The organism is Shewanella maritima, assembly GCF_004295345.1.
GTDB classification, from domain to species: Bacteria; Pseudomonadota; Gammaproteobacteria; order Enterobacterales; family Shewanellaceae; genus Shewanella; species Shewanella maritima.
Genome location: NZ_CP036200.1, coordinates 634,385 through 749,727, shown reverse-complemented (window position 1 = coordinate 749,727; position 115,343 = coordinate 634,385). Strand labels below are relative to the sequence as shown.

At 44.6% G+C, this 115,343-nt stretch carries 103 protein-coding genes and 1 tRNA gene (2 of these 104 running past the window's edge); 80 read left to right on the top strand and 24 right to left on the bottom strand.

Annotation, left to right across the window (positions count from 1 at the left end; translation table 11 throughout):
* The 3 genes from pomA to thiI form a co-directional block, all read left to right on the top strand.
* A protein-coding gene (gene pomA, locus EXU30_RS03245) for a flagellar motor protein PomA (RefSeq protein WP_130597792.1) crosses the window boundary here: on the top strand, positions 1–748 show its 3' portion. It extends 20 nt beyond the left edge of the window; the window shows 748 of its 768 coding nt (coding positions 21–768); its start codon lies off the left edge, out of view; it ends in the stop codon at positions 746–748.
* A 3-nt stretch (positions 749–751) separates the two neighbouring features.
* Entirely contained in the window at positions 752–1,678 is a 927-nt protein-coding gene (locus EXU30_RS03240; protein WP_130597791.1) for a flagellar motor protein MotB, read from the top strand.
* A 407-nt stretch (positions 1,679–2,085) separates the two neighbouring features.
* Positions 2,086–3,540 carry a tRNA uracil 4-sulfurtransferase ThiI gene (gene thiI / locus EXU30_RS03235; RefSeq protein ID WP_130597790.1) on the top strand — a complete coding sequence of 485 codons (1,455 nt, stop codon included), beginning with the start codon at positions 2,086–2,088 and terminating at the stop codon, positions 3,538–3,540.
* A 212-nt stretch (positions 3,541–3,752) separates the two neighbouring features.
* Here the strand turns inward: thiI and EXU30_RS03230 are convergent, their stop codons facing one another.
* Complete coding sequence (locus EXU30_RS03230) at positions 3,753–3,983, bottom strand: hypothetical protein (RefSeq protein ID WP_130597789.1); 231 nt, start codon at positions 3,981–3,983, stop codon at positions 3,753–3,755.
* 177 nt (positions 3,984–4,160) lie between these two features.
* On the opposite strand from EXU30_RS03230, the gene EXU30_RS03225 reads away from it, so the two are divergent.
* The 4 genes from EXU30_RS03225 (at position 4,161) to rlmM (ending at position 7,458) form a co-directional block, all read left to right on the top strand.
* Positions 4,161–5,072, top strand: coding sequence for a transcriptional regulator GcvA (locus EXU30_RS03225; RefSeq protein WP_130597788.1), 912 nt, complete (start codon positions 4,161–4,163; stop codon positions 5,070–5,072).
* Positions 5,073–5,135: 63 nt separating this feature from the next.
* Positions 5,136–5,822, top strand: coding sequence for an alpha/beta fold hydrolase (locus tag EXU30_RS03220; RefSeq protein WP_130597787.1), 687 nt, complete (start codon positions 5,136–5,138; stop codon positions 5,820–5,822).
* 9 nt (positions 5,823–5,831) lie between these two features.
* Positions 5,832–6,218: a DUF423 domain-containing protein gene (locus tag EXU30_RS03215; RefSeq protein WP_130597786.1), complete on the top strand. Its 387-nt coding sequence runs from the start codon at positions 5,832–5,834 to the stop codon at positions 6,216–6,218.
* Positions 6,219–6,360: 142 nt separating this feature from the next.
* Entirely contained in the window at positions 6,361–7,458 is a 1,098-nt protein-coding gene (gene rlmM, locus EXU30_RS03210; RefSeq protein ID WP_130597785.1) for a 23S rRNA (cytidine(2498)-2'-O)-methyltransferase RlmM, read from the top strand.
* Positions 7,459–7,541: 83 nt separating this feature from the next.
* Here rlmM and EXU30_RS03205 read toward each other — a convergent pair whose 3' ends face one another.
* Positions 7,542–8,552, bottom strand: a complete 1,011-nt coding sequence (locus EXU30_RS03205) for an isocitrate dehydrogenase (RefSeq protein ID WP_130597784.1) — start codon at positions 8,550–8,552, stop codon at positions 7,542–7,544.
* Between the two features lie 370 nt (positions 8,553–8,922).
* Here EXU30_RS03205 and EXU30_RS03200 point away from each other — a divergent pair, with 370 nt between their 5' ends.
* The 23 genes from EXU30_RS03200 to EXU30_RS03090 all read left to right on the top strand — a co-directional run bounded on the left by EXU30_RS03200 (position 8,923) and on the right by EXU30_RS03090 (position 33,217).
* Positions 8,923–11,697, top strand: a complete 2,775-nt coding sequence (locus EXU30_RS03200; RefSeq protein WP_130603221.1) for a S9 family peptidase — start codon at positions 8,923–8,925, stop codon at positions 11,695–11,697.
* Positions 11,698–12,017: 320 nt separating this feature from the next.
* On the top strand, positions 12,018–14,078 hold the full coding sequence (locus tag EXU30_RS03195; protein ID WP_242620305.1) for a flagellar hook-length control protein FliK: 2,061 nt from the start codon (positions 12,018–12,020) through the stop codon (positions 14,076–14,078).
* A 116-nt stretch (positions 14,079–14,194) separates the two neighbouring features.
* Positions 14,195–14,716 carry a flagellar basal body-associated protein FliL gene (gene fliL, locus EXU30_RS03190; protein ID WP_130597783.1) on the top strand — a complete coding sequence of 174 codons (522 nt, stop codon included), beginning with the start codon at positions 14,195–14,197 and terminating at the stop codon, positions 14,714–14,716.
* 77 nt (positions 14,717–14,793) lie between these two features.
* Positions 14,794–15,825 carry a flagellar motor switch protein FliM gene (fliM, locus tag EXU30_RS03185; protein WP_130597782.1) on the top strand — a complete coding sequence of 344 codons (1,032 nt, stop codon included), beginning with the start codon at positions 14,794–14,796 and terminating at the stop codon, positions 15,823–15,825.
* Positions 15,826–15,834: 9 nt separating this feature from the next.
* The gene (gene fliN, locus EXU30_RS03180; RefSeq protein WP_130597781.1) at positions 15,835–16,227 is read left to right on the top strand and encodes a flagellar motor switch protein FliN; all 393 of its coding nucleotides are present in this window, start codon (positions 15,835–15,837) and stop codon (positions 16,225–16,227) included.
* 78 nt (positions 16,228–16,305) lie between these two features.
* Positions 16,306–16,758 (top strand): flagellar biosynthetic protein FliO, encoded by a 453-nt coding sequence (gene fliO, locus EXU30_RS03175; RefSeq protein ID WP_242620304.1) that lies wholly within the window; start codon positions 16,306–16,308, stop codon positions 16,756–16,758.
* A gap of 32 nt (positions 16,759–16,790) precedes the next feature.
* On the top strand, positions 16,791–17,519 hold the full coding sequence (fliP, locus tag EXU30_RS03170) for a flagellar type III secretion system pore protein FliP (protein WP_242620382.1): 729 nt from the start codon (positions 16,791–16,793) through the stop codon (positions 17,517–17,519).
* Between the two features lie 8 nt (positions 17,520–17,527).
* Entirely contained in the window at positions 17,528–17,797 is a 270-nt protein-coding gene (gene fliQ, locus EXU30_RS03165; protein ID WP_130597779.1) for a flagellar biosynthesis protein FliQ, read from the top strand.
* 48 nt (positions 17,798–17,845) lie between these two features.
* Entirely contained in the window at positions 17,846–18,604 is a 759-nt protein-coding gene (fliR, locus tag EXU30_RS03160; protein ID WP_210147152.1) for a flagellar biosynthetic protein FliR, read from the top strand.
* Between the two features lie 7 nt (positions 18,605–18,611).
* Entirely contained in the window at positions 18,612–19,745 is a 1,134-nt protein-coding gene (flhB, locus tag EXU30_RS03155; RefSeq protein WP_130597777.1) for a flagellar biosynthesis protein FlhB, read from the top strand.
* Between the two features lie 190 nt (positions 19,746–19,935).
* Complete coding sequence (gene flhA / locus EXU30_RS03150; protein WP_130597776.1) at positions 19,936–22,050, top strand: flagellar biosynthesis protein FlhA; 2,115 nt, start codon at positions 19,936–19,938, stop codon at positions 22,048–22,050.
* A 28-nt stretch (positions 22,051–22,078) separates the two neighbouring features.
* The gene (gene flhF / locus EXU30_RS03145) at positions 22,079–23,467 is read left to right on the top strand and encodes a flagellar biosynthesis GTPase FlhF (protein ID WP_130597775.1); all 1,389 of its coding nucleotides are present in this window, start codon (positions 22,079–22,081) and stop codon (positions 23,465–23,467) included.
* 4 nt (positions 23,468–23,471) lie between these two features.
* The gene (locus EXU30_RS03140; protein ID WP_130603215.1) at positions 23,472–24,353 is read left to right on the top strand and encodes a MinD/ParA family protein; all 882 of its coding nucleotides are present in this window, start codon (positions 23,472–23,474) and stop codon (positions 24,351–24,353) included.
* A complete protein-coding gene (locus tag EXU30_RS03135) occupies positions 24,346–25,065 on the top strand; it encodes an RNA polymerase sigma factor FliA (RefSeq protein WP_130597774.1) in 720 nt (239 codons plus the stop codon). The genes EXU30_RS03140 and EXU30_RS03135 overlap by 8 nt, the downstream gene beginning before the upstream one ends.
* 43 nt (positions 25,066–25,108) lie before the next feature.
* Positions 25,109–25,492: a chemotaxis response regulator CheY gene (gene cheY / locus EXU30_RS03130; RefSeq protein WP_130597773.1), complete on the top strand. Its 384-nt coding sequence runs from the start codon at positions 25,109–25,111 to the stop codon at positions 25,490–25,492.
* Between the two features lie 14 nt (positions 25,493–25,506).
* Positions 25,507–26,241: a protein phosphatase CheZ gene (locus EXU30_RS03125; protein WP_130597772.1), complete on the top strand. Its 735-nt coding sequence runs from the start codon at positions 25,507–25,509 to the stop codon at positions 26,239–26,241.
* A 15-nt stretch (positions 26,242–26,256) separates the two neighbouring features.
* Complete coding sequence (locus tag EXU30_RS03120; RefSeq protein ID WP_130597771.1) at positions 26,257–28,479, top strand: chemotaxis protein CheA; 2,223 nt, start codon at positions 26,257–26,259, stop codon at positions 28,477–28,479.
* A gap of 79 nt (positions 28,480–28,558) precedes the next feature.
* Positions 28,559–29,692, top strand: a complete 1,134-nt coding sequence (locus EXU30_RS03115; RefSeq protein ID WP_130597770.1) for a protein-glutamate methylesterase/protein-glutamine glutaminase — start codon at positions 28,559–28,561, stop codon at positions 29,690–29,692.
* A complete protein-coding gene (locus tag EXU30_RS03110) occupies positions 29,685–30,170 on the top strand; it encodes a membrane anchored protein in chemotaxis locus (protein ID WP_242620303.1) in 486 nt (161 codons plus the stop codon). Before EXU30_RS03115 ends, EXU30_RS03110 begins: the two co-directional genes overlap by 8 nt.
* 44 nt (positions 30,171–30,214) lie before the next feature.
* A complete protein-coding gene (locus EXU30_RS03105) occupies positions 30,215–31,006 on the top strand; it encodes a ParA family protein (protein ID WP_130597769.1) in 792 nt (263 codons plus the stop codon).
* A complete protein-coding gene (locus EXU30_RS03100) occupies positions 30,990–32,246 on the top strand; it encodes a chemotaxis protein CheW (protein ID WP_165398955.1) in 1,257 nt (418 codons plus the stop codon). Before EXU30_RS03105 ends, EXU30_RS03100 begins: the two co-directional genes overlap by 17 nt.
* 8 nt (positions 32,247–32,254) lie before the next feature.
* A complete protein-coding gene (locus EXU30_RS03095) occupies positions 32,255–32,749 on the top strand; it encodes a chemotaxis protein CheW (protein ID WP_130597768.1) in 495 nt (164 codons plus the stop codon).
* Between the two features lie 69 nt (positions 32,750–32,818).
* Entirely contained in the window at positions 32,819–33,217 is a 399-nt protein-coding gene (locus EXU30_RS03090; protein ID WP_130597767.1) for a DUF2802 domain-containing protein, read from the top strand.
* 465 nt (positions 33,218–33,682) lie between these two features.
* Here EXU30_RS03090 and EXU30_RS03085 read toward each other — a convergent pair whose 3' ends face one another.
* A complete protein-coding gene (locus tag EXU30_RS03085; protein ID WP_130597766.1) occupies positions 33,683–34,591 on the bottom strand; it encodes a sulfite exporter TauE/SafE family protein in 909 nt (302 codons plus the stop codon).
* An 864-nt stretch (positions 34,592–35,455) separates the two neighbouring features.
* Between EXU30_RS03085 and EXU30_RS03080 the strand changes: the two genes are divergently transcribed.
* The 10 genes from EXU30_RS03080 to EXU30_RS03035 all read left to right on the top strand — a co-directional run bounded on the left by EXU30_RS03080 (position 35,456) and on the right by EXU30_RS03035 (position 49,308).
* Positions 35,456–38,188: a family 20 glycosylhydrolase gene (locus tag EXU30_RS03080; protein WP_130597765.1), complete on the top strand. Its 2,733-nt coding sequence runs from the start codon at positions 35,456–35,458 to the stop codon at positions 38,186–38,188.
* Positions 38,189–38,479: 291 nt separating this feature from the next.
* Positions 38,480–39,376 carry an N-acetylglucosamine kinase gene (nagK, locus tag EXU30_RS03075; RefSeq protein ID WP_130597764.1) on the top strand — a complete coding sequence of 299 codons (897 nt, stop codon included), beginning with the start codon at positions 38,480–38,482 and terminating at the stop codon, positions 39,374–39,376.
* An 88-nt stretch (positions 39,377–39,464) separates the two neighbouring features.
* Positions 39,465–40,466 carry a glucosamine-6-phosphate deaminase NagB-II gene (gene nagB-II, locus EXU30_RS03070; RefSeq protein ID WP_130597763.1) on the top strand — a complete coding sequence of 334 codons (1,002 nt, stop codon included), beginning with the start codon at positions 39,465–39,467 and terminating at the stop codon, positions 40,464–40,466.
* Positions 40,467–40,704: 238 nt separating this feature from the next.
* Complete coding sequence (gene nagA / locus EXU30_RS03065; protein WP_130597762.1) at positions 40,705–41,907, top strand: N-acetylglucosamine-6-phosphate deacetylase; 1,203 nt, start codon at positions 40,705–40,707, stop codon at positions 41,905–41,907.
* Positions 41,904–43,043: a transmembrane glucosamine N-acetyltransferase NagX gene (gene nagX, locus EXU30_RS03060; protein WP_130597761.1), complete on the top strand. Its 1,140-nt coding sequence runs from the start codon at positions 41,904–41,906 to the stop codon at positions 43,041–43,043. The genes nagA and nagX overlap by 4 nt, the downstream gene beginning before the upstream one ends.
* A 63-nt stretch (positions 43,044–43,106) precedes the next feature.
* The gene (nagP, locus tag EXU30_RS03055; RefSeq protein ID WP_130597760.1) at positions 43,107–44,420 is read left to right on the top strand and encodes an N-acetylglucosamine MFS transporter NagP; all 1,314 of its coding nucleotides are present in this window, start codon (positions 43,107–43,109) and stop codon (positions 44,418–44,420) included.
* Positions 44,421–45,426: 1,006 nt separating this feature from the next.
* Positions 45,427–46,983, top strand: coding sequence for a cytochrome ubiquinol oxidase subunit I (locus tag EXU30_RS03050; RefSeq protein ID WP_130597759.1), 1,557 nt, complete (start codon positions 45,427–45,429; stop codon positions 46,981–46,983).
* A gap of 15 nt (positions 46,984–46,998) precedes the next feature.
* Complete coding sequence (gene cydB / locus EXU30_RS03045) at positions 46,999–48,138, top strand: cytochrome d ubiquinol oxidase subunit II (RefSeq protein ID WP_130597758.1); 1,140 nt, start codon at positions 46,999–47,001, stop codon at positions 48,136–48,138.
* Positions 48,139–48,153: 15 nt separating this feature from the next.
* On the top strand, positions 48,154–48,267 hold the full coding sequence (gene cydX, locus EXU30_RS03040) for a cytochrome bd-I oxidase subunit CydX (protein ID WP_130597757.1): 114 nt from the start codon (positions 48,154–48,156) through the stop codon (positions 48,265–48,267).
* A 141-nt stretch (positions 48,268–48,408) separates the two neighbouring features.
* On the top strand, positions 48,409–49,308 hold the full coding sequence (locus EXU30_RS03035; protein ID WP_130603209.1) for a LysR family transcriptional regulator: 900 nt from the start codon (positions 48,409–48,411) through the stop codon (positions 49,306–49,308).
* Between the two features lie 168 nt (positions 49,309–49,476).
* Here EXU30_RS03035 and EXU30_RS03030 read toward each other — a convergent pair whose 3' ends face one another.
* From EXU30_RS03030 to EXU30_RS03005, 6 genes are all read right to left on the bottom strand, one after another.
* Complete coding sequence (locus tag EXU30_RS03030; protein ID WP_130597756.1) at positions 49,477–50,070, bottom strand: LutC/YkgG family protein; 594 nt, start codon at positions 50,068–50,070, stop codon at positions 49,477–49,479.
* 10 nt (positions 50,071–50,080) lie between these two features.
* Positions 50,081–51,460, bottom strand: coding sequence for a lactate utilization protein B (locus tag EXU30_RS03025; protein ID WP_130597755.1), 1,380 nt, complete (start codon positions 51,458–51,460; stop codon positions 50,081–50,083).
* An 11-nt stretch (positions 51,461–51,471) separates the two neighbouring features.
* Entirely contained in the window at positions 51,472–52,215 is a 744-nt protein-coding gene (locus tag EXU30_RS03020; protein WP_130597754.1) for a (Fe-S)-binding protein, read from the bottom strand.
* Positions 52,216–52,907: 692 nt separating this feature from the next.
* Positions 52,908–54,926 (bottom strand): methyl-accepting chemotaxis protein, encoded by a 2,019-nt coding sequence (locus EXU30_RS03015; protein ID WP_242620302.1) that lies wholly within the window; start codon positions 54,924–54,926, stop codon positions 52,908–52,910.
* A 235-nt stretch (positions 54,927–55,161) separates the two neighbouring features.
* Entirely contained in the window at positions 55,162–58,242 is a 3,081-nt protein-coding gene (locus EXU30_RS03010; RefSeq protein ID WP_130597753.1) for an efflux RND transporter permease subunit, read from the bottom strand.
* On the bottom strand, positions 58,239–59,387 hold the full coding sequence (locus tag EXU30_RS03005; protein ID WP_242620301.1) for an efflux RND transporter periplasmic adaptor subunit: 1,149 nt from the start codon (positions 59,385–59,387) through the stop codon (positions 58,239–58,241). The genes EXU30_RS03010 and EXU30_RS03005 overlap by 4 nt, the downstream gene beginning before the upstream one ends.
* Before the next feature lie 222 nt (positions 59,388–59,609).
* Between EXU30_RS03005 and EXU30_RS03000 the strand changes: the two genes are divergently transcribed.
* Together EXU30_RS03000 and EXU30_RS02995 are read left to right on the top strand one after the other, a co-directional pair.
* Positions 59,610–60,248, top strand: coding sequence for a TetR/AcrR family transcriptional regulator (locus EXU30_RS03000; protein WP_130597752.1), 639 nt, complete (start codon positions 59,610–59,612; stop codon positions 60,246–60,248).
* Between the two features lie 456 nt (positions 60,249–60,704).
* Positions 60,705–61,607, top strand: a complete 903-nt coding sequence (locus EXU30_RS02995; protein WP_130597751.1) for a DUF6268 family outer membrane beta-barrel protein — start codon at positions 60,705–60,707, stop codon at positions 61,605–61,607.
* A 110-nt stretch (positions 61,608–61,717) separates the two neighbouring features.
* Here the strand turns inward: EXU30_RS02995 and EXU30_RS02990 are convergent, their stop codons facing one another.
* Both EXU30_RS02990 and EXU30_RS02985 read right to left on the bottom strand, forming a co-directional pair.
* Positions 61,718–62,167, bottom strand: coding sequence for an LPP20 family lipoprotein (locus EXU30_RS02990; RefSeq protein WP_130597750.1), 450 nt, complete (start codon positions 62,165–62,167; stop codon positions 61,718–61,720).
* On the bottom strand, positions 62,164–62,871 hold the full coding sequence (locus EXU30_RS02985; RefSeq protein ID WP_130597749.1) for a FlgO family outer membrane protein: 708 nt from the start codon (positions 62,869–62,871) through the stop codon (positions 62,164–62,166). Before EXU30_RS02985 ends, EXU30_RS02990 begins: the two co-directional genes overlap by 4 nt.
* A gap of 305 nt (positions 62,872–63,176) precedes the next feature.
* Here EXU30_RS02985 and EXU30_RS02980 point away from each other — a divergent pair, with 305 nt between their 5' ends.
* The gene (locus tag EXU30_RS02980; protein WP_130597748.1) at positions 63,177–64,442 is read left to right on the top strand and encodes a flagella assembly protein FlgT; all 1,266 of its coding nucleotides are present in this window, start codon (positions 63,177–63,179) and stop codon (positions 64,440–64,442) included.
* A gap of 88 nt (positions 64,443–64,530) precedes the next feature.
* Positions 64,531–64,606 (top strand) — tRNA-Arg (locus EXU30_RS02975).
* 610 nt (positions 64,607–65,216) lie between these two features.
* On the opposite strand, the gene EXU30_RS20765 is transcribed toward EXU30_RS02975, so the two are convergent.
* The 5 genes from EXU30_RS20765 to flgA all read right to left on the bottom strand — a co-directional run bounded on the left by EXU30_RS20765 (position 65,217) and on the right by flgA (position 69,276).
* Positions 65,217–65,561, bottom strand: coding sequence for an amidohydrolase family protein (locus EXU30_RS20765; protein ID WP_165398954.1), 345 nt, complete (start codon positions 65,559–65,561; stop codon positions 65,217–65,219).
* Between the two features lie 35 nt (positions 65,562–65,596).
* Positions 65,597–66,961, bottom strand: a complete 1,365-nt coding sequence (locus tag EXU30_RS02965; RefSeq protein ID WP_165398953.1) for an amidohydrolase — start codon at positions 66,959–66,961, stop codon at positions 65,597–65,599.
* A 652-nt stretch (positions 66,962–67,613) separates the two neighbouring features.
* Positions 67,614–68,039, bottom strand: a complete 426-nt coding sequence (locus EXU30_RS02960; protein ID WP_130597745.1) for a flagella synthesis protein FlgN — start codon at positions 68,037–68,039, stop codon at positions 67,614–67,616.
* A gap of 80 nt (positions 68,040–68,119) precedes the next feature.
* Complete coding sequence (gene flgM / locus EXU30_RS02955; protein ID WP_130597744.1) at positions 68,120–68,455, bottom strand: flagellar biosynthesis anti-sigma factor FlgM; 336 nt, start codon at positions 68,453–68,455, stop codon at positions 68,120–68,122.
* A gap of 74 nt (positions 68,456–68,529) precedes the next feature.
* Positions 68,530–69,276 (bottom strand): flagellar basal body P-ring formation chaperone FlgA, encoded by a 747-nt coding sequence (gene flgA, locus EXU30_RS02950; RefSeq protein ID WP_130597743.1) that lies wholly within the window; start codon positions 69,274–69,276, stop codon positions 68,530–68,532.
* A gap of 450 nt (positions 69,277–69,726) precedes the next feature.
* Between flgA and EXU30_RS02945 the strand changes: the two genes are divergently transcribed.
* The 28 genes from EXU30_RS02945 (at position 69,727) to fliJ (ending at position 98,578) form a co-directional block, all read left to right on the top strand.
* Positions 69,727–70,647 (top strand): chemotaxis protein CheV, encoded by a 921-nt coding sequence (locus EXU30_RS02945; RefSeq protein ID WP_130597742.1) that lies wholly within the window; start codon positions 69,727–69,729, stop codon positions 70,645–70,647.
* A 50-nt stretch (positions 70,648–70,697) separates the two neighbouring features.
* Positions 70,698–71,531 (top strand): CheR family methyltransferase, encoded by an 834-nt coding sequence (locus tag EXU30_RS02940; RefSeq protein WP_130597741.1) that lies wholly within the window; start codon positions 70,698–70,700, stop codon positions 71,529–71,531.
* A gap of 174 nt (positions 71,532–71,705) precedes the next feature.
* The gene (gene flgB, locus EXU30_RS02935; RefSeq protein WP_130597740.1) at positions 71,706–72,104 is read left to right on the top strand and encodes a flagellar basal body rod protein FlgB; all 399 of its coding nucleotides are present in this window, start codon (positions 71,706–71,708) and stop codon (positions 72,102–72,104) included.
* A 2-nt stretch (positions 72,105–72,106) separates the two neighbouring features.
* Positions 72,107–72,523, top strand: coding sequence for a flagellar basal body rod protein FlgC (gene flgC, locus EXU30_RS02930; protein ID WP_130597739.1), 417 nt, complete (start codon positions 72,107–72,109; stop codon positions 72,521–72,523).
* Between the two features lie 27 nt (positions 72,524–72,550).
* The gene (gene flgD, locus EXU30_RS02925; RefSeq protein ID WP_130597738.1) at positions 72,551–73,330 is read left to right on the top strand and encodes a flagellar hook assembly protein FlgD; all 780 of its coding nucleotides are present in this window, start codon (positions 72,551–72,553) and stop codon (positions 73,328–73,330) included.
* Positions 73,331–73,400: 70 nt separating this feature from the next.
* On the top strand, positions 73,401–74,765 hold the full coding sequence (gene flgE / locus EXU30_RS02920; protein WP_130597737.1) for a flagellar hook protein FlgE: 1,365 nt from the start codon (positions 73,401–73,403) through the stop codon (positions 74,763–74,765).
* Positions 74,766–75,011: 246 nt separating this feature from the next.
* Positions 75,012–75,755, top strand: a complete 744-nt coding sequence (flgF, locus tag EXU30_RS02915; protein WP_130597736.1) for a flagellar basal-body rod protein FlgF — start codon at positions 75,012–75,014, stop codon at positions 75,753–75,755.
* 12 nt (positions 75,756–75,767) lie between these two features.
* Complete coding sequence (gene flgG, locus EXU30_RS02910) at positions 75,768–76,556, top strand: flagellar basal-body rod protein FlgG (RefSeq protein WP_130597735.1); 789 nt, start codon at positions 75,768–75,770, stop codon at positions 76,554–76,556.
* A gap of 9 nt (positions 76,557–76,565) precedes the next feature.
* Entirely contained in the window at positions 76,566–77,240 is a 675-nt protein-coding gene (flgH, locus tag EXU30_RS02905; RefSeq protein ID WP_130597734.1) for a flagellar basal body L-ring protein FlgH, read from the top strand.
* Positions 77,241–77,249: 9 nt separating this feature from the next.
* A complete protein-coding gene (locus tag EXU30_RS02900) occupies positions 77,250–78,347 on the top strand; it encodes a flagellar basal body P-ring protein FlgI (protein ID WP_130597733.1) in 1,098 nt (365 codons plus the stop codon).
* Between the two features lie 29 nt (positions 78,348–78,376).
* Positions 78,377–79,552, top strand: a complete 1,176-nt coding sequence (gene flgJ, locus EXU30_RS02895) for a flagellar assembly peptidoglycan hydrolase FlgJ (protein ID WP_130597732.1) — start codon at positions 78,377–78,379, stop codon at positions 79,550–79,552.
* Positions 79,552–81,468, top strand: coding sequence for a flagellar hook-associated protein FlgK (flgK, locus tag EXU30_RS02890; protein WP_130597731.1), 1,917 nt, complete (start codon positions 79,552–79,554; stop codon positions 81,466–81,468). The genes flgJ and flgK overlap by 1 nt, the downstream gene beginning before the upstream one ends.
* Before the next feature lie 12 nt (positions 81,469–81,480).
* Positions 81,481–82,680 carry a flagellar hook-associated protein FlgL gene (gene flgL / locus EXU30_RS02885; RefSeq protein WP_130597730.1) on the top strand — a complete coding sequence of 400 codons (1,200 nt, stop codon included), beginning with the start codon at positions 81,481–81,483 and terminating at the stop codon, positions 82,678–82,680.
* 78 nt (positions 82,681–82,758) lie between these two features.
* On the top strand, positions 82,759–83,580 hold the full coding sequence (locus EXU30_RS02880) for a flagellin N-terminal helical domain-containing protein (protein ID WP_130597729.1): 822 nt from the start codon (positions 82,759–82,761) through the stop codon (positions 83,578–83,580).
* 379 nt (positions 83,581–83,959) lie between these two features.
* On the top strand, positions 83,960–84,778 hold the full coding sequence (locus tag EXU30_RS02875; RefSeq protein WP_130597728.1) for a flagellin N-terminal helical domain-containing protein: 819 nt from the start codon (positions 83,960–83,962) through the stop codon (positions 84,776–84,778).
* Positions 84,779–84,901: 123 nt separating this feature from the next.
* A complete protein-coding gene (locus tag EXU30_RS02870; protein WP_130597727.1) occupies positions 84,902–85,309 on the top strand; it encodes a flagellar protein FlaG in 408 nt (135 codons plus the stop codon).
* Positions 85,310–85,384: 75 nt separating this feature from the next.
* Positions 85,385–86,752 carry a flagellar filament capping protein FliD gene (fliD, locus tag EXU30_RS02865; protein ID WP_130597726.1) on the top strand — a complete coding sequence of 456 codons (1,368 nt, stop codon included), beginning with the start codon at positions 85,385–85,387 and terminating at the stop codon, positions 86,750–86,752.
* A gap of 85 nt (positions 86,753–86,837) precedes the next feature.
* A complete protein-coding gene (locus tag EXU30_RS02860; protein ID WP_130597725.1) occupies positions 86,838–87,164 on the top strand; it encodes a hypothetical protein in 327 nt (108 codons plus the stop codon).
* 7 nt (positions 87,165–87,171) lie between these two features.
* Positions 87,172–87,582 (top strand): flagellar export chaperone FliS, encoded by a 411-nt coding sequence (gene fliS / locus EXU30_RS02855; RefSeq protein ID WP_130597724.1) that lies wholly within the window; start codon positions 87,172–87,174, stop codon positions 87,580–87,582.
* A gap of 408 nt (positions 87,583–87,990) precedes the next feature.
* Positions 87,991–89,421 carry a sigma-54 dependent transcriptional regulator gene (locus EXU30_RS02850; RefSeq protein WP_130597723.1) on the top strand — a complete coding sequence of 477 codons (1,431 nt, stop codon included), beginning with the start codon at positions 87,991–87,993 and terminating at the stop codon, positions 89,419–89,421.
* 490 nt (positions 89,422–89,911) lie between these two features.
* Positions 89,912–90,934: a sensor histidine kinase gene (locus EXU30_RS02845; protein ID WP_130603203.1), complete on the top strand. Its 1,023-nt coding sequence runs from the start codon at positions 89,912–89,914 to the stop codon at positions 90,932–90,934.
* The gene (locus EXU30_RS02840; protein WP_130597722.1) at positions 90,927–92,276 is read left to right on the top strand and encodes a sigma-54-dependent transcriptional regulator; all 1,350 of its coding nucleotides are present in this window, start codon (positions 90,927–90,929) and stop codon (positions 92,274–92,276) included. Before EXU30_RS02845 ends, EXU30_RS02840 begins: the two co-directional genes overlap by 8 nt.
* 209 nt (positions 92,277–92,485) lie before the next feature.
* Entirely contained in the window at positions 92,486–92,827 is a 342-nt protein-coding gene (fliE, locus tag EXU30_RS02835) for a flagellar hook-basal body complex protein FliE (protein ID WP_130597721.1), read from the top strand.
* 90 nt (positions 92,828–92,917) lie between these two features.
* Positions 92,918–94,600: a flagellar basal-body MS-ring/collar protein FliF gene (gene fliF, locus EXU30_RS02830; RefSeq protein ID WP_423213373.1), complete on the top strand. Its 1,683-nt coding sequence runs from the start codon at positions 92,918–92,920 to the stop codon at positions 94,598–94,600.
* Positions 94,590–95,639: a flagellar motor switch protein FliG gene (fliG, locus tag EXU30_RS02825; protein ID WP_130597719.1), complete on the top strand. Its 1,050-nt coding sequence runs from the start codon at positions 94,590–94,592 to the stop codon at positions 95,637–95,639. Before fliF ends, fliG begins: the two co-directional genes overlap by 11 nt.
* Before the next feature lie 113 nt (positions 95,640–95,752).
* Positions 95,753–96,790: a flagellar assembly protein FliH gene (gene fliH, locus EXU30_RS02820; protein ID WP_130597718.1), complete on the top strand. Its 1,038-nt coding sequence runs from the start codon at positions 95,753–95,755 to the stop codon at positions 96,788–96,790.
* Positions 96,790–98,127, top strand: a complete 1,338-nt coding sequence (gene fliI, locus EXU30_RS02815; RefSeq protein WP_130597717.1) for a flagellar protein export ATPase FliI — start codon at positions 96,790–96,792, stop codon at positions 98,125–98,127. Before fliH ends, fliI begins: the two co-directional genes overlap by 1 nt.
* 10 nt (positions 98,128–98,137) lie before the next feature.
* Complete coding sequence (gene fliJ, locus EXU30_RS02810; protein ID WP_130597716.1) at positions 98,138–98,578, top strand: flagellar export protein FliJ; 441 nt, start codon at positions 98,138–98,140, stop codon at positions 98,576–98,578.
* A 57-nt stretch (positions 98,579–98,635) separates the two neighbouring features.
* On the opposite strand, the gene EXU30_RS02805 is transcribed toward fliJ, so the two are convergent.
* The 5 genes from EXU30_RS02805 to EXU30_RS02785 all read right to left on the bottom strand — a co-directional run bounded on the left by EXU30_RS02805 (position 98,636) and on the right by EXU30_RS02785 (position 105,315).
* Positions 98,636–99,034 (bottom strand): DUF3192 domain-containing protein, encoded by a 399-nt coding sequence (locus tag EXU30_RS02805; protein ID WP_130597715.1) that lies wholly within the window; start codon positions 99,032–99,034, stop codon positions 98,636–98,638.
* Positions 99,035–99,134: 100 nt separating this feature from the next.
* Positions 99,135–99,899, bottom strand: a complete 765-nt coding sequence (gene xni, locus EXU30_RS02800) for a flap endonuclease Xni (protein ID WP_130597714.1) — start codon at positions 99,897–99,899, stop codon at positions 99,135–99,137.
* On the bottom strand, positions 99,899–101,254 hold the full coding sequence (ppnN, locus tag EXU30_RS02795; protein WP_130597713.1) for a nucleotide 5'-monophosphate nucleosidase PpnN: 1,356 nt from the start codon (positions 101,252–101,254) through the stop codon (positions 99,899–99,901). Before ppnN ends, xni begins: the two co-directional genes overlap by 1 nt.
* Positions 101,255–101,460: 206 nt before the next feature.
* Entirely contained in the window at positions 101,461–103,017 is a 1,557-nt protein-coding gene (locus EXU30_RS02790; protein ID WP_130597712.1) for a GGDEF domain-containing protein, read from the bottom strand.
* A gap of 150 nt (positions 103,018–103,167) precedes the next feature.
* The gene (locus EXU30_RS02785; RefSeq protein WP_242620381.1) at positions 103,168–105,315 is read right to left on the bottom strand and encodes a tetratricopeptide repeat protein; all 2,148 of its coding nucleotides are present in this window, start codon (positions 105,313–105,315) and stop codon (positions 103,168–103,170) included.
* A gap of 292 nt (positions 105,316–105,607) precedes the next feature.
* On the opposite strand from EXU30_RS02785, the gene EXU30_RS02780 reads away from it, so the two are divergent.
* On the top strand, positions 105,608–107,440 hold the full coding sequence (locus EXU30_RS02780) for a M61 family metallopeptidase (protein WP_130597710.1): 1,833 nt from the start codon (positions 105,608–105,610) through the stop codon (positions 107,438–107,440).
* A gap of 124 nt (positions 107,441–107,564) precedes the next feature.
* Here the strand turns inward: EXU30_RS02780 and EXU30_RS02775 are convergent, their stop codons facing one another.
* Both EXU30_RS02775 and EXU30_RS02770 read right to left on the bottom strand, forming a co-directional pair.
* Positions 107,565–107,951 (bottom strand): DUF3301 domain-containing protein, encoded by a 387-nt coding sequence (locus EXU30_RS02775; RefSeq protein WP_130597709.1) that lies wholly within the window; start codon positions 107,949–107,951, stop codon positions 107,565–107,567.
* On the bottom strand, positions 107,948–108,961 hold the full coding sequence (locus EXU30_RS02770) for a DUF3549 family protein (protein ID WP_130597708.1): 1,014 nt from the start codon (positions 108,959–108,961) through the stop codon (positions 107,948–107,950). The genes EXU30_RS02775 and EXU30_RS02770 overlap by 4 nt, the downstream gene beginning before the upstream one ends.
* A 154-nt stretch (positions 108,962–109,115) precedes the next feature.
* Here EXU30_RS02770 and EXU30_RS02765 point away from each other — a divergent pair, with 154 nt between their 5' ends.
* The 6 genes from EXU30_RS02765 (at position 109,116) to EXU30_RS02740 (ending at position 113,927) form a co-directional block, all read left to right on the top strand.
* Positions 109,116–109,436 carry a YqcC family protein gene (locus EXU30_RS02765; RefSeq protein ID WP_130597707.1) on the top strand — a complete coding sequence of 107 codons (321 nt, stop codon included), beginning with the start codon at positions 109,116–109,118 and terminating at the stop codon, positions 109,434–109,436.
* A 17-nt stretch (positions 109,437–109,453) separates the two neighbouring features.
* Positions 109,454–110,332 carry a tRNA pseudouridine(65) synthase TruC gene (truC, locus tag EXU30_RS02760; protein ID WP_130597706.1) on the top strand — a complete coding sequence of 293 codons (879 nt, stop codon included), beginning with the start codon at positions 109,454–109,456 and terminating at the stop codon, positions 110,330–110,332.
* A 120-nt stretch (positions 110,333–110,452) separates the two neighbouring features.
* Entirely contained in the window at positions 110,453–110,917 is a 465-nt protein-coding gene (locus EXU30_RS02755) for a flavodoxin (RefSeq protein WP_130597705.1), read from the top strand.
* The gene (locus EXU30_RS02750) at positions 110,869–112,344 is read left to right on the top strand and encodes a PTS transporter subunit EIIC (protein WP_130597704.1); all 1,476 of its coding nucleotides are present in this window, start codon (positions 110,869–110,871) and stop codon (positions 112,342–112,344) included. The genes EXU30_RS02755 and EXU30_RS02750 overlap by 49 nt, the downstream gene beginning before the upstream one ends.
* A gap of 197 nt (positions 112,345–112,541) precedes the next feature.
* Positions 112,542–113,501, top strand: coding sequence for a formyltetrahydrofolate deformylase (gene purU / locus EXU30_RS02745; RefSeq protein WP_130597703.1), 960 nt, complete (start codon positions 112,542–112,544; stop codon positions 113,499–113,501).
* Positions 113,502–113,633: 132 nt separating this feature from the next.
* On the top strand, positions 113,634–113,927 hold the full coding sequence (locus EXU30_RS02740) for an antibiotic biosynthesis monooxygenase family protein (protein WP_130597702.1): 294 nt from the start codon (positions 113,634–113,636) through the stop codon (positions 113,925–113,927).
* 109 nt (positions 113,928–114,036) lie between these two features.
* On the opposite strand, the gene EXU30_RS02735 is transcribed toward EXU30_RS02740, so the two are convergent.
* The gene (locus EXU30_RS02735; protein WP_130597701.1) at positions 114,037–114,540 is read right to left on the bottom strand and encodes a lactoylglutathione lyase family protein; all 504 of its coding nucleotides are present in this window, start codon (positions 114,538–114,540) and stop codon (positions 114,037–114,039) included.
* A 148-nt stretch (positions 114,541–114,688) separates the two neighbouring features.
* Between EXU30_RS02735 and EXU30_RS02730 the strand changes: the two genes are divergently transcribed.
* Positions 114,689–115,343: the 5' portion of a LysR family transcriptional regulator gene (locus tag EXU30_RS02730; protein ID WP_130597700.1), read on the top strand. It continues 236 nt past the right edge of the window; only the first 655 of its 891 coding nucleotides appear in the window; the start codon lies at positions 114,689–114,691; its stop codon lies beyond the right edge, outside the window.

Sequence of the window (115,343 nt, the reverse complement as noted above, 5' to 3'; positions counted from 1 at the left end):
AGGAATAATTGGTGCGTTCGCATTCGTACTCGGTGCGATGGCGACCAGTGGTGGTATCGGTATTTTCGTCGATGTCGCGTCAATCTTGATTGTATTCATGGGCTCGCTGTTTGTGGTTTTGATGAAGTTCAATCTCAAGCAATTTTTCGGCGCCATTAAAATTGGTATGAAAGCCTTCATGTTTAAAATTGATAAACCTGAAGACTTGATTGAGCAGTCAGTCAACATGGCTGACGCAGCTCGTAAAGGTGGCTTCCTTGCGCTTGAGGAAGCACAAATTACCAACAGTTTTATGCAAAAAGCGGTAGATATGCTGGTGGATGGCCATGATGGTGAGGTGGTACGCAATGCACTAGAAAAAGACATAATGTTGACTGAAGACCGTCACAAACTCGGTGTCAGTATTTTTAAGGCCATGGGTGATGTTGCCCCTGCTATGGGTATGATTGGTACACTTGTCGGTCTGGTTGCCATGCTTTCAAGCATGGATGACCCAAAAACCATTGGTCCATCAATGGCGGTAGCACTTTTAACTACACTTTATGGTGCGATGATCGCCAATATGATTGCGATTCCTATGGCTGATAAGCTAGAGCTGCGTATGAAAGAAGAGCTGCTCAACCGTAATTTGATTATGGATGCGGTTCTAGCTATTCAAGATGGTCAAAACCCGCGTGTGATTGAAGGCTTCTTGAAGAACTACCTTGCTGAAAAATCTCGTCAAATCGATACTACGGACGGGGAATAGCCCATGGCTAAACCTAAGTGCGATTGTCCACCACCAGGCGCGCCGTTATGGCTAGCGACTTTTGCTGACTTAATGTCGCTGCTGATGTGCTTTTTCGTGCTGCTACTGGCGTTCTCTGAAATGGACGTGATGAAGTTCAAGCAGATTGCAGGTTCAATGAAGTATGCATTTGGTGTGCAGAATAAGGTAGAAGTAAAAGACATTCCTAAAGGTACCTCGGTAATTGCGCTGGAGTTTAGGCCGGGTAAACCAGACCCAACCCCGATTGAAATTATCAATCAGCAAACTAATGAAATGACTCAGCAAACTATTGAGTATCAAGCCGGTGATGAATCAAGTGCTGGTGGTGTGCAGAAACAATCGGGCGAGCAACGTGGTGGTAATGCCGCTGCCACGGCGCAGCAAACTGCAGAAGCTGTAAAGAAAGATGCTGCCTCTTCACAAGAGAATATTAATGAGCAGGTCAAAAAGATGGCCGAGCAACTTAACGAAGAGATTGTTGATGGCGCGATTGAGATCGAGTCATTAGGTCAGCAAATTATTATTCGTATCCGTGAGAAGGGCTCATTCGCTTCAGGCTCGGGTTTCTTACAACCTAAATTTAAACCGATTGTCCGCTCAATTGGTGAGCTACTCAAAGATGTGCCGGGGATCATCACGGTATCTGGGCATACAGATGGCGCACATATTAATAATGAGCTTTATAGTTCAAACTGGGATTTATCATCTAAACGTGCAGTGGCGGTCGCCCATGAGTTAATGCAGGTTGAAGGTTTTGATGAGAGGCGTATGAAAGTCGTGGGTGAGGCGTCAAACAAACCGCTCGTCGATAACAATTCTAATCAAAGCCGCGCTCGTAATCGCCGCGTAGAAATTGCCATTGAGCAAGGCAAGCCAATGGAGTCTGACGAAATCACTGTTGGCCAGTAACGCTCTTCAGTTAGCGCGCTTTGATACGAAACCGAGACCATCATTTGATGGTCTTTTTATTAGCACTGGTTTTCGTTTATAAGTGCTTTTTGCTATAATCTCGCCGCTTTGGCGGAATCGGAGCTTTTTAAAGCGCTTTTATCTATCGAATTTGGGCGGGTTGTGGCTGCAGCTACTACCGGATAAAACGTACTTTTGATTATCATTTACGCACTTTAAATTGTAAAAGCAGCTCGATGAAAGTGCATTTAAAAAGCTGATTTTGCTGTGCTTATTAGTTATTCAACCAGCTTTGGTTGCTAACTAATAGCCGACTACTTATTAACTATTTTTAGCATAATGGAAAGCTTTCTTGTCAATGGATGTTTGACTGGAAAGCTTTTGTATTTATGCCTGCGGAAAAACCAATGAAGTTTATTGTTAAGCTATATCCTGAAATCATGATGAAGAGTAAATCGGTGAGAATGCGATTTACTAAAATGCTCGAAACTAACATTCGCAATGTGCTTAAAAAGATTGACGAAGATGCCAAGGTTCAGCGTCAGTACGATAGGATTTTAGTATTAGCACCAGCAGACAAGCCACATTTGCATGAAGCGTTTGCTGAGCGCATGTCATGTATTCCGGGTATTGCTCATGTAATTCAGGTGAGCGAGTCTCCGTTCGAGTCGATTGATGATATCTATCAGCAAGTTTTGCCAAAGTATCGTGATGAGCTAGCGGGTAAAACTTTCTGCGTGCGCGTAAAACGTACAGGTAAGCATGACTTTAATTCGATTGAAGTTGAGCGTTATGTTGGTGGTGGCTTAAATCAGTTTACTGAAGCGGCTGGCGTTAAGCTTAAAAATCCTGATATGACGGTTAACCTTGAAATCGATCAAGACAAGCTTTACATGGTTGAGCGCCGCATTGAAGGTTTAGGTGGTTTCCCAATGGCGACACAAGAAGATGTGCTGTCACTGATTTCTGGGGGCTTTGACTCTGGTGTTTCTAGCTTCCAGTTCATTAAAAAGGGTGCTCGCACCCATTACTGTTTCTTTAATTTAGGTGGCACTCAACACGAGATTGGTGTTAAGCAGGTAGCTTTCCACTTATGGAAGAAATACGGCGAGTCGCACAAGGTGCGTTTCATCTCTGTGCCATTTGAGCCAGTAGTTGAAGAAATTCTTGAGCGCATTGATAACGGGCAAATGGGTGTTATCTTAAAACGTGTGATGATGCGCGTTGCGGCAAAAATTGCTGAAAAATACGGTATTCAAGCTTTGGTGACGGGTGAAAGCTTAGGTCAAGTTTCTAGTCAAACCTTGACTAACCTTAACGTGATTGACCGCTGCACTGATACCGTCATCATGCGTCCACTGATCGCGATGGATAAGCAAGACATTATTAACATTAGCCGTGATATCGGTACTGAAGATTTTGCCAAGTCTATTCCTGAATATTGCGGCGTGATCTCACAAAAGCCGACCGTAAAAGCGGTATTATCTAAGATTGAAGCTGAAGAGCAAAAGTTCTCAGAAGATCTCATCGACAAAGTGGTTGAGTCTGCTGTAGTAATGGATATTCGAAATATTGAAACTGAAATGGATCAACAAGTAACCGAAACTGAAACAGTACAAGACATCCAATCTGGCGAAGTCGTAATTGATGTGCGCGCACCAGAAGAGGAAGAGCAATCGCCTTTAGAGATAGATGGCTGTGAGGTGGAAACCATTCCATTCTTTAAGCTTGCTACCAAGTTTGGCGATTTAGACCAGTCAAAAACTTACCTGTTGTACTGTGACCGTGGTGTGATGAGTAAACTGCAAGCACTTTACTTAATCGAGCAAGGCTATACCAACGTTAAGGTTTATCGCCCTTAACTTGGATTTTTGCTCTGGACTTAGATGTCTGGACTGAGATGTTTTTACTAGCAAAGCGCCTCGATGGCGCTTTGTTTTTATCCATGTATTAATTGTAATAAATATAAAAAAACCGCCAATTGGCGGTTTTGTGTTTATGAACGCTGATAATTTAGATAGTCTTATCAGACTTTGTGCAAACTAGTTCGATAGCGCTAACTTAAGTCATCTAGTTATTCAGAGACACTATCATTGTCGCTGACTTCAGTTTTAGTGTCAGTCAGTAGGTGCTCGTTGGTGTCAACTAGTGCTTGCTGGTGAATGTTTTCCATGTCTTGCAATAGTTCAGCGTGGATTGACGCTTGTAAATCTTCAAGCTCTAAGCTGGCAACTTCTACAGCGCTAGCTTGTGCAGTAAAGCCTGCGAGTAACATGGCAACAATAAGTGATTTTGGGTTGAACATAAGTGTGATTCTCCAAACAAAAAGGTAGTGTCGGACACTCCCATTCACGTCTTAGAGGTTGTCCAACTCGCCAAAATTTGATGATTAAATTTTGCACGAACACAGTGTTCTTTACAAACGACAAAAAATAACAATAATCATAAGAAAAACTAATTAAAAAATACGAGATAGATCACTATGTCTAGACGCTTACCACCGTTAAATGCAGTCAAAGCATTTGAAGCAGCAGCCCGCCACTTAAGCTTTACGCGTGCTGCAGAAGAGTTATTTGTAACCCAGGCTGCGGTAAGTCACCAGATAAAAGCATTAGAAGATTTTCTAGGGTTAAAGCTGTTCAGACGTAAAAATAGATCATTATTGTTAACAGAAGAGGGGCAAAGCTACTTTCTCGATATTAAAGATATCTTTGTTCAGCTTGGTGAGGCGACTGACAGGCTGCTCGCGCGCAGTGCAGTCGGCTCACTAACCGTAAGCATGTCGCCTAGTTTTGCTATTCAGTGGCTGGTACCACGGCTATCGCAGTTTAGTGAAAAGAATCCAGATATTGATGTGCGCATTAAAGCTGTTGATAGCGATACAGGTGCACTGACTGATGATGTAGACGTGGCAATTTATTATGGCCAAGGCAACTGGCCTGGACTGCGCGCTGATAAGCTCAGAAACGAAGTGCTTATTCCTGTGTGCTCACCTTTGTTACTCAACGGCCCTAAGCCGTTAAATGAGCCAAAAGATTTAAAGCATCACACCTTATTACATGACTCTAGTCGTCATGACTGGCAGGCCTGGTTTAGGCAATGTGATATTACCGACATTAATGTCAATCAAGGCCCAATTTTTTCTCACTCTTCATTAGTGCTGCAAGCTGCCACCCATGGTCAGGGTATCGCACTAGGGTATAGCGTACTGGCAAGGCCTGACATTAAAGCCGGGCGTTTGGTATGTCCTTTTTCTGAAGTGTTGGTCAGTAAAGATGCCTATTACCTCGTGTGTCAGCAGAGCCATTCTGAGCTTGGTAAAGTATCGGCATTTAGAGAGTGGATGGTTGATATGTTTGCTGAAGAATCGCGCAGTGATTTACTTGCGGGTTAAGCAGTTTCATTGCATTAGCGTTACAGTGCAGCAGTAAATAAAAGTAGTAGAGAACAAACAATAATGACCGAGCTTGCCAAAGATTATGTACTTCAGGGAGAGATTAGCGACACGCTGATAATATTCGCCCATGGCGCGGGTGCCAATATGCACCATGAGTTTATGCAATCAATGGCTGAGCGCTTGGTTGCACGGCGCTTTCAAGTGCTGCGTTTCAACTTCATGTATATGCAAAACAATATGGCAGATGGTAAGCGTCGCCCACCTGAGCGCGCGCCTAAACTGCTTGCTCATTATGAGTCGGTACTCGCCCATGTTGAGCAGTTAATCAAGCTTGGTAAACTTGCCCCTAAACGTATCGTGTTGCTTGGTAAGTCAATGGGCGGGCGTATGTCGTCTATCTTGATGTCAAACGAGCATGGTTTAACTCCTGAACTCACAGATATTACTAGCAAAATTAGTCATGTAATTTGTTTGGGTTACCCATTTTTACCGCCAAAAGGCAAAGAGCCACGGCTTTCGAGCATTAACGACAGTGCGATGCCAACTTTGGTTATTCAAGGTGAGCGCGATAGCTTTGGTAATAAGCAGCAGTTAACTGAGTGGACACTAAGGGAAGGGGTTGAGGTTCGCTGGCTTGGCGATGGCGATCATAGTTTTAAACCAAGAAAGTCGTCAGGTTATACCTATGACGCTAACCTAGATAGCGCAGTTAAGTTTATTGAAGAGTATCTAGGCCCTAGCGAGTAGAAGAGCAAAATGAATAAAACAATCTTATTAACAGCGACAGTGAGTGGTTTTTTAGCGGTAGCATTGGGGGCATTTGGTGCTCATGGGTTGAAAAACATTGCGCCAGCTGAGTTGATTTCCATCTTTAAACTTGGGGTGGAGTATCAGTTTTACCATACCTTTGCCTTGCTCGCGCTAGGGATATGCTCGCAGTGGATTAATACCAAGCAGATCGTATGGTCTGCATGGTGTTTTGTCATAGGTATGGTGTTTTTCTCGGGCTCTTTATACTTATACGCCCTGACTGGCGTGAAGTGGGTTGGTCCAATCACGCCTATTGGCGGCACTTTCCTACTCATCGGCTGGTTACTGTTTGCTTATAGTGTGTCTAGGTTACAGACGTCGCAGACCAAGTAGTTGCTAAGTTTATTGATTTTGAAGCGCCCTTTATTGATGACCATAAAGGGTGCTTTTTTATATCTGCCGCGCTTTGCGCTGAGTCTTGCGCCAAAATTTGCGCTATAATCCCGCCGATTGTCTCTTGTGTGAAAGGTTATTGATGAAAAACCTCGTTCTATATTGCCGCGCTGGTTATGAAAAAGATTGCGCCGCTGAAATTCAATATCGTGCTGGTGAGCTTAATATTGGCGGTTTTGTAAAAGCCAATGTCAACGATGCTTATGTGGTGTATCAGTGTTTTGAAGATAACGGCGCTGACCGTTTGATTCGTGCGCTTAAGCTGTCATCTTTGGTATTTGCTAGGCAGATGTTTGCCGCGGCAGAGTTACTTAATGCGCTGCCTGAGCAGGATAGGGTATCGCCAATTGTTGAAGCGCTTAGCTCATTGAAACAATGTGGTGATTTACGAGTAGAAATGCCAGACACCAATGAGGCGAAAGAGCTTTCAGGTTTTTGCCGTAAGTTTACAGTGCCGCTGCGTCAAGGGCTGAAAAAGTCGGGTGCTTTACTTGCAAAAGATGACCCAAAGCAGCCGATAATTCATGTGTGCTTTATCGCGCCGGGTAAAGCCTATGTGGGTTATTCCAATAGCGATAATTCTTCGCCACACTTTATGGGTATTCCGAGACTTAAGATGGCTGCCGATGCGCCAAGTCGCTCTAGCTTAAAGTTAGATGAAGCTTTTGGCGTGTTTTTAACCAAAGAAGAGCATGAGAAGCGTGCTCGCAGTGGCTTAAATGCGGTCGATTTGGGCGCTTGCCCTGGTGGTTGGACATATCAACTGGTACGCCGCGGCATGATGGTAGCAGCCATTGATAATGGCCCTATGAATGAAAAGCTAATGGAAACCGGCCAGGTAAAGCATTACCGCGCCGATGGTTTCCGCTGGGAGCCGCCACGTAAGAATATCTATTGGTTAGTGTGTGACATGGTTGATAAACCATCTCGAGTGGCAGAGCTAATTGAAGCCTGGGCAATTAATGGTTGGTTTAAAGAGGCGATATTTAACCTCAAACTGCCAATGAAGAGCCGCTTTAAAGAGGTAAAAGTGGTACTGGAAACCATGAGCGCCATTTTAGAAGAGAACGAAATTGAGTTCCAAATGCAATGCAAGCATCTTTATCATGACCGTGATGAAGTGACTGTGCATTTGTGGCTATTCCCTGAAAAAGGCGTGAATTACGCTGAAGGTATTTAACCACCATTAATTTCGGTTGTTAAAACAAAAAGCCCGTTGAACATGATATTCAACGGGCTTTTTAGTTGTTTTGCTAATGCTATTTAGCTAATACGGTCGAGTACTGCTTGAGTAAAGTCAGTTGTACCGTGAGTACCGCCTAAGTCGCGAGTAGTACGATCACCTTCTTCAATCACTGCAGATACAGCGCTACGGATCATCGAAGCTTTATCAGCCATGCCTAGGTATTCCAGCATTTGGATTGATGCCAGGATAACTGAAGTAGGGTTAGCTAGGTTTTTGCCTGCGATATCTGGTGCACTGCCATGTACGGCTTCAAAAATTGCTGCATCTTTACCAATGTTGGCACCTGGCGCCATACCAAGACCGCCAACAAGACCTGCACATAGATCTGACAGAATGTCACCAAATAGGTTAGTTGTGACAATCACGTCGAAGTTCTCTGGGTTCATAACCAGCTTCATACAGGTTGCATCAACAATCATTTCTTCAGTTGTGATGTCAGGGTAACGCTCGCTCACTTCACGCGCCACTTTAAGGAACAAACCAGAAGTAGACTTCATGATGTTTGCTTTATGCACGATAGTTACTTTTTTGCGGTTTTCTTTTCGGGCTAGCTCGTAGGCAAAAGTGGTGATTTGTTCTGCACCTTGACGAGTAATGATACTGGTCGCTTCTGCTGTCGCACCATCGTCTGAGATAGTTTGACCAAGACCTGAGTACATACCTTCAGTGTTTTCACGCACGGTAATGATGTCGATATTCTCGTAACGGGCTTGTGTGCCCTTGAAAGAGTTTACCGGGCGCACATTAGCGTAAAGGCTGAATTTTTTACGTAGGCTTACGTTAATAGAAGTAAAACCTTCACCCACTGGCGTCGTTAATGGGCCTTTAAGTGTGATGCGGTTTTTCTCGATTAGATCAAGTGTGCGTTGCGGTAACAATTCGCCGTGCTTTTCTAACGCTGTTAAGCCTGCATCAGCAAATTCGTAGTCGAAATCACATCCTGCTTTGTCGAGGATTTTTAATGCTGAATCAATGATGCTTGGGCCAATCCCATCACCTGGGATCACGGTTATAGTACGTTTTGACATGGATGTTCCTTCCACATTTGTGGTTACTGCAATGGGCATTCCGTGTTAGGCACGGTTACATGATGACAAAATGTCATCGATTTTCTGCGGCGTAGTTTAACGGCTTTTAATCTTTATTTACAGAAAATAGTGAGTTAAATCACATTATTTTTGCCGTATTTGAATTAATTGACGTTTGTTTGCTTTATGATGGCAAACCTATGCCTTAAGTAAGTTAGCCCTAATGTAGATAACTTATTAAAATTCAGTCACAAAGCATAAATGTAGCCAGTATGTTATCAAGGCGACTTTGGTCGCATAGCATCGAGAAAACTGGTAGCAATAAAAGCAACAATAGCAAACGAGGGTAGTTGTGAAATTATTTAAGCTTATGCCTATAGCCATGATGGTGGCTGCTGTAACAGCGGGAGGCGCGCAAGCTGCGCAAACCAAGCCGCTGACACTCGAAGACATTATGACCTTTGAAACACTGCAAAAGCCGGTGATTTCTGATAACGGTAAAGTGGTTGCCGTAGAAGCGAAGCCAGATCGCGGTGATAGCCGTGCGCTGGTCACCGTTTTAGGTGCTGAGCAAAAGCGTTATGAACTTGCCAATGCATCAGCAGTGCAAACCTCCAGTGATGGCAACTTTGTATTTGCGATGCAAAAGCCAACATTGCTTGAGAGCAAAACACTAGATAAGAAACAACAGTCTACTGGTTTGGTGCTGCTCAATACTCAAACTGGCGACACCAATGAGTTCAAAAACGTAAAAAGTGCCAAGTTTAGTGACGACGGTAAGGTTATAGCGATTGTTTTTGAGCTTCAAAAAGATGATGCAAAAACTAAAGACAAGTCTGACAACGCGGATGACAAACCTCAGCGCGAGATTGAAGAAGCTGATAAAGGCAGTGGCTTTTCGGTTATTGAGTTAGCAAGCAACAAGCGCTTTGATTTCGACCATGTTACTGGCTGGGTATTTGATGATGCTAGTAAAGGTATGGTGATTGCGATTAACGACGGCGAAAGCCAGTTGCATCAAGTTCAGTGGCTGGATTTAGTAAAGCTACAAACCAAGCAAGTCTTTACCTCAAAAACACAACAAATCGGCGAGTTGGCTATCAGCTCAGCGGCGCAGAAGTTAGCGTTTACTTATGGTAGCAGCGACACTCTGCGTTGGGGCCGTGAGTATAAGCTAAGCCTAATTGACCTAGCGAGCGTTAAAGCCCAAAAGCTACCGACAGATAAAGATTGGGTATTAAACCAATTCAGCACGCTTAAATTTAGCAAAGACGGTGAGCGTTTGTTCTTTGGCCGCGTACCACAGGTAACGCCTCAAGCTGAAATTGCTGACTTTAAAGACGAGAAAGATCTGCTTGATAGAAACATTATCGTCGGTAAGCGTGATTTACGTATTTGGCATGGCGAAGATCCAAAGATTAAACCGCACGAAATAAAAGAGTATCAAGAAGAGCGAGAGAAGACCTTTGCTGCGGTATTGCATATTAATGCAAATCGAATTGTGCAGCTAGCCACGCGTGATATTCCTGATGTTACGTATGGTGAGCAAAAGCGCTTTTTAGTGGCAAGCTCAAATGTGCCGTATCAAAAGATGACGACTTGGGCCGGTTTTTATCGTGATTTTTACCTAGTTGACTTAAACACAGGTCAACACACGCTAGTGATCCCTCAGCAGTCTGCTTACGCGCAGCCAACGCTGTCGCCTAATGCCAAATTTATGGCTTATTACCAGCAAGGGCATGTGTATCTTTATGACATAGCCACCGGCCGTAAGCATAACCTAACCGCTGAACTCAACACTCCGTTTGCTAATGAAGATCACGACTACCCAAGCCCAGCGCCTGGCTATGGCTTTGGTCCTTGGCTTGAAGATGACACTGAAATAGTGGTTTACGACAAATACGATGCGTGGCAGTTCAACACTGTGTCTCACCGTGGCTTTATGATCACTAATGGTTTAGGTCGTGAGCAGCAAATCGAGTTTCGTCTAACCGGCCTTGTTGAGCAAGATGGTAAAGATATACCGCTCATTGAAGACCAGACTTTACTGCTAAAAGGCTACAGTCACAAAACTAAGGCTGACAGTTTTTATATGGGCATGGAAGGTGAGTCAGGGGTTAAAATTGCCCTTGAAACCAACGGTAAGCTTGAGATGCTGGCACGCGCGAAAGACACTGGTGTTTTAGTGTACTCAAGTGAGCGTTATGATCAGTATCCTGATCTCTATGTAGCCGATTTTGAATCTGTGGCGCAGTCGCAAAAAATTACTAACCTTGATGCCCAGCGCGATGCTTTCGCTTGGGGTAATGCGGAGCTTGTGCACTGGCGTGATGGTCATGGTCGTCAATCTGATGGTGTATTGATTAAGCCAATCAATTATCAAGAAGGTAAAAAGTATCCAGTACTAGTTTACTTCTATCGCTTTATGAGCGATCGCTTACACGCTTTCCCTGATATGAAAATTAACCATAGGCCCAACTTTGCTTGGTTCGCGCAAAACGGCTACGCAGTGTTCTTGCCTGATGTGCGTTTTGACATCGGCTATCCTGGTCCTTCTTCGGTACAAGCATTAACTGCCGGAGTACAAAAGTTAATCGATATGGGAATTGCAGACCCTGATGCCATTGGTATTCAAGGGCATTCATGGGCTGGCTATCAAACTGCTTATGCCGTGACGCAAACTCACATTTTTAAAGCGGCAGTGAGCGGCGCGCCAGTATCTAACATGACTAGCGCATACAGCGGTATTCGCCATGGAAGTGGTCTTGCACGTCAGTTCCAGTATGAAACAGGTCAAAGCCGTATCGGTCAGTCGCTATTTAACGCGCCACTGAAATATATCGAGAACTCACCTGTGTTTTATGCCGATCGCATTGAAACGCCAATGATGATTATGTTCGGTGATAAAGACGATGCGGTGCCGTGGGAGCAAGGTGTAGAAATGTACTTGGCTATGCGCCGTGCGGGTAAAGATGTGGTGTTCTTGCAGTATCAAGACGAGCCGCACCATCTGAAGAAGTATCCAAATAAGTTAGACTACTCGATTCGCATGATGGAGTACTTTGACCATTACCTTAAGGGTAAGGATGCGCCGACATGGTTGACTCAAGGCGAAGCCTATCAGGAGTATCGCGCTAACGACTAACGTGACTTGGTGCTCTAGTTATAAAGCCGCAACTTGATTGCGGCTTTTTTATGCCGATTTTTTGCTGCAGAGATTGATAGTGGTTTAGCTAACTTGTTGAGTTGCCCGCTTGTTGGCATTTGAATTGCATTCATATTGCTGTAGTAACAAATTAGTCGGGATCCCGACTCGCTAATATGAGACCGCGGAAGCTAAGTATGAAACCGCCAAAGCTAGTCAATAAAAGTCAGTAGCAACAGTTGATGTGTTGTCACTATAAGGCATTAGCACCAAGCTAAGCGGTCGCAACAACAATAAATGGTGAGGCAGTTATGCAGCAAATGAGTCAATTATTATTTGGAAATGGCAATGCTAAAGCAGATGCGTCTGCTAAATCAGCTATTAATGCCTCGCCACTCCATGCTCCCCAATCGAATTCTTCTTTTGATGAATCCTCCCAAGGTACTGAAAGTAATAGTTTTCTTGAAGAGTTAAATAACGCTTCGAAGCAAGAGTCATCAGCGCAATCAGCCAAAGCGCTCAAGGACGATACCAGTAACCGAAACCTGTCTTTAGTTGATAGCGAACAGGCTACAATTGACAAGGCAATGCTTGAAGATACGCCTGATCTTCAGCTTGTGGACGCTGATACAGATACTGAACTTGTGAAGGGCGACGAGCATAGTAGCGATATGCTTGAGAGCGGTAAAGATGCAGAAGGTGGTGCTCAGTTTATTTTTGCTCAGCGAGAACTAGGTGAAAACTTAAAGCTTGTGGAAGGTGATAGCGGAAAGACTTTGCCGCTTGCAGATGAGTTTGCGCAAAATGCACTGCAATCTACAAAAGATGCCAAAAAACAGAGTCAAATATCTGCCACTTCTGCTGAAAGCGCAAATGAAGGTGATTTATTTACCTCAGGTCTGCCAGCAGTTAAAGCTAGCGTTAATGGTGTTGGTGCGCAATCTCAAACACAAGCAACGAGTGATTATCTTACAACGCTCAATTTCTCCCAACTACAAGAATTGATGGCTTTTAGTGGTCATAGCCGTGAAGCATTAAATAAGCTTTCCTCAGCAGAGCTTAGTCAATTAGTGGATGACTTTAATCTACAAGCACCTGTGGTTGATGAGTCTATATTGGCGATGGCCGAATTAGATTTAGACGCGCCAACTACTAATGTCAACCTGCAGGGCGAAGCTAGGTATGCCGTACACGGATTAGGTCAACAAGTTGCTAGCGAGTCAAAGACTGCTGATACCACGAAGTTTACCAGTGAGCTTAGTTCGGATATTGAAGCAGAGCTTGAGTCCCAATGGGCTGATAAATCAAAAGCGGTCGATACTATCTTACCTATTGATAACAGTAAGTTGACTAATAATACTACTGCAGCAAGCTCAGAAGCAGCCGCAAGTAAGAGTGACAAAGCCGTATTGGACATGCTTGATGAGTTGTTACCGCAGGCAGACACCGGTTCTACTAAAAAAATTGATAAGCGTGCTGACATTGCTGAACTAAGTGCGACACAGACAAAAGGCGCTCAGCTGAACGCTGAATTTGCAGACAAGTTGAATCAAAGCTTACAGCAAAATAAATCGACGGCTGATCAAGTGTCATTAAGTAATGTTGCCAAAAACCTTCAGGCAGGCAACATCCTTGGTGATCAAGATTCGGTAGCGGGAAAGATTAGTGCCAATATTGACGATGCAGCTAAAGCAATCGATAAGTCTTTAGACAAAGTCGCTGCTGATAAAGCCCAGCTAAGCGCCAATCAAAGTGCTGCGGTAACAAATGGCCTTAACGAAAAACTGCAGGCTAGCAACGCAGCAGCAATGGATTTTGCTGGCATAGAGCTGGATATTGCTGATTCGGTAGACACCAAAGCCGTTCAAAACCAAAGTAGTTTTACCCCAATTCATAAATCTGACGTGCCGCAATTTCAATTATCATTAAGAACTGCATCAGATACCAATGTGCAAATGCAGGAGATGATCCAGCGGTTTGCGCCAGTGATGAAACAGCAGTTAGTCGCTATGGTATCTAATGGTGTACAGCAAGCAGAAATCCGCCTCGACCCGCCAGAGCTAGGCTCTATGATGGTCAAAGTTCAGGTGCAAGGTGATCAAACGCAAGTACAATTCCAGGCCGCGCAGCAGCAAACCCGTGATGTGTTAGAGCAAGCGATGCCGCGACTTCGTGAGATGCTGGCTCAAGAGGGAATGCAACTAACCGACGGCAATGTGTCTGAGCAAGGTCAGCAGCAAAGAGGGGACGCCGGCGATGGTGACGCTCATGGTGGTCAATTTGCGCAAAATGAGCAATCGGATGAAATAGCAGCAACAGAAGCAAGTAGTGGGCAAAATACCGCCTCATCGTCGCATTCTGCTATAGATTATTATGCATAACTGGTTAACCTATAGTAATGTGAACGAATATAGCTAAAGTGCTAAAGAGTTAACTAAATTTCGTTATGCTCTGGTGATTTAAGCTGACAAATTGACTATATGGAATGGACAAATCCATGGCTGAACAAGAGTTAGAATTAGAAGAAAATGGTGGTGAAGGTAAAAAGAGCAAAAAGATGCTTTTTATCATTATCGGTGTTGTGTTACTGCTGGCTATCGGTGGCGGTGCGTTCTTCTTTTTAAGTGGAGACGATGCAGCGAATGAGCAAGCAGATAGTGAGACAGTTCCAGGAGAAGTAGCCACAACTGCAGAGCCAACCGGAAAGGCAAATTATGTCGGTATGCCGAGACCGTTTTTGTTCAATTTGCCAGGGGCAACGCGCTCACGCCTAGTTGAGATTAAAGTACAGTTAATGGTGCGCGGCGACGATGACGTGTTGACTCGCAAACACATTCCTTTGATTGAGGATGCGCTGTTAACCACTTTCAGCGCCGCAGATGTGCAAAAGCTTAGCTCACAAGCAGGTAAAGATGAGCTGCGTCAACTTGCGTTACTTAATGTACAAAACACCTTACAAGCGGTGACTGGCCGCAAGGTTGTAGAAAAAGTACTGTTTACTGGGTTTGTGATGCAGTAAGAAGTATTGAAACCCTTTATAACAAAACTAATCAAACGTCTCCCAAGCGGGAGTAACTTAGCGAATAAGGCTTTGATGTGAGTGATTTATTAAGCCAAGACGAAATTGATGCGCTGTTACATGGTGTTGATGATGTTGAAGAAGATGAGATAGACGAAGGTGGCGCCGATGCGCGCACCTATGACTTTTCTTCTCAAGATCGCATCGTCCGTGGTCGTATGCCAACACTCGAAATTGTTAACGAGCGTTTTGCACGCCACCTACGGATCAGCATGTTTAACATGATGCGCCGCGCAGCTGAAGTGTCGATTAATGGCGTTCAGATGCTTAAGTTTGGCGAGTATGTACATACCTTGTTTGTACCGACGAGTTTGAACATGGTGCGCTTTAGCCCGTTAAAAGGCACAGGCCTTATCACCATGGAAGCGCGCTTGGTGTTTATTTTGGTGGATAACTTTTTTGGCGGTGATGGCCGCTTCCATGCCAAGATTGAAGGTCGTGAATTTACGCCGACCGAGAGACGTATCGTTCAGTTGCTGCTGAAAATTATTTTTGAAGATTATAAAGATGCTTGGGCACCAGTAATGGACGTTGAGTTTGAATATCTAGACTCGGAAGTTAACCCAGCGATGGCAAACATCGTTAGCCCAACAGAAGTGGTAGTGATTAATTCATTTCACATTGAAGTTGATGGAGGCGGTGGTGATTTCCACATTACCATGCCGTATTCGATGATTGAGCCCATTCGTGAGCTGCTTGATGCCGGTGTCCAAAGTGACAAACAAGATACTGACATGCGTTGGTCGCAAGCACTTCGTGATGAAATTATGGATGTAGAGGTTGGCGTTGATGCCAACATCGTTGAAAAAGAACTAACACTGCGGGAAGTGATGGATTTTAAAGCAGGTGATGTTATCCCTGTTGAGCTGCCTGAGCATATTATGATGCGAGTAGAAGATTTGCCGACTTTCCGCTGTAAGCTTGGTCAATCACGAGAGAATCTAGCGCTGAAAGTCAGTGAGAAGATTGCTCGCCCAGAAACTGTTAAATCAGAATTACAACTCTTTACGCGCAAGAAAGGTAAGTCGCGTGATCTGTCCGAATTATAAGGTGAAGCCATGAGTACAGAAGATACAGGTGATGATTGGGCTGCAGCTATGGCTGAGCAGGCCTTAGAAGAGGCGGCGCAGGCAGAGCAAGTTCAGCTCGACGAACTCGTCGATGAATCCAAACCATTGAGTAAAGAAGAAGCTGAAAAGCTTGACTCAATTTTAGATATTCCGGTCACTATTTCTATGGAAGTAGGGCGCAGCTTCATTAGCATCCGTAATTTGCTGCAACTTAACCAGGGCTCGGTTGTTGAGCTAGACCGTGTAGCGGGTGAACCGCTCGATGTGATGGTCAATGGTACCTTGATTGCCCACGGTGAGGTAGTTGTCGTCAACGACAAGTTTGGAATTCGCCTAACCGACGTTATCAGCCAAACTGAGCGGATTAAAAAGCTTAAGTAGTTCAGTACCCTGTCATAGCCTGAACCTAATTCGTTCAGGCTGTTTTGTATCAGACTCTTTGTTAAGGAAGGCAATTTTTTGATCCTCTCTTTGTTGACCTCATCTCAAGGCGCAGTCGCTCAGCAAACCGTCGCTAGTGCTACGGCCGCTAAAGTGACCGAGCAAGTAGCTCAGCGCTCAGCTGAAGTGTCTTACACCGCTACTGTCGCCAATATGCTTGGTGGTTTGCTGGTGGTACTTGCCTTGATATTTGTGCTGGCATATATCGTCAAGCGCTTGAATATTATGCCTAACCAACAAGGCACGATTAAAACTATTGCTGCAACTGCCATCGGTCAACGTGAGAAATTAATGGTGGTTGAATTAGCGGGGCAACAGTATTTTATTGGTGTCACCCCTGAGCAAATCAGTTTATTAGATAAGCTTGATGAGCCTATCTCAATAGAGCAGCCAACAAAGTTTGCTGATAAAAAGTTTGCCCATAAATTGTCATTCGCCGACAAGCTCAAACAAGCCAAGGAACAACAATAATGTCGAAATGGACCACTATTAGCCTGTCGTTAATGCTCGCTATCTTGTCTATGAGCTTGCCATCATTTGCTGTCGCGCAAGATGGCATTTTACCGGCGGTTACGGTGACGACCGGTGCTGACGGGGCCACTGAATATTCGGTGACCATGCAAATCTTGCTGCTGATGACGGCGCTCAGCTTCATTCCGGCCATGGTCATCATGTTGACGTCATTCACCCGCATCATTGTGGTGTTGTCGATTTTGCGCCAAGCGCTGGGTTTGCAACAAACCCCGTCTAATCAGGTGTTGATTGGTATCAGTTTGTTTATGACCTTCTTTATTATGGCACCGGTATTTGACAAGATTTACACCCAGGCAGTTGAGCCATACATCGAAGAGCAAATGACGCTTACCCAAGCCTATGAGGTAGGTAAAGAACCACTGAAAGCCTTTATGCTGTCACAAGTGCGCACCACAGATTTAGAAACCTTTATTGAGATATCCGGTTATCAAAATATTCAGTCACCTGAGCAAACTCCAATGTCAGTGTTGATCCCGGCATTTATTACTAGCGAGCTAAAAACCGCATTTCAAATTGGCTTTATGCTGTTTGTACCGTTTTTGGTGCTCGACCTGGTGGTGGCAAGTATCTTGATGGCCATGGGTATGATGATGCTGTCGCCAATGATTGTGTCATTGCCGTTTAAGATCATGCTATTTGTACTGGTTGATGGCTGGGGATTAGTCATGGGGACCTTAGCTAATAGCTTTGGGATTTAGGTGGGCTTATGTCTCCAGAGTCTTTAATTGATATCTTCCGTGAGGCCTTATCAGTCATCGTATTGATTGTGTCGGCAATTATTCTACCAGGTTTGTTTATTGGTTTGATTGTAGCGGTGTTTCAGGCCGCGACTTCAATTAACGAGCAAACGTTGAGCTTTTTGCCTCGCTTATTGGTGACGCTGGGGGCCTTGATGTTTCTAGGGCATTGGCTGGTGCAGACAATGATGGATTTCTTTTATCAAATGGTAAATATGATCCCGCAAGTAATAGGCTAGCAAGTGGAGATCTTATTCGCTGAAATCAACCAAGCCATAGCCAGCTATATGCTGCCTATGTTTCGCATTTCGTCCATGTTAATGGTGATGGCGGTATTTGGTGCTAACACCACGCCTTCGCGAGTAAGGTTATTGCTTGCCGTTGCTATTACTGTAGCGGTTGCGCCTATGCTGCCTGAAATGCCAGGCATTGAGTTAATGTCGCTGTCCGCGGTGTTCATTATTGCTCAGCAAATTATTATCGGTGCAGCCATGGGTTTTGTGACCCTAATGGTGATGCAAACCTTTGTATTAACCGGGCAAATTATTGGTATGCAAACCAGTTTGGGTTTTGCCTCTATGGTTGATCCTGGCTCTGGTCAACAAACGCCGATTGTCGGTAATTTCTTTTTGCTACTAAGCACGCTTATCTTTTTGGCGGTAGATGGGCATTTGCTGATGTTTCGTATGCTCATCGCTAGCTTTGAAACCATTCCTGTTTCAATGAGCGGTATTGCAGTTGAGAATTATCGCAAGCTAGGTGAGTGGGGTTTGTATATGTTTGGCGCCGCATTAACTATGTCGCTAAGTGCGATTGTCGCTTTGTTAATGATCAATCTATCTTTTGGCGTGATGACGCGAGCCTCGCCGCAGTTAAACATTTTTGCCATTGGTTTCCCTGTCACCATGGTTAGCGGCTTGTTCATTTTGTGGTTAACCCTAAGCCCAATCATGGCGCACTTTTCAGAAGTTTGGGCTGCGGCGCAGTTATTAATGTGTGATTTACTCTTGTTGCAGTGTCAAACCGATGCTGTACTGACGTTTTAGGTGAACTATGGCCGAGAACGATACCAGTCAAGAACGTACCGAAGAACCCACGGCGAGGCGCCTCGAGCAGGCGCGTGAAAAAGGTCAAGTTGCCCGCTCTAAAGAGTTGGGTACCGCTGCCGTATTGCTTGCCGCATCTGTAGGTTTTGCTGTGACTGGCCCAGCGTTAGCAACAGCTTTGCACACTATTATGAAGCAACTAATGACCATGGAGCGAGATCAAATCTTTGATACTAACTCTATGCTGCGTGTATGGGGGCTAGTGGGCACTGAGTTATTGCTGCCAATGATTGGGTTTATTAGCTTGCTGGCACTGGTAGCTTTTGCCGGTAATGTCGCGTTGGGTGGCTTGTCGTTCTCAACCAAGGCTATTATGCCCAAAGGCAGTAAACTTAACCCAATGAATGGTTTTAAGCGGATGTTTGGCCCACAAGCTGGCATTGAGTTAGTTAAAGGCCTTGCCAAGTTTTTAGTTGTGGCTATCTCGGCTTATTTTCTGCTTAAATTCTACTTTTACGATATCCTTAACCTTTCCAACGGGCATCTGCCGGGCAACGTTTACGACGCGCTCAATATGTTAGTGTGGCTATTTATTCTGCTTTGTTCTTCTATGCTACTTATCGTAGTGATTGATGTGCCGTTTCAAATATGGAACCACAACAAACAGCTGCGAATGACTAAGCAGGAAATAAAAGATGAATATAAAGAAACTGAAGGTCAACCTGAGGTTAAAGGCCGCGTAAGGCAAATGCAGCGCGAGATGGCGCAAAGACGCATGATGACTGAAGTGCCTAATGCTGATGTGATTGTGGTTAACCCAGAGCACTATGCGGTAGCAGTAAAGTACGATGTTATTCGCTCACCAGCGCCATTTTTAATTGCTAAAGGCGTTGATGAGGTCGCATTTAAAATTCGTGAAATTGCTCGCGAGCATGAAATCGCTATTGTATCTGCACCGCCACTTGCCAGGGCTATTTATCACACCACCAAAGTTGACCAACAAGTACCAGAAGGACTTTTCACCGCGGTGGCTCAAGTACTTGCATATGTATTTCAGTTGCGTCAGTACCAAAAAGGCAAGGGACGCAAGCCAACGCCAATTCCGCTTAACCAACCCATTCCTGACGAGTTAAAGCACTAGCCTAAGCATCCTCATTAATAGCTGTTAGTTGAATTACGCGTGGGCAAATTTTGCTCATGCGGTTTTAGCTTATACAAGGCTGGTCTACATTTTGCAGATTGATGCTTAATTGTGATTGAACGTCAATAAACTGCTACTCCTCTTTAGTTTAGGTATCGAAGCAGCGCATTAAATTTATAGGTCTCATCAAATGGATGTAAAAGCAACATTTGGGCAGTTTAAGCAAATAAAACCAGCCAGTTTTAAAGGCATAGGTACACCCCTTTTAGTACTTGCGGCCCTTGGTATGGTTGTGTTGCCAATGCCAGCATTTCTGCTCGATATTCTTTTCTCATTCAACATTGCCTTGGCGCTTGTGGTGCTGCTAGTCGCCATTTATACCGACAGACCATTGGATTTTGCGGCGTTTCCATCTGTATTGCTCGTTGCCACGCTATTGCGACTAGCGTTAAACGTTGCATCAACACGTGTTGTGTTACTTGAGGGACATAATGGTGGTGATGCAGCTGGTAAAGTGATTGAAGCCTTTGGCTCCGTGGTAATTGGTGGTAACTATGCGGTTGGTTTAGTGGTGTTCTTAATCTTGATCATCATTAACTTTGCCGTAGTAACCAAAGGTGCGGGGCGTATTTCGGAAGTGAGCGCGCGTTTCACCCTTGATGCTATGCCGGGCAAGCAAATGGCAATTGATGCTGACTTAAATGCAGGCGTATTAAATCAAGAGCAAGCAAGATTGCGTCGCGCTGAAGTAACCAAAGAAGCAGATTTTTACGGTGCGATGGATGGTGCGTCAAAGTTTGTAAAAGGTGATGCCATCGCCGGTATCCTTATTCTTGTCATCAATATTCTTGGTGGTTTTGTCATTGGTATGGTGCAGCACGGATTAGATTTCTCCAGTGCAATTGAAATCTATACCTTACTGACCATTGGTGATGGTTTAGTCGCGCAAATTCCTGGCCTACTACTGTCTATTGCAGCGGCATTAATGGTGACCCGTCAAAACGAGTCAGGTGACATGGGGCAGATGATGATAAGTCAGATGTTTGACAGCCCCAAGTCATTGGCAATTGCTGCGGGTGTGCTATTTGTGATGGGTATTGTGCCGGGTATGCCGCACCTAGCATTTTTAAGTTTTGCGTTTATTACCGCTGGCGCAGCTTACTTTGTACACAAACGCATTCAAGAGAACAAAGCAAAAGCATTAGAGAAGGCTACAAAAGGGCCGAGTGAGCCAAAAGATGCCGAGCCAAAAGAGCTAAGCTGGGACGATGTGCGCCATGTCGATACCATTGGTTTAGAAGTGGGTTATCGTCTTATTCCGCTGGTGGATAAAGGTCAGGGCGGTGAGTTATTAAGCCGAATTAAAGGTGTGCGTAAGAAGCTTTCACAAGAGCTTGGTTTCCTAGTGCCTGCGGTGCATATTCGCGACAATCTTGATTTAGCGCCAAATGCTTATCAAATCTCGTTAATGGGCGTAGTTGTGGGAGAGGCCGAAGTTCGCCATGATTGCGAGCTTGCCATCAATCCAGGTCAGGTTTATGGCAAGCTCGATGGCATAGAAACCAAAGACCCAGCCTTTGGGTTAGAAGCGGTATGGATTGCCCCTGAGCAGCGCGAGCAAGCGCAAACGCTAGGCTACACAGTGGTTGATACCGCAACAGTAGTCGCAACACACATTAGCCAGCTGTTAAGTAACAATGCCGCGAAGCTGCTGGGTTATGAAGAAGTGCAGCAGCTAATGGATATGCTAGCGAAGCAATCACCTAAGTTAATTGATGGCTTTATTCCTGATGTGATGCCACTTGGCCATGTGGTTAAAGTGATGCAAAACTTACTTAACGAAGGGGTTAGCGTGCGTGATTTACGCACAATTGTACAAACACTACTTGAGTATGGCGGTAAGAGTAATGACACCGAAGTTCTCACGGCTGCAGTGCGTATTGCGTTGAAACGGATGATCGTACAAGAGATCTCTGGACCTGAGCTTGAGATCCCTGTCATTACATTGGCGCCAGAGCTGGAACAGATGTTGCATAAGTCTATGCAGGCGACAGGGGGCGAAGGGCCGAATATTGAGCCAGGCCTTGCAGAGCGTATGCAGCAGTCACTATTAGATGCGGCGCAGAAGCAAGAAATGGTCGGCCAACCAGCCATATTATTGACATCGGGTATGCTGAGGTCAACGCTGTCAAGATTTGTTAAGTACACTATTCCAAGCCTGCGGGTGATCTCTTATCAAGAGATACCAGATGAGAAACAAATTCGAATTGTTTCAGCCGTTGGGCAGCAGTCAGTTGGACAATAGTGGTCAGCTTTAGATTTGAGGTGTTTCAGTGAAGATTAAACGATTTTTTGCCAAAGACATGCGCGGCGCGCTGGCACAAGTCAAAGAGACCTTAGGCTCTGATGCCGTGATCATGTCCAATAAAAAAGTGACTGGTGGCATCGAAATTGTCGCTGCTGTGGATTACGACGAACCAAAAGCCAATGCTGCCGTTAACGCACCGGCTCCTGGCTTTATGGATGTGTCAGATGACCGAGTGTCATTGCAGTCAAGCAATGCCAGTATTAAAACTCAGGCAAAAGTTAGCCCGCCGCCTGTTGCGGATTCTTTACAAGCACTGCTTGAGAAGCAACAAAGTCGCATTAATGATCAGCTAGCGCAGCGTAAGGAAGAACCTGAGTTACCTGAGTGGGCAAGACAATTAGAAGCAAGTAAACAGCCAAAAGCTCAACGTAGCGAACCTCAAGCAGCGCAGTTTACACCAGAGCCTAGAGCGGCTAAATCGTCATCTGCTGAAATTGAATCACTAAGAGAAGAGATGGCATCGCTTCGTAGCTTGCTAACTCATCAAGTTTCTGAATTGATGACAGATCAGAAAAAGCGCACCGACCCAGTTGGCGCTATGTTAGAGAGCAAGCTCATTGCAGCAGAATTTTCTGCACCAGTTGCTGCAAACCTAGCAGCACTCAGCCAAAATTATACGCCAGCAGATTTAGTGCGTGCTTTGCCACAGAGTTTAGCCAACCTGTTAGATAATCAAGGCGATGATATTGTTAAGCGTGGTGGCGTTGTGGCATTTGTTGGTCCAACAGGTGTGGGAAAAACCACTTCGCTGGCGAAAATTGCAGCAAGATTTGTCGCACATCATGGTCCAGATCAAGTTGCGATGATCACAACAGACCATTATCGCATTGGAGCCTATGAGCAGCTGGCAACTTATGGCAAAATAATGGGGTGCCCTGTTAAGCAAGCTCATGATTTAGCAGAGCTTGAACAAATTTTATACCAATTTAGAAGTCGTAAATTGGTATTGATAGACACTGCGGGTATGGGACAGCGAGATATGCGCCTATATCAGCAATTAGATAACTTAACGGCTAATAGCCGAATTCCAATTCGTAGTTATCTTGTTATGTCAGCAACAGGCCAGCGCAGAGTGTTACAAGATGCAGTAAATCATTTTAAACGCATCCCTCTAGCCGGTGCTATATTAACCAAGTTAGACGAATCAATATCAATTGCTGGCGCACTGAGCGTATTGATTCAAAATGAGTTACCATTAAGTTATGTGACTGATGGTCAACGTGTTCCTGAAGACATGAAGGTCGCGGATACGTTAGCCTTAGCCAAGCAAGCGCTAAGTGCGTTGAACGAATCAGAGCAACAACCGTCACCACAAACGGCCAACCATAATGAGATGGCCTATGCATTTGAGTAAAGATATGACCCGGGATCAAGCAAGCGGTTTACGTATGATGAATCAACCAAATAACGAAAAAGTGAAAGTTATCGCGGTTTCAGGTGGTAAAGGGGGCGTAGGTAAAACCAGCGTTTCAATCAACACCGCAGTTGCTCTCGCTGAAAAAGGCAAACGAGTATTAGTACTTGATGCTGACTTAGGGTTAGCAAACGTGGATGTCATGCTTGGCCTTCGCGCTGAGAAAAACTTATCTCACGTTCTATCTGGCGAATCAGAGCTAGACGATATTATTGTTCGAGGTCCTAAAGGCATTGGTATTGTGCCAGCAACTTCTGGTACTCAAGCGATGGTTGAGCTTACTCAAGCTCAGCATGCAGGCCTTATTCGCGCCTTTAGTGAAATGCGCACTCAGTTCGACGTACTGATTGTTGATACCGCGGCAGGTATTTCAGATATGGTGCTGAGTTTTTCACGTGCGTCACAAGATGTATTGATTGTCGTGTGTGACGAACCAACCTCTATTACCGATGCTTATGCCTTGATAAAAATCTTGAGCCGCGAGCATGGTGTGTTCCATTTCAAAATTGTTGCAAATATGGTGCGTTCTTTGCGAGAAGGTATGGAATTATTTGCTAAACTCAGTAAAGTGACAGACAGGTTCTTAGATGTCGCGCTCGAGCTGGTGGCAACGGTGCCGTTTGACGATAATTTGCGCAAATCTGTCCGTAAGCAGAAGTTAGTAATTGAAGCCTTTCCAAAATCGCCAGCGGCTATCGCTTATCATGGCTTAGCTAACAAGATTATGACGTGGCCAATCCCGCAACAACCTGGCGGGCATCTAGAATTTTTTGTTGAACGCTTAGTCCATCGTCCTACTCAGCAAGAGGAACGAGCGAGTGAATAAAGCTGCAGCATATACCCAATTCGATAACAAAACGTCTATCGTTGAACAGTATGCTCCGCTAGTAAAACGTATCGCTCACCATATGTTGGCTAGGCTTCCTGCCTCTGTGCAATTGGATGACTTGTTGCAGGCAGGAATGATGGGGCTGCTTGAAGCTTCATCAAAATTTGATGGCAGTAAAGGTGCCAAGTTTGAAACCTTTGCTGGGATCCGCATCCGAGGGGCAATGATTGATGAGATCCGCCGTGGTGATTGGGTTCCCCGTTCCGTTCACAGAAATAGTCGTCGTATCACTCAAGTGATCGATGAGTTAGAGCAAACACTTGGGCGCGATGCTCGTGACACAGAAATTGCTGAAAAACTTGAGATGTCGCTAGATGAATACCATCATATCTTAAACGACGTTTCTGTGGGGAAAATCATAGGCATAGAAGACTTGGGCGTGTCGCAAGATGTCATCGTCCCGGAAGACGAAAATCCGGACGAAGCGTTCGAGTCACTTGCTGAAGTACAGTTTCAATCTGCGTTAGTTGAAGCTATTAAAACTTTGCCTGAGCGTGATGCTTTAGTCTTATCCCTGTATTATGACGAAGCATTAAACTTAAAAGAAATTGGTGCCATTCTTGAGGTTAGTGAGTCTAGAGTTAGTCAGATTTTAAGTCAGGCTATGTTAAGACTAAAAGGTAAGCTCAAGCATTGGACACAAGAATAATTAATAAATAGAGCACGTAAGTGTAAGCTCACCGGAGGAAACCTTGGACAAGAATATGAAGATTCTTATTGTTGACGACTTTTCAACAATGAGACGTATCATCAAGAACTTGTTGCGAGACTTGGGGTTCAACAATACCCAAGAAGCAGATGACGGGTCTACGGCCCTACCTATGTTACAAAAAGGCGAATTTGACTTTGTTGTAACTGACTGGAACATGCCTGGTATGCAAGGCATCGACTTATTGAAAGCCATTCGCGCTGACGATTCTCTTAAACATTTACCTGTACTTATGGTAACGGCCGAAGCCAAGCGTGAGCAGATTATTGCTGCAGCGCAAGCTGGTGTAAACGGCTACGTGGTTAAGCCATTTACCGCAGCCACGCTCAAAGAAAAGCTAGATAAAATCTTTGAACGCTTAGCATAAAGTAGGGATACGCCATGCAGGTAGAAAACGCGGGATTGATTACACTTGAGCAAGCCCAGTTGCTGGTTGAGCTGCTTAGTGCTGATCAGCAAGAGCAAGCTGATAACCTCATTCGTGAAATCGCTGCCCCTCTTCAAAGGGAGCTATTTGAAGAGGTCGGTAAGTTAACTCGTCAGTTACATAGTGCCCTTGAAGACTTCCAACTTGATAGTCGCCTCTCTGAATTAGCTAACACAGAAATCCCAGATGCCAAAGAAAGGCTTAACTACGTCATCGATATGACGGAACAAGCTGCAAATAAAACCATGGATGCGGTTGAAGAATGTTTACCTTTGGCCGATACCATAATTACAAACATTCAAAGTGTGACCCCTATGTGGGATAAATTGATGCGCCGCGACATAGAACTGAGCGAGTTCAAAGTGTTATGTCACGACGTTCAGAAGTTTATGTCTCACAGTGCTCATGACTCGAATCGTTTACGTGAATTGCTCAATCAAATATTGATGGCGCAAGACTTCCAAGATTTAACCGGACAAATGATCCGTCGGGTGATAGACCTTGTCAGAGAAGTGGAAAACAACCTAGTTACCATGCTGACAGTGTTTGGTGACCACCCAATGCAAGCACAAGAAACAGCAAATAATAATATTGAGGCCGAAGGCCCTATAATGGATGCAGAAACACGCGAAGATGTTGTTACAGGTCAAGATGAAGTCGATGATCTGTTATCTAGCCTGGGTTTCTAATTAGGAGTCAACTTAATGTCCTTTGATGTCGATGAAGAGATACTGCAGGACTTTTTAATTGAAGCGGGTGAAATCCTTGAGCTTCTACAAGAGCAATTAGTTGCGCTTGAAAATAATCCTGACGATAGTGATTTATTAAACGCCATTTTCCGTGGGTTCCACACGGTTAAAGGTGGTGCAGGCTTTTTGAGTCTTACACCTATGGTTGATGTCTGTCATGAGGCAGAAAATACCTTCGACCTGTTAAGAACCGGTAAACGCCACGTCAACTCTGAGTTGATGGACATTATTTTGCAAGCTGTTGATTCGATTAACAGCATGTTTGAACAAACTCAGCAAGGTATCGAGCAAGATCCAGCAGAACCAGAACTATTAGAAAAGCTTAAACTGCTGAGCTCTGGCGAGCCGCTGCCTTCTGAAATGGGAGGTGATGTAGAGTCTACTGTCGTAGAACCCGAGCCCATCCCAGAGCCTGAGCCAGAACCTGCCCCTGAACCTACTCCGGAGCCTCAGGCTAATGAAGGGGAAGGTGGCATTGATGAAATTGATGAATCCGAGTTTGAAGCGTTACTCGATGCTCTGCATGGTGAAGGCGGTAGTCCATCAAATACGAAAGAGCAGCCGGTGGCTGAACCTGCAAGTTCGTCAGCGGTCGCTGATGATGAAATCACAGATGATGAATTTGAAGCTTTATTAGATGAGTTACATGGTTCAGGTAGCTTCAAGACCAGTGATGCTAAGCCTGCTGAGGTCGAGCAACCACCTATGGTGGATGCTGACGATATTACCGACGATGAATTTGAAGCGCTGTTAGACGAGCTACACGGTAAGGGCGGTGCACCAAAAGCCGTCGATGCTGAACCTAAGTCTGAACCAGCAAAAGCCGCTCCTGCGCCTAGTACGCCAGCAGCTAAAGCACCTGAGCCTAAAGCAGCTCCACAACCAACACCTGCGCCAAAAGCAGCACCAACTCCTGCAGCAAAAGCGCCAGCAAAAGCTGCGCCTAAACCTGAGCCCGCCAAAGATAAAGCGGCCAAAGGTCAAGCGCCAACGATACCTCAAGGTGAAACCACAGTTCGTGTAGATACTTCTCGTCTAGACCAGATTATGAACATGGTTGGTGAGCTGGTATTAGTGCGTAACCGATTAGTAAGTCTAGGCATTACTCGTGAAGATGAAGAAATGAGTAAGGCGCTAGCTAACCTTGATTTGGTGACAGCAGATCTTCAAGGCGCGGTAATGAAAACCCGCATGCAGCCAATTAAGAAAGTATTTGGCCGTTTCCCAAGGGTTGTTCGCGATTTAGCGCGCTCGCTCGATAAAGAAATTGATTTAGTCATGGTGGGTGAGGACACTGACCTTGATAAAAACTTAGTTGAAGCGCTAGCCGATCCGCTCGTTCATTTAGTTCGCAACTCAGTGGATCACGGCATTGAAATGCCGCTCACACGTGAGGCAAATGGTAAGCCAAGAACCGGTACCATTACCTTGTCTGCAAGTCAGGAAGGTGACCATATTCTTCTAAAGATTGAAGATGACGGCGCCGGTATGGACGCGCAAAAGCTCAAAGAGATTGCGATTAGCCGCGGCGTGTTAGATGAAGATGCCGCAGCGCGCATGACGGACAATGAAGCATATAACTTAATCTTTGCTCCAGGCTTCTCAACTAAAGTAGAAATTTCAGACATCTCAGGCCGTGGTGTAGGTATGGATGTGGTGAAAACCCGCATCACCCAGCTAAATGGTACTGTTCACATTGATTCAGTGCAGGGTAAAGGTACGGTACTTGAAATTAAAGTGCCGTTAACGCTAGCAATTATGCCAACCCTGATGGTTGATGTTGCTAAGCAAGTATTTGCCCTGCCGTTATCTAGCGTGAATGAGATTTTCCACCTAGATCTAACCAAGACCAATATTGTCGATGGTCAGCTAACCGTGATTGTTCGCGATAAAGCCGTACCTTTATTCTATCTTGAACATTGGTTGCGTCGTGACCAAAGCTCGTTCAAACATGGCGACAAACAGCACGGTCATGTGGTGATTGTACAACTGGGTACCATGCAAATCGGTTTCGTTGTCGATGCCCTTATTGGTCAAGAAGAGGTGGTAATTAAGCCTCTTGGCAGCATGTTACAAGGTACGCCAGGTATGGCGGGGGCAACCATTACCTCTGATGGTGGTATCGCGTTAATCCTTGACGTGCCAGGGCTATTAAAGCATTACGCTAAAAACAAATAACTTGAATTAGGGTAGTGCGGGACGCCGTAGCTACCCAGCTTGAGTTTGATAATAAAAGTTCCATTAGTAAAGGGATTAAATGGCCATACAAGTTTTAGTGGTAGACGACTCCAGTTTTTTCAGACGCAGGGTTAGTGAGATTGTTAATCAATCTCCTGATCTTGAAGTTGTAGGTGTCGCAGTTAATGGTCAAGAAGCAGTCACCATGGCTGCGAAACTTAAACCGCAAGTGATCACCATGGATATCGAAATGCCAGTGCTTGATGGCATCAGCGCGGTTCGAAAAATCATGGCTGAAACCCCGACACCTATTTTAATGTTCTCATCGCTTACCCATGATGGCGCTCAAGCTACGCTGGATGCGCTTGAGGCGGGTGCTTTGGATTTTCTACCTAAGCGTTTTGAAGATATTGCGACCAACAAAGCAGATGCCATTTCACTATTGCAACAACGCATCAAAGCGCTCGGCCGTCGCCGAGTATTTCGCACCCCAAGTAGAGCGACGCCAACACGAGAAATTTCTAGGGAAACACCGGATCGCACCCGCCAATCTCAACCACTGAGAAGTATAGGCAGTCGTCCAAGAGTTGAATCTCCAGCTTCGACACCTGCTCAATCCATTCGTGCGAGCGGTAAGCAATACAAGGCTTTATTGATCGGTACCTCAACAGGGGGCCCGGTTGCGCTGCAAAAAATCTTAACTCAGTTTCCTGTAAACTATCCGCATCCGATTTTTCTAATCCAGCATATGCCCGCCGCATTCACCCCCGCATTTGCCACACGTTTAAATAGCCTTTGCAAAATCGAGGTTAAAGAGGCTGTATCTGGCGATCTCGTCAGGCCTGGGTGTGCGTACCTTGCGCCAGGTGGCATGCAGCTGTTAATTGAAAAGACAGGTGTGAGCAGCAGATTAAAAGTCGTCGCAGGTAAGGCTGATATGAACTACAAGCCTTGTGTTGATATTACTTTTGCTTCTGCTTCAAAGGTTTATGACGGTGATATTCTGGCAGTCGTATTGACGGGAATGGGGGCTGATGGCCGCGAAGGCGCACGCTTGCTTAAAGCGAAAGGGGCAACCATTTGGGCTCAAGATGAAGCAAGCTGTGTGGTTTATGGTATGCCGCAAGCTGTAGCTTCAGCTGGCTTGTCTAGTCAATCTATTGCGCTTGATGATATGGCAAGTGCCATTTTGAAAGAGTCAGGGCGTGGCTAAGGCAAAGTCCTACAACCCTTTGCTGCTGTTGATAAGCTCACTGCTTATCATCGCCTTGCTTGTTGTATTGATGCTGTATTTAAACGCGGCGAAATTAAATAAGGCACAGCAGCTTGAAATCGAAGAGCTAAAAGCCAGTCAGATTTTGCTGATGGTGCCAGATGAGCAAGCACAGGAAATCGCCACCTGGATGGCGAACCATCCAGAGCAGACAAAAGCGTTTATCGAAATGGCAAAAAGTTCGCCAGAGCAAAAAGCAACCGTAGGCAGTGCAACACCGCCAAGTACGCAACAACAGACAACTGAGCCTGAGCAAGGTGCTACAACTGAAAAGCAAAGCAATGATGCTAGTAATGCTAATCGACATTCAGCTCAGCAGGTTGTGGTTTCAGAAAATGAAGATGGCGTTAAGGTGATTAGTTTGCCCAATGGCGGCATTCGCGTGACAACACGTGAACTAGACGATACCAATAGATAGTTGCAAGTCTTACCTAAAGCGCTAATACAGCAAGAGAGGCAAGTTTGAAAGTATGGACCATAGCGAATCAAAAAGGTGGTGTTGGTAAAACCACTACAGTCGCGAGCCTTGCCGGCGCGCTGGTTAAGCGTGGTCAAAGAGTACTGATGATTGATACCGATCCCCATGCATCGCTTGGCTATTATCTTGGCATCGATTCAGAAGAAGTGCCTGGCTCGTTATACGATGTATTTGTTAATCACCAAAATCTTACCAGCGAATTCGTGCTTCAGCATGTATTGCCAACCCAAGTAGAAGGATTAGATATTATCCCTGCGACTATGGCGCTTGCGACTCTAGATCGCGCGCTAGGTCATCAAGAAGGCATGGGGTTAGTGCTACGCAACTTATTGACGTTAGTTGAAGATAAATATGATGTCGCTATTATTGATTGCCCACCAGTACTCGGTGTGCTGATGGTCAATGCCTTGGCTGCCAGTCAGCACATCGTGATTCCAGTTCAGACTGAGTTTTTAGCGATTAAAGGTCTAGATCGCATGATCAAGACCATGGAGCTCATGGGGCGCTCTAAGAAAACGCAATACAGCTACTCCATTTTGCCAACCATGTTTGATAAGCGAACTAAAGCGTCGCCAATTGCCTTATCGTACTTACAGGACAAGTATGCCAAAACCTTATGGGATGACGTTATTCCCGTTGACACCAAGTTTCGTGATGCGAGTTTGGCGCACCTGCCAGCTTCTCATTACTCACCGCGCAGTCGTGGCGTGAAAGCTTATAACCGCTTGTTAGATTTTTTACTGTCTCAGGAGTTTGCACATGTCAAAATCGGTTGATGAAACTGTTTTTGATTATTTTAGCTTGTTACTGCAAGAGCCTGAGCCAAAAACTCAAGCTGAAGAAGTGTCTGAATCGTCGGTAGAATCTGCAGCTGAGACTGCTAACCCTTCGCTGGATCAATCTACCTCGCAGTCACACAGGCATGAGACTAAACAGCCAGCTACAAACGCTGCAACTGATAAAATGGCCTCATCAAAGCCACAACATACAGATAAGGCTGAAGATGCTAAACAGCAAGAAAAAGTTGCTGAGCAAAAGCAAACTGCACCTAAAAGGCCGTTGCAAAAGCAAGCGAGCACAGAGCAGCATACTCAAGCTAAGGCAAGTAGTAAGGCCGCAGCCTTAACGTCTCGGCCATTTGAAGAGCCAAGTGTGGATAAGCAAGCGTTAGAGCGCTTGTTGTCTGTCGTTTCCGAGCCAATTAAACAGCCAAAGCCTCAAGTTGCAGCGCCAGCACCGACAGCAACAGCAGAACCTGAGTTAACGGATTTTCAGCAGCAAATTAAACAAAGTGCCGAAAAAGTTCGTCAGGCGATTAGCAGTGAGGTTAAGGTTAAAACTGCAGCAGTTGAGCCTAAAGTTGAGCAGAAAACGGCAAGTGTTGATAAAGAAATCAACTCTTTAGTCGATAATAAACAACAGCAAGCAACTGCAACTCAAGCAAAAGCCGCTATTATTAACAAAGATAGCGTTAAGCAAGTAACACCTGAGCTTGATACTACGGTAAAAGTAAAAACAGGTGGGCAACCACCGCAAGTTACCTATAACTTGCATGATGTGTTAGATGATGAGTTTCAGGTTCTGTTTTTTAACGTTGCGGGCTTAACGTTAGCTGTGCCCTTGGTGAGTTTAGGTGGCATTGTTAAGGTTGAGCGCATTAACAATATTATTGGACGACCTAAGTGGTTTATGGGCGTACAGCCGCATCGTGATGGTCAAATCAATGTTGTTGATTCAGGAGCGTGGGTCATGCCCGAAAAATACACTCCTGAGCTAGCTGAATCCGTTGATTATCAGTATATTGTGATGCTAGAAGACAGTGATTGGGGTTTAACCTGTGAGTCGCTGGTTAATGCGGTAAAAATTAATAAATCTCACGTCAATTGGCGGGAGAAACCCGGTAAGCGCCCATGGCTTGCCGGAGTTGTAAAAGAGCAAATGTGTGGAATATTACATGTAAAAGCATTAATCGAAATGCTTGAAGCAGGTTTAGGTAGTCAGGATCCGATTGACTGAGGTTAACTATGAGTGATTCAAGAAGTGTAGCAGCAGTAGCTGCAGGTAATGATGATGCAGTACTGCAGTGGGTAACGTTTAAGCTTGATAACGAAACCTATGGTATCAATGTTATGCAAGTACAAGAGGTACTGCGATATACCGAGATTGCTCCAGTTCCTGGTGCGCCTCACTACGTGCTAGGTATTATTAACCTGCGTGGTAATGTGGTGACGGTAATTGATACTCGTTCACGCTTTGGTCTGCATTCAGCTGATGTTGATGATTCAACTCGTATCGTCATTATTGAAGCTGAAAAGCAAGTAATTGGTATTTTGGTTGATAGTGTCGCAGAGGTTGTATATTTACGTCGCTCTGAAATTGACAATGCACCAAACGTAGGTACAGAAGAAAGCGCTAAGTTTATTCAAGGCGTGAGCAATCGTGACGACGAGCTGCTAATTTTAGTTGACTTAGACAAGCTGCTATCAGACGAAGAATGGGCAGAGCTGACGCAACTTTAATTGTGTTATCATCCATTTATGCTGGCGCTAGGTGCGTCAGTAATAGCGAAAAGTGAACTGGGAACATAGATGGGTGACGAGTTAATTATAGGCGCACTGGTATTAGTGATCGTTTGTTTTGTGCTGATGATATTGATGTACAAGCAAATGCAAAAGCTAAAATCAAAAGTCGATGCGGTGACTGTGCTGCTAAAAGAGTCCGATAGACAACGAGAAGCAGTAAAACGTGAACTACAAGAGCTTCGTAGTGGCACTATCGGTATGGGTAGACGGGTTGTAGAGATAGAGAACAATCTCACTAAACAATCTGAAAAACTTGAAGAAGCCAGTCAGCAAGACCCGCAAGCTAAGCTGTATTCCAGAGCATTAAAAATGGTTGAGCTTGGTGCTGGTGTTGAGGAGTTAGTTACAGAATGTGAGCTGCCAAAAGCTGAAGCTGAGCTGTTGATCAGATTGCATCGTAAGTGATTTAACCATGACTTCTAGTACCTTAAGTAACCCAAATTAACCATTAATCTAAAGGGCCTCATTTGAGGCCTTGTTTGTTTTCAACCCCTAAACAGCCTACTTCAGTAGGTGGTTATCATTCGATTTGGCTTTGCCTGTAAATTCTAGTTTTTTCAGTTCTGACTACTTCAGTAATTAGCTTACGTAGCAATGACATTTAAAGCTCGCAGCAAGCACATCCCCTCTTTGTTTCACAAGAATGCTCGACGAAAAAATCCATTTTTTCAACGGCTTAAATGTCATCGCAACTATATGCTTCAACTTTAGCTGGTTACGCTATGTTCCCTTATAGGGAGCTAACACAAAGCTGCCTTTTTCAAAATGTGGTAATTTACTTTTTACTGTCTATGTTTTTTCAAGTTAGCTTTAGCTAGTCACAGTTACGGTAAGCCCCCGGAATATCAAGCGCATTTAAATCAACCTCGGCTACAGCGTTAAAGCCAGCATCACAATACCTGTTAAGATTATCCACGCAGAGAAAAACAGCTTAAGCCGCGTGACAGAGAAGAGCAGGGCGATACGCTTAGCTATCATGCCACCAATAACTGCGCCAGGACCTGCAAACAGTAACGCCTGAAAATGTACGTCGCTATCAGCGCCAAAGTTAATCGGCGCAGTTGTCCACACCGTTAGTACGCTCACCACCACGCCTGTGGCAATAGCAAGTTTTGCGCAAAAGCCTCTAAGCATGAGGTATATAACTAAAATCTCTCCCACGCCCACAGACAGCCAAGAAGTAATAATACCGCCAACAAAACCTATGCAAGTTAAAGCAATAAAGTCCCAGTTTGATATTTGATATGTGGCTGCTATTTGTTTATTGCGACTCGCTTTTCGCGAGTGGGCAATAATGATTATGCCAAGCAGTATCGAGAATAAGCTAAAACTTGTATGGATAGACAGTGGCGTTGCAAGACTCAATGACAAACTTGTCCAAAGCCCGGCTATCGAGCAAACGCTGGCCAACACCGTAAACCTTAAAAACGCCCCCCAGGTTGGATCATGACGATGATGATTTAGGTAATGAAAAATCCAGGTAAGTGAGCCCGCTGTCATCCCAAAGCATTGAATAGCAAATGAAGTGGCAATCATCTGCTCAGTAGTAAAGTTGAGAGCAGAAAACACTGGCACAAATATCACCCCACCACCTGCTCCAGTTGAGTTGGCAAAGATGGCGCCAATTACGCCTAATACACTAAAAAGTCCATATTCTATAAAGGTTTGTGTAATAGGTGGATAATGACTTGCCCAATAGCTCCAAAGCACAGTACTTGCTGAGATTAAAGCGATTAGCCACCAACGATGGCGCTTGATTGTGTGAGCTAACTGACTCATTTAAGCCTCTTTTAATTATTATTCTTGCTAGCTTAATTAGGGTTTTTATTAATAAAGTCACTAGGGCTTGTTGCTCTTTCAAGATTATTTTTGCAGCTGCTTGTTGGAAATTTATACAAGACAACGACTTTGATGTGTGGTTGTTCCACATGATAAGTCGTTAACGCAGTAGAAATGACAACAAGCGCTGCCTGAAAGGTTCGTTTAAAAGCACCTACGTTCTTAGTAAAAAGCTAAGTTTGTTGTGAGCCCTGTTTTTTAAAATCGATAGGTGTAGATGACTAGACGTCATCGCTCGCGTCGCGATTAAAGTGCTTTTAATTCGAACAAATTCTAATCAGCAAAGAACAACAGGCCCTAATATAAACACCCAAAGCGCGTGGTTAAACTGAAAATGTTTATTTTTTGTCAATTAATTGTAGATTTTAGTGGCGATATTAAGTACCTTAACAAATGACAGCGTTGTCATTGGCTTTGTGTTTAAGGTTGTACATCATTAGTTATCCTGTTTGTCGATGAGTCTGGCTTGTTGCTCAAGGTCTAAATCAGTGATTGTGTTTAGGCGTCTTGACAGCATATAGCGACATAAGCGGTGAACACTGGAATAAAGGGTATAGGTTGTTCCTTTACGATAATTTGTAATGCTAAAACCTACGGCGCAGAGTGTTGATTCCAACTGCTATGCTTGGGCAGTTATCTGCCATGACAAACTGTAGCAACCTTTGATTAAGATAGGTCACTTAACTTAGGTTAAGCTGGGCGTAAGCTCAGCTATTTATACTTTTATTCTCTCCCCAGAAGCGAGTATAAGCTGGGTGCAATTGCCCCAGCTTTTTTTTAACCAAAATTTACTAAGAGGATGATATGAGAGTTCTTTTTGCGCTATCAGGTATAGCAATCGCCCTAGGATTAACTGCCTGTGCTGAGGCGCCAAAACCATTATCAACAACTCCTACTCAGTCATCTTCATTGTCTAATAACAACATACCTTGGACACAAGGTTCCCTTAACGAATTTGCTAACGATTTAAAAGTGACTTACCGGGTGGTCACCAATGTGCCAGAAGAAGCTTGTGTAAAAGGCAGTGATATTGAGCGCTGCTTTATCGCCGAGATTGATTTTACCGCTAGCAAAGATATCACAAGCGCTAATTGGCATATTTACTACAGCCAAATGCGACCTGTGTTAGAAGTTATGTCTCCCGAGTTTGAGGTAAAGCGTATCAAAGGGGATTTACACCAAATTTCCCCCACTAAGGCGTTTACAGGTTTTAAAGCTGGGCAAACTAAAACCTTAACACTCAGAGGTGAGCTATGGCAGTTATCTGAAACTGATGCCATGCCTAATTACTATATTGTCGCCAGTGATGACGACAACCTTATGCCTGCTGTGATTGAAAGCACCAAGCTAGTCACCGACGCGGAATCTAAGCTAGAGCTTAGGCCTTATGTTGAGCCATTTACCGATGCGAAAAGGCAATACCGCCGCTCGGCAACCGATAACTTGGTTTGGCAAACACCCAGCACAATTTTTGAATCTAACGCTGCAACTTCAGTTGATGTGAGCGCCACGTACGGCTCTATTTTGCCCACACCAGCCGCGCAGCAAATCCACCAAGGCGAGCGAGTGAATTTAAGCCTTGGTCTTGCGCTGACACCTGCAAGTTTTAGTCAAAGTCATATCGCTCAAAGTGATGTACAGCCGGCGCTACATCGACTTAGCCAGCTTGGCATCGCGTTTACTGGCTCTGGCCAAACTGGTGATACCAATGGCTCAGTCCCCTTGGTATTTAAATCTGTAAGCGATACGCAATGGCCTACTGAGCATGTTGCTGGCGCTTATCAGCTTGATATTTCAACAGAGCAAATTTTGATTACTGCAGCCGACCCTAGTGGTTTTTCCTATGCCTTAGCATCGCTGCAATCGGCGCTTGATGTAAAGCGTTTAGATGTCGCACAAATGACGGTTTCTGATGCGCCGCGCTACGGATTTCGTGGCATGCACGTTGATGTATCGCGCAATTTTCACTCCAAAGCGACGCTTAAGAAGTTAATGGAGCAAATGGCGAGCTATAAGCTTAATAAGCTGCATTTACATATGGGGGATGATGAAGGCTGGCGTTTACAAATAGACGGGCTACCTGAGTTAACAGATATTGGCGCTAAGCGTTGTCATGACTTAAGTGAGTCAAAGTGCCTGCTGCCACAATTAGGTAGCGGCCCGTTTAGCGAGGCTAGCGTCAATGGTTACTACAGCCGTGAAGATTATATCGATATCTTGCAGTTTGCCGCAGCAAGACATATCGAAGTCATTCCGTCGATGGACATGCCTGGCCACTCTCGCGCCGCAATTAAGTCGATGCAGGCAAGGTATAACTTCTACATGGCAAAAGGCCAAGAAGCACTGGCGAATGAATACTTACTTTATGATGTTAACGACACTACAGTGTATTCATCGGTGCAGTATTACGACGACAACACCTTAAATGTGTGTATGCCATCCACCTATAACTTTGTTAGTAAGGTCGTAGATGAAATAGCCTTGATGCACAAACAAGCGGGAGTGCCGCTGAAAACTTATCATATTGGCGCTGATGAAACGGCTGGCGCCTGGGTAGAGTCGCCAATTTGTCAGCGATTGATTGCAAATACAGAGTCACTCGATAGTGCTGATCAACTTGGGCCGTATTTTATTGAGCGCGTTGCGGCAATGTTGGTAGATAAGGGCATTCAACCTGCTGGTTGGAGTGATGGTATGGGGCATACCAATCCAGAGAATATGCCAAAGTCGAGTCAAACCAATATCTGGGATGTTATCTCACATGGCGGTTATAAAAATGCCCATAAGCAGGCAAATAATGGCTGGCTAACCATCTTGAGTAACCCAGAAGTGTTGTACTTCGACTTCCCTTATCAGGCCGACCCTAAAGAGCATGGTTACTACTGGGCGACTCGTGCGCTTGATAGTAAAAAGCTATTTAGTTATATGACAGGTAACTTACCAGCAAATGCTGAGCAGTGGCGTGATATTGAAAATAACCCATTTGCAGCTGATGACACTCGCCTGGTCGATGAGTCTGGCAAAGTGACGTCAAAGCCACTTGCAAAGCAAGCACAGTTTGGCGGTATTCAAGGGCAGATTTGGAGTGAGACGATTCGCAGTCAGGAGCAGTTTGAGTACATGATATTCCCAAGGCTGCTAATGCTGGCAGAGCGCGGCTGGCATAAGCCGCAGTGGGAAGTACCGTATCAATACCAAGGCGCAAAGTATGATCAAAATACCAATTACTTTGATAGCACCAAACGAGCGCAGCAGGCTGCTCAGTGGCAGCAAATAGCCAATCATGTTGGTCATAAAGCCATGGCTCAATTTGATAAGTTTGCTATTAACTATCGCTTGCCAATTCCTGGGGCAAATTATCAAGTTGGTAAGCTTGAAATGAACATCGCGTTTCCTGGCTTAACTATGCAGTACCTTGATGCAAATGGCGATTGGCAGATATATCTTGAGCCAGTTAATGTTGACAAGGTGCAAGCGGTGCGCAGCGTATCGCCAGACGGTAAGCGTGTAGGGCGTGCAGTTGAGCTCACGCAGTAACTTCAACTAAAAGATTAAATGGCGCAGCGATAGCTTAGCGCCATTTTTTATGCACCAACTGTTTCTCATGCAAGTCTTTCTGTTTTTATATTCAGATTGAGAAAGTTAACCAACTGTTATATATGAGCTTTATTTCATCGCAGCGTTAGTTAGCGCACGTTAGCAAAATAAAAAGTTTGAGATAGTTCAAAAAATAAAATGACAACGCTGTCATTTTGGGTGTAACATACCATTAACGTTACGACGGCAGCGATGTTTTTGCCCATAACAATAAGATTAAAGAGGGACGCCATGGCAACTAAACACAGTGAAACAACCCAGCTTTATCTTGGGATTGATGGTGGTGGCAGTAAGTGCCGCGCAATCATCTACACCCAAGAGCAGGGCGTTATTGGCACTGGTGTTTCAGGGCGTGCTAACCCTCTGCATGGTGTAGAGCAAGCGCTTCATTCAATTTCAGAATCTACTCAGCTTGCACTGACTGATGCTGGTATCGCTTCTGATAGGCAAGGAGAGCTTATCGCAGGCGTTGGTTTAGCTGGCGTCAATGTTCCTCACTTGTTCGAGCAAATCAACACCTGGAATCATCCATTTCAAGCCATGTATCTCACCACAGATTTACATACTGCCTGTATCGGCGCACATGAAGGTCAAGATGGTGCGGTAATTATTACCGGGACCGGTTCTTGCGGCTATGCCCACGTGGGCGAGCAAAGCTTGTCGCTGGGTGGCCATGGTTTTGGTTTAGGCGACAAGGGTAGTGGTGCGTGGTTAGGTCAACAAGCGGTCGAGCAAGTGCTGTTATCGCTAGATGGTTTCCAGCAAGCGATTGAATTGCAGCAAGCAATCATGGGTCAGCTTGATGTCAATGATGCATCCGGTGTTGTTGAGTGTCTGGCAGGTAAGTCTTCCAGTGAGTATGCCAAGCTTGCCAAAACCGTGCTTGATTGTGCTGCGCAAGGTGACAGTGTCGCGAAAGCGATTGTGGCCGAAGGCGCGCTCTACATAAGTGAGATGGCGCGAAAACTATTTACCTTGCAACCACAGCGCTTTTCAATGATTGGTGGCTTAGCTGAGCCACTAAAACCTTGGCTTGATGACGATGTTGCAAGTCGCGTTTCTGCAGCTATTGCGCCGCCAGAAATAGGCGCAGTGTATTTTGCTATGCAGCAACACGCTAAAGATTAGATAAATATTAGCAGCTTGCTGCTTTTTCTAGTTCTAGGGCCGCAAGCAAGTCAGTTAGATAAATATATTGTTTTTTAAAGGGTTTACTATGTCAACGAATACCATCATGGAGCAAGAAGCTCGCACCGCCCCAATAAAAGTTGCTGAGCAGCTTGCGGCTAATGAGCAAGTGACCAAAGCGCTGGGTGAACATTTAAGAGAAATTAAACCTAAGTTTGTAATGATTGTCGGTCGAGGCTCGTCTGATCATGCTGGTGTATTCGCTAAATACTTGTTTGAAGTTGAGCTAGGTGTGCCAACTTTTGCCGCTGCACCGTCAATTGCCAGCGTGTATGGTAAACAGTTGCAACTAGAAGGCGCACTAGTGATTGTTATTTCTCAATCAGGTCGTAGCCCTGATATCTTGACGCAGGCGCGTATGGCGAAAAATGCCGGTGCATACTGTGTTGCGCTGGTTAACGATGAAACCGCACCTATTAAAGACATTGTTGATGTTGTTGTGCCTTTGTGCGCTGGGGAAGAACGCGCGGTTGCCGCGACTAAAAGTTATCTTGCGACTTTATCGGCACTGATCCAAATTGCTTACCAATGGTCGCAAAGCGATTCATTGCGTCAAGCCGTTGCCTCAATGCCAAGCGCACTGCAAAAAGCTATCGATGGTAAGCCGCAGCTTAGTGTCGACGCGCTTGCCAATGTAAACAACCTAGTGGTACTTGGGCGAGGTTTAGGTTACGCGGTCACCAAAGAGATCGCGTTAAAACTGAAAGAGGTGTGCTCGATTCATGCTGAGTCGTTTAGTAGTGCAGAGTTCCTTCACGGCCCAGTTACTCTGGTCGAACAAAAGCTTGCGATTGTCGATGTGAGTGTCAAAGATGAGTCCATCGAAAGCCATCTTGAACAAATCGACAATGTAAGACAGCGCGGCGCAGACCTTATCCACTTAAATCAGACCTGCGATGATATTCACCCAAGGGTTGCACCATTAGCCGTGTTGCAACGCTTTTATATTGACGTTGCCGCGGTCGCTGTCGCCAGAGGTATTGACCCGGATCAACCAGCAGGATTAAAGAAGGTGACGCAAACCCTGTAACGAGATTTGCAATTTGGTCGCTTAGCGCAAAGATTGTTTTTGTTAGCGCAGTAGCAACTTCGATGCGAGGCCAAATCAGGTATTGAACACGGCTAAGCTGGCGTAAGCGCAAAAAAAGCGATGCCAACCAAGGCTGAACAAGGCGAAATTTAGCTCGGCAAGATTGAAATTAGCCAGGCTGTACTTAGCAAGACAGAACCAGCATGTTGCGAGCAATTTTATTACCATGGATACAAGTATGAAGCACATTTTCAAAGCCAAAACCTTATTTGATGGTACCGCGTACCGTGAAGATGTGTTGCTCGCAACAACTGCCGGCGTTATCAGTGCAATTGAGCCTGCTAATAGCGAGCAGGGCAAATTACTGCTTGCCGAGGTGGGTGAGGCTGTAACTGAAGTGTCTGGTTTGCTTACTCCTGGCTTTATTGATGTGCAAGTCAATGGCGGCGGCGGGGCACTATTTAACGCCGCGCCAACTGTTGAGTCTATTGCAACTATAGGTAAAGCTCACGCTCAGTTTGGAACTACTGGCTTTTTACCCACCGTGATCACCGATGAGCTTGAAGTGATGACTCAAGCTGCAGATGCGGTAGCGCTGGCAATAGCCCAGAATGTTCCAGGTGTACTGGGCATTCATTTTGAAGGGCCGCATCTAAGCGTGCCCAAAAAAGGTGTTCATCCTGAGCAACATGTAAGGCAAATCTCTCAAGCGGAAATAGAGCTGTTTTGTCGAGATGATCTTGGAGTAAAAGTCGTCACCCTGGCGCCAGAAAATGTGTCCCCAGAAGTCATTGAACAGCTAGTGGATGCTGGGGTTAAAGTTTGTATTGGTCATTCCAATGCTGATTACCAGACTACGCAAAAGGCCATTGCCGCTGGCGCGAGTGGCTTTACTCACTTGTTCAATGCCATGTCGGCGTTTACTTCCCGCGAGCCTGGTGTGGTAGGCGCAGCGCTCAATAGCCCTGATACTTGGTGCGGCGTCATTGTTGATGGGCATCATGTGCACGCCGCTACGCTGCAAGTCGCGCTTAAAGCCAAGCCCCATGGCAAAATCATGCTAGTTACCGATGCAATGCCGCCAGTAGGCCAAGACTTAGATGCCAGTTTTGAGCTATTTGGCACTCAGGTTATTCGCCAAGGTGATCGCCTTAATGCACCCACTGGCGAGTTAGCAGGCTGCGTATTAGATATGGTGGGCGCAGTAAATAACAGTGTTGATATGCTGCAGCTCGAATTAACCGAGGCGCTGCGAATGGCGGCGTTATATCCATCGCAATTTACTGGGGTTGAGCAAGGCCAAATCGCTATTGGTAAAGCGGCGAATTTTGTGGAGCTGACTGGTGAAGCGGGCAAGATGCAAGTGGCAGCAACCTATATTAGCGGGAATCGAGTATTTGCTGCGCAAAACTTAGCTAATACTCAAGGTGCAGCTCGATGAGTACGGCAAGTAAACCAAGACTGCAGTCGCTTGATGCATTGCGCGGATTCGACATGCTATGGATATTAGGCGCTGAAGGTCTCTTTGCTGCGCTGATAGTACTGTTTGCAGGTATTAATCTACCCACATCATGGCTCTCCTGGGCTGATGGGCAAATGCACCACAGTGTATGGCACGGAATTACTTTCTATGATGTTATCTTCCCGCTCTTTATTTTCCTTTCAGGTGTGGCGCTAGGCTTATCTGGCAAACGCATTGACCATTTAACTTTTGCCGAGCGCAAACCTAAGTACTTACACGCACTAAAACGCCTTGGACTATTGCTGTTGTTAGGCGTTATTTACAATCACGGTTGGGGTACGGGGATTCCGGCTGATCCTGAGCAAGTTCGTTATGCGAGCGTTCTGGGCAGAATTGCATTTGCCTGGTTCTTTGCTGCCATGCTTATTTGGCATACCTCGTTAACAACTCAGATAGTCTCGACGGGGGTTATTCTTGTTGGTTATGCATTACTGCTTCTTGTGGTGCCATATCCTGCCGGTGAGGCAGGGGTATTGAGTGAAAGCGTTAGTATCAATGCATATATAGACAGTCTGCTATTACCTGGGATCAGCTATCAGAATTTAGCCGTAGATCCAGAAGGCGTGCTATCGACTATCCCTGCAATCGCCAATGCGCTTATTGGCAGTTTTGTCGGCCGCTATATTGTCAAGCCTCACGCAAAAGGTGAGTGGGCTAAAGTGGCAACTATGTTTATGGCGGGTATTGCATTTATCGCAGCAGCGCAGATTTTTTCAACGGTTCTTCCAATCAATAAAACCCTATGGACTAGCACATTTGTATTAGCAACATGTGGCTGGAGTTTATTGTTATTAGCCGTGTTTTATGCAGTGATTGATGTGTTGCAATACAAACGCTGGGCGCATGTATTTACCATAGTGGGTTGCAATGCCATTGTTATCTATGTGGCATCGAGTTTGATGAATTGGCAGTACCTAGCCTCTAGTGTGTTTGGCGGCGTGATTAACGGCGCGCCTGATTTAATCCAGCCACTTCTGAGTGTGATCGCACTCTTGTTTGTACAATGCGCACTGCTGCATTGGTTGTATAAACGTAAGATATTTATCAGTATTTGAACGACCTAAAAGCCCGTAGAGGCAAATATTATAATAAAGCAGAAGGTAAGCAGGAATATGGAAATGACAGCAACGACTCAATCCAACAAAAGTAGCTTTGTGCCTATGGCCATAGTTGCAATATTGTTTTTTATTCTAGGTTTTGCCACCTGGCTCAATGGCTCTTTGATGCCATACCTGAAGCAAATATTGCAGCTTACGCCGTTCCAAGCTTCACTGATTTTGTTCTCGTTTTATATCGCCGTAACCTTTACCGCATTGCCATCGGCATGGGTTATTCGCAAGGTAGGTTATAAAAATGGTATGGCGCTGGGTATGGCGGTGATGATGCTCGCCGGACTCATGTTCATTCCTGCGGCGCAAACTCAGGTCTTTGCATTATTCTTACTGGCTCAGCTAGTAATGGGTACAGGGCAAACCTTGTTGCAGACTGCGGTAAATCCATATGTTGTGCGCCTTGGGCCTGAAGAGTCAGCCGCTGCGCGTGTGAGTGTGATGGGCATTTTGAACAAAGGTGCAGGGGTGATAGCCCCTTTAGTGTTTAGTGCGCTGATTTTAGATAGCTTTAAAGACCGAGTCGGCACTGATCTAACCCAAACGCAAATCACTGAAATGGCGAATGGCTTGATTTTCCCGTACTTAGGTATGGCGATATTTATCGGTGTACTTGCTTTTGCTGTTAAAAAATCGCCTTTACCTGAGCTGGAGCAAGATGAAGTTGATGAAACAAGTGCAGGAACTCAGGCTGAAAAAGGCCAAATGAAGGCCGCGCTAGCTAAGCCTAATCTAGCGTTAGGTGTGGTTGCCTTATTTGTTTACGTAGCGGTAGAGGTTATTGCTGGCGATACCATTGGCACATTTGCGTTATCGCTAGGGATTGAAAGCTATGGCGTGATGACCTCATATACCATGGTGTGCATGGTATTAGGCTATACCTTAGGCATTATTTGCATTCCAAGATTCATCTCACAACCTAAAGCTCTGATGATTAGTGCGGTGTTAGGCGTCGCATTAACCCTAGCTATTGTATTGGGTGACAATGAGTCATACCTATTAGCAAACGCACTGCTTGTGCCATTTGGCGGCGCACAATTGCCAGACACCTTATTGTTTATCGCCTTGCTAGGTCTAGCAAATGCCATTGTATGGCCTGCAGTTTGGCCGCTTGCATTATCAGGTTTAGGCAAGTTAACCAGCACGGGTTCTGCTTTATTGATTATGGGGATCGCTGGTGGTGCCTTTGGGCCTGTATTCTGGGGCTTAGCAAGCTCTGCTGAAAGCATTGGCATGCAAGGCGGTTATCTTGTGATGTTACCTTGCTACCTGTTCATCCTGTTTTATGCCGTTAAGGGATACAAGATGAAGTCCTGGTCATAGCTCGTAGCTGATACGCGCAAGTAGAGTAGATAAACAAAAAGAGAGCCGTTTGGCTCTCTTTTTGTTTTTGCGTCTATTTTGCGCTAACAAAACAGTCAAGTTGCTGCCTTTTTGTCAAGCAGCAGTGCGAAAGTATTAAAGCTCTTTCGCTTTGTACATTTCAACAAATGCACGCTTATATAAACTCGCGATGTTATTGATCACTTTAGTCATGTGATATCCCCATTGATTAGTCGAAATCGTTAAGGCAACGACTCCCTGGCAGACATTGCAATTCGTTTTCTTAACTTGGGGATAGTTTAATGATTACCTAATAAATCCACAAACGAGAAAAAATGATAAATCGCATTAGTAAATCTAATCCTTTTGGTGTAACCTGGTTAGGTTCAAATCTATTTTATTTGCTTATTTTATTGATTTTTATGTAATTATTGTATTTCAGTTTGCTGATATATTTTAGGTGTATTAATGTTATAAAATGTTAAGTTTTGTTTTTGTTGGTTTCATTTTTTATTATTAGCTTTTGGTTATGTAATTCAATACTTGCTGACATTTTGTGAATTTTTTCCTAGCACGATTCTTGTTGTATATCAATACCCACATAATTGTAGTTTGCGCCCTCGCCCAAAACCCGCTAAAAGCCGCTGAATTTATTGATTTGGCTCAAATCTCAGTGGTATAAAATTAGAGTCTGAAGTCTATCTGTATTTACTTAAGGCGCTGAAAATAAAGAGTATTTAATGGTGTTTCGTCTGCGTTGTTTGTAATTTGTGTGTTTTTTGCTCAAAAGCAGTGTTTCAAATGACTCGAGACGAAACGGCGTTTTTTATATAAAAAGTCGGGCAGTATCCAACTAAACCCAGAATGTTTGTATTTAACATTTTACTAACCTGTTTAGAGGTTGCTTAAGGTTGGAGGCCGAACGGCACAAGAAGCATCTATATTGAGCCAATCTCAATTTAGAACAAACCATCGAATTTGGTCGTACTGAAGTAAGGAGTCGCCAATGATAGTTGAAGAGGTAGTTGAGCTATCGCGCTTGCAATTTGCGCTGACAGCCATGTATCACTTTATATTTGTTCCATTGACACTGGGTCTTGCCTTTATCTTAGCTATTATGGAATCGCTGTATGTGATGACTAATAAGCAAATCTATAAGGACATGACCAAGTTCTGGGGTAAACTTTTCGGGATTAACTTCGCGCTAGGTGTTACAACAGGTCTAGCAATGGAGTTCCAGTTTGGTACAAACTGGGCATATTATTCTCATTATGTTGGTGACATCTTTGGTGCGCCACTTGCCATTGAAGGTTTAATGGCCTTCTTCTTAGAATCGACCTTAGTTGGTATGTTCTTCTTCGGTTGGGACCGCTTTAGTAAGCGTCAACATTTAGCCATTACCTGGTTAGTCGCAATCGGCTCTAACATGTCGGCGTTGTGGATTCTGGTTGCGAACGGCTGGATGCAAAACCCAGTAGGCGCGGTATTTAACTATGAAACAATGCGTATGGAAATGACCAGCTTTGCTGAAGTGATTTTCAACCCTGTTGCTCAGGTTAAATTCGTACATACTGTGGCATCGGGCTACGTAGCAGGCGCTATGTTCGTACTTGCTATTAGCTCTTACTACATTCTTAAAGGTCGTGACTTACCATTTGCGCGTCGTTCATTTGCCATTGCAGCAAGCTTTGGTATGGCGTCGATTCTGTCAGTAATGGTACTGGGTGACGAATCAGGTTACGAAGTCGGTGAAGTGCAGCGCGTTAAGCTAGCGGCGATTGAAGCTGAGTGGCACACAGAGCCAGCTCCAGCAGCATTTACTGCATTTGGTTTCCCTAACCAAGAAACTATGGAAACTGACCTAGCGGTTAAAATTCCTTACGTGATGGGTATCATTGCGACCCGTTCTTTCGATGAGCAAGTAACAGGTATTATTGACCTGATTGATGAGCATGAAATCCGTATCCGCAACGGTATGGTGGCATATTCATTACTTGAACAAATTAAAGCGGGTAACGAAAGCCCAGAAGTTCGTGAAGCCTTTGACCTTGCAAAAGGTGATTTAGGCTACGGCTTGCTACTGAAGCGCTACACTGACAATGTTGTAGATGCAACAGAAGAACAAATTAAAGCAGCAGCGAAAGATTCGATTCCAAACGTTGCGCCACTATTCTGGTCATTCCGTGTGATGGTTGCTTGTGGTGTGATTATGCTGATCGTATTTGCCGCAGCTTTCTGGCAAAGCACGCGTCATCGTATTGCAGAGAAGAAGTGGGTACTTAAAGCAGCGCTTTACTCGTTGCCTCTGCCTTGGATTGCCATTGAGTGTGGTTGGTTTGTTGCTGAATATGGTCGTCAACCATGGACTATTTCCGAAGTGCTGCCAACCTATGTATCGGCTTCAACACTAACGGTTTCAGATCTGTGGTTCAGTATCATTTCGATTACCTTGTTCTACTCAGTATTACTAGTGATTGAGATGTTCTTGATGTTCAAGTATGCGCGTTTAGGCCCTAGCAGCTTAAAGACCGGTCGCTATCATTTTGAAAACCAAGATGCGTAATCAGAGGATCTAACTATGTTTGATTATGAAGTATTAAGATTTATCTGGTGGGCGTTAATCGGTGTACTATGCATCGGCTTTGCGGTTACCGACGGCTTTGATATGGGTGTGGGTGCGCTATTACCAATCGTTGGTAAAGACGACACTGAGCGTCGTATCATGATTAACTCTATCGCACCACACTGGGACGGTAACCAAGTATGGTTAATTACCGCAGCCGGTGCATTATTTGCGGCTTGGCCAACTGTTTATGCGGTGTCATTCTCAGGCTTTTATGTTGCCATGATGATCACCTTATTTGCGTTATTCTTGCGTCCAGTAGGTTTTGACTACCGTTCAAAAATCGAAGACCCAAGATGGCGTAAAGCATGGGATTGGGCTCTGTTTGTTGGTGGTTTCGTACCGCCGCTAATCATAGGTGTGGCATTTGGTAACCTACTACAAGGTGTACCATTTAACTTCGACGAGTACATGCGTGCAACTTATCACGGTAACCTATTTGGTCTACTGAATCCGTTTGGATTACTAGCAGGTCTTATCTGTGTATCTATGATGATGATGCAAGGTGCATCTTGGCTACAAATGAAGACCGAAGGTGAGCTTCGTGTTCGTAGTGCAAGAGCTGCCCAAGTTGCGGGTATCGCGCTAACAGTTATGTTTGCAGCCGCAGGTTTCTGGTTAGCAAATGGTATTGACGGTTACGTTATCACTTCAACAATTGATACCGCTGGCGCGTCAAACCCAATGAACAAGACAGTAGCGATTGAAGCAGGTGCTTGGCTTGCAAACTACGACAAGTACCCAATCACTATGTTGTTCCCTGCGTTAGGTCTACTTATGCCAGTGCTTGTTGTACTAGCAAGTAAATTTGACCGCAGCGGTTTCGCATTCTTCTTTAGCTCACTGGCTATGGCTGGCATTATTCTAACGTGCGGCGCAGCAATGTTCCCATTCGTTATGCCATCTTCACTAGAGCCAAACATGAGCTTAACTATGTGGGATGCAACTGCAAGTCAAATCACGCTACAAGTCATGACAGTGGCTGCAATTATCTTCGTACCTATTGTACTTAGCTACACTGTGTGGACTTACTTGAAGATGTTTGGTCGCCTAACCCGCGACTTCATCGAAAAGAACAAAGCATCACTTTACTAATTGGGAGCATAATATATGTGGTATTTCGCTTGGATTTTAGGTGTGTTGCTAGCATGTTCATTCGGCATTATTAATGCGCTGTGGTTAGAAAACACCGAAAACATGGACCGCGAGTCGACTGAAGACTAGTTGATTTTTAGGTTCAAAATAAAATCCCCTTAGCCTATGGTTAAGGGGATTTTTTATTAAGACAATTTGAAGTATTACAAGCATGCTGCAGACTATTACAATGTGGCATTGATATTAAATGACGTGCTTAACGGGGTCATAGTGGCAGAACATGCAGGTACACAAATAGCGCTAATCCATTTGTTTGTTCATTTGGTTAATGCAGGCAGTTATACCCAGGTTGCGGCAGATTTGAATATGCCTGTAGCATCGGTGAGCCGAAAAATCGCTAAGCTAGAGGCGTTGCTGAATACTCAGTTATTAATGCGTAGTACACGCCGCTTAAGATTGACCGAAGAGGGAGGCGTATTGTTTGAGCGCTACCAAGGTGTCATCGCTCAGCTTGATGAACTAAGTCATCCATCACGCGCTAAGCCTGAAGGCACGTTGCGCCTTGCCACGCCAATATCCATTACCTCAATGCTACTCATCGAAGCCTTTACCGAGTTTGGGCAACTGTATCCTGATATTGACCTGCATATTAGCCAGAACAATCAAACTATCGATCTTATTGATGAGGGCGTGGATGTTGCGATTGTCGGCGGAGCGCAGCCTGATTCATCCTGGATATCTAAATTGTTTGGCGTATTGCACTATGGGCTGGTGGCGTCACCTGAATATATGGCGTCAAAACCTGAGTTAACTGCACCTGAGCAATTAGATGACTTTGACTTAATTAAAGTATGGCCATTGTTCAACTGGATTTTGACCCACAAAGAGCAGGGCGAGTATTATCACGAGCAGTCAAGCAAGCTTACCTTATCCGATATTTATGGCGCCATCAGAGCGGCTAAAGCTGGAGGCGGTATCTTGTATGGTCCGCTTAAGTTTGTTGAGCCTGAGTTGAAATCGGGTGAGTTAGTTCAGGTGTTGCCGCAGTGGAAAGGTGAGACCAGACGTATTTCTATGCTTTATCATCAGCGCAGTCATCAGCCACTTAAGGTGCAGCTGTTTATCGATTTCATGTTGTCAAAAGCCGAGCATATTTTTGCCAATCGTTGATTTTTATCGACTCGCTAGAGCACTTATTTCAATACATATTCAAAAGCCACTAACAGCAAGTGTTAGTGGCTTTAGTTTGCTAGGTTCTTTATTTACTAAGTACTTTGGTTTGCTAGAGACTTTGGTTTACTAGATGTTTAGTAATCTGGCTTTGATAGCCACTGCTGGCTAAATCAGATACACATCTAGGCTACAAGCGCCGTGCGCGCCAACCACCAGTGCTTGCTCAATATCTGCTGTTTTTGAAGGCCCAGCGATAAATACGCCAAACTCACAAGCGTTAAAGTCGATGGCTTTCATCGCTTGGTGCATATTAGCGACAATCGTATCTCGCTTAATAGTGATGATCAGATTTTCACAGATAAAAGGTGTCACTCGATGCTGCTCAGGCAGTGTCACCCAGATAGCGCCGTTTTCAGCAACGGCTACTTGCCCTTCAAGCACGGTAAAATCAACATCGTGCATCTCGTGGGCGCGATCCGGCGATTGCCTGTTTCCTGTTACGCCTGCAACAAAAGATAACACGCTTTTATCTTGTTCAATAAGAGATTGAATATGCTCTGCTAATGCTGATTTGCCGCCTTGGGTTATCAGCTTACCCGCAACCGTGCTCAAGTTAGTGGCAAATTGCTCAACTAAGCTGAGTTCGTTTGACTCGTTAAGCCCACTAACACTTATTGGCTCAATATTAATTAGAGGCTTAGGCGCGGTTACTACGGCAGATTGCTTCAGCGCTGCCAAAATGGTGTGTTTACTACTCATTGTTGTCACCTTACTTTTGCTCTCTGTTACGTTTAAACCAAGCTTCGAAGCTTGAATCTGCACCCGCAGGCAACTCACGATATTTGCCCCAGGCACCAGCAAAGGGTTTTAATAGGCTGTGTGGCAATATTTTTAAGCTGGTTCTAGCAATGGACATAGAGCAGTTTAGTGCTGTTTCATTGGCCATTAACTTACCGACAAGCGGCATGTAGTGACGTTTACCATAAGGCAATTGACCTTGCTCGGCTTTTAAGCGGCGATGGCGCGCGATAATTTTATCTAGCGGCACCTTAGTTGGGCACACATAGCTGCAGCTGCCGCATAACGTGCACGCCCACGGTATCGAGTTGCTGTCATCGTCGCTTGCGCCAACAGCAATACCAATTGGGCCTGGAATGGTGTAGTTATAGCTAAACCCACCTGAGCGGCGATAAACCGGGCAAGTATTCAAGCAGCCACCACAGCGGATACATTTTAGCGACTCGGCTAAGATATTATCTTGCAGCATGTCGCTGCGGCCGTTATCAACGATGATTACATGCATCTCTCCGCCAGATTTTGGCGCTTTATAAATTGAAGAGTAGGTGGTGATTGGCTGACCTGTCGCGTTACGTGCTAGCGTTCGCAGTATTACGGCTGCGCTGTCCATATCTGGCACCAGCTTATCTATGCCCATGGAATGAATTTGCACCCCTGGCAAGTTGGCGCCCATATCGGCATTGCCCTCATTGGTACATACAATCACCGCACCTTGATCGGCTACCGCCATATTCACGCCTGTCATTGCTGCATCAGCGCTTAAAAATTGCTCGCGTAAATGGGCTCTCGCGGCGCGGGTAAGGTAGGTAGGATCTGACGCGCCAGCTTGCGTGTTGATCTTTTCATGGAACAGCTCACCAACTTCTTCTTTTTTCATGTGAATAGCTGGAACCACGATATGTGATGGCGGCTGCTTAGCTAGCTGGATGATCCGCTCACCAAGGTCGGTATCAATCACCTCAATACCGCGCTGCTCAAGGTAAGGGTTCATGTGACACTCTTCCGTCAGCATCGACTTCGATTTTACTAATTTCTTCACCTTGTGGCGCGATAAAATATCGTAAGCAATTTGGTTATGCTCAGTAGCATCTTTTGCCCAGTGCACTTGGATACCATTAGCTAAGCAGTTGGCTTCAAACGTTTCTAAGTACTGACCAAGGTTGCTCAAGGTATGCAGTTTAATCTGTGAACCTAGCGTTCGTAGCTGTTCCCACTCGGGTAATTGCTTGGCTGCTCTGTCGCGTTTTTCTCTTAGTGTCCAAAGCGCTTTTGAGTGCCAATCAACACGGCTTTCATCTTGGCAAAAAATATCGGCTTTGTAGGCATGAGTTTTAGTTTGTGTTTGCGTCATAATGCTTGCTCCTACAGTGCCATATTGATAATTTGCGCGATGTGGCGCGTGGCAATAGGGAGTTGTTGCCTGCGAACCGTGCCGTCAATGTGCAGCAAGCATGATGGGTCAAAACCAACAATGAACTCAGCGCCAGTATCGGCGTGAGCATGGGCTTTATCTTTGCCCATTTTGCCTGATATCGCGCCTTCATCTAGGGCGAAGGTGCCGCCAAAACCGCAGCATTCGTCGCGCTTTTGCGGGTAAACAATGTTTAAGCCTTCGATACCACTGAGTACCGCCTCAACCTTGTTAAAAGGCGTATCCATGCTTTCAGATGGCGTAGCCAAGCTCAACATGCGAATACCGTGGCAGCTCATTTGCAGGCTAACCTTGCTATTAATGGCTTTGTTGAATGATGCGATAGGTGCAACATCGTGCAAGAACTCAGTTAATTCATAAAGCTTGCGAATGACAGCTTGTGCCTCATCGCTGTCATCAAATTCATGAAAGTTCTCCTTTGCCGCGACTAAGCAAGACGCTGCAGGGCAAACAATGGCATCACATTCCACCCCCTTAAATGAATTAAGCAGTTTTAGTGTCGTGGCGCGGGCTTCGTTAAAGCAACCTGAGTTGGTCATAGGCTGGCCGCAACACGTTTGTCCTTTTGGCAAGATAACTTGGTGTCCTAACTTCTCAAGCAGTTCAAGGGTCGCGATACCCACCTCGGGCATCATTTGATTAACTAAACATGGAATAAACAGCGCGATTTTCATTGAGTTCTTAGCCTATATTGCATATTGCAAGACGAGTCGCTTATCGCCAACTTTGCGATAGCAGCTGAGTTGGTCAGATAATCTACTTGTTTATTTTTGCAAAAAGTACAGTGAAAACAGCAAATGTATCGAGCTATTTTTTCAAAAATGGAAAAGTTGGCAGGCGTTGTAATAGAAAACTCAGGCTAAACAATGGCCTATAAAAAGCCTTTATTGATCAATTTGATTACGCTTTTAAGAACTTTTAATAACAAAAGTGTGCGCTTGTACAAGCGTGCTGGGCTGAAAAGGAAAGCTTGGTGGAATTAGATGATAAAAAAGGGCGCATGTGCGCCCTTAACTGTGCAAAAAACGAAAAGATAGTTAACGCTATATATCTAGCGGTGATTCAATATTCTCCGATCTATAAAGACGCCGGCGAATAGCACTACAAGTATGAAAAAAGGAGTGGCAAGCAAATAAGGTAGTGCTCTTAACACTGCTTCAGAAAACGGAATGTCAAGTTGCATGGGGGCAAGTCTAATCGCAACACATATGAGCACAGTGACAAAACTCCAAAATGTATACGTCAGGCTGTCTTTAAATATCGATTTTATATCAGTTTTCATTGTGCCTTCTTTTGCCCTTGATCAGCAGTATTGTTAGCGAGGTAGTAAGCCCTTGAGTTGTCACAAGGGCTTTAGTCTTGCTTATTAGCTCACCTTAAATACGCCAATCTTCTGCTTAATATCTTTAGCCATTTGTGCCAGCTCCTTGGCGGAAGATACGTCCATATCTGCGCGCACATGACTGTCTTTTGCTAGAGTCGAGATTGAATGTAAGTTGCTTGAAATATCATTTGCCACTGCGCTTTGCTGCTCCGTGGCGCTAGCAATGCTGGTGGTAAATAGTGCTAGCTCTTCAATGCTGGCGTTAATCTGGCTAAGCTGTTCGTTGACCGTCTCACCTTGCTGAGCTGAGCGTTGGCCAAGTTGCTGACAGTGTTGCATTTGCTCTGCAGTGAGTTTTACCTGAGCTTGCAGGCGGCCGATGGTGCTGCCAATTTCGCTGATTGAGGTTTGCGTGCGCTGGGCAAGTGAGCGAACTTCATCTGCAACCACCGCAAAGCCGCGGCCTTGCTCACCAGCACGGGCAGCCTCAATGGCGGCGTTAAGTGCTAGTAAGTTGGTTTGCTCAGCAATGCCGTTAATTACTTCGGTAACCTTACTGATAGCTTCACTTTCAGTAGTTACTTTTTCAATATTGGTTTGTGATTGGTCTAGCTGCTCGCTAAGCTCTTCAAGCGCGTGTACGACATGATCTAGCTGCTGATGCCCTTCACGTGAAGACACATCGACTTGCTGGCTTTGCACTGCGCCGCGAGAGGCATTATCTGCCACTTCGCGTACTGAAGATGACATTTCCTCAATGGCAGTCGCGATTTGCTCAGTTTGCCCAAGCAAGGTTTGCGCTTCTTGACCATTAAGCTCAGCATTCTCTTGGCCATGGTTTGCCTGTGCTTCAAGGCTAATGACTGATTGTTGCAGTGAGTGGATTAGCTCACTTAAGTTTTCAGCCATCTTGCTAGTGCTTAGGGTTATTTGGTCAATCTCATTGTTGCTTTGAGCGCTGACGTTATCGAATTGCTGTGATAAGTCGCCTGCACCCAGGTTAGCCATTTGCGTTTGCAGTTTAGCCAGAGGTGCGGTGGTTTTGTTAATGACGGCAAATAGCAATACTGAAATAAGTGCTATACCTACTGCGGCTAAACCTAAGATGACCTTTAATAGTGTCACGCTACCATCGTTAAACTCGCTAAGCTTGGTCATGCCGATCATGGTCCAGTTCCAGCCATTGACTGCAACGGTATAAGAAACCATGGTGTGACCGTCAGGTGACTCAAATTCGTTAAATGTCTCGGTTTGCATCGCGCTTTGTTTGTCGAGACCATTTAAGAAACTAAGGTCAAATTCTTGATCGCCAGTGACTTGTGGGTGAGAAATAATCTTGTAGTCACTGTTGCTGATGAGCATATAAAAACCAGTGTCTTCAACAGTCAGCTCTTTTAACGTTTGTTGGATTTGATTGACGCTCATTGAAATATCAAAACCGATAAACATGATGCCGATGACTTGGCGGTTATCGTCAAATATAGGGCGGTAAACTGTCATGTAGTCTCTACCAAACAGTTTGGCGTGACCTTCATACTCTTTACCCTGCATCAATAACTTGTAGCCAGGGTGCTGCTTACCAAGCTTAGTGCCAATAGCCCGTTGACCGTCAGGTTTGCGTAGTGAGGTAGATACACGGACAAAGTCATCACCGTCACGTACAAACATAGTGGCGTTACCACTGGTGAGCTTGGCAAAACGGTCAACTTTACTCTTGGCGCCGTTAAGTAGCTCGTGCTCGTGATAAATCGATGGCGCGCGGACACCTAAAACCTTAACGCGCTTGTCTTTGAGATAAAAATTGCCGGGATACATAACTTTTAGAATGTCGGCGTTACGACGGGCGAGTTCTAGCATGCTGTTATATTGGAGCTCAATTAGCTTGCTGTTGCCGTGCATTTGCCCAATAAGTGCTTTGGTCGCTTTGTCGGTCAGTACCTGACTTGAGGTCATATAAGATACGAGTGACATAAGGCTAAAAACGATGACACTGAGTAGTAGGGCAAGTGACCCAATTTGCTTTGCTAAGGGCCAGCTTTTGTAGTTATTGATCATTACCATTTAATCCCCATTAAATTGAGGCTTTAATGTAAAGAATTTTGGTGTTTTTTTGATTGATTGTAATCACATAAAGGCTAATACTTTTTGATACTTAAGTTAAAAACCGGCGCTAGATCCGCACCGGTTTTTATTGAGCAACACAAAGTGTTAGATAGTTGACAGGTGACAGTTTTCTGACGCTACTTTGACAGTGCAATTTAGCTAGGTTTACTTGTCAAACTTCACTGTTTTTTAGTTAACTGGTACTTGTGCTTTCCACCAAAGTTGCAGGCTGATGCTTGCTGGATTTCATGAACAAGATGTACATGGTTGGCACCCAGATGAGTGACAACATAGTGGTTAACAAAGTGCCTCCAGCAATGGCAATGGCAAACGGTGGCCAGAACCCACCACCAGCAATGATTAACGGTAAAAAACCGCCTATGGTGGTCACTGTTGTTGAGCCAATATGACGCCCACAACGGTTGACGATATTGACCACGCCGTCAAAGTCGCCAAGGCGCGCACCAGGGTAAGTTTCTAGCTCAGCTAAAATCACAATTGCCGCGTTAATGGCCAAACCCATTAGGCCAAGCAGACCAATGATGACGGTAAAGCCAAATGGGTAACCAAATACGTAAACAGCCAGCAAACCCAACCCTGCAGATTGCATAGCGCTGAGCAAAATGATGCCGGTTAAGCGAAATGAGTTGAACGATAGCACCACAGTTGTAAGTAGCAGGGTGACCACTACAACAATGTTTGACAGTAGATTACCAACCGCTTCATCACGCTTAGCGCTCTCGCCGCCGATTTCGATGTGATAGCCAGCAGGAATTTCTAGCTGATTAATTTGATCGGTAATGGCATTAAGTACTTTAGCTGGCAGCACACCACTGGTGATATACGCCTCGATGGTATTTACCCGCTCTCCGTTGCGCCTTGGAATAGCGCTGCGACTAACATTGATTTGACTGTCAGCTAAAGCCGATAGCGGAATTCCTGAACCGTTAGCTGACACTAAATTCAAACCATCAAGACTACTGGTTTGGTCACGATTTTCATCGCCAAGTCTAACGCGAATTGGCAGTGATTCGGTTTTCTCTAATATGCTGCCGCCAGTAACACCAGTTGTTGCCATTTGAATTTGATTCGCTATATCAGCAAGGCTTAAGCCACTCATTAAGCTGGCATCTTCATTCACTTGTAGCCATACCTTTGGCGTGCTTGGGCTCAGGGTTGCGCGAGTATGCAGCACATCGGGTGTTTGCGACAAAATTTGCCTTACTTCATCGCCAAGTAGTTTAAGCGTGTCGAGTGATGGACCGTAAATCATCAACTCTACCGGCGCGTTGAATGGCGGGCCTTGCTCTAGCTTGCGTACCAGTACTTGTGCTTGTGGGTATTCAACATCTAACTCGGATTGCAGCGATAAAATTAGCCTATTTGCCGCTTCAAAATCAGTCACTTTTACCATGGCTTGTGCATAGTTAGTCGCGCCTTGCTGACGTTGAGTGAGGTTGTAGTAAAAGGATGGCGTATTACCACCAACAACCCAGCTTACCTCAAGTATTTCTTCAATGGCCTGCAGCTTGGCATCAATTGATTTTACCTGGGTTAGGGTATTGTCGATGCTCACGTGAGATGCCAAATACATCTCTATTTGGAACATGTCTCTGTCTGATGGCGGGAAGAACTGCTCGGTCATTTTCCCAGCCGCAATAAAGCCGCTTACCGGTAACACACCCACTAAGATGGCGGTCAATATTGGGCGTTTAAGCGCAAAGTGCAAACTAAAGGTAAATGCTTGGCTAAGACGCGGAAATGCCATGCCTTGCTGATACCAGGCTGTCGGCGCTTTATCTTGTGAAAAGCGTCCAGCAAGTCCAGCAATCACAGTGTGAGAGATGATGTAAGAGCCAAGCAGGGCAAACATGACCGAAATAGCAATGCCGCCAACAAACTCGCCAGCTGCACCTGGCATGAGTACGATTGGCGCAAATGCTAGCATGGTGGTAATGGTTGAGCCTGCTAGTGGTAACCACAGGTGGTGAATGGTGTTTTGCACCGCTTGTAGTTTACTTTGTCCGTCGCGGCGCTTTTGCGCAATGGCATCAACAATCACGATGGCGTTATCAACCATGATCCCCAACGCAACAACCAGACCGGTAACCGACATTTGATGAATGGGCAGGCCTGTATATTTCATGCAGGCTAGGGTAAATAATGCGGTCAGCGGCAGCGATAGCGCCACAATCAATGCATTGCGTAAACCTAATGTCAGTAGCAGCACACCGACAATTAACACAAAGCCTTGCAACAGGTTAATGACCAAATCGCCAAGGCGCACGCTGGTGTAACCTTGTTGGTCAAATAGCCACTGCACCTGAATATTACTAGGTAAATTGACTTCAAAGTCTGCGATGACCTTTTCAACTTGTAACTGCCATTTATCGACGCGGTTGCTATCAATCATTCGCGCGGCAAGCAAGATACCTTGCTCTGAATCAACCAGTGCAATGCTACTAGCTGGGGTTTTCGGCTGACGACTTATTTTAGCCACATCGCCAAGGCGAATGATTTGCCCGAATTGATCAACTTTAAGTGGTACTTGGCGAATACGGCTTTGTGAATCAAACTCACCCGACACTTCAACGAGTGCGCGAAAGTGTTGGTTGTTGAGCTCGCCCGCAGAGATTTTACTGTCTGCATTAGTCAGAATTTGCGCGATGGCTGCAGGGGTTAGGTTTAACTGGCTAATCTTATGACCGTCTAGCTCGACCAGTATTTCTTCTTGCGGCGAGCCATAGAGCTTGACGAAATCTGTGCCATTGAGCACTCGCAGTTTACTTTGCAGCTCTTTGGCGTAGCGGTTAAGAATATCGGCGCGTACTGGTGAGTCATCTGCCCATACCAGGCCTAATATAGCTGTGTTTGCGTAACCAACCTGATCGTCCAGAATCCCGTTTTGCGCAGGCACTGGCAGTAGATGTTGTGAATCGCCGATTAAATCTCTTGCTCTTGACCAGACTGGTTCAGTGTCAATTACCGAGTCTTTTAACTCTAATTGAATCACCGAAATGCCTGGGCGAGAGGTAGACTGAACCAGTTTTAGCTCTTCTAGTCGCCTAAGCTCATTTTCTAAAACTTCAGTGACTAATGCTTCAACACGCTCTGCTGATGCGCCAGGGTACTGGGTAATGACTGAGGCAAAGCGGTTAGTAATGTGTGGATCTTCGGTGCGCGGCAAACTGGATATCGCGCCAAGTCCAGCAACAACCAGCAAGGCAATAAACAGACTTGCCAGACGACCATTTTCTAAAAAGGCTTTAATCATAATGCCTCCGCAGGTGTTGGGCTAACCTGCTGACCCGCGACTAGTTTGTGTAAGCCTTCAACCACTAGCAGTTCGTTGGCATCAATTGCGCCTTTAATAAATGCTTTGGTGTCATCGGTATAAATAATCTCAACATCGCGGCGCTCGGTAACGGTTTGACCTTGCTCACCTTGCTTAACCACAAACACATTCCATAAGCCGCGCACGCCATCAGTTAATGCTGAAATTGGCACCCAGTAACCTTGGGTTGCCATAGTTTGCTGGTAATCAAGATAGGCAATTTCACCATTAATGATGGTTTCTTTAGGATCGAGCGCGATACGTAATTGTACTGTGCGAGTAACGGTATCGACTTCGCCGCTAATACCAGCAATCAGCCCAACCATATCGTGTTTGCCAACGGTGACGTCGACTTGCTGATTAGTTCGTAGGGTTTGCGCCACATCAACAGGCACACCTATGTAGGCCAGCTGATTATGCTGACCAATGAGAGTAAATACTGGCGTGCCAGCATTGACCACTTCGCCTAAATTTTGCTGACGCTTGCTGATAATGCCTGAGAAGGGGGCTACTAGGGTTGATTTTTCAATGCGCAAGCTGGTGGAATCTAAGTTGGCTTCAAGGCTCTGTTTACTTGCTTTGAGGCTTTGAACGCGCTGCTCACTCTCGTCAAGTTGTTGCTCTGAGGCATAGTTTTGTTTGCTTAGCTTGACTACGCGATCAAGGTTGTTGATGGCCAAATCAAGATCCGACTGGGTTTGTTTTAGGGTGGCTTTAAGCTGCTTTTGCTCAGCAAGTAGCAGACTGGTGTCGAGCTTTGCCAATATCTGGCCTTGGGCGACGCTATCACCACTGTCGACAAGCAGGGAATCGAGTTTCCCACCTAGCTCAAAACCAATGCCTGTGGTGTTAGCAGAGCGGATTACACCAGTGTAGGTTTGATGTTGCTCAAATGAGTCTGACTTAGTTAGCGCTAAGGTGGTGACAGGTTGCAATCTTGCTTGAGTTTGCACCGCCTCTTGTTCACTGCAACCGCTTAATGTACCGGCGCTGAGCGCTGCGATGACGACAACCGAGGTTGATGCCTTAATTACACGCTGGTTGATGCCATGCATAGTGCGGCGGCAGTTGGCTAGATAAGTCATTACAACATTCCTTTTGATCCTTGTTGCTTTTTCTCAGCAGGCTTGTTTGCTAATGCGCATGTTTCACATCATTAATCACGCAAGGTTTGCGGCCTGCTTGCAACAATTTGTATACATTCTAGACTGGCAAGTCTAATTTAACCAAACTGGACTGTCTAGTCTAGTTTGTGTTTTAATGATCCCACATTAGTCAAATTATGGCTAACCGGTAAGGCGAGAAACATGCAAAAACACATACCAAACAACCCGATAAAACTGACTCGAAGTGAGCAAAAACGGCAGCAGATTTTAACTTCTGCGATTGAGTTATTTTGTAACCAGGGTTTTGTGCACACCAGTATGGACGAAGTCGCTAAGCTTGCAGGTGTATCTAAACAAACGGTTTACTCTCACTTTGGCTCCAAAGATATTTTGTTCGCTTCGGCCATTGAGTCTAAATGTGTGGTGCATCAACTCACCGGAGATTTGCTGGAAGACCCTATTCAGCCAGAGTTAGCACTCAAAACCTTTGCGAAGCACTTTGGCGAGATGATTATTTCTGAAGAGGCGCTGACCGTTTATAAGGCTTGTGTGTCTCAGGCGGATACTCACCCAGATACTTCAAAGCTCTACTATGAAGCTGGGCCTTTGCATGTTTTTGAATTGCTTGAAACCTACTTTGCTAAGGTAAATGAGCTAGGTCGTTATCATTTCGACAAGCCAAGGGATTGTGCCGTGCGGTTTTGTCTGATGTTATTTGGTGAGCAGCGAGTCGCACTAGAGTTAGGGTTAAACTTTGAGGAAGACATGTTGCTGCGCCAGCAATACTTGCAAGACTGTGCTGATATGTTCTTACGCGCTTACCGAGCCGATAGCCGTTAACCATTCGATACCTAGGGTCAGTTAATCTTTGCTGATTAGAATTTGTTCGAATTAAAAGCACTTTAATCGAGGCGTGAGCGATGAAGTCTAGTCACCTAAACCTATCGATTTTAAAAAACAGGGCTCACAACAAACTTAGCTTTTTACTAAGAGCGTAGGTGCTTTTAAACGAACCTTTCAGGCAGCGCTTGTTGTCATTTCTACTGCGTTAACGACTTATCATGTGGAACAACCACACATCAAAGTCGTTGCCTTGTATAAATTTCCAACAAGCGGCTGCAAAAATAATCTTGAAAGACCAACAGGCCCTAATGCTATACAGTTTTTATTTCGATATTTTCTTCATTTAATTGAACATTTTTGTGAACATGGGCGTATATTATGACATGATCCAACTCACAATAATTATTGGCAGCGCAATCTGGTTTAGCCTGCCGAAACGAATGGACTTCGACAATGACTGTATCAAATAACGCTAAGTTTGTTTCCGGTAGTATTCTTGCTTTAGCTCTTTCCAGTTCCATTGGGAGCGCCCAAGCCGCCTATAGTTATTCGCCTTTTAAATTTAACGTCGCTCGTACCTCTGCGCCCAATGCTCAAGTTGGCGATCAAGGTAATGAGTTTAAGCGTGATGTTTGGATGATAGGTCTCGCTGCCACTATGCCGTTAAACAGGCAGTGGTCGATAGGCGCGAATCTGGGGTACGACAACCTCGATTATGGATGGAAAATTAATCAAGGTAACCAACTCGTTAGTAACGAAGTGCCTTGGAATTCAATCAACCGTTACAGTGTTGGCTTGTCGGTCAATTATCGACCAAACGAGCAGTGGATGTTTATGCTTGCTCCAAAGCTGCAATACGCTTATGCCAATACCGCATCATCGTCTAACGCCGAGAGTTATGGTGTTGTGGGGATGGGTATGTACCGCTTTGAGTCGGGAAATATGTTAGGAATGGGTGTTGCGTACCTAAACGATATTTCCAAAGTACGCACTATTCCTTATCTGGCGGTGAAATGGCAGATAAATGACAACTGGGTTCTGACTAACCCATTTCAAGCTGGATTTAGTGGACCTGCTGGTCTAGAGCTTAGATACAAACTAAACGATGACTGGGACTTTGGATTTGGTTCATCACGTCGCACCGAGCGCTTCCTTGTGGAAGATGATGATGTCAGCATTGAAATTGAAGAATGGGTGAGCTTTTTACGTGCAGGTTGGCAGGCGAGCAAAAGTGTTCATGTCAACATGTATGGCGGCTATTACTTCTCTGGTGAAATGGAGCAGAGCCAAACAGAGTTTTCTCAAGAGATAGAAAACCAATTTGCCGGTGCAGTGTCGTTTGAAGTGAAGTTTTAGATATTCAGGCACACATGTATAGAGAAGGCCGCTAAGTTAAATGACTTAGCGGCCTTTTACTATGTTAGCTATCTTGGATTTAATCAGGCTAGGTATCTCTATCTTTAAATCTAGAAGTAGGTGACTTCTTTGACTTTTCTTGGGCGGTTTTGTTGCTGATATAAGTGCCATACCTGCTCAAAGTCTAAGGACAACTCTGTGACATAAAACTCCCCTGAAGGATAAGTTTTCACTATCTTAGCGCCTCGAATAATGCCACTAACACTGGCGCGAACCTGATCATCATTTAATACCCAATCACTCACTGAGCTATTAGCGTCAATACGCTGACCATAGACTTGCTCGGCAAGCTCACGGTAGGCGGCAATTTTCGACGCCTGCATTGCCATTAATACTTTTTGCGACTTGTTGTCACTAGGTTGTAACTCAAGTGGCGCGTAACCTACAGCAGTAATTGTTGGAAAGTTTTCAGGCGCTTCAGTTTCCCACTGCACATATTTATCAGGCGATGCGCAAGCGGTTAACGTCAGTAACAACGCTGCAATGATTAGGCTTCTCATTGGTTGTCTCCTATAACTGAATAGCGCCCATCGGCAGCATTGGCGTGGCGATATAACAAGCCGTTACGATTTTCGATAGTTGATGGTGCTTGCAGGTAACCTGACAGGCTTGCACCGTCAACAAACGACTGAACAGAAGATACCACGCGGTTATTGGTAATATCGACGATGCGGCCGTTAAACACTACGCCTTCATTAGTCAGTGACATGGTTGAAACCAGCACATGGGCAACAGGTAGGTCGCTTGGCAGCATTTCCCAGTTACGTGACAGTAAAAACTCGCCTTTATCAGTAACGCGAATAGCGTTGGCTACATTGAGGTCGACAACATTAAATTCATGAGCATGGAATGCTGTCATTAAACCTTGCTGCAACTGGGCTGCAAGTGGGTTGGTCTGACTATAATCGGCAGTCATCACCGGGGTTGCCACTACCAATGGTTGGTCGCTTCTCAAGCCATCGTTTTGCAGCACGAGTTCATTGGCTAACGTCTCTGCCCAAGTATTTACCTGGCCTTTAGGTGCAATGCCTGATGCCATGACATCATAGGTTACTTGCGGCGACTCTGCTGATATCTGCCCATCAACTACCTGCAAGTCATTACTAAACGATAAGCGCTCAGCAGTGGGAACTTGCGTTGAGCTACATGCGCTGCTGCCAAGTAGTGCAAGTGCAACAACTGACAAGTAATGCTGCAATTTCATATTTATTCCTTCGCCTTAAGCCATGGTTGACGCAAAAATCGTCTATGGCAAATACCTGATTATCTAAATTATCGGCGCGGCGTCAGATTACTTTACTGATAATCATGGCTTATATGTGCTTTCACAACTTGAGCAGCTTAGGCATAAAATTTGCTTTTATCTAACTAGGTATAGATTGGCGTAGTATTCAGACAAAAATTTGGCAGTCTGGCCGCTAGCTGTGTTAGTGCTGACTGTAGACTCAATTAACGTCATCAGCGCATCACAAACAAACGTTAACGCTCAAATGTAGAATAGGTAAGCGAATGAAACATAAGCTTGAACAGACTAAATTTCCAAGGTTTTGGCAATTGGCTGACTGTAGTAAGTTGTCAGTAAACTTTTCGTTACCTAGCTGTTCGTTTACTCGCACTTTGGCTGTACCTGCACTGGCTGCTTGTATTGCTTTGCTGTCAAATCCAGCGATGGCTGAGCAGGTAGAGGTAACCGGTAAAGCAACCATTGTGAATGGTAATATTGAGAAAGCCCGCGAAGATGCAATTAGCCAAGCGCTAAATTATGCCAGTCTTAAAGCCGGGGTTAATTTTTCCAGTAATCAACAAATCGATCAAGGTAAGCTAACGCTGGACTCGTTTCAAATTCAGCGTATTGGCGCAGCTAATGATGTGCAATTGGTTAGCGAGATAATCAGTGATGACAAAATCTCAGTCGTGCTAAGAATGGAAGTGGTTGAGCAGCAAAGGGCTGAGCAATGCGTTAGTCAGGGTTTAAAGGCGACAATCATGTTGCCGAAAGCCTTAATTAAGAATAAACGCGATCTAGCCTACGGTCAGCTAGCATATTTACAGCGTGATTTTTCTATTCAATTTGGTGATGCGTTAAATGCCTATTCCCAGTACAGCGTTGCCAATGTGCATGCTGACGAGTTACTAGACCATACCAATAAGCTCACGAACTATCGCGGCAATGTGCTGCCGAGCTGGCTAAGTGAGGCGACCGATAGTCATTATGTATTGCAGCCTGAGATCACCGATATTTCCGTAGAGGATTATGAGACCTCATTATTTGGTTTGGTCGAGCATTATCCAGAGCGTTACATCAAATTTAAGCTTAATTTGTATCATGGCATTAGTGGTGAGCTTGTGTGGTCAGATTCTTTTGAAAGCTCGTCTACTTGGGAGTTTGACAAGAGCCAGGCTGTATCAACAAGCTCAGCGCGTTTTTGGCAATCCAGCTATGGTTTAAAGCTTAATGAGTTATTTGAGCGCAGTTTAATTGAGTTGGATAACCAACTTAATTGTCGACCTTTACTTGGGCAAATCGTTGCGCGTCAGGGTGATAGAGTTGTGTTGAACTTAGGTCGAAATAATGGCGTTAAAATGGGTGATAAATTCCAAATCGTTTTGCAGCGTAATATCCCCGATAGAATTAACACCATGCGCGCCGTGGCCAGTAAAACCCGCGCCAATGTGACTATTGATCAAGTGACAGAGAACACAGCGACTGCAATTATTTCTGGAATAGAAAGCGCTAATAACATCCAGATTAACGATATAGCGATCAAGATTTAACCAATTAAATTTTAACGAGTTTAATCCGTGAATATATCGATAACAAAGGGTTTTCATCGACGGGAATTTGCGTATAATCAGCCCAAGTCTCCCTATAGCTCAACAGGATAGAGCAGCCGCCTCCTAAGCGGCCGATCAGGGTTCGAGTCCTTGTGGGGAGACCATATATTGCTTAAATACCGTGTTTTACATCGACTCCCATCATTGCTCATCACCCACCTCGTAATACAAAACTCGTGTGTCATACATAATTACAAACCGACAAAGGCCCCATTAAAAAATGTAACTCTTCGGGCTCTCGCATGATTTACCCACTCAAGGTTTTAGATATTATAAATATTAGTCACAGTGGTTAAGTAGCAACTATTCAATTTGTTACTGTCAGTTAGGGGTAAGTTTGTGATTAGGAAGTATGTAAAACAAGCTACAGATGAAACAGAGTTTCTGGGGCATTTTACTGACCGAAACTTAATTAATTTTTGTCTAATCGCTTTTCAGAGTATGCATCTTTAGCACGTTTTGCCCAAAAGTTAGTTAGCATACTGGACAGGTTTATAACTCAAATCGAATGTCGATGAACTTCCAGTAAATATGAAGGCATAACTATGAATCCTTCATATAAAACTTGAATAACGGCAAGGCGTTACGCTCAAAGTAGGTGCGGCCTAACTCTTTCTGTCAATGTTCTGCGAGATAGGGAAACCAGAGTCGGGTGATTGCGTAAAACCCTGCCAATTATTAAAGAGGAAAGAACAAGTAACTGTTTGATTTCTGCTACTGAACCTTATGTGTTACTCGGCCATCCATAACTGTCATTAACAGCGAAATTTGATGCGCTGTGCCAGGTTTAGCCTCATACGGGTCTGATTCTAATACTACGAAATCGGCATATTTGCCTACTTCTAAACTACCAATTTTATCTTCCATGTTTAGCATCCAAGCAGCATCGATAGTGATGGCTCGCATCGCTTGATGAATGGTCATAGGTTCCCAGTTAGGTGGAAAAACTTCTGTATTTTTAGGATCAGAGATATCTAAACCGGTAGTAGCGCCATCTACAACGAACAAAGGTGCTTGCATAGTTGGAGAGGTGCTTGGCACATCGGCAGAAATACCCACCTTTACGCCGTTGCGTGCAAAGTGTGCGTAGCGACCTAGAGAAGTTTCGATACGGGGTAGCCAATCATTCTTTCATTATCTAGTTTGCCGCCGCCGAATGTGTTAGTGAAACTCGGAGTTGAGTTAACGGGTATCTTATTATCTATGATGCGCTTCTGGTCGTCAGGGTGAACCCAAATTGCATGGTGCAGTGCGCTACGATTATTTGCGTCTATCTTTCTTGCTTCTATTATCGCATCCACGGCTGCGCGAGAGGATCGATCACCGTCGGTATGAATAAATACATCTAACCCTTCTTTTGCAGCTTTGGTTACAATCGACATTGTTGTGTCAGGCTGCACGTTAAATGTTCCTCTATGCTCTGGTTGATTTTTATAAGGGTCGATGAAAGGTGCGGTACCAGCTACTGTATTTCCCTCAGGATGGATTTTCAAACTACGAGAACGGAGCAAGTCACTGTTGTATTTTTTGTTCATTCTTACCCCAAAGTTTACAAATCGTTGAGGATCGCCTTTAGGTGTTTTGAAGAACGGTTGAGCTTGGACTCTTAAAGGGAGTGTGTCAGATTCAGCCCAGTCTTGAAGAATGTCCATCGCCGTCTCGAAGTCCTTTTCCATTCCTCCATGAACATCTTTGATGTTAGGCGTGACGATGCCTGGGACCAAAACCATCGTAGTACCGTTGCTCGCAGCAAGGTTTAATAGATACTCAGCGCTCTCAGGGATCATGTTGTCAGGATCCCATGCCCCAATATCAATATAAGATTGAAACCATTGAATTTCTATTGCGGCTCCTGTTGGATTTCCTTCGCTATCGCGCACCCAATATGTCACTCCCGGCACGGCATCAGGTGTATCCTTGGTTATATTTGCCGCTTTGAGCGCAGCTGTGTTCATCCAAGCATCATGAATCGTGTTATCTAGGATAATGGCAGGTCGGTCAGGGACGGCTTTGTCCAGATCCGCTGCGATGGGTAGACCTTCTAACATGTTTTTGTCCCAACCGACGCCTTTGATCACCTTATGATCCGGATTAGCTTTAGCGTATGCCTTAATTTTAGCCAAAGCATCTTGTTTTCCTGTTGCGTCGTAAAGCTGAACGCCTGAGGTCGTCCACTGTGAGGCTATTAGGTGATCATGTGTGCTTATGAAACCAGGCAATAGCGTCTTACCATCTAAGTCAATTACTTGAGTGTTTGCTCCTATCCAGCTTTTGGCGTCATCTTCTGTGCCTACCATGACAATTTTATTCCCCTTAATTGCCAAAACTTTGGCTAATGGTTTTGCCTCGTTCATAGTTCGAACATTTGCATTTGTGTAGACGATGTCTGCACTGGTGTTACCAAAAGCATTAAAGGTGGTGAGGGCCAAAATAATAAAAACTAGAATCAAGTTCTGCATAACGTTCACCATGGGATTAAGTGTATTGGAAAGATTAGTGATAGCTCATTAGTTAGTTACGTATTGGAGTTCGAAGAGTTGGGGCATTAACTATCCGATGTCTAATAAACATAGAACAATTATTGTACTTAACAAGAACAGCATCATTGGTCCATGTTTAATGAAATAGCCCTTTAAGGTGGGTAAGTTGATCGCGAAAAACTATGCTCTATACATACTAAACTCTAAGCAAGCCTACGGTTCCTTATGCGTTGGTTTGTAATTCTCAGTTTATTTTTTAGCAGTACATCTTGTGCTGCAGATACTATTGGGTGGTTTGATTTAGCTCCAAAAGTAGTCCACAACGATATTAAGTATTACGCCTACAAAGTTGTGAACTTACATAATGACGTTGTACCTGCTCACAAGTTTACAAGACTTCAGGGGATGCGTGACCAAGAGGAACTCCATCAAGTGTTCCACGAGATGAACAATCAGCATATTTGTAGTGGCATAATGTAAAGCACTGGCAAACAGAAAAGAGGGAGGAATAAGTAACAGTTTAATTTCTGCTATCGAGCCTTATGTTTTTTAGGCCATCCATAACTGTTATTTCAATAAAAAATAGAGCCCACTAGGGACTCTATCAATCAACTCATCTGTAAAACTTACTTTAAGCCTTAAAGTTACTGCCTAAGGTCGAAATCGTAGAGGTTTTACCTTTGTCGGTATATGTCATGCTTGATGAATTACGGCTGGCATGTAGGGCTTGGGAGAAACGATTGAGACTTGCCATGCTCAGTTCAATGAGTTGAGCATTTTCGCTGTTTAGCTGTTTGCATTCATCTAGCAAAGCCTTTGCATCTGTGACTCGCTGAGCGAGTACTTGCTCATCGACCAACATTTGCTTATCTGGGTGAGTGGCTAGAGTTTTGTCTTGTTCTTGCAGAGAAGTAAGGCATTGCTGCTTTTGCTGTGCGAGCTTTAGCAGTTGGTCCGCATCTTGAGCGATAAGCGCTTCTTTTTCTGCGGATATAATAGTTCGCAGCGACGTCAGGGTAGCGTGCTGTAGGGAAAGCAAATTAGCAATTTCTGTCATAGGTTACTCTTAGTTATGCCTGTCTATGCCCATGTGAAACACGTGAGCTAAACAATAATCTTTAGAGTAACGACAAACGATTACTCTTCGTTTAAATTCAGGCCGTCGAGCTGGGCTTCGAAACTAGCAATGTTTGCCGCTAGTTTTTCAGGGTCTACTTTATAGCGACCTTCTGAAATTGCTTGTTTGATTTCAGCAATCTTAGCCTGATCAACATCTGGTAATGCTGCCATTTTACTTTGTGCGCTTTGTAAACCTTGAGCTTGCGAAGTAATGCTTACTGAGTCACCTTTGACTGCAGAGCTTGCCTGCTCAGTTTTAGCACCGCTGCCAGCATCTTGGCTTGCTTTTGCTTGACGAGAAGTCTGCAAAGGCGTGCTGGTGGCCGTTTTTAATTTGTTAATGTCAATTGCCATAATAGGCTCCAACGTAAGTGATGAGGTTTCCCAATAAGGCTATCGGCCAGTAGAAAAATAACTTTAGAATTATTTTACATTTTAACTTCTACTTCGCCAATGCCAATCACTTGCGCATCTAACTGTTTGTTAGAGTTTGTATTTTTGACTTTGATCACATCGCCTATATTACCATCACGCATGGCTTCGCCTGTGGTTTTTATTTGTAGCGTATCGGTTTTCGCCCAAATAGAAATTGCATCGCCTTTGCATACGAAACAAAGGCTACGCTTTAACAGCGGTGAGCCTTGACTGGTTTTGCGTTTAACTCTAGTGCCAACAAGCTCATCGATGCTCGAGTAATATTCACCGCGAAGGCTGTATTGATCCATGTACGCCAGAGTGAGTTGGCTTGATGACAATACCGTTTTTGGTGACAGCACTTCTTTGGCCACGACAACCGGATATTCAATCGCGACTCGCACGGCGACATAGATTTGCCATGGGTAAGCAAGGTCGGGGCTATCGCAGCTAATTTTTACCGTATTAGTACGCGAGATTTCTCTATCTGTTGCCAGGTTTGCTGAAATCGGTTCATAGCATCTTGGTGGTTGCTGGCGGCCTTCTAGGTTTTGCGGCGTAATCGTTACTTTTGCATTGGGCTTTGGCGCAATTTTTTTAGAAATCACCTCTTTAGCTAACATATCTATGGTCGATAAGTTAGGAGTAACGATGCTTTGCTGAGCCTCACCTTTATTTGCTTCGTTTGCCGGTGATTGATTGGCACTTAACGGCAAGGTATGGGTTATCAGCAAACAAAATAATAAAATTTTTACTTTCATAATGAAGATACTAGCGAGTTTTGCCAGATTACACCTATACTCTTTAAATGTTATTCAAAAATAATAACTTTGGGTTTAAATTTCATGTTTTGCATGAGAATTGAACATTTGTTGCAACACGCTGCTCGGCAAAATGTAATTACACTACTTTTGAGTTGATTTTGCGCAAGTTTGCGATAAGTTTGTGAACAAAGTTAATGAATCAAAGTTAATTTTGAAATAGGATTCCCTGTTGGGCATTAGCATTAATTAAGCAAAAACTATGCCCAGCTATGTAGTCAGTTTTTTGGCAAATGTCATTCATGTTCATGATTGCGCTATTTGAACATTCGTCGTTTAGTTAGTTATGGCGATGACCGTTGAGATAAAAACTTGCAACCACGTGAGAAGACAAAGCTATTTGGCTGGTGTCGCCATTGAGTAACACATTAACAACAACAAGGCAGTGTTATGTCGAGTATTCTTGAGTCTGTAAATAAACGTACGCAACTGGTTGGTCAAAATAGATTAGAACTGCTGCTGTTTAAATTAAATGGTCGTCAGCGCTTTGGGATTAACGTCTTCAAAGTGAAAGAGGTGCTGCAGTGTCCGCCGCTCACGAGTCTGCCAAAATTAAATTCTTATATTAAAGGTGTTGCCCATATTCGTGGGGCAACCATTTCAGTGATTGACTTAAGTGCGGCAACAGGTGGCCGTCCGTTAGAGTCGACTGAAAACTGCTTTATTATCATTTCTGAATATAACCGCAGTGTTCAAGGCTTCCTAGTGAGTTCAGTCGAGCGCATTATTAATATGAACTGGGAAGCGATTATGCCGCCGCCACAAGGTGCGGGTCGTTACTCATACTTAACTGCAGTGACAGAAATTGAAAATGAGCTCGTCGAGATTTTAGATGTAGAGAAAATCTTAGATGAAATCTCACCAGTAAAAACTGCTATTAGTGAAGAAGTTGACGAAACACTGACTATAGACCGTGAGCAGAACTACCACATTATGGTAATTGATGACTCTGCTGTCGCACGTAAGCAGATTATTCGCTCGCTTGAGTCATTGAACTTACAGATTGATACTGCAAAAGACGGTAAAGAAGCGTTAGATAAGCTTAAAGCAGTTGCTGAGGAGATGACGGATGTGTCTGAAGAGATCCCGCTTATCATCTCAGACATCGAAATGCCAGAGATGGACGGGTATACATTAACGGCAGAAATCCGTGATGACCCTAAACTGAAGAACATTAAAGTGGTACTACACACTTCATTAAGTGGCGTATTCAATCAGGCTATGGTTGAAAAAGTTGGCGCTAACGACTTTATTGCTAAGTTTAACCCTGACGAGCTCGCCGAAGCCGTTAACAAGCACCTGAGTGTATAAGTTATTAGTTTGAACATGGGCAGGGATAGCTCTTAATTTAGGAAGTAAATGTGACTAATAAATCACTTGCTGAATCAGAGTATAATCAATTTAGGCTTTTCTTAGAGCAGCACAGCGGAATTGTGCTCGGTGAGAACAAGCAATATTTGGTGCGAAGTCGACTAGCGCCGTTAATGGGTAAGTATAACTTGCCGTCTTTATCTGAAGTGGTTAAACGTTCAATGAAACCTACCGAGCGGCAAATGCGCGCCGAGGTGATTGATGCTATGACCACCAATGAAACCTTGTGGTTTCGTGACCGATACCCATTTGAGTTGCTACAAAATACTTTACTGCCGAATTACGGCAAGTTAGGCAGACCGTTGAAAATTTGGTCTGCGGCTTGCTCTTCAGGCCAAGAGCCATATTCGTTAGCTATGACTGTGCTGGAGTATCAGCAACGTAAGCCTGGTGCATTATCGGGCGGGGCGTCAATTCAAGCGACTGACTTGTCACCATCAATGCTAGAGCGGTGTAAAGAGGCTGAGTATGACAGCTTAGCATTAGCTCGTGGCTTGTCTGAAGAGCGCAAGCGTCAGTTTTTTGATGCTTTGCCATCGGGCAATATGAAGGTTAAAGCTAATGTGAAGCGCCTAGTCAATTTCCGCGCTCATAATCTTCTTGAAAGCTATAGTTTGTTGGGTAAATACGACATTATTTTTTGTCGTAACGTATTGATTTACTTCGCTCCTGAAGCAAAAGCTAAAATACTGCGGCAATTTGCTGCCGCTTTGAACCCAAAAGGGATTCTGTTTTTAGGGGCTTCTGAGTCAATTGCTGGATTGACTGACGAATTTGACATGGTGCGTTGTAATCCAGGGATTTATTACCAAAAGAAATCTTAATTTTATAATTCAATAGCTTAATATATTTTTTTCTTGTGACACGCCACGTACGTTTGTTCGTGGCGTTTTTATTGCACGCCAATTAACCTCCCGCCATCGTATTACTTTATAGTCTTTAAAATTGTTGGCACAGCCTTTGCTTTTATTCCAATAAGCGTTAAAGGAGGCAATTTTATGGCGATTAATTTTGATAAAGCATTAGGAGTACACCAACACTCGCTCGGTATTCGTGCCCAGCGTGCTGAGGTACTTTCTAGCAATATCGCTAATGCCGATACTCCTCACTATAAAGCGCAAGACGTTAACTTTGAGGCGGCAATGAAAGCGGCAACTTCTCGCCAGAAGGGGCTATCAATGTCGCAAACGTCAGAAAAACACTTTGATCTTGCCGCATTAAGTCGTCAACACGTGCAGTACCGGGTACCAAATCAACCCGATACCGGAGACGGCAATACAGTTGATATGCAACAAGAGCAATCAGCCTTTATGCAAAATTCACTCGAGTATCAGATGTCACTTGGTTTTCTAGATGGCAAGTTTAAAGGCATGCGTAAGGCATTAACGGGGCAATAATTATGAGCTTATTTAATATCTTTAATGTATCTGGTTCAGGCATGTCTGCTCAGTCAGTAAGACTCAATACTACTGCCAGTAATATCGCTAATGCCGATTCTGTATCAAGCAGTATTGACCAAACTTATCGCGCTCGCCACCCAGTTTTTGAGGCCGAAATGAAAAAGGCACAGGGTCAACAAACTGGCAATCACAGCGTGAAAGTTGCGGGTATCGTTGAGAGCGACAAGCCGCTACTTAAAGAATTTGCTCCTGATCATCCTATGGCTGACAACGATGGTTTCATTTACAAGCCAAACGTGAATGTGATGGAAGAAATGGCAGATATGATTTCTGCGTCGCGCTCGTATCAAATGAATGTCCAGGTGGCGGATGCAACTAAGAATATGTTGCAGCAAACGCTTCGCATGGGTAAGTAATTTTAAGTCTTTAGTGGAGATTAAGTCGTGAGCATTATTAATCCTTACAGCCAATCAGTGCCGCAAGCAGCGGGTACGACTTCAAACACCTCTGCGGTTACGAGTGCCTCTGTTCAAAAAGAAACTGTGGTTACGGGTAACTCATATTTAGATGGTTTGCGCTTGCAAGAAGAAGTGGTACCAGAAAACAACAATGACCAGATGCTTAAGCAAGAAGACTTCTTTGCTCTGCTCAGTCAGCAGTTGTCAATGCAAGACCCATTCAAGCCAGTTGACAATGACCAAATGATTGCGCAGATGGCGTCGTTTTCAACGGTAGATGGTATCGCAAACCTTAATGAAGAGATTATTAACTTAAATACAGTAATGAGCTCAAGTCAGGCGCTTCAAGCCTCTGGCCTTGTTGGCCGTAAAGTACTTGTGCCTTCTGATACAGGTCATTTGTCGGCAGAAAGCCCTGAAGTGAAAGGGGTGATCACGACGCCTTCCGCAGTCGACACTATCACGGTTCGAGTTGAGGATGAGTCTGGTCAGACAGTAGCGACATTTGAAGTAGATGGCAGCGCCGGCGGTAACATCGACGTGTCATGGGACGGTTTAGATAAAAATGGGGAACCAGTACCTGAGGGACAATACTCGCTCAAGGCCACTGGTAATGTAGATGGTACTTCAGAAGAGCTGCCTGTATCGACTTATGCTCACGTGACCAGCGTGTCATTGGGTACAGCGTCAACAGGTGCAATTTTGAATTTACGTGGTATAGGCGGCATTAAATTGTCTGATGTGCTAGCGGTATCTGAAAGCTAATACATAACTTTTTAAGCATTGATTTGCTAGTCAGAAAGCTAGCTAAACGAAGGAATAACAGGGGTTTATTATGTCATTTAATATTGCATTGAGTGGTATTGCAGCAGCACAAAAAGACTTGAATACTACCGCGAACAACATTGCGAACGCTAACACGATTGGTTTTAAAGAATCTCGTGCAGAGTTTGCTGACGTGTACGCCAATTCTATTTTCTCCAACAGTAAAACAGCAGTTGGTGGTGGTGCGACAACAACGCAAGTGGCGCAGCAATTTCATCAAGGAAGCTTACAGTTCACTAATAACTCGTTAGATATGGCGATTAGCGGTGGCGGCTTCTTTGTGACGTCATCTGAAATTGGAACCCAGGACCATGCATTTACTCGTGCCGGTGCATTTAAAGTTGATACTAACAACTATATGGTCGACTCAGCGGGTAACTTCTTGCAAGGCTTCCCAGTAGATGAAGACGGTAATTCGACTTCGGTGAGCTTAACCACTACTCAACCGATTAAAATCCCTGATACTGCAGGTAGTCCTGTAATGACCTCTAACGTGGGTCTGCAGATGAACCTTAACGTAGGTGAGAGTGAGTTAGACCCTGCAGCGTTCGATCCAAATGACTCAGACACCTTTAATAGCTCTACCTCAGTGACCGTTTATGATTCGCTAGGTGAAGCTCACATTATGACCACTTACTTTGTCAAGCCTCAAGGCGGCTCGCATACAGGTGAGAGTAACTGGGTTGCATACTACGCAGTAGATGGTAAGCCGGTAAATATGACTGGTGGTACAGCAGGTACTTACCCACAAGATACAACCGGTGACGGTAACCCTGATTCAACGGGTACTGCGCAAACAACTGGTGGTTGGTCTGGTAGTGTTGTTAAGTTTAACGATGTAGGTGCATTTACTGGTACAGACCCTGCAGTACTCACAACTGAAGTGTTAGGTGTAAACGGTGCTGATGTATTGGGTCCTGGCGCTGATGGTTCACAAACAATTACGATTAACTATAACAACCCAACTCAGTATGCATCGCCATTTGAGGTAACAGAGTTAACTCAAGACGGCACCACGGTTGGCCGTTTGACGAATGTAAACATTGGTAGTGATGGTCTGGTTAATGCCAGCTACAGTAACGGTTCTAGTGTACCGCTTGCACGTGTTGCATTGGTACGTTTTGCTAACGAGCAAGGCTTAACTCAGGTGGGTAACACTTCGTGGAAAGCCAGCCTAGACTCAGGCCCAGCGCTTGCTGGTGAAGCAAACAGCGGCACATTTGGTAGCATTCGTTCATCAGCGCTAGAGCAGTCGAACGTTGACTTAACCACTGAGTTGGTTGACTTAATTTCTGCACAGCGTAACTTCCAGGCTAACTCGCGTACCCTAGAAGTGAACAACACCCTTAACCAAACAGTGTTGCAGATCCGCTAACTTCTATCTATCGTGTTGCCGCTTCCTTGCGGCAACACTTTTCCTTATTTTTGATGTCATTTTTCATTCCCGCTTCTCGCTAAGTTTTTGACTACTCCTCACTCGTCTAGTTACCGCTAATTTTAAATTAAATCAAACTATATCAATGTCTTATTTCGGTCGTTAAACATAACTTTGTTTTTGGCACGGCAGTTGCAGATATCTTTGCATTAAAGCAACTAAAGCAAAAAGTTTGACGGAGCGGTTATGGACAAATTTCTTTATGTCGCCATGACAGGGGCAAAACAAGGTATGAACGCACTTGCAGTGCGTGCCAATAACCTTGCCAACGCCAATACCGATGGCTTTAAAGCAGACATGAATCAGGCTCGCGCCATGCAAGCCTTTGGCGAAGGTATGCCTACCCGCGTGTTTTCTATGGCTGAAAGCCCTGGCGCAAACTTCAGAGAAGGCCCTATTCGCACCACAGGTCGTGATTTAGATATTGCCATTAACGGTGATGGTTGGATGGCGGTGCAAGCGCAAGATGGCAGCGAAGCTTATACCCGCGCGGGCAGTTTAAAGTTTGATAGCACAGGTTTGCTTGTTAACAGCTCAGATCGAGCGGTGATGGGAGAGGCCGGTCCTATCGTATTGCCACTGCCGATTGAAAAGGTTCATATTTCCGGTGAAGGCATTATTTCTGTACGCCCACAAGGTGCTACAGCTGAAGTGATTGAAGAGGTTGGCCGGATTAAATTCGTTAACCCAGGCAACGATCAAATGATGCGCGGTGATGATGGCTTGTTCCGTTTAGCTTCCGGTGAAGTTGCAGCAACAGACCCAACAGTGCGTGTTGAAAATGGCGCAGTTGAGGGTAGCAATGTTAATGCTGTTCACGAGATGGTTGAGATGATCAACATTCAGCGTCAGTACGAAATGCAAGTCAAGATGATGAAAAATGCGGAAGAGCTAGACCGCGCGTCATCATCATTATTAAGAATGAGTTAGGAGTAACAAATTATGCACCCAGCACTCTGGATCAGTAAAACCGGCCTTGATGCTCAGCAAACCGATATCTCTGTTATTTCTAACAATGTCGCTAATGCTAGCACTGTAGGCTTTAAGAAAAGCCGCGCTGTATTTGAAGACCTGCTATATCAGACTGTAAACCAAGCTGGTGGCGTTAGCGCTGACAACACCAAGTTGCCAAATGGTTTGAATATGGGCGCAGGTACTAAAGTTGTTGCCACTCAAAAAATGTTTACCCAGGGCAATATGCTTACTACTGACAATGCGCTGGATCTAATGATTGAAGGTTCTGGCTTTTTTGAAGTGCAGCTACCTGATGGCAATACCGCTTATACCCGTAACGGTCAGTTTAGTTTGGATGATACTGGTCAAATCGTGACGCCAGGTTCAGGGTATGTGGTTCAACCCGCAATCACCATTCCTGAAGATGCCACCAGTATTACGGTATCGTCGCAAGGTGAAGTGTCTGTGATGACCGCTGGCGCAACCGAAAGTCAGGTAGTTGGCCAGCTTTCTATGTCTGATTTCATTAACCCTGCGGGTTTAGACCCGTTTGGTCAAAACCTGTACACAGAAACTGGTGCCAGTGGTGCACCTATTCAAGGTACACCATCTGAAAACGGCTTAGGTGCCATTCGTCAAGGCGCGCTGGAAACGTCGAATGTAAACGTTACTGAAGAGCTGGTGAACTTGATCCAGTCACAACGTATTTACGAGATGAATTCGAAAGTGATTTCAGCGGTTGACCAGATGCTGTCTTACGTTAACCAAAACTTATAGAGGTGGGTTATGGGTAAGTATCTTTTTATGGGCACGCTGATATTGATGGTCGGCTGCAGCTCTACTCAAAATAAACCAATTCCGGACGATCCGTATTACGCGCCTGTGTATCCGGACGCACCGCCGACTAAGGTGCAAAATACCGGCTCTATTTTTATGGACGCCCATGCTTCAAGCCTGTATTCCGATATTCGCGCCCATAAGGTTGGCGACATTATTACTGTGGTGCTAAGAGAGTCAACTCAGGCAACGAAAAGCGCCAATAACGAGATGAAAAAAGATAACTCGATTGGTGTTGAGCCAGTTTATGCCGGTGGTAAAAACGTCACAGTCAAAGGCGTTCCAATTGATTTTCGCTATTCAGATAGCATGAACACCAAGCGTGAAGCCGATGCCGACCAATCAAACAGCTTAAACGGCAGTATCTCTGCCAATGTGATGCAGGTGCTAGGTAACGGTAACTTAGTTATTCGCGGCGAAAAGTGGATATCTATCAATAATGGTGATGAGTTCATTCGCGTGACTGGCATTGTACGTAGTGAAGACATCACTCCAGACAACACGATTGAGTCAACTCGCGTGGCCAATGCGCGTATTCAATATAGCGGTACTGGCACCTTTGCCGAGTCACAGCAAGTTGGTTGGCTAAGTCAGTTCTTCTATGGCAAATGGTGGCCATTCTAGGAGCAGCTTATGAAAACCAAATTGATTCTTTGTATCGCACTCATTGCGATGACATTAAGCTCATCCACTTTCGCGCAGCGACTAAAAGATATTGCCAACATCCAAGGTGTGCGTAGCAACCAACTGGTAGGTTATGGTTTAGTCGTGGGTTTGCCAGGTACCGGTGAGAAAACTCGCTATACCGAACAAACCTTTAAAACCATGCTTAAAAACTTCGGTATTAACTTACCTGAAAACGTTAACCCTAAGATTAAAAACGTGGCGGTAGTGGCTGTTCACGCTGAAATGCCAGCGTTTATTAAGCCAGGTCAAAACCTTGACGTTACCGTGTCAAGTTTAGGTGAAGCTAAGAGTTTACGTGGTGGCTCACTGCTGCAAACCTTCTTAAAAGGGGTTGATGGCAACGTGTATGCTATCGCGCAAGGTTCGCTGGTAGTTTCAGGTTTTAGCGCTGAAGGTTTAGACGGCTCGCAAGTTATTCAAAATACACCAACCGTGGGACGTATCCCAGGTGGCGCGATTGTTGAGCGCAGTGTCGCATCACCATTTGCCAATGGCGACCATTTAACCTTCAACTTACGCCGAGCAGATTTCTCTACTGCTAAAAGAACTGCTGATGCGATTAACGGGTTACTTGGCCCAGGTATGGCACGCGCGATTGACGCTAGCTCAATTCAAGTTAGCGCACCGCGTGATGCATCACAGCGCGTCTCTTTTCTTGCCACATTGGAAAACATTGAAGTCGAGCCAGCTGATGAATCAGCCAAGGTAATCGTTAATTCCCGTACCGGCACTATTGTTGTTGGCCAAAAGGTTAAGTTGTTGCCTGCTGCGGTAACACATGGTGGTCTTACTGTCACCATTGCTGAGGCAACTCAGGTGTCGCAGCCTAATCCATTTGCGGGCGGGCAAACTGTGGTGACCACCGAAAGCACCATTGATGTAGATGAAAGCGACAATCGTATGTTTATGTTCAATCCAGGCACGACTTTAGATGAGTTGGTTCGAGCGGTGAATTTAGTCGGCGCTGCGCCATCGGATGTATTGGCAATTTTAGAAGCACTAAAAATGGCAGGTGCTTTGCATGGTGAACTCATCATCATCTAAAAATTGTCGCTAAGGCAAATGGTATCACTATGGATAAGCTGTCAAATTCATCGCATTTTCTGGATCTAGGGGGCCTAGATTCACTGCGCGCCCAAGCCCAGAAAGATGAAAAAGGGGCTTTGACAGCAGCCGCCAAGCAGTTTGAAGGTATCTTTATTCAAATGCTGATGAAAAGTATGCGTGATGCCAATGCCGCCTTTAAGGCTGATAGCCCCTTTAACAGCCAGACTACCGAGTTTTTCGAGCAGATGCGCGACCAACAAATGTCGGTGGATTTATCTTCCAAAGGCATGTTGGGACTCGCAGAGTTGATGGTGCAGCAGTTAGACCCTGCATCGAGCAATGTTAAACCCGCATCTGTACTGCGAAATGGTACTGACAGCGATGTGACGGGTTTAGCAACTCAGGCGGTAGACTACTCGCGCAATAAGCTGCGAATTAATACGGCTCAGCCAGCCCAGGCTGATATAGATAACCTTCAAAATACAGGTTTATCTAGCAGTTTCCAGGCAGGTATTGCCGGGGCGCAAGCTGCAGGTTTTAACCCTGATGAAGAGTTTAATGCCCAACAGCAGATGCAAAGTATTTTGCAAGGCAATATTGGGGCATCACAAGCGCTTGCCACTAACTATTCATCAGCAATGAACGCTGGTTTTGGCGGCAAGCTACAAAGCGGCAAAAGCTTGCCTAATTCATCATCGTCTATGCAGGGTTTTGATAGCCCTGAGCAATTTGTTTCAACACTTTATCCATATGCCAAAAAAGCGGCGCAATCACTTGGCACTACGCCTGAAGTATTAATTGCCCAATCTGCGCTAGAAACTGGCTGGGGACAAAAGGTGATTAAAGGCGCTGACGGCGCGCCGAGCAATAACTTATTTAATATTAAAGCAGATAAGCGCTGGCAAGGCGACAAAGCGCAGGTTAGCACGCTGGAATATGAGCAAGGTGTTGCAGTAAAGCAAAAAGCTGATTTTAGAGTTTATGACAGCATTGAGCACAGTTTTAACGATTTTGTGGAATTTATTAGTGGTAGCGAACGCTACCAACAAGCAACGAATGTTGCCGCCAAGCCTGAGCAGTTTATCAAGGAATTACAACAAGCAGGCTACGCGACCGACCCACAATATGCCAACAAGGTAATTAGAGTCATGCAATCAGTCACGCAAAGTGTCAAGTCGATGTTACCTGGGGAGAATAACTAATGGCGGTAGATTTATTAAATATTGCTCGCACCGGTGTATTGGCTTCTCAATCACAATTGGCGGTGACTAGTAATAACATTGCGAACGTCAACACTAACGGTTATCACCGCCAAGTGGCGACCCAGTCTGCACTTGAATCGCAATATTTAGGTGGCAACTTCTTAGGCACGGGTAGCTACGTTAATGACGTAAAGCGTATTTATAACGATTATGCGGCGCGCGAGCTTCGTATTGGTCAAACTGCATCAAGTGCTGCGCAAACTAGCTATTCCAAATTAAGTGAGCTAGACCAGCTATTCTCTAAAGTTGGCTCTATGGTGTCGGGTGGCTTGAATAACTTCTTTTCCAGCATTAACAGTGTGGCTGATTTGCCTACCGATTTAGGTCTACGCAATAACGTCATCGACAGTGCAGGGCAGCTCGCAACCAGCTTGAACCAAATGCAGTCTTATATTGATGGTCAGGTTAAGCAAACCAATTCACAAATTGAGTCTATCACCACGCGCATTAATGAGATCAGTAAAGAGTTGGGCAGCATCAATCTTGAGCTGATGAAAACTCAAACTGAAGATCCACAGCTGCTTGATAAGCAAGACGCGTTAATTAATGAGCTAAGTGAATATAGCGCAGTGAATGTCATTCCACTTGAGAATGGAGCTAAGTCTATTATGCTCGGTGGCTCTGTAATGCTGGTGTCAGCTGAAGTGTCGATGACAATGGGCGTCACGCCTGGTGATCCATATCCAAATGAACCAAGACTGACAACTAGCTCTGGAAACAATTCTTTAGTGGTTGACCCAAGTAAACTTGGTGGCCAGCTAGGTGCTTTGTTTGAATATCGAGATGAGTCTTTAATGCCGGCGAGTCACGAACTTGGTCAACTGGCTTTAGGTATTGCAGACACTTTTAATCAAATGCAAACCAAGGGTTTTGATTTGAACGGAGAAGTCGGTGGTGACATGTTCCGTGATATCAATGATCCACTAATGGCAATTGGCCGCGCTGGTAGCTATAGCACCAACACTGGTAATGCGACGCTATCTGTCAACATTGATGACGTGGGTACGCTTACCGGTTCTAGCTACGAGTTAAAGTTCACCGCGCCAGCAACCTATGAGCTAACAGATACACAATCAGGTGAAGTCACGCCGCTTACATTAAACCCGCCAAGTGAGTTGGTAGGTGGTGCTGGTTTTACTATCAATATTGATGCAGGTGCAATGGCTGATGGCGATCGATTTGAAATTCGGCCAACAGCGAATGCGGCGAGCAGTATTGCAGTGACTATGACAGATCCTCGCAAACTTGCCGTTGCTGGCCCAACGATTACCGCAGATGAAAACAATACCTCTGCAGCAAGTGTGTCGCTAAATGGTATGGATCCAACGGCCGCTGGCTTTCCTGGCGTAGGCAGTGAAATTACTTTCCAGTTAAATACCGCCACTAATACTTATGAAGCATTTGATGCCGCAGGTACTTCGCTCGGTACAGGTACTTATACGCCACCTGAGGTGAACGCGTTTGGTATTAGTTTTGATGTAAGTAACACCAATGGTGCGACGGCTGAGCGTTTCAAGTTTGATTTGACTTTTGCTGAAGGTAACAACAATAACGCCATCGAGATGGCTAAGCTTGCCAACGAAAACCTAATGAATGGTGGCACAACCACGCTGACTGGCGTATTTGAAAACACCAAACTTGATATTGGTAGCAAAACCAAAGCTGCAGAAGTGCGCGTTGGTTCAGCTGATGCCATTTATCAGCAGGCATATAACCGGGTACAAACTGAATCTGGCGTAAACCTTGATGAAGAAGCAGCAAATCTACTGCGTTTTCAGCAAACTTATCAAGCGTCGGCTCGAATCATGTCAACTGCACAAACCATCTTTGATTCATTGATTGGCTCAGTTCGATAGGGGTAATTAGCAATGCGTATTTCTACTGGACAAATGTTCCATCAAACCACAACAAGTATTCTCAATAGGCAGAGTGATACGAATAGAATTCTTGAGCAATTATCGACAGGAAAAAAGATCAATACTGCAGGTGACGATCCCGTCGCTGCGATCGGTATCGATAATTTGACGCAGCAAAATGCACTTGTTGATCAGTACGTTAAGAATATCGATTACGCCAAAAACCGATTGGGCGTGACAGAAGGTAAGCTCGGCAGTGCTGAAACTTTAATTGCTAGCATGCGTGAGCAATTGCAACGTGGTGCAAACGGCAGTTTATCGCAAACCGAGCGGCAAATGGTTGCCGAAGAAATGAGGCAAAGCCTTGATGAGCTGATGTCTATTGCTAATACCAAGGATGAGTCTGGTCGCTATTTGTTCGCTGGTACCGAAGTCAATCAATTGCCTTTCGCTTTTGATGCTAACGGGGAAATTATATACAGCGGTGATAGTGGAGTACGCGACAGTGTTGTAAGCAGTGGGATCACCATCGGCACAAATGTGCCGGGTGATACGGCGTTTATGAACGCACCTAATCCGCTTGGTGATTATGGCGTCAATTATTTGCCGTCACAACAAGGAGACTTTACCGTACAAAAAGCAAGTATTTTTGACGATAACGTCCATGTATCAGGCACTTACACCTTTGATTTCGTCGATAATGCCGGGGTGATTGACCTGCAGATCACTGATCCCAATGGTGCGACTACCACAGTGCCAAATTTTGATCCCACAAATCCTGTCACGATCAATGGTATGGAGGTAAAAGTAGAAGGGACACCAGCCGCTGGTGATTCATTTACCTTAGAACCACAAGAAACCGTTAGTATTTTAGATACGCTAAATCAAGCACTTGCGTATCTTGAAGATCCTGATGCTGTATCTACACCACAAAATAAATCAATCTTGGCACAACTATTGAATAATGTTGATAGTGGTCAAAATCAAGTCAGTACTGCTCGCGGTATTGCTGGTAACAGCTTGAAAAGCTTAGAAAGCATTTCAACTAACCATGCGGAAGAAAAGGTCGTTAACTCTAGTGCCTTATCTTTGCTTGAAGATTTGGACTATGCGGAAGCGATTACAGAATTCGAAAAACAACAATTGGCTTTAAATGCAGTATCGAGTGTGTTTGGTCAAGTCGGATCACTGTCTCTATTTAATTACATCTAGGTAGATGTAGATCGTTAAATTGTAAGATTTAGCCAAGCTCCAAGTCTTGGCAACAAAACTAGGAATGAGGAAAGATTTATGGCTATTACAGTTAACACCAACGTTACGTCAATGAAGGCGCAGAAAAACCTAAACCAATCAAGTAGCGCATTGGCGACTTCTATGGAACGTTTGTCGAGTGGTATGCGTATTAACAGCGCAAAAGACGATGCGGCAGGTCTAGCTATCTCTAACCGCCTTAACTCCCAGGTTCGCGGTCTTGAAGTGGGTATGCGTAACGCGAATGATGCGATTTCGATTGCGCAAATCGCCGAAGGCGCGATGCAAGAACAAACCAACATGTTGCAACGTATGCGTGACCTATCAATTCAGGCTGAAAACGGTGCAAACAGTGCGGATGACTTAACGTCTATCCAAGAAGAGATCACTCAGCTGGTAACAGAGATCACTGCGATCGGTAACTCAACAGCGTTTGGTAATACTAAGCTAATGACTGGTGACTTTTCTGGCGGTAAGCTATTCCAGGTTGGTCACCAAGAAGCTGAAGATGTCACTGTGACAGTAAACACCAACAACTCAACAACGCTGTCGGTTAATACTGTGAATATTACCACTTCAGCTGGCCGTAACTCTGCATTAGGTAAAATTGATGCGGCAATTAACAAGATTGATACCCAGCGCGCAGACTTGGGTGCGGTGCAAAACCGTTTATCGCACAACATTGCTAACAGCGCTAATACTCAAGCAAACGTTGCAGATGCGAAATCGCGTATTGTAGATGTGGACTTTGCCAAAGAAACATCTCAGATGACGAAGAATCAGGTGCTACAGCAAACGGGCTCGTCAATGCTTGCGCAAGCGAACCAGTTACCTCAGGTAGCATTGTCATTACTTGGCTAATATAAAGACTAGCCAGTTCTGACGGCGATAGGTGACTGTATTTGTTCTATTGCTGATGTGAGCCCTTTTGCTTATTGGTAGAAGGGCTTTTGTTTTGTGGAACTGACCTTTCCTTTGCCTTATTTTGCGAGGGATTTTGGTTAAAAATGAGGTGTTTTGATCATTTTTAGCACAAAAAATTGATTCTTAACCTATTGATTTATATGTGATGTTAACGATTGTGAGTGAAAAATAGTAATTTTTTTTAAAATTTTCCTAAAGCAAAATAATACCTGGCCGTTAAATATACTGTAACCAGTAAGAAATGCCTGACTTGCTCAGCTTAAACAGCAAACAGGCTTAAGTTTTAAGTCAGGTAATTTTATAGAGGAAAAACATCATGGCTATTACAGTAAACACTAACGTAACATCATTAAAAGCCCAGAAAAACTTGAACAGTTCTAACAGTGCATTAGCCACCTCTATGGAACGTCTATCTTCTGGTCTTCGTATTAACAGTGCTAAAGACGACGCTGCGGGTCTTGCGATTTCTAACCGTCTTAACTCACAGGTTAACGGTCTAGAAGTAGGTATGCGTAACGCGAACGACGCTATCTCGATTGCTCAAATTGCAGAAGGTGCGATGCAAGAGCAAACTAACATGCTTCAACGTATGCGTGACCTAGCGATTCAATCTGAAAACGGTGCAAACAGTGCTGACGACTTAACTGCGATTCAAGAAGAAATTACTCAGTTAGCTGCTGAAATCACTGCAATCGGTGATACCACTGCATTTGGTAACACTAAACTAATGACGGGTGATTTCTCTGCTGGTAAAACATTCCAGGTTGGTCACCAAAATGGTGAAGATGTAACTGTTAAGGTTAAAGATACCGATGCAACAACACTTTCTGTCAATGCGATTGTTGTTACTACATCTGCGGGTCGTAACTCAGCACTAGGTAAAATTGATGCTGCAATCAAAACCATTGATACTCAGCGTTCAGAGTTAGGTGCGATTCAGAACCGTTTATCTCACAACATTGCTAACAGTGCTAACACTCAAGCAAACGTTGCAGATGCTAAATCTCGTATCGTAGATGTGGACTTTGCGAAAGAAACTTCTGCAATGACTAAGAACCAAGTACTGCAACAAACAGGTTCTGCAATGTTAGCGCAAGCTAACCAGTTACCTCAGGTAGCACTATCACTACTATAATCTAGTTAGATAGTTCAATAAAAAGTTGTGATAGGGAGGTTCGTTTACGGATCTCCCTTCGTCGTTAAGCCGGTACTATGATTGACTAAAGCGCACGGCTATTGTGTTAAAGCGAGGTGATATATGGAGATCCAACAAAACACCGCGGCGAGTTTTATTACTCAGGCTGAATCAAATAAGGCTGAGTTAAATAAGCAGCCGCTATCTGCCGAGGATAAGGCGACGCCGACAGAGCTAACACGTACATCTAGCATTCAGGCTGTAAAGCAAGCTGAAAAAGCTAAAGAAGGCGAAGATAAGCAGCAAGAGCAAGAGGAATTAACCCAGGTAGCTGATGACCTAACTGAAATGGTGTCAATGATGCAAAAAGGGCTAAAATTCTCTGTAGATAAAGATTCTGGTGAACAAGTTATTAAGGTTCAAGATATTGAATCTGGTGATGTGATTCGTCAAATTCCAAGTGAAGAGGCGCTGCGCTTAGCTGAAAAGTTAAGTGAAGTGTCTGGCATTTTGATGAAAATTGAAGCCTAAGAACAAACTATTGTTCTTTGGCGCTTTTTTTGGCTTTACCCTTAAGGTATAACACCTGGGTAAAAGGAGTAATATATGTCTTTAACAGCAACAGGTATCGGGTCAGGTCTTGATATCACTTCGATTGTGAAAGTTCTTGTTGATGCAGAAAAAGTGCCAAAAGAAGCTATCTTTGATAACACCGAAGCGAATATTAAATCCAAAGTATCGGCAATTGGCACCCTAAAGAGTAAAATCTCAGCTTTCCAAGATGCCATGGAAAAGCTTAAAGATGGTAGCTCGGTTAACCAACGCACGGTATCGACTGGCGAAAGTATTTATGTAAGCGCTGAAGCAACAAGCTCCGCCAAAGCTGGTAGCTATGAAATTCAGGTCGAACAGCTTGCTAAATCCCACAAAGTTGGTGGTGCGTTTAAATCTGATGCTGCGCAAACAGTTGGTGCCGGTTCAATTGATTTAACTATAGGAAGCGAGAGCTTTTCAGTTGATATTGAAGCGACTGATGATCTAAATGCGATCGCCGCTAAAGTTAACGATGCGACAGATAACATAGGCGTAACTGCTACTGTGATTACCAGTGATGGTGGTAGTCGCATCGTATTTACGTCAGATACCGAAGGTACAGATAGTCAAATTTCTGTTAATGCAACAGATACTAGTGGTACTGGGTTATCTGATATGTTTAATGGTGCGAACCTGACTGAAGTTCAAGCTGCGCAAAACTCCATTGTGCATATCGATGGACAAAAACTCACGTCGCAAACCAATGAAGTCAGTAATGCGATATCTGGGGTGACGTTAGAGCTAACCAAAGCAGATTTGAATGAAACAACCACGCTAAAGATTGGGCTTGACGAAGAGGGCGTTAAAGAAAATATCCAGGGGTTTGTTGATGCCTATAACTCTCTAGTTGAATCAATAACAGATCTTTCAACGTACGACACCGAGAAAGAAGAAGCTGCTGCATTGCAAGGTGATTCGTTGTTGAGATCGCTAAGTTCTCAACTTCGTTCGATCGTGAGCGACCGTGTAGACGATGGTAATGGCAATACCACTGCACTTTATGATATTGGTGTTGAACTCGACCGTTACGGTAAGCTGAACATAGACTCAAGTAAACTTGATGAAACCATCAAGAATGATATGGATAGCCTAGAAAACCTTTTTGCCAAGGACACAGTTGGTCTGGCTGTTCAGTTTGATGAACTTGCTGAAAATTACGTAAAATCAGGTGGTCTGATTGATTCTCGTAACAATAGCTATACGGAAGAAACTAAGCGTTTAGCGGATCAGCGTGAAGCTTTTGAATTGAAAATGACCCAGCTAGAAGCAAGATTAACCAAGCAATTTAATGCGATGGATCTTGTTGTTGCTAGCCTCAATGCTGAGAGTGCGGGACTTTCAGCTAAGCTCGCCTCATTACCAGGTGTCGTCTCACAATAATTTTAAAAATGGGTAGTTAGAGACTTATCCAGAGCAAGTCGTTAACATAAGCTACCCACTAGAGTTATCACAGTAGGTAACTAAATTGCAGCAGTATAATGATATTGAGCAGCTCAATCATGAGATTGGGTTGCTCCTCGATGCGATAGACACCACGCCAGCAGAAGAAGAAAAATCTGATTTGTTGGTACAAACCTTGCTACACCTTATTGGTGAGCGTCAAACTTTCGTACAAGCTATTATCGAAAGTGAGGATGTGACGCAACAAGAGGTGCAGGCTCAACTTCAGTTAACTCAAGAGTTTGCCGCTAAAGCCAATAAAGCGCTAATTCATCGTCGTGACTTGCTGACTACGCGTCAGTCAAACAAGCGAAAAATTAACGTTTACAAAGACATAGATTTAAATAGGTAGGTGAAAGATGAGAGGTTCATTACAGTCTTATCGTAAAGTTTCCCTTGAAAGTGAGATTGCAGTTGCTTCCCCTCATAGGATCATTCAGATGATGTTCAGTGGGGCGTTAGAGCGTTTAGCGCAAGCTCGATTCGCTATTGAGCGCAATGATATTGAGAACAAAGGGATTTTCATTGGTAAGGCCATCGGGCTTATCAATGGACTAAATAACAGTTTAAACATGGACGAAGGCGGAGATATCCCCGTTAACCTAAGTCGATTGTATGATTTTATGTTGATAAAGCTCTCCGAAGCCAACATCAATAATGATGTGAACGCTATCGATGATGTGTCAGAGATCCTACGTACCATCAAGGAAGGTTGGGATGCTATCCCTACTGACGAGCATCATATGAGTAGTGCTGATAGCGCTAATTAAGCTTTAGTGAATAAAGACGCTTTCGGGCGTCTTTTTTTGTGCCTGTAATCTGACGGTCATACCATAAAGCGTTAAAAAAGCTGATAAAGTGAGCAAAATTGAACTAAAATCAACCGAGTGTTTGATTATATTTAGTCAGTGCTTGCTAATAGCTTCAGCTTAATACACTATTTGTATATTCGTACCGAATGCTAATACTTATGTGTAAGTGTCGGTGAATTGTGTAGTGAAAGTAGAAATATCTGCATAGCGAAATGACGGTTCGTTGAGCAGGCTAAATTACAGTATGTAAGTGGATTTTTATAGTAAAAGAAAGTCACATTATAGTGATTACTATTAAACACTTCAGCTTACTCTGGAGAGATGACTCAACGTAAACCTAGTACTTTTTAAAGCTTGGCTTTCTGAATGATGCAAATAGAACAAAAAATCTTAATTGTCGGAACCCCATCAGAACGCGTTTCCCGCTTGTGCTGTATTTTCGAGTTTTTGGGAGAACAGTGCGAAATTATAACTGCAGATGCGTTGGTTGAGCTGCTAGAAGCTGCTCGTTATCGAGCTCTTGTCATTGCAACTGATGAAGTTGTCCCTGAATCTATCAAAAACATTTCTTCTGTTGCGCCTTGGCAACCGATTTTGTTGCTCGGTGCAGCTGAGCTGAAACTTTCCAATATTTTGGGTATCGTTGAAGAGCCGCTAAGTTACCCTCAATTGACCGAGCTGCTGCACTTTTGTCAGGTGTTCGGCCAAGTCAAAAAAGAACAAGTTCCTACCAGTGGTAATCAAACCAAACTTTTCCGTAGCCTTGTCGGTCGCAGTAACGGTATTGCAAACGTACGCCACTTGATAAATCAAGTCGCAGGGTCAGATGCAACAGTATTGGTGTTAGGCCAGTCAGGAACCGGTAAAGAAGTTGTGGCGCGTAATATTCATTACATGTCAGAACGCCGTGATGGCCCATTTATTCCTGTTAACTGTGGTGCGATTCCTCCTGAGTTATTAGAAAGCGAGCTTTTTGGTCATGAAAAAGGGTCGTTTACAGGCGCTATTTCAGCTCGTAAAGGCCGCTTTGAATTGGCTGAGGGCGGTACCTTATTCCTTGACGAAATTGGTGATATGCCGCTGCAGATGCAGGTAAAGTTACTGCGCGTATTACAGGAACGTGTGTTTGAGCGTGTGGGCGGCAGCAAAACCATTAATACTAATGTTCGCGTTGTCGCTGCAACTCATCGTGATCTTGAATCCATGATTGAGGAAAACGAGTTTCGCGAGGATTTATACTATCGTCTCAATGTTTTCCCAATTGAAATGCCTGCATTGAGTGAGCGTAGTGAAGACATTCCACTGCTTTTGCAAGAGCTTGTTAGCCGCGTGTTTAATGAAGGTCGTGGTAAGGTTCGTTTTACTCAACGTGCTATTGAATCACTTAAAGAGCATACCTGGTCAGGCAATGTGCGCGAATTATCTAATTTGGTTGAGCGTTTAACTATTCTGTACCCTGGTGGTCTAGTTGATGTTAACGATTTGCCAAGGAAGTATCGCCATATTGACGTACCAGAGTACTCTGTTGAGGTCAGTGAAGAGCAACTTGAACGAGATGCATTGGCTTCAATCTTTAATGATGAAGAGCCTGTTGAGATCCCTGAGACTCGTTTCCCTACAGAGCTTCCTCCAGAAGGGGTGAATCTGAAAGATTTACTTGCAGAGTTAGAGATCGACATGATCCGTCAAGCGCTTGAGCAACAAGATAGTGTCGTTGCTAGGGCCGCAGAAATGCTTGGTATCCGCCGTACCACTCTAGTTGAGAAAATGCGAAAGTATGGCATGGGCAAAGACTAAGCCTAAATTGGTGCTTTAAATAAAAACCTGCAGCAGCAGGTTTTTTTGTACCTGAGCGCCGGCTTTTATCCTTGTCAAAGCTGAGCTAAATTAAGCTAACTGAACTAGGCTTAACAGCGCAAGTGCTGACTTCTATTAGCCTTCAGTAGTCATTCTTTAAGCTTTATTGCAAATTAAATTAATCGACACATCTGCTTTAATATGAGCTGAGGTTTGGCTTTGCCGCGAGTTTTTGATTTGAATATTGCTTAGTGTTTGCTCTGGCACTATTTCAGATCTCACTGGGGCTAATATGAATTAGCGTGTTAGCGAACATTAACCATTGGCATGATACGTGCAGAGTAACGTCAAACGTAAATCTTTTGACGGAGTTTCCATGTATTCAGCTCAAGCTATCACTGAATATCAATCGAACAATGATAAGCAGCCTCAGGCAGCGCTTAGGCAAGTGGATTGTCAATCAGTTGAAGCACCAAGCACGGATGCAAGTATGACTATTTCTACCTTAAAAGAGGCGGCGAATATGTCTAATCAAATGGCGCACATTCTTCAGGCTATGCCGTCTGGAGTGGTCATTATTGATGGTAATGGTGTAGTAACACTCGCTAACCCAGTTGCAACGGAATTGTTAGGTAGGCCATTGCAAGGGGCAAAGTGGTTTGATGTTATCAATCGTTCATTTGCGCCGCAAAAAGACGATGGTCATGAGGTATCGCTGAAAAATGGCCGTAGGGTTAAATTGGCGATTACCCCTCTGACTCCAGAGCCTGGCCAGTTGATAGTGTTAACAGACTTAACAGAAACTCGCTTACTCCAAAAGAATTTATCACACATGCAACGCCTATCTGCGCTAGGAAAAATGGTAGCATCATTGGCTCATCAGGTGCGCACGCCATTGTCTGCAGCGCTGCTGTATGCATCAAATCTTGGTAGTCCTAAACTAACAGAATCCGCCAAGCAGCGTTTTCAAACCAAACTTGTCGACCGATTAAATGAGCTCGAGCGCCAAGTAAATGACATGCTGCTAATGGCTAAAGGTCGCCAGGATGAACTAGCTGATACAGTGACGCTAGGTCAGCTGATTGAGCGTGTTATGGATAACTGTGAGCCGATTGCGCTTAAGCATAGTTGCGAACTAACCGTTGAAAATACCAGTGAGAGCCAGATACAAGCCAATGCTAGCGCCCTAAGCTCAGCATTTAACAATCTAATCATTAATGCGCTGGAAGCCGGTGCTAACTTAGTCAAAATTGTTGCGAGTGAAGATCAGCAGCAAGTGTTTATTGATGTGATTGACAATGGCAAGGGTCTCGACAGTGCCAACGCTAAGCAAATTTTAGAGCCTTTCTTCACCACAAAGTCACAAGGTACAGGCCTCGGCTTAGCCGTGGTGCAATCAGTAGTGCGTAATCATCAAGGTGATATTCAACTTAAAAGCAAACCGGGCGAGGGCTGTCATTTCCGACTAACCTTTAATAAGCAAAATGCTCGTCAAGGAGGACAAGATGCCTGAAGCGAAATTACTGTTAGTTGAAGATGATGCATCTTTACGTGAGGCATTACTTGATACCCTAATGCTCGCTCAATATGAGTGCGTTAATGTTGCTAGTGCTGAAGATGCGATTATGGCGCTAAAGCAAAATACCTTTGATATGGTGATAAGCGACGTACAAATGCCAGGTATTGGTGGTTTAGGTTTGCTGAATTATTTACAGCAACATCACCCTAAAACGCCTATGTTGTTGATGACCGCATTTGCCACCATTGACAGCGCGGTAGAAGCGATTAAGCAAGGTGCGGTAGATTACCTCGCCAAGCCTTTTGCACCTGAAGTATTACTGAATCAGGTGTCACGCTACTTACCCCTTAATGACAACTCTGGGCAACCGGTAGCGGCAGATGATAAATCTTTGGCATTGCTGAATTTAGCTAAACGTGTTGCTAGCTCAGATGCGTCAGTGATGATCATGGGGCCTAGTGGTTCGGGTAAAGAGGTGATGGCGCGTTATATTCACGACAACAGCCCACGCCATGAAGCGCCGTTTGTAGCTATTAACTGTGCGGCTATTCCTGAAAACATGCTAGAGGCGACGTTGTTTGGCTACGAGAAGGGCGCTTTTACCGGTGCTTATCAAGCCTGTCCTGGTAAATTCGAGCAAGCCCATGGCGGAACTTTACTGCTTGATGAAATCTCTGAGATGGAATTGGGTCTACAAGCAAAACTGCTCCGAGTTTTGCAAGAGCGGGAAGTAGAGCGTTTAGGCGGACGTAAGACCATCAAGCTTGATGTGCGCGTACTGGCAACTTCAAACCGAGACTTGAAAGCCATGGCAACTTCAGGTGAGTTTAGGGAAGATTTGTACTACCGCATCAATGTATTTCCTCTGACTTGGCCAGCGTTAAACCAGCGCCCCGCGGATATTATTCCACTTGCTAATCACTTACTGGCTAAACATGCTGAGCGCTTGGCAATCACACCTGTGCCAACACTTGATGAAGCCGCCACGCGGCGGTTACTGACTCATCGCTGGCCGGGGAATGTGCGAGAGCTAGATAACGTGGTGCAGCGCGCCTTGATTTTACGAGTCGGTGATGAAATCAGTGCTAACGACATTATTCTCGATAGCGCTGACGTGCCAGCTGCGGTTGAACCCGCAGCAGAAGTGACTAGTGCGCCACAAGTGGAAGCGCTAGGTAGTGAGCTTAAAGCGCAAGAGCACGTGATTATTCTTGAGACCTTGAATCAGTGCAATGGTAGCCGTAAACAAGTTGCTGAAAAGCTTGGGATCAGTGCCAGAACACTAAGGTACAAGATGGCAAAAATGCGCGATATGGGTATTCAGATCCCTGCCTAAGTGCATATGAATAAGTGTAGCCTGTATGCTGTTATCAGCAGCAGGCTATTCTCTTTGTGTAGCTAAACCTCACAAGAAACAGCAACACTTGCTGAATTAATCAACAATCACTTCCCTAAAAAGTTCAACAGTTATTCTGTTGGCATCCTAATTGCTTTAACTCTATATAGATTGAGAATGCCGTCAATTAATCGACGAAGGAGTTAAACATGCAGATCAGCAACAACCCACTACTACAAGAAATGCAATCACTACGTGGTGAAATTGCTCCTTCAATTGACACCAACATTCGTCCTGGATTAACTCAGCAGGTAAACAACACATCGGGAGCTGATTTTGGTCAGCTGTTGTCAGATGCAGTTGGCAATGTAAGTGGGCTGCAAAAGAACTCGGCAAACTTGGCAACGCGCCTTGATATGGGTGATACAACTGTGACGTTATCAGACACGGTAATTGCGCGTGAGAAAGCCGGTGTAGCTTTTGAAGCAACCGTGCAGGTTCGCAACAAGTTAGTAGAAGCATATAAAGAAATTATGAGCATGCCAGTATAGCCACATTTAGTGACTTTCTTAGTTGGTGTTGGCAGACAGTGATTGACAGTTATTTAGATTAAATAGGTAATTATCGTGAGCACAGATGTGATGGTTGGAACGGATACCACAGTAGATACAGGTATCCAACAAGAGAACAAACCAGGCTTACTTAGCAGCCTGGGTGGCGTAGATATGATGCGCCAGGTGATCATGATCCTGGGCCTTGCTATCTGCTTAGCTGTTGCTGTGATTATTATGATCTGGGCGCAAGAGCCAGAGTATCGCCCGTTAGGTAAGATGGAAACGGATCAAATGATCCAGGTACTTGATGTGCTGGATAAGAACCAAATCCCATACAAAATCAATGTTGATGTGTTAAGCATTCCTGAGAATAAATACCAGGACGTAAAATTGCTGCTTAGCCGCGCCGGAGTTGATAGTGCAGCGCCCGCTGATGATTACCTAAGTAAAGACAGCGGATTTGGCGTGAGTCAGCGCATGGAGCAAGCGCGCCTCAAGCACAGTCAGGAGCTTAATCTTGCTCGCGCTATTGAAGAGTTAAACAGCATCAGCCGCGCCAAAGTTATTTTGGCCTTACCTAAAGAAAACGTATTTGCCCGCAATGCATCTAAACCTAGTGCAACGGTAGTTGTGAACGTACGCCGCGGCGGGTTAGGTCAGGAGGAAGTCGATAGTGTCGTTGATATTGTGGCTTCTGCCGTGCAAGGGTTAGAGCCATCACGTGTTACCGTTACTGATTCAAATGGCCGCTTACTTAATTCAGGTAGTCAAGAAGGTACATCAGCTCGTGCCCGCCGAGAACTAGAGCTAGTCCAACAAAAAGAAGCAGAATACCGTAAGAAGATTGACTCAATCTTGATGCCAATCCTTGGTCCGGAGAACTTTACCTCTCAAGTTGACGTGAATATGGATTTTACGGCGGTTGAGCAAACTGCAAAGCGTTTTTCTCCTGACTTACCTGCTGTTCGTAGTGAAATGACTGTGGAGCGTAACTCAACCTCTGGCGGTGTAGGCGGTATTCCTGGCGCACTAACCAATCAACCGCCAATGGAGTCAAATATTCCTGAAGAAGCGGGTGCCGGTACAGAAACCAATCGTCAGCAAGGTGACTCATTTAGAGAAGCGACCCGTAATTTTGAGTTAGATACCACTATTAGCCATACCCGTCAGCAAATCGGCACAGTACGTAGAGTAAGTGTGTCAGTGGCTGTAGACTTTAAGTCTGGCGCGCCAGGTGAGGATGGCCAGGTCACTCGCGTACCACGTACAGAGCAGGAATTAACTAACATCCGCCGTTTGCTTGAAGGTGCAGTTGGCTTTAGTAGTCAACGTGGTGACGTGTTAGAAGTGGTGACTGTGCCATTTATGGATCAATTACTAGTTGAACTGCCAGAGCCTGAAATGTGGGAACAGCCATGGTTCTGGCGCGCAGTGAAGTTTGGCCTTGGTTTTGTTGGTATGCTGCTGTTAGCCTTCTTAGTGGTTCGCCCTATGATGAGCAAATTATTAAACCCTGAGGGCCCAGATTTACCAGAAGAAACCCGTTTAGGTAATGAGCTTGCTGAAATTGAAGATCAATACGCAGCTGATACCTTAGGTATGTTAAATACCAAAGAAGCGGAATACAGCTATGCGGACGATGGCTCAATTCAAATCCCTAATCTGCATAAAGATGATGATATGATTAAAGCTATTCGCGCCCTTGTTGCGAATGAGCCTGAACTGTCCACCCAAGTAGTGAAGAATTGGTTACAAGACGATGAGCAATGATAACGAACAAGACGTAGAAAAAGCAGTTGCGTCGTTTGACCCAGATTCCGTTACCGGTATTGAAAAAACCGCCATTTTGTTGCTGAGTTTAAGCGAAGCAGATGCGGCATCGATATTAAAACACCTTGAGCCTAAACAGGTACAAAAGGTCGGTATGGCGATGGCGGCGATGGAAGAGTTTGGTCAAGAAAAGGTGATTGGCGTTCATAAGTTGTTTTTAGACGACATTCAAAAGTTCTCGTCGATTGGTTTTAACAGCGAAGAGTTTGTCCGTAAAGCCTTAACTGCCGCGCTTGGTGAAGATAAAGCAGGCAACCTGATTGAACAAATCATCATGGGCAGCGGCGCGAAAGGCTTAGACTCGCTCAAGTGGATGGACGCACGCCAAGTTGCCACCATTATTCAAAATGAGCATCCACAAATTCAGACTATTGTGTTGTCATACCTAGAGCCCGATCAGGCCGCCGAGATTTTCAGCCAGTTCCCTGAAAATACCCGTTTAGATTTGATGATGCGTATTGCTAACCTTGAAGAAGTTCAGCCTGCGGCACTGCAAGAGCTTAACGACATCATGGAGAAACAATTTGCTGGTCAAGGTGGTGCACAAGCGGCGAAGATGGGCGGCTTGAAAGCAGCTGCAAATATTATGAATTTCCTTGATACTGGCGTTGAAAGTCAGATTATGGAAACCATGCGTGAGTCTGATGAAGAAATGGCTCAGCAAATTCAAGATCTTATGTTCGTATTTGATAACCTTATTGATGTGGACGATCGTGGTATTCAGGCATTGCTACGTGAAGTGCAACAAGATGTATTGATGAAGGCACTTAAAGGTGCTGATGAAGCCCTTAAAGAGAAAATTTTGGGTAATATGTCTAAACGTGCCGCAGAGTTGTTAAGTGATGACCTTGAGGCTATGGGTCCAATTCGTATTAGTGAAGTGGAAGTGGCACAAAAAGAAATCTTGTCGATTGCGCGTCGCTTGAGTGACAGCGGTGAAATCATGCTTGGCGGCGGTGGCGGTGAAGAGTTCTTGTAGGCTTACTATATTCATCATTGCCACTAAAGTTTGTCATCACTAAACATGCGCCTGACGAATAATGTATAGAACAAAGCGCAAAACGCATAAGAGTTAACATCAAAGGTGTCACTATGACCAAAGACCAAGAGTTTAGTCACTGGCAGCTTCCAGATGTCACTGAAGAGCCTGATACCAGTATTTCCAACCTATTTGGTAGAGTTGCAGCTCAGCCACACAAGCCTGAAGTGAGCGAAGAAGAAAGCGTCGAGCCTTTGACGCTTGCTCAGCTAGAAGAGATGAGCCTAGCCGCGGAAAAGGAAGGCTTTGAAGCGGGCAAGCAAGAGGGGTATCAGCAAGGCCTTGAGAATGGTCGTCTAGAAGGACTAGAGCAAGGCCACAAAGAAGGCTTTGAACAAGGCGAACAACAAGGTTTTGAAGCAGGTCAAGCGCGCGCTCAGCAAGTGCTTGAGAAATTGTCTCAACTGGTAGCGCAAATCGAAAAGCCACTGCAGATTGTTGATGCAGAAGTAGAGAACGAATTACTCTCTGTAGCCATGGCGCTTGCCAAAGCGGTGGTATGCCATGAAATTCAAACTAAACCTGAGCACATTTTATCGGTTATGCGCCAAGGTATTGCTGCGCTGCCAATCAAAGACCAAGCTGTCACCATTAAGGTCAATATGGCAAACGCTGAGTTAATTAGTGAAAGCTATAGCGAACAGCAACTTACGAAAAATAGCTGGCAAATTGATATTGACCCCGCGTTAGGTGAGAGTGATTGCATCATTGAAAGTCAGCGTTCAAGCGTAGATTTATCGCTAGAGCAGCGAGTGAATCAAGTATTTTCTGAAATGCAATCAAACTTGAGCCAGCAGCACCATCAATTGCACGAATACAAAGCTGAATCGAATTATCAAACTGTTGCTAAGCCTTCTTCTGAGCCTCCAATTCAACCGTCATCTGAACAGGCTCCTCAAGCTCAGTCTCCTGACTATGCTGAAATAGAAGATGTAGCCGCAGAAGGTGCTGACACTCAAGATGTTGAAGCCCACAATGGTCAAGGTGACGTTGGCGATGAAAGCACTGAAGCTGATGGCGCAGTGCCACAAGCAGTTAATCTGCAAGCAGAGCCTGATGTCGATTCAGACAGTATTAAAGAGGCTGACTAATGGCAACGCGTGAGCATCAGCTACTCAATAAGATAAAAACGTTTGGACAAAAGGTGCCTCCATTGCGCCCAGTAGCTAGCGGCCAGTTAGTGCGTGTTGTGGGACTAACCTTAGAGGCCACAGGTTGTCGAGCACCAGTAGGTAGCCTTTGTAGCATTGAAACCGTTGCAGGTGAACTCGTTGCCGAGGTAATTGGTTTTGATGACAAACTGCTGTATTTAATGCCAGTTGAAGAGCTTAGAGGTGTTTTGCCTGGTGCACGGGTACAGCCTTTGGGCGAGCAGTCAGGTCTCAATGTCGGCTTATCATTACTAGGCCGCGTACTCGATGGCGGCGGTGAGCCGCTCGATGGCTTAGGGCCGCTAAATACCGACCAAAAAGCGTCGCGTCATGCACCATCCATTAACCCACTTTCAAGACGAGCAATTAGTGAACCATTAGATGTTGGCGTGAGAGCAATTAATGCCATGCTGACCGTGGGAAAAGGCCAGCGTATGGGGCTGTTTGCTGGCTCAGGTGTGGGTAAATCTGTACTACTTGGCATGATGACCCGCGGCACAACAGCAGACATTATTGTCGTAGGGCTGGTGGGTGAACGTGGCCGAGAAGTGAAAGAGTTTATTGAGGAGATTTTAGGTGAGCAGGGCAGAGCGCGCTCTGTGGTGGTGGCTGCGCCTGCTGATACTTCGCCACTGATGCGTCTGCGCGCCTGTGAAACGTCTACCCGCATTGCTGAGTATTTTCGTGACCTTGGCTATAACGTATTGCTGCTAATGGATAGTTTAACTCGTTATGCTCAGGCGCAGCGTGAGGTTGCGTTAGCCGTGGGTGAGCCGCCGGCGACCAAAGGTTATCCACCATCGGTTTTTGCTAAATTGCCAAGACTGGTTGAGCGCGCCGGTAATGGCGGTCCAGGTCAGGGGTCGATTACTGCGTTTTATACCGTGCTGACTGAGGGCGACGATCAACAAGACCCGATTGCCGATGCTTCAAGAGCGATTCTAGATGGTCACGTGGTGCTCTCAAGGCAGCTCGCTGATTCTGGCCATTACCCTGCTATTGACATTGAAGCATCCATTAGCCGTGTTGCGCCTATGGTGATCACCGACGAGCATTTAGACTCAATGCGCAAAGTGAAGCAAATGTACTCCCTGTATCAGCAAAATAAAGATCTGATCTCCATTGGTGCCTACTCACAAGGTAGTGACCCACGTATAGATAACGCCATTAGGCTACAGCCAGCGATGAATGCGTTTTTGCAGCAAAGCTTCAAAGATGCGATTAGTTTTGACGATAGTCACTTGATGATGTCGCAAATCGCGGGTCAGTGTCAGTAAGAGGTAGCTAATGGCTAAACCTGACCCATTAAAAACCGTATTAAAAATTGCCGCTGATGAAGAAGAGGTAGCCTCGTTGCAGCTAAAGTCGGCACGCCTTGAGCTGCAGAAAGGGCAAAACCAGCTCACTGCGCTTAACGACTATCGTTTAGATTACATGAAGCAAATTGGTGCTCAGCAGGGACAATCACTCAGTGCCAGTCAATATCATCAGTTTCATCGTTTTATTAAACAAATCGATGATGCCATTGCTCAGCAAGTCAGCGCAGTAAAAGAGTCTGAAAAGCAGGTTGGTTATCGCCAAGAAAATTGGCAACAGAAGCAGCAAAAGCGTAAAGCGGTCGAAATGCTCATTGAGAAGAAGCGCCTCGCCGCACAAGCTGCTGAAGCCAAGCGAGAGCAAAAAGCTTCAGACGAGTTTGCTATTCAGCAGTTTTTCCGAAACCGCTAATATCTTCAGTAAATGGAAGTTGCTTGATGCAAGCGCATCAAGCAGATGGTTTGAATGCTAGTTGTTTAAACCAAGTAGTACAGGCAACTCCATATACTGGGCGATAGTGTCCTGTCCCCAAGCGATAAGCTGGCTGTCTTTAAATAGCAGTGGAGTACACTCATCTTTGGTGGTCTTACTGTCAGACTTTTGATGGTGGGTGCGGTAATACATCAATTTAAAGTTACCATCATCGCTTTGTTTCGCTTCAACAAAGTCTGCACTGCCAAGCAGCTGATTGACCTGTTTGATGGTGTAGCCGAACTCTAAATCACTCATTTGGCGGGCATTATGCTCTTGCCTGTCTTCCCAAGGCCTATCATCAGGGCTAGGTTCATAAACAGTCATAGTGACGCCAACAAACACTAAATAGGCGATAAATACACCACCAATGACCACAGGGGCTTTATTAATCACAACGGTTCCATCCAGTTCTAATACCAATTGGTATTACTATCAAAAATTATCCTTGCTAACGCTACCTAAGTAACAACTTTGTTACAAGTCATCGAAAGAGTTATTTACTGGTTTGGGAGAGTCTAAATTGTTTCAAATTAATATTTAGCGGAATGTTTGTCTGTAATTGCCCAAGCTTGTAGCTGAGTCTTGCCATATCTTTGCCGTCTGCAAGTTTTTTAGCCTGCTTGGCACCGAGGTTATCCAGCGAGCGATACAGATTGGCAAGATTACGAAACTTAGATAATAAATCTGCGGCAGATTTTGGGCCGATACCATTAATGCCGGGGATTTTATTGCCGCTATCGCCAGCAAGCGCTATAAAGTCCAGCAGTTGGTGTTGCTGCACGCCAAGCTTTTGCTCATAGGCAAGCAAGTCAAACTCAGCCTTTTTAAAGTAGTCCCATAACAATAGGTTGTTTTGCGGCAGCTGACTAAATCCTTTATCGGTCGAGACAATCACAACCTTGCCTTTCTCAGCGACTTTTAAAGCCAGTGTTGCAATGACATCGTCAGCTTCTGACGCTGCATCTAATGAATGGATATGCTGCTCAGCGAGCGATGCTTTAATACCTTCAAGCCCGTTAGCGAGAGCCTCAGGCATTGGCTTACGGCCTTTTTTATAGTCAGCGTATAGCTTTTTGCGCCAAGACTCTGCATCACCGTCCCAAACCACAATGACATGGCTAGGGGAGTGAGTGCCTATCAAGCTATGACAGGCACTTAGCGTTTTATTGGTAACGGTAGTGATGTCATTTTCATCTGGTAGGGCTGCATGAATGCGCCTAACTAGGTTGAGTCCGTCAATGATCAGCAGATTATTCATTATTTTATTATTGTATAGCAGGGCGTGTAGTCGCTGCCTGGTAGCTTCATTCTTTGTTGGTCAACAAAGGCTTGCAGCAGCTTGTCGAGCAAAGCCATTAACTTAGGGTCGCCTTTAATAGCAAATGGACCGTGCTGCTCAATTAACGCCATGGTCTCAGTTTTTACGTTACCAGCGACAATACCTGAAAATGCCTTTCGCAGATGCGCGGCAAGCTCGGCACTATTGCGCTGAAAGTTAAGGTCTAAATTTGCCATAACTTCATGGGTTGGATCAAAAGGTAATTGAAATTCAGGCTCAATTTTTAGTGACCATTGGTATTGATAAGCATCACCAGTTTTCAGGCGGTATTGTTTTACCTCACTCATGCCTTGTTTCATGATTTGTCCGACTTTGACTGGGTCGTCAATCACGATTTGATACTTGTTTTGCGCATGCTTGCCAAGGGTTGCGCCAACAAACTCATCAATTTGATGAAAGTAGTCGGCGCTGGACTCAGGCCCGGTCAGCACAATGGGGAAAGGAATCGACTGATTGTGATGGTTTAGCAAAATACCCAAAAGATACAGCAGCTCTTCAGCCGTGCCCGCACCGCCTGGAAAGATAACAATGCCGTGGCCAATACGAACAAAGGCTTCAAGGCGCTTTTCTATATCGGGCAAAATAACCAATTCATTAACGATTTGGTTTGGTGGCTCTGCGGCAATAATGCTTGGTTCTGTTAGGCCGATATAACGGGCATTTTTAACCCTTTGTTTAGCATGACCAATGGTTGCACCTTTCATTGGCCCTTTCATTGCGCCTGGGCCACAGCCAGTACAAATATCTAGCTCACGTAGCCCTAATTGATAACCCACTTCTTTGGTGTATTTGTACTCGTTATCTTTAATGCTGTGACCGCCCCAACACACCACAACATTAGGGTCTTTCATTGGTGAGATAGCCTGGGCGTTACGCAAGATATCAAACACCACATTGGTGATATGAGTCGCATTGGAGAAGTTAATGTGTTTGAGGTTGTCATATTTGTTGCTGAGGTAAATCAAATCTCGAAGCACGGCAAATAAATGCTCCTGAATACCTGCGATAATTTCACCATCAACAAATGCTTGCTCAGGTGGATTTGTCAGCTCAATTTGCACGCCGCGCTCACGCTGCAACACTGCGATATCAAACGAGGCGTACTCACTGAACAGATCTTCTGAGCTATCGCTAATTAGCCCTGAGGCGAGTACGGCTAATGAGCAGTTACGATACAGTTGATAAAGCTCACTTTTTACGCCTTGCTGCAGGCGGTTTACTTCAAGTTGCGACAGCTGATCTAAGCTACCACGGGGACTAATTTTAACAATCATAACAACTCCCTGTTGCGATATAGGGTTAGGTTAGTGAGATCAGTAGATAGGCCAACTAGAGATAGGATCGGGCATGACCTCAGCTAACGATATAGGCTAAAAAGTCAGGCAAATTCGAATACGTTTGCCTGACAGTTTTCAACCTAGCGGTACGAGTAAATAGTGTGAGGGTTTGTACGTTAAACACTTGTACGTTAAATCAAGGCTTAAAGGTCAATCACCACTCGGTCACGGCCATTGTTTTTCGCTTTGTAAAGCGCTGAATCTGCACGTTCAAATGCTTCTTCAACGGTTTCATTTTCCATTACTTGAGCCGCGCCGATAGAAAGCGTAACTGTAATACGCTGATTTTTAAACTTAAATGGGATATTTTTAATCTTCTCACGCACCCGGTTTAGCAGCTGCGAAATATGCTCTTCGTTGACATCAGGCAGCAAGAGTACGAACTCTTCACCACCATAGCGGGCGACGAACTCACTCTCACGCAATGAGTTTTTCAGCGCCATAGCAATGACTTGCAGAGTTTTATCGCCCGTGGTGTGACCAAAATTATCGTTTACAGACTTGAAGTGGTCGATGTCGGTAATCGCGATCCACAGCGGAGTTTTAAAGCGGATATGGTTACGATACTCTTGATCCATTCTATCTTCTAATGCTGTGCGGTTAGCAAGCTGAGTTAACGGGTCAAGTAGATTCAGTTTTTGATGCTCGAACAACTGCTCTTTGTAGCTATTGGCTTCTTGAGTGATGTTATTTAACTCTTTGCGCATCGACTCAATCGACTTTTTCAAAATCGCTTGCTCGCGCTGCTCAAGTGCTTCTTTACGCGATAGTGCATCTTTTAATGAGCTAAGTTGCGATGTGAGCTGCTGCTTAAGGTCGGTAACATCATCTACATCTACAATAATGCCGTCGGCATTACTCACCCTAAGGTTAATCTCTTTATTTAACTGCTGCTTTAATTGGTGGCTACGCTGGTTATTATTGTGCGAGCTGTTAACAACGTCACGTACCACAGTTAATGCATCATTTAGCGCATATAGGAAGTCTTGAGATGCAGACTTTTCGCGGGCGATATTATCAAGTAGCAGCCCTAAAATGGTTTGGTATGACTCAAGCAGCACATCAAGGGTAATTTCACCTTGCAGCACTTCTTTCATTACCAAAATTTGGTCGCGCTGGTCTTTTCTAAATTCAATTTCAGAAATCTTAACTGCGAGCTCACGTGCAAGTTGAATATGCTGCGGTAAAATTTCGTAGTCATCAGCGTTTGCTAGGGTGTCGCCAAGGATCTGTTCATAAAAGCCAATAATGGTTTCAACTTTTGGAATGTAATCCCAAACTGTGTGAAAAGGCTTGTTGAGATCTTGCTTAAAGTAATTAATCTCTTTTTTGACTTTGTCAGGCGTTGAGTTGATACGCTGGATCTGGCGAATGATTTTTGACAAACCAACACGGCTATCTTCGAGCTGCGTCATGGTTTGGCTATATTGGCTTTTTAGTAAGCGTTCAATATCAATGAGCTCGGGCAGGGCTTCTTCAAATAAATCAATATTCTGCAGGTTATGACGTAACTTAGCTAACTTGTTGTCTAGCTCTAGGTTTTGCCCCTTGCAAGCTAAACTTAAGTGACCGATAAACTGAATGAGCGTTTTAAACTTATCGTTACGATCATTGCTTATCTCATCTAACGCTGTCTTTGCGGCATTTAATTTCTGCTTTAGCAAAGATATTTGTGAAACAGCGATGTTGGAATCTTTCATTTATAGCCTTTTACTGCACTAATATTACGCTCAAATTAGAGCAATTGTACAAATCCGTTTGGAGCTAGAACTAAAGTTGTGTCTAGCACCATTATAGTGATGTTGTAAGGATAATGTACCTTGGATTAAGTATTTAGAACAAAAATCACCTTATTGAGACTCAATTAGTGATTCATTCCTCACTTTTAACTTTGGCCAATTCACTTTATCTAAATCATGGTTTGACTCAGCTCGAATAATGCCGCGACTTAGCGCCTGATTTAAATTTAGATAAAGAGGCGCTGCGAAAATTGCCGCAGGGGCAAAATTGAGTGTTTTAAGTGAAATATAGCTTTTGGGTAAGCCAATAGTACTAGCCGCGGCTAGTGCAAACTGTACTGCTTCAATTTGCAGTTGTGGTGATACATACACATCTGGATTATCCAATAGGGGCAAATGCACGTGCCCTAAGGCAATCATCTGATTGCTTTCTTGCTCTTGGAATCTTGGGATAGCTTGCTGCTCTTTTACTCGACTTAAGGCTTGTTCTATAGCTGTGAGAATTTGTTCTGGTAGATGACGAGAGTTAAAGTAACAGGCGATAACGCCAGGGCGAATAATGTATGCTGAAACCGGCAATAAATGCTCTAGCTGATCAACAAACTGTTGCGTCTTAGCATTTGATTCCGTGAGCCCTAAATTTAAATCATCGTTATTCAGAGCGCGCACATTTACCAGAGATAATGTTCGCTGGGCTTGCGAGTCACTGGCTGCTCCAAGCTTGTTGACTAGCCCTTGGTAACCTTTCACTTGTGTTATAGGATCACGCTGCTGCTCAGACTCTAGCTGAGTCAATTTACGCGCTACTGAGCGTTGGCGTTTTAGGGTGATAACAAAGGCTAAGAAAAACAGCACAGTGGTGATAAGCAAGCCGACAAGCCTAAGTTGATTACGCTTTTTATGTGCAGCTTGTTCATCAAGCTGATTTTTAATTAGTCCAAGTTCAAATTTAAGCTTCTGCACAGTGAGATCGCTGGTGCTATCTTTATTCTGTGCGACTGACTCCATTCTGTCATCTACCACAATCATTTGCTCAAAAACTGCTATTGCCTTATCAAGCTGACCAGTATTTTTGTAGGCTTTGGCTAGATACTCAAGTGCCTCTAGGGTTTCTTTATCCAGAGATTGCAGAGTCGCGAGTTTTAGCGCCTCTTGAGCGTGATTAATCGTAGCGCTCCACATGTTTTCATTTGCAGTGACTTTGGCAAACAGTAGCTCGTTGTGCACAAGGTAATGGTTAAGCTTACGAGAGCGGAATACTTCATTGGCTTTTTGCAGGGACGTTAATGATGCTTGAATATCACCAATTTCAGCATAAGCTTCGCCAAGATTATGAAAGTTAATCCCAAGCGCTATTTCGTTATTGAGCTGTCTATTTACCTGCTCTGAGTTGAGGTAATAGTCGATTGCCTTGTGCCACTCTTGCTTACCTTTATAAGTTATGGCGATAGCGCTAAGAGCCTGAGCAACATAGCTTAATCTGTTTAAGCCTTGATAGGTGGCAACTGCATCATGGCCATACTTTAAGGCATCATCCCATTGCTCTAAGTCGCGATAAGTACGGGCGAGGCTGAGCTGAGTGCCAGCTTGCAATGCCTTGTATTGCAAGCGATTCGAGATACGAAACGCTTCGCTGTAATGCTGCAGGGACTTCGCTTTGTCATCATTACGGCTGTAGTATTTTCCCAGCGCTGACTCAGCTAATGAGATGAAATACTCATTACGTAGTTGATATGCAATATCGCGAAAATGATTCAAGTGGGACAGCGCTGGCACTGGGCGGTAAATCAGGTGATTTAAACTACTCAATTGCTCATGGACTATATAGCGAAACAAGGTTGCCTGTGGGCTAGACTCTGAAGCAACTTTAGTGAGAGCTTCGTTAAATTCGCTAATGGCAGTTTTGTATTCCTGGTGACGTCTCGCTTTATACCTTGCCTGCAGCATAAGCACCATAGCTTGATCTAGGTTTGATTGCGCTAGTACGTCAAGTTGATTAAGTAGGGTTTGGGCTTGTTGGTATTTATTTTTACTCGCAACGCTGGTTTCTAACGTTAGCCTTGCGAGCGTCACTAGGTTTTGATGTAACTCAGGCGCTGACATGCCAGTAACAGCGGCGGCCTGCTGCAAGTCTTGCTTATTGTTAATGATGAGCGGGTATTGGGTTTTGTTGAGCAGCGTTTGATACAGCTGCTGAGGGTGTTCGCGAAATTGAATTTCCAACTGTTCAAGAGAGTTTGCGTTAACTATGTTGACCATCACGCTCAACATCAGCCCTATCAATAAAAAACAGATCCGCATTATGTGATTACTCTTCCTTGTTCGCTGTTAACTTTGCACTAGCACCACGCTGCCTTTTAACGAAATCTCAATCATCTAAGGCGAGAAATAAATTGTAACGGCAGATGGTAATTTGCTGTGAGAGTTTATTTTGCTTGATATACTGCCTCGCCAGTTAGCAATTTGAAAACATGCTTGAAACACGTTTGGGCGTAACTGTAAAAAGACTCTTACAAAAAACACAAAAATATCATACCAGAAGGAACAAAGAGTGAAACTAAACTCAACGGCTATTTTCGTTAGTTGTGCACTAGCGACATCAACTTGGGCGCAATCTGCTTTAGCTCAAGTGGAATATCACATTGACTTGACCGAACCACAGCACCATAACGCCAAAGTAACCGTTGAGTTTCCTAAAGCCCAAAGTGATGAATTGGTAATAAACCTGCCGGTTTGGCGCACCGGACGCTACGACATTTTACCTGTAGCGGATGGCATTCGTAACTTTAAGGCTACAGATAGTCGCGGCAAACGATTACCTTGGGTACGCAGTGCCAGTGGTGAGTGGCGCGTTGAGCTAACTAAGCCAACTAAGGTGAGTGTGACTTATGATCTACATGCTAACGAGCTCGGTGACAGACTACGCCATATCGACGATTCTCATGCGTATCTAGACGCATCTGGCGTATTTATGTACAGCCCTGAGTTTAGAGACCAACAAGTGCTGGTTAATATGGATGTGCCAAAAGGTTGGCAAAGTCATTCAGGCATGGAAAGCGGTCGTAAATCTCACTCATTTAAAGCAGACAACTATGATGTGCTGGTGGATTCACCGATTGAAACCGGTATTAACCAGCATTTCAGCTTCGAAGCCGATGGCCGTGATTATGAAGTGGTGTTTTGGGGCGAGGGTAACTATGACACCGAGCAAGTGGTCAACGATTTAGCTAAAATTAGTGGTACAGCGAGTGCAATTTGGGACGACTACCCATTTGAGCGTTATGTATATATGGTGCACGCCACAAGCGGCGTACGCGGTGCAACCGAGCACTTAAACTCAACGATTATCCAATTACCAAGATTTATGTTCCGTGAACGTGCTGATTATTTAAGATTTATTAGCACAGCCTCTCATGAATTTATTCATACATGGAATGTGAAAGCTTATCGCCCACAAGGTATGGTGCCTTATGACTATCAGTCGGAGAACATGACCTCTTTGATTTGGCTGTCTGAAGGCTCAACGAGCTACTTTCAAAATCAGTTGCTATTGCGCGCTGGGGTGATGACGCCAAAAGAATTCTTTGCTGATTTAGCTAAGCGTATCGATCGTAATATGCACACCCCTGGACGCGATATTCAGTCGATTGCCGAGTCGAGTTTAGGGCAGTGGGTAAATACCTATGGTGATTATGCAATTAACCATAGTGTGAGCATCTATTCTGAAGGTTACTTTACCTCGATGGCGCTGGATTTAGACTTGATTGAAACCACCGAGCAGCAGGTGACATACCGAGATGTACACCGCGCGCTTTATCGTGATTTTAAAATCCCTAAAGGCTTTACCGTTGCCGATGTGAAAAACATCTTGAAGGATATTTCAGGTAAAGATTATCAAGCTTGGTGGCAAGAATATGTCGATGCACCTAAAGCGCTAGATTTTGATACTTTGCTCGGTCAAGCCGGTTTAAAAGCTAACTACCCAAAAGACAAGCATACAATTGATGCAGGCATTACCTTATCTTCCAAACACGATGATTTAACGATTTCCCATGTGCGCCGTGACGGACCTGCGTGGCAAGCGGGTGTGATAGCCGGTGATGAAGTAGTGGCAATTAATGGATTAAAAGTGACGGCATCTGGCTTTAGTAAACGCTTAGAAGATTTTAAAGATGGGGATGAGGTTAAGCTGACCATTTTTAAAAATGATCGCCTGACCGATGTTGAACTGACGTTACGTCAAGCGCCCAAAGGCAAACTGGCTATCTCTGGTGTAGAAAACCCGAGTGATGTACAAAAGGCCACGCTTAAAGCTTGGCTTGGCATAGATTGGCCATTTGATGATCAAGGTAAGTTTGTCAAAAGTGATTCGGTCACTAAGTAACTTGACGTTACGACAAGGCTTGGTGGTTTAGGGATGAAACAAAAAACGCGGCATCAGCCGCGTTTTTCTGTTATTAAACTAAATTTTTTATTCAAAGACTTATGCCAGTATGGGTAAACAAGTACTAGCGACATTTACCTGAATTACAACCGCCGCCAGAGCCACAGCCGCCGAATTTGCCACGTGCCATTGGGGCACTTTGCCAATCAGGTTCTGGGAAAATAGGCCAGGACACTTTCTTAATCGTTTTGCCTTTCATATCAATGTGGGCCTTGAACAGGTTTTCGCCATCGGTGCTAAATTCAAACATAAACTTCGCGTTCCAGCACAGGCCAGTTTGCCCACCAATACTTGGGCTAGCATTCAACATGGCAATAGATACAAATTGCACTCGTTGTTTACCGCAAGACTGCTCGGCATAGGCTTTGCTTAGCTCAGCCATTTGCCTTAATTGCCAGAAGAAAGCGGCAATCACCACCACGGCAACAATAATTAAAAAGTCACTCATCATTGACTTAATGCCTTAAATACACCGCCAATTGCGGTAGAAAGTTGGTTGCTACGCTCAGGGCTGCGCAGTTCAGCCAGCAGCGGATTACGCAAGCTTGGAATTGCCACGATATCAGCAAATACCTGGTTGAAAAAGCCTTGTGGCTGCTTGGCTAACGCCTCTAGGTAAATTTTGCGGATCTGGTCATCTTTTAGTGCTAGCCAGTTTCGAGCTGCGATGGTGATCAGCAACTCCTGGCCTAGTTTGTCTTGTTTATCTAGCTCTTTAATTGCTGCTTGAGATAGCTCAACGTTTGACGCTAGGGCGCGCAGATAAGTACTTTTATGATCGTTTGGCACTAAATTCAGGCTGCGATAGATACGCTTAGCAAGCTCTGGCTCAATGTAAACATGCTCAAGGCACTGACAAACAGCGGCTTGCACCTCAACAGGTGCTAGGTCAAAGCATTGAATAAGCTGCTCGGTGTGGTCAAACTGCTTAGCGCGCACGCATACATCGGCAATGCCTTGAATACCCAGTTGTTGCCAGTTATCGAGTGATGTTTGCCCCGATAGATACTGCACAGCAAACTCATATTGGCTAGAGGCTTGTTGCCCAAGCTGTTGACGCACTAGCGCGTTAAATATCGCCAACTTTTCCTGACTTGGCTTAAAGGTGAAAGGGTGGTTACCAAGCAGCTCTTGCTGCTCGTCAGATAAAGGCTGCGTTGGGTCGCGGCCTAAGGCTTCGATAACCATTTTAATAAATTGAGTGCGCTGAGCTGGCGATAATAGTCCGCGCTCATCTAATGGCAGTTTTAAAAACCAAATGTACGGTGTTTGCGACTCTTGCCAAAATACGATGGCAAATTGAGCGTGACCTTGAATCGGGTACGGGTAAGGCGCTTGTAGCTCTTCAATTTGATGGAAAGCCATCATGTCGATGCTTTGTACCCTGCGGCCTAAATCATAAACTTGAAACTGGGTGTTGGCAGTGGCTAAAAACTCACTGAGGGTATTAATTTGCGTCATAGGGCACTAACTATCTTGTATTCGGTTCATTGGTGTCGTTTATGGTTTGTTCTCTAAGCTTAAGCAGCCTATGCAATCAACGACTAATCTGTGGGTATTAATGGGGCTAGATGGTATCATATTCAACCTTTTTCAGGTGTTTTATTGAGTTTTTATGAGTCATCAGCAAGTGCAGCAACAATTAGTCGAGCTTGAATCTTTATTGAAGAGTCAGCAACTGTGGTCAACGCAGGCTCCGAGTGCACAGGCTTTAGCCAGCTCAGCGCCGTTTGCCTGCGATACCCTTGCCCTTGAGCAGTGGCTGCAGTTCATTTTTATCCCTAAAATGACGGCGCTAATAGAAGCTGGTCTCCCGTTGCCATCAAACATGGCTATTGCTCCTATGGCTGAGCACGTGTGGGATGGCATCACAGAGCGAAAAGCGCTTATCCAATTTATCGCCCAGCTAGATGCACTAGTCGGCTCGCCTAAATAGAGAGCATGGTAGTAATAATGAATAAGCATGATTTCGATAATCAAAATGAAACTTTGACTGAAAAACCAGCCACATCTGACTCTGCAGACGTTGAAGTAGAGGCATTAGTAGCAGAGGCATTAGCAGAGCAACAAGCACCTGAGATTGAAGTGCTTTATGAAGATGAACACTTGGTTGCTATTCATAAACCCGCTGGTTTGTTGGTGCATCGCAGTTATCTTGCGCGAAAAGAGAAGTTTTTTGCCATGCAGCTTACCCGTGACAAAGTTGGCTGCCATGTGTTTCCAATTCATCGACTAGACAGACCAACATCTGGTGTATTGCTGTTCGCCAAATCAAGTGAAGTGGCAAACTTGATGTGCCAGCAATTTGAGCAGCACACCATTGAGAAATGCTATTTAGCTTTGGTGCGCGGCAATATTTTACAAGGTGATATTCTCGATTACGCCCTTAAATATGAAGCCGATGATATTGGTGACAAATATGCTGCTAAAGACAAAGCTGCTCAAGATGCGGTGACTGAATATCAGCCACTGGCTAATTGTGAAATCCCCTATAGCTCAGGGCGTTATCCAACCTCACGTTACGGTTTAGTCCGTTTGTTACCCAAAACGGGGCGTAAGCATCAACTGCGCCGTCATATGGCGCATCTGCGACACCCGATTGTTGGGGATACGACTCATGGAGATGGCAAGCAAAACCGCTTTTTTAGGGAGCACACTGGCATAAATAGGCTATGGTTAATCGCTAAAAGTTTAAGTTTCACCCACCCAATCACCCATACTCGCGTGCACATTGAAACTGAGTTAGAGAATGAGTGGCTCACGGTATTTAACCTACTGGGTATGGATGACTGTTTAGATTCAGGCGCAGCAATGGACATCGCTGCGTTGTAGTTAAGATCTTGCGATACAGCTAAACACTTGCAACCTGTTCGATAGCTGCTTACATTAACAATAAGTCGTCAGAAAAATCAACAATCGTTAGACGATTGAAATACTTATGGAGAAGTAACCATGCAAACCGTCAATATCGTTTATGGCACTGTCTACGGAGCAGCACAGTTCACAGCAGAAACAATCAATACCGCGATAGCTGATTTAGGTTACACCGCCAGGTTACTTCACCCAGTCGATTTAGCCAGCTTTACTCCACCGCAAGATGAGCTATTAATTATTGTGAGCTCCACTACCGGCCAAGGAGATTTACCTGACGATATCTTACCTTGGTTTAGCCAACTGCAGTCGCAAGCGCCATACTCGCCAAAGTTACGCTTTAGCATCGTTGGCTTGGGCGATTCCAGTTATGAGAACTTTTGCGGCGCTGCGGATCAATTAGAAGAGCTATTTATTGAACTTGGCGCGCAAGCATTAACGGAAACACTGAAGATTGATGCGTGTGAAACCATGGAACCGGAACAAGAGGCAAGTCAATGGATCTCAGTGTGGCATGGCGCGGCTCAATCACTAGACGCGGCGTAAGTTTTATTCATCAACACTGGTTTAGATTCGCTCAGCGCTTAAGCCAGGCATTATTAATCCCTGTTGCTATTTTACCGGCTGCAGGGATTATGCTCGGCTTAACTGTTAACCCTCTGCCATTTATCCCCCAAGAGTTAAACGTAATTTTCTCGGCTGTCGGCCATTTAATCTTTTCAATGATGCCTTTGTTATTTGCAGTGTCGATAGCGATTGGGTTTTGTAAAGACCAAGGCATCGCGGCATTTTCTGCCGTTTTTGGCTTTGGCGTGTTTACCTCTACGATGGGCGCGTTAACAGAGCTATATGATTTACCTTCAATTCAGATTTGGGGTATCGATACCATAGATACCGGGATTGCCGGAGGTATGCTAATTGGCGCCTCGACTTGTTTAGCGGTTAGTCTGAGTCATCGTGTCACGTCCTTGGGGATCTTTTCGTTTTTTGAAGGGCGGCGTAGTGCGCCTTTAATTAATATTCCGATTTCTATGTTGCTCGGGTTCGTCGCTGCGAATCTGTGGCCGCCGATGTTCGAATTAATTCAACAACTATCAAACTGGGCGGTGTATCAAGACCCTGCTTTTGCATTTGGTTTGTATGGCACAACAGAGCGACTATTAATCCCGCTTGGATTGCATCATATATGGAATGCGCCATTTTATTTCGAAGTGGGGCAGTATATGAGCGAAGACAATCTAGTACGCGGCGAAATTGGGCGGTATTTAGCGGGCGATCCATCTGCTGGCAACCTAGCCGGTGGCTATCTAATAAAAATGTGGGGCTTACCTGCAGCAGGGTTTGCCATATGGAAATGTGCTGATTCTAGCGAGAAAAACCGCGTTGCAGGTATTATGTTATCGGCCGCAACAGCTTGCTGGCTAACAGGTGTCACTGAACCACTTGAATTTGCCTTTATGTTTGTCGCACCTTTGTTGTTTTTCGTACATGCGCTACTGACAGGTCTTGCTTATAGCCTGTGTATCTGGCTTAACATTAACCACAGTATTGTGTTCTCCCACGGCTTGGTGGACTTTACTTTGCTGTTTTCGCAATCATCAAACACCAGCTGGTTTTGGGTACTTGGCCCGATGACAGCGCTGCTCTATTACAGTCTGTTTAGAGTATCTATTTTGGCCTTTAACTTGAAAACGCCAGGCAGGGTAGCGGTAAGCTCAAATGCACAGCAAAAAGAAAGCTTAATTGCCATGATAGGGGCGTTAGGCGGCAAAGATAATATTACCGAGCTTAGTGCATGTTTAACCCGCTTGCGGATCAGCGTTAAACAAGCGGATATTATTGATAAAACTCGTTTAATGGCACTGGGAGCAAAAGGCGTTGTTGTGGTCGGCCAAGGCGTTCAGGTGGTTTACGGCACCAAGGCTGAGACTATTCGTAAATTATTGCAACGGTATATGGAGTCGCGCCGTTAAATCAGATAATAAGGCTGACAAGGTCTTTTATTTGTTGGTCTGGATTGCATAATCTTCAGTATTTATGCGCTTTTTTATTAATAACTCATTGCTACAGTAAAACCTGCTCATATATCTTCTGAAATCACTATTTGTATCTCTATCTTGTTCATCACAATGTCAAACTGCTGGAAAGTAATATTTAGCGGAGCCAATATATGCCTTCATCACCTAGTGAACTTTCGCTATCGAAAGCGAGCAGTACATCACAACAAACTTCATCCGAGCCAAAGAAATTTGATAAACCAAAGAAACCTGAGAAGCCAGAGCTGCAAGGTTTAAGTGTTAACCGCAAAGTGTTAATTACAGACTGCGCCGATGCGCAGGGATTGATAGCAAAAATCACTGGTGTGTGTTTTCAGCATCAACTCAATATCATAAAAAATAAAGAGTTTGTTGACCGCGATAATAACCGCTTTTATATGCGCACTGAGCTTGAAGGTGAGTTTACTGATCAACTGTTTCTTGATGATCTAGCCAAAGTACTGCCCAAGCAAAATCACGTAAAGCTGGTCGAAGCGGGTAAAAAGCGCATTGTGATCATGGTGACCAAGGAAGCCCATTGTTTAGGCGATATTTTAATGAAGGCATACTATGGTGGGCTTGATGTAGAGATTGCTGCTGTAGTGGGCAATTACCCTGAACTTGGTAAATTGGTCGAGAAGTTCTCAATTCCATATCATTATGTTGATCATCTGGGTGTGACCCGCGAGCAACATGAGCAGGCTATGTTAGACGTTATCTTGCCCTACCAGGCTGATTATTTGGTGCTGGCTAAGTTTATGCGCGTACTGACGCCAAATTTTGTCAGTCATTTTACCCATCGAATTATCAATATCCATCACTCATTTTTACCGGCATTTATTGGCGCATCGCCATACAAGCAGGCATGGGAGCGTGGAGTGAAAATCATCGGCGCGACAGCGCACTTTGTTAATGATAATCTCGATGAAGGGCCGATCATTAAACAAGATGTCATTAATGTTGATCATAGTTATAGCGCTCAGGAGTTAGCTCACCACGGGCGCGATGTAGAAAAGAGCGTATTGAGCAAGGCGTTGCAGTTGGTGTTAAGTGAGAAAGTTGTGGTTTATGGCAACAAAACGGTCGTGTTCTAAGGCCTTTCCCGAATAGAGAGCTCGAATAAAGAGTTCGATAAAGAGTTCAAATATTGGGTTCGATAGTGGTTTAGTAGCACATAGCGCAATTACACAAATAACAATAAAAACAATAGTAAGGACAAACTCGATATGTATGCAGTGATTTTTAAAGCCAAAGTGGGCGAGCAAGATGAGCAATACACTGAAATGGTCGCAAGAATGCGAGAGCTAGCATTCGAGAAATATCACTGTGTCGATTTTATTGCGGTCACCGAGGGTGATATGGAAGTGGCTATTTCGTACTGGAACAGTGAAAAAGACATTGAGCGATGGCACCGAGATGTCGAACATGCTAAGGCGCAAATGTTCGGTAAACAAAAGTGGTATCAGGAATACCAAGTAGAAGTCGTTGAGATAAAAAGAAAATACGGCAGTAACTATTAGTCAGTACGTCTTAGCTAGTACATCTTAGCGCTAGCACTCTTAAACAAGCACGAGTGAACTAACGCTATAAACTACTGCCGTTATCATTAACTAAATTATAAGCTCTAGTTTAGTTATATGCGCCACTTGAGTAGTGCAGCTCATAGCTGTGGCTGTAAATCTCAAGGATATTACCAAACGGATCTTCCATATAGATCATGCGGTAAGGTTTTTCACCTGGATAGTAGTATCGTGGTGCTTTCATACGCTTTTTACCGCCAGCTGCGACAATTTTCTCAGCCAGTTCTTCAACATTAGGGTCTTGAACACAGAAGTGGAATACGCCAGTTTTCCAGTATTCAAAGTTGTTTTCTGGGTTTTCCTGGTTGACGAATTGGAACAACTCAACACCGATGCGGTCACCTGTTGACAGGTGAGCAATTCTAAATGAACCCCAACCCGCGCCGAATACGTCAGTACACATTTCGCCAATTGCGCTGTCATCTTCAACAATTTCAGTAGGCTCCATGATCAGGTACCAGCCTAGAACCTCAGTATAGAATTTAACCGCGGCCTCTAAGTCTGGTACTGAAATACCGATGTGAGAAAAGCTGCGTGGGTAAGTATTAGCCATTTGATACTCCTAATTTATGTCGCAATCAATTTGATGAGCTCAGTTTAGGTAAATGCTGTAAGAAATTAAAATTATCATTTATGATTAAATTGATAATTATTTTTTATTTAATTTTGCATTATCGTGTCAGCGTAGGAGACTAATACGCATGTTGAGTCCAAATTGTTTAAAAACCTTTATTACCCTAGTTGATGTTGGCCACTTTGGACAAACAGCAGAGAGGCTTTTTATGACCCAGCCAGGCGTTACTCAGCACGTGAAAAAACTAGAGCAAGAGCTAAAGCGGCCACTTTTAAATCGTTTAGGTAAAGGTTTTGAAGTGACAAGGGAAGGGCAGGCGGTATATCAATATGCAAAACGCTTGTTTGCAGAGCATAGCGAGTTTATTGCAACATTGGATAAAGATGATGCAACGCAAGGTGAATGCCGCATAGCAAGTTCAGGTTCAATGGCAATGCAGTTGTACTCAAAGTTAATTGAGCACCAAACCAATCACCCCAATTTGACCATAATGCTCGAAGCTGCGCCCAACAAAAGCATCATTAATCATGTGATTGACGGTGATATTGAGCTTGGCTTAATTACCCAGCAAATATCTCATCCGCTGTTGAATGTGGTGCAATTAGGTGAGCAACGATTATGCGTTGTTATTCCTAAAGATGAGCCGCACCGCATGTGGGATTTTGATGCCTTGCTTGAGCTTGGCATGATTAACCATCCAGATGGGCAACACTACTGGTTAAGTTTTGTTAGGCATTATTTTGCCAAAGCTATGCCGCTTGCTCATGAGGTCAATGTGCGTG

Coding starts and splice junctions, on each gene's coding strand:
- EXU30_RS02965 (WP_165398953.1), bottom strand. CDS start 66,961: ATGCAGAACTTGATTCTAGTTTTTATTATTTTGGCCCTCACCACCTTT.
- EXU30_RS02985 (WP_130597749.1), bottom strand. CDS start 62,871: ATGAAATTGCAGCATTACTTGTCAGTTGTTGCACTTGCACTACTTGGC.
- EXU30_RS03015 (WP_242620302.1), bottom strand. CDS start 54,926: ATGGTAATGATCAATAACTACAAAAGCTGGCCCTTAGCAAAGCAAATT.
- nagX (WP_130597761.1), top strand. CDS start 41,904: ATGAGTACGGCAAGTAAACCAAGACTGCAGTCGCTTGATGCATTGCGC.
- EXU30_RS02740 (WP_130597702.1), top strand. CDS start 113,634: ATGTATGCAGTGATTTTTAAAGCCAAAGTGGGCGAGCAAGATGAGCAA.
- EXU30_RS02990 (WP_130597750.1), bottom strand. CDS start 62,167: ATGAGAAGCCTAATCATTGCAGCGTTGTTACTGACGTTAACCGCTTGC.
- EXU30_RS03115 (WP_130597770.1), top strand. CDS start 28,559: ATGGCCATACAAGTTTTAGTGGTAGACGACTCCAGTTTTTTCAGACGC.
- EXU30_RS02735 (WP_130597701.1), bottom strand. CDS start 114,540: ATGGCTAATACTTACCCACGCAGCTTTTCTCACATCGGTATTTCAGTA.
- fliN (WP_130597781.1), top strand. CDS start 15,835: ATGAGTACAGAAGATACAGGTGATGATTGGGCTGCAGCTATGGCTGAG.
- EXU30_RS03220 (WP_130597787.1), top strand. CDS start 5,136: ATGACCGAGCTTGCCAAAGATTATGTACTTCAGGGAGAGATTAGCGAC.
- fliS (WP_130597724.1), top strand. CDS start 87,172: ATGAGAGGTTCATTACAGTCTTATCGTAAAGTTTCCCTTGAAAGTGAG.
- EXU30_RS03095 (WP_130597768.1), top strand. CDS start 32,255: ATGAGTGATTCAAGAAGTGTAGCAGCAGTAGCTGCAGGTAATGATGAT.
- purU (WP_130597703.1), top strand. CDS start 112,542: ATGCCTTCATCACCTAGTGAACTTTCGCTATCGAAAGCGAGCAGTACA.
- EXU30_RS03005 (WP_242620301.1), bottom strand. CDS start 59,387: ATGACTTATCTAGCCAACTGCCGCCGCACTATGCATGGCATCAACCAG.
- fliJ (WP_130597716.1), top strand. CDS start 98,138: ATGGCTAAACCTGACCCATTAAAAACCGTATTAAAAATTGCCGCTGAT.
- EXU30_RS03240 (WP_130597791.1), top strand. CDS start 752: ATGGCTAAACCTAAGTGCGATTGTCCACCACCAGGCGCGCCGTTATGG.
- EXU30_RS03120 (WP_130597771.1), top strand. CDS start 26,257: ATGTCCTTTGATGTCGATGAAGAGATACTGCAGGACTTTTTAATTGAA.
- nagP (WP_130597760.1), top strand. CDS start 43,107: ATGACAGCAACGACTCAATCCAACAAAAGTAGCTTTGTGCCTATGGCC.
- flgG (WP_130597735.1), top strand. CDS start 75,768: ATGCACCCAGCACTCTGGATCAGTAAAACCGGCCTTGATGCTCAGCAA.
- flgK (WP_130597731.1), top strand. CDS start 79,552: ATGGCGGTAGATTTATTAAATATTGCTCGCACCGGTGTATTGGCTTCT.
- flgA (WP_130597743.1), bottom strand. CDS start 69,276: ATGAAAGTAAAAATTTTATTATTTTGTTTGCTGATAACCCATACCTTG.
- EXU30_RS03195 (WP_242620305.1), top strand. CDS start 12,018: ATGAGTCAATTATTATTTGGAAATGGCAATGCTAAAGCAGATGCGTCT.
- fliI (WP_130597717.1), top strand. CDS start 96,790: ATGGCAACGCGTGAGCATCAGCTACTCAATAAGATAAAAACGTTTGGA.
- fliQ (WP_130597779.1), top strand. CDS start 17,528: ATGTCTCCAGAGTCTTTAATTGATATCTTCCGTGAGGCCTTATCAGTC.
- EXU30_RS02845 (WP_130603203.1), top strand. CDS start 89,912: ATGACTATTTCTACCTTAAAAGAGGCGGCGAATATGTCTAATCAAATG.
- cydX (WP_130597757.1), top strand. CDS start 48,154: ATGTGGTATTTCGCTTGGATTTTAGGTGTGTTGCTAGCATGTTCATTC.
- EXU30_RS02790 (WP_130597712.1), bottom strand. CDS start 103,017: ATGAAAGATTCCAACATCGCTGTTTCACAAATATCTTTGCTAAAGCAG.
- fliD (WP_130597726.1), top strand. CDS start 85,385: ATGTCTTTAACAGCAACAGGTATCGGGTCAGGTCTTGATATCACTTCG.
- EXU30_RS02875 (WP_130597728.1), top strand. CDS start 83,960: ATGGCTATTACAGTAAACACTAACGTAACATCATTAAAAGCCCAGAAA.
- EXU30_RS03020 (WP_130597754.1), bottom strand. CDS start 52,215: ATGAAAATCGCGCTGTTTATTCCATGTTTAGTTAATCAAATGATGCCC.
- fliH (WP_130597718.1), top strand. CDS start 95,753: ATGACCAAAGACCAAGAGTTTAGTCACTGGCAGCTTCCAGATGTCACT.
- EXU30_RS02945 (WP_130597742.1), top strand. CDS start 69,727: ATGTCGAGTATTCTTGAGTCTGTAAATAAACGTACGCAACTGGTTGGT.
- EXU30_RS03200 (WP_130603221.1), top strand. CDS start 8,923: ATGCCTATAGCCATGATGGTGGCTGCTGTAACAGCGGGAGGCGCGCAA.
- EXU30_RS03025 (WP_130597755.1), bottom strand. CDS start 51,460: ATGACGCAAACACAAACTAAAACTCATGCCTACAAAGCCGATATTTTT.
- EXU30_RS02765 (WP_130597707.1), top strand. CDS start 109,116: ATGAGTCATCAGCAAGTGCAGCAACAATTAGTCGAGCTTGAATCTTTA.
- EXU30_RS02750 (WP_130597704.1), top strand. CDS start 110,869: ATGGATCTCAGTGTGGCATGGCGCGGCTCAATCACTAGACGCGGCGTA.
- cydB (WP_130597758.1), top strand. CDS start 46,999: ATGTTTGATTATGAAGTATTAAGATTTATCTGGTGGGCGTTAATCGGT.
- EXU30_RS02960 (WP_130597745.1), bottom strand. CDS start 68,039: ATGACAGAAATTGCTAATTTGCTTTCCCTACAGCACGCTACCCTGACG.
- flgL (WP_130597730.1), top strand. CDS start 81,481: ATGCGTATTTCTACTGGACAAATGTTCCATCAAACCACAACAAGTATT.
- flgC (WP_130597739.1), top strand. CDS start 72,107: ATGAGCTTATTTAATATCTTTAATGTATCTGGTTCAGGCATGTCTGCT.
- flgH (WP_130597734.1), top strand. CDS start 76,566: ATGGGTAAGTATCTTTTTATGGGCACGCTGATATTGATGGTCGGCTGC.
- nagA (WP_130597762.1), top strand. CDS start 40,705: ATGAAGCACATTTTCAAAGCCAAAACCTTATTTGATGGTACCGCGTAC.
- rlmM (WP_130597785.1), top strand. CDS start 6,361: ATGAAAAACCTCGTTCTATATTGCCGCGCTGGTTATGAAAAAGATTGC.
- EXU30_RS03205 (WP_130597784.1), bottom strand. CDS start 8,552: ATGTCAAAACGTACTATAACCGTGATCCCAGGTGATGGGATTGGCCCA.
- truC (WP_130597706.1), top strand. CDS start 109,454: ATGAATAAGCATGATTTCGATAATCAAAATGAAACTTTGACTGAAAAA.
- EXU30_RS03215 (WP_130597786.1), top strand. CDS start 5,832: ATGAATAAAACAATCTTATTAACAGCGACAGTGAGTGGTTTTTTAGCG.
- EXU30_RS03140 (WP_130603215.1), top strand. CDS start 23,472: ATGACCCGGGATCAAGCAAGCGGTTTACGTATGATGAATCAACCAAAT.
- flhB (WP_130597777.1), top strand. CDS start 18,612: ATGGCCGAGAACGATACCAGTCAAGAACGTACCGAAGAACCCACGGCG.
- EXU30_RS02755 (WP_130597705.1), top strand. CDS start 110,453: ATGCAAACCGTCAATATCGTTTATGGCACTGTCTACGGAGCAGCACAG.
- EXU30_RS02900 (WP_130597733.1), top strand. CDS start 77,250: ATGAAAACCAAATTGATTCTTTGTATCGCACTCATTGCGATGACATTA.
- flgF (WP_130597736.1), top strand. CDS start 75,012: ATGGACAAATTTCTTTATGTCGCCATGACAGGGGCAAAACAAGGTATG.
- EXU30_RS03230 (WP_130597789.1), bottom strand. CDS start 3,983: ATGTTCAACCCAAAATCACTTATTGTTGCCATGTTACTCGCAGGCTTT.
- EXU30_RS02775 (WP_130597709.1), bottom strand. CDS start 107,951: ATGATGAGTGACTTTTTAATTATTGTTGCCGTGGTGGTGATTGCCGCT.
- EXU30_RS03050 (WP_130597759.1), top strand. CDS start 45,427: ATGATAGTTGAAGAGGTAGTTGAGCTATCGCGCTTGCAATTTGCGCTG.
- EXU30_RS03100 (WP_165398955.1), top strand. CDS start 30,990: ATGTCAAAATCGGTTGATGAAACTGTTTTTGATTATTTTAGCTTGTTA.
- fliR (WP_210147152.1), top strand. CDS start 17,846: ATGCTGCCTATGTTTCGCATTTCGTCCATGTTAATGGTGATGGCGGTA.
- thiI (WP_130597790.1), top strand. CDS start 2,086: ATGAAGTTTATTGTTAAGCTATATCCTGAAATCATGATGAAGAGTAAA.
- flgM (WP_130597744.1), bottom strand. CDS start 68,455: ATGGCAATTGACATTAACAAATTAAAAACGGCCACCAGCACGCCTTTG.
- EXU30_RS02850 (WP_130597723.1), top strand. CDS start 87,991: ATGATGCAAATAGAACAAAAAATCTTAATTGTCGGAACCCCATCAGAA.
- fliP (WP_242620382.1), top strand. CDS start 16,791: ATGCTCGCTATCTTGTCTATGAGCTTGCCATCATTTGCTGTCGCGCAA.
- EXU30_RS02980 (WP_130597748.1), top strand. CDS start 63,177: ATGAAACATAAGCTTGAACAGACTAAATTTCCAAGGTTTTGGCAATTG.
- flgB (WP_130597740.1), top strand. CDS start 71,706: ATGGCGATTAATTTTGATAAAGCATTAGGAGTACACCAACACTCGCTC.
- EXU30_RS03125 (WP_130597772.1), top strand. CDS start 25,507: ATGCAGGTAGAAAACGCGGGATTGATTACACTTGAGCAAGCCCAGTTG.
- EXU30_RS03085 (WP_130597766.1), bottom strand. CDS start 34,591: ATGAGTCAGTTAGCTCACACAATCAAGCGCCATCGTTGGTGGCTAATC.
- EXU30_RS03000 (WP_130597752.1), top strand. CDS start 59,610: ATGCAAAAACACATACCAAACAACCCGATAAAACTGACTCGAAGTGAG.
- nagK (WP_130597764.1), top strand. CDS start 38,480: ATGGCAACTAAACACAGTGAAACAACCCAGCTTTATCTTGGGATTGAT.
- EXU30_RS02995 (WP_130597751.1), top strand. CDS start 60,705: ATGACTGTATCAAATAACGCTAAGTTTGTTTCCGGTAGTATTCTTGCT.
- ppnN (WP_130597713.1), bottom strand. CDS start 101,254: ATGATTGTTAAAATTAGTCCCCGTGGTAGCTTAGATCAGCTGTCGCAA.
- nagB-II (WP_130597763.1), top strand. CDS start 39,465: ATGTCAACGAATACCATCATGGAGCAAGAAGCTCGCACCGCCCCAATA.
- EXU30_RS02870 (WP_130597727.1), top strand. CDS start 84,902: ATGGAGATCCAACAAAACACCGCGGCGAGTTTTATTACTCAGGCTGAA.
- EXU30_RS02785 (WP_242620381.1), bottom strand. CDS start 105,315: ATGGTCAACATAGTTAACGCAAACTCTCTTGAACAGTTGGAAATTCAA.
- EXU30_RS02880 (WP_130597729.1), top strand. CDS start 82,759: ATGGCTATTACAGTTAACACCAACGTTACGTCAATGAAGGCGCAGAAA.
- EXU30_RS03080 (WP_130597765.1), top strand. CDS start 35,456: ATGAGAGTTCTTTTTGCGCTATCAGGTATAGCAATCGCCCTAGGATTA.
- EXU30_RS03090 (WP_130597767.1), top strand. CDS start 32,819: ATGGGTGACGAGTTAATTATAGGCGCACTGGTATTAGTGATCGTTTGT.
- flgJ (WP_130597732.1), top strand. CDS start 78,377: ATGGATAAGCTGTCAAATTCATCGCATTTTCTGGATCTAGGGGGCCTA.
- flhA (WP_130597776.1), top strand. CDS start 19,936: ATGGATGTAAAAGCAACATTTGGGCAGTTTAAGCAAATAAAACCAGCC.
- fliG (WP_130597719.1), top strand. CDS start 94,590: ATGAGCAATGATAACGAACAAGACGTAGAAAAAGCAGTTGCGTCGTTT.
- EXU30_RS03030 (WP_130597756.1), bottom strand. CDS start 50,070: ATGAGTAGTAAACACACCATTTTGGCAGCGCTGAAGCAATCTGCCGTA.
- EXU30_RS03225 (WP_130597788.1), top strand. CDS start 4,161: ATGTCTAGACGCTTACCACCGTTAAATGCAGTCAAAGCATTTGAAGCA.
- fliE (WP_130597721.1), top strand. CDS start 92,486: ATGCAGATCAGCAACAACCCACTACTACAAGAAATGCAATCACTACGT.
- EXU30_RS02770 (WP_130597708.1), bottom strand. CDS start 108,961: ATGACGCAAATTAATACCCTCAGTGAGTTTTTAGCCACTGCCAACACC.
- fliL (WP_130597783.1), top strand. CDS start 14,195: ATGGCTGAACAAGAGTTAGAATTAGAAGAAAATGGTGGTGAAGGTAAA.
- fliF (WP_423213373.1), top strand. CDS start 92,918: ATGGTTGGAACGGATACCACAGTAGATACAGGTATCCAACAAGAGAAC.
- EXU30_RS02840 (WP_130597722.1), top strand. CDS start 90,927: ATGCCTGAAGCGAAATTACTGTTAGTTGAAGATGATGCATCTTTACGT.
- xni (WP_130597714.1), bottom strand. CDS start 99,899: ATGAATAATCTGCTGATCATTGACGGACTCAACCTAGTTAGGCGCATT.
- EXU30_RS03010 (WP_130597753.1), bottom strand. CDS start 58,242: ATGATTAAAGCCTTTTTAGAAAATGGTCGTCTGGCAAGTCTGTTTATT.
- flgE (WP_130597737.1), top strand. CDS start 73,401: ATGTCATTTAATATTGCATTGAGTGGTATTGCAGCAGCACAAAAAGAC.